The 113,178-nt window shown below is 64.1% G+C and carries 104 protein-coding genes and 2 pseudogenes (2 of these 106 running past the window's edge); 76 read left to right on the forward strand and 30 right to left on the reverse strand.

Annotation, left to right across the window (positions count from 1 at the left end):
- The 10 genes from cyoE to H1D44_RS00180 form a co-directional block, all read left to right on the forward strand.
- On the forward strand, positions 1 to 176 hold the end of the coding sequence (gene cyoE / locus H1D44_RS00135) for a heme o synthase (RefSeq protein WP_181513261.1). Its footprint begins 748 nt before the window's first position; the window shows 176 of its 924 coding nt (coding positions 749-924); its start codon lies off the left edge, out of view; it ends in the stop codon at positions 174 to 176.
- Between the two features lie 166 nt (positions 177 to 342).
- Positions 343 to 810, forward strand: coding sequence for a DUF2489 domain-containing protein (locus H1D44_RS00140; RefSeq protein WP_181512823.1), 468 nt, complete (start codon positions 343 to 345; stop codon positions 808 to 810).
- Positions 811 to 1,057: 247 nt separating this feature from the next.
- Positions 1,058 to 1,759: an OmpA family protein gene (locus H1D44_RS00145; RefSeq protein WP_181512824.1), complete on the forward strand. Its 702-nt coding sequence runs from the start codon at positions 1,058 to 1,060 to the stop codon at positions 1,757 to 1,759.
- 291 nt (positions 1,760 to 2,050) lie between these two features.
- Positions 2,051 to 3,949 carry a threonine--tRNA ligase gene (thrS, locus tag H1D44_RS00150; protein ID WP_181512825.1) on the forward strand — a complete coding sequence of 633 codons (1,899 nt, stop codon included), beginning with the start codon at positions 2,051 to 2,053 and terminating at the stop codon, positions 3,947 to 3,949.
- A gap of 59 nt (positions 3,950 to 4,008) precedes the next feature.
- Positions 4,009 to 4,548, forward strand: coding sequence for a translation initiation factor IF-3 (gene infC / locus H1D44_RS00155; protein ID WP_338073453.1), 540 nt, complete (start codon positions 4,009 to 4,011; stop codon positions 4,546 to 4,548).
- A gap of 84 nt (positions 4,549 to 4,632) precedes the next feature.
- Entirely contained in the window at positions 4,633 to 4,827 is a 195-nt protein-coding gene (rpmI, locus tag H1D44_RS00160; protein WP_089725334.1) for a 50S ribosomal protein L35, read from the forward strand.
- A gap of 37 nt (positions 4,828 to 4,864) precedes the next feature.
- On the forward strand, positions 4,865 to 5,218 hold the full coding sequence (gene rplT, locus H1D44_RS00165; protein WP_010628691.1) for a 50S ribosomal protein L20: 354 nt from the start codon (positions 4,865 to 4,867) through the stop codon (positions 5,216 to 5,218).
- 218 nt (positions 5,219 to 5,436) lie between these two features.
- On the forward strand, positions 5,437 to 6,456 hold the full coding sequence (pheS, locus tag H1D44_RS00170) for a phenylalanine--tRNA ligase subunit alpha (protein ID WP_181512827.1): 1,020 nt from the start codon (positions 5,437 to 5,439) through the stop codon (positions 6,454 to 6,456).
- A gap of 28 nt (positions 6,457 to 6,484) precedes the next feature.
- The gene (gene pheT, locus H1D44_RS00175; RefSeq protein WP_181512828.1) at positions 6,485 to 8,866 is read left to right on the forward strand and encodes a phenylalanine--tRNA ligase subunit beta; all 2,382 of its coding nucleotides are present in this window, start codon (positions 6,485 to 6,487) and stop codon (positions 8,864 to 8,866) included.
- A gap of 60 nt (positions 8,867 to 8,926) precedes the next feature.
- Positions 8,927 to 9,232: an integration host factor subunit alpha gene (locus H1D44_RS00180; RefSeq protein WP_181512829.1), complete on the forward strand. Its 306-nt coding sequence runs from the start codon at positions 8,927 to 8,929 to the stop codon at positions 9,230 to 9,232.
- Between the two features lie 106 nt (positions 9,233 to 9,338).
- Here H1D44_RS00180 and H1D44_RS00185 read toward each other — a convergent pair whose 3' ends face one another.
- Positions 9,339 to 9,554 (reverse strand): DUF2788 domain-containing protein, encoded by a 216-nt coding sequence (locus tag H1D44_RS00185; RefSeq protein ID WP_181512830.1) that lies wholly within the window; start codon positions 9,552 to 9,554, stop codon positions 9,339 to 9,341.
- Between the two features lie 160 nt (positions 9,555 to 9,714).
- On the opposite strand from H1D44_RS00185, the gene H1D44_RS00190 reads away from it, so the two are divergent.
- A complete protein-coding gene (locus H1D44_RS00190; protein WP_181512831.1) occupies positions 9,715 to 10,179 on the forward strand; it encodes a flavodoxin domain-containing protein in 465 nt (154 codons plus the stop codon).
- Between the two features lies 1 nt (position 10,180).
- A complete protein-coding gene (locus H1D44_RS00195) occupies positions 10,181 to 10,549 on the forward strand; it encodes a hypothetical protein (RefSeq protein WP_181512832.1) in 369 nt (122 codons plus the stop codon).
- Between the two features lie 81 nt (positions 10,550 to 10,630).
- Here the strand turns inward: H1D44_RS00195 and ppnN are convergent, their stop codons facing one another.
- Entirely contained in the window at positions 10,631 to 11,995 is a 1,365-nt protein-coding gene (gene ppnN, locus H1D44_RS00200; protein ID WP_220127916.1) for a nucleotide 5'-monophosphate nucleosidase PpnN, read from the reverse strand.
- 201 nt (positions 11,996 to 12,196) lie between these two features.
- On the opposite strand from ppnN, the gene H1D44_RS00205 reads away from it, so the two are divergent.
- Entirely contained in the window at positions 12,197 to 13,111 is a 915-nt protein-coding gene (locus H1D44_RS00205; protein WP_181512833.1) for a LysR family transcriptional regulator, read from the forward strand.
- A gap of 77 nt (positions 13,112 to 13,188) precedes the next feature.
- Here the strand turns inward: H1D44_RS00205 and gcvP are convergent, their stop codons facing one another.
- Together gcvP and gcvH are read right to left on the reverse strand one after the other, a co-directional pair.
- The gene (gene gcvP / locus H1D44_RS00210) at positions 13,189 to 16,083 is read right to left on the reverse strand and encodes an aminomethyl-transferring glycine dehydrogenase (RefSeq protein WP_181512834.1); all 2,895 of its coding nucleotides are present in this window, start codon (positions 16,081 to 16,083) and stop codon (positions 13,189 to 13,191) included.
- Between the two features lie 61 nt (positions 16,084 to 16,144).
- On the reverse strand, positions 16,145 to 16,537 hold the full coding sequence (gcvH, locus tag H1D44_RS00215) for a glycine cleavage system protein GcvH (RefSeq protein WP_181512835.1): 393 nt from the start codon (positions 16,535 to 16,537) through the stop codon (positions 16,145 to 16,147).
- 541 nt (positions 16,538 to 17,078) lie between these two features.
- On the opposite strand from gcvH, the gene H1D44_RS00220 reads away from it, so the two are divergent.
- Both H1D44_RS00220 and gcvT read left to right on the forward strand, forming a co-directional pair.
- Complete coding sequence (locus tag H1D44_RS00220; protein ID WP_181512836.1) at positions 17,079 to 18,482, forward strand: amino acid carrier protein; 1,404 nt, start codon at positions 17,079 to 17,081, stop codon at positions 18,480 to 18,482.
- An 85-nt stretch (positions 18,483 to 18,567) separates the two neighbouring features.
- A complete protein-coding gene (gene gcvT, locus H1D44_RS00225) occupies positions 18,568 to 19,683 on the forward strand; it encodes a glycine cleavage system aminomethyltransferase GcvT (protein WP_181512837.1) in 1,116 nt (371 codons plus the stop codon).
- 115 nt (positions 19,684 to 19,798) lie between these two features.
- Here gcvT and H1D44_RS00230 read toward each other — a convergent pair whose 3' ends face one another.
- The 4 genes from H1D44_RS00230 to H1D44_RS00245 all read right to left on the reverse strand — a co-directional run bounded on the left by H1D44_RS00230 (position 19,799) and on the right by H1D44_RS00245 (position 23,785).
- A complete protein-coding gene (locus H1D44_RS00230) occupies positions 19,799 to 21,913 on the reverse strand; it encodes a YjbH domain-containing protein (protein ID WP_181512838.1) in 2,115 nt (704 codons plus the stop codon).
- Positions 21,910 to 22,695, reverse strand: coding sequence for a capsule biosynthesis GfcC family protein (locus H1D44_RS00235; RefSeq protein ID WP_181512839.1), 786 nt, complete (start codon positions 22,693 to 22,695; stop codon positions 21,910 to 21,912). The genes H1D44_RS00230 and H1D44_RS00235 overlap by 4 nt, the downstream gene beginning before the upstream one ends.
- Before the next feature lie 44 nt (positions 22,696 to 22,739).
- Positions 22,740 to 23,321, reverse strand: a complete 582-nt coding sequence (locus H1D44_RS00240) for a YjbF family lipoprotein (protein WP_181512840.1) — start codon at positions 23,319 to 23,321, stop codon at positions 22,740 to 22,742.
- A 140-nt stretch (positions 23,322 to 23,461) separates the two neighbouring features.
- Complete coding sequence (locus tag H1D44_RS00245) at positions 23,462 to 23,785, reverse strand: hypothetical protein (RefSeq protein ID WP_181512841.1); 324 nt, start codon at positions 23,783 to 23,785, stop codon at positions 23,462 to 23,464.
- 838 nt (positions 23,786 to 24,623) lie between these two features.
- Between H1D44_RS00245 and H1D44_RS00250 the strand changes: the two genes are divergently transcribed.
- The 21 genes and pseudogenes from H1D44_RS00250 to H1D44_RS00345 all read left to right on the forward strand — a co-directional run bounded on the left by H1D44_RS00250 (position 24,624) and on the right by H1D44_RS00345 (position 50,404).
- Positions 24,624 to 25,763 carry a polysaccharide export protein gene (locus tag H1D44_RS00250; RefSeq protein WP_181512842.1) on the forward strand — a complete coding sequence of 380 codons (1,140 nt, stop codon included), beginning with the start codon at positions 24,624 to 24,626 and terminating at the stop codon, positions 25,761 to 25,763.
- Positions 25,764 to 25,773: 10 nt separating this feature from the next.
- The gene (locus H1D44_RS00255; protein WP_181512843.1) at positions 25,774 to 26,223 is read left to right on the forward strand and encodes a low molecular weight protein-tyrosine-phosphatase; all 450 of its coding nucleotides are present in this window, start codon (positions 25,774 to 25,776) and stop codon (positions 26,221 to 26,223) included.
- A 43-nt stretch (positions 26,224 to 26,266) separates the two neighbouring features.
- Positions 26,267 to 28,489 carry a polysaccharide biosynthesis tyrosine autokinase gene (locus H1D44_RS00260; RefSeq protein WP_181512844.1) on the forward strand — a complete coding sequence of 741 codons (2,223 nt, stop codon included), beginning with the start codon at positions 26,267 to 26,269 and terminating at the stop codon, positions 28,487 to 28,489.
- A gap of 134 nt (positions 28,490 to 28,623) precedes the next feature.
- Positions 28,624 to 29,940: a nucleotide sugar dehydrogenase gene (locus tag H1D44_RS00265; protein WP_181512845.1), complete on the forward strand. Its 1,317-nt coding sequence runs from the start codon at positions 28,624 to 28,626 to the stop codon at positions 29,938 to 29,940.
- Positions 29,941 to 29,971: 31 nt separating this feature from the next.
- Positions 29,972 to 30,922: a Gfo/Idh/MocA family oxidoreductase gene (locus H1D44_RS00270; RefSeq protein ID WP_181512846.1), complete on the forward strand. Its 951-nt coding sequence runs from the start codon at positions 29,972 to 29,974 to the stop codon at positions 30,920 to 30,922.
- Between the two features lie 8 nt (positions 30,923 to 30,930).
- Positions 30,931 to 31,524: pseudogene (locus H1D44_RS00275) on the forward strand (acyltransferase); the annotation flags it as partial.
- A gap of 6 nt (positions 31,525 to 31,530) precedes the next feature.
- A complete protein-coding gene (locus tag H1D44_RS00280) occupies positions 31,531 to 32,664 on the forward strand; it encodes a DegT/DnrJ/EryC1/StrS family aminotransferase (RefSeq protein ID WP_338073454.1) in 1,134 nt (377 codons plus the stop codon).
- A 26-nt stretch (positions 32,665 to 32,690) separates the two neighbouring features.
- Positions 32,691 to 34,136, forward strand: a complete 1,446-nt coding sequence (locus H1D44_RS00285; RefSeq protein WP_181512847.1) for an oligosaccharide flippase family protein — start codon at positions 32,691 to 32,693, stop codon at positions 34,134 to 34,136.
- Entirely contained in the window at positions 34,133 to 35,764 is a 1,632-nt protein-coding gene (locus tag H1D44_RS00290) for an asparagine synthase-related protein (protein ID WP_181512848.1), read from the forward strand. The genes H1D44_RS00285 and H1D44_RS00290 overlap by 4 nt, the downstream gene beginning before the upstream one ends.
- Before the next feature lie 131 nt (positions 35,765 to 35,895).
- Positions 35,896 to 36,453: a GNAT family N-acetyltransferase gene (locus tag H1D44_RS00295; protein WP_181512849.1), complete on the forward strand. Its 558-nt coding sequence runs from the start codon at positions 35,896 to 35,898 to the stop codon at positions 36,451 to 36,453.
- A complete protein-coding gene (locus tag H1D44_RS00300; protein ID WP_181512850.1) occupies positions 36,450 to 37,376 on the forward strand; it encodes a GNAT family N-acetyltransferase in 927 nt (308 codons plus the stop codon). The genes H1D44_RS00295 and H1D44_RS00300 overlap by 4 nt, the downstream gene beginning before the upstream one ends.
- Positions 37,373 to 38,830 (forward strand): polysaccharide deacetylase family protein, encoded by a 1,458-nt coding sequence (locus H1D44_RS00305; RefSeq protein WP_181512851.1) that lies wholly within the window; start codon positions 37,373 to 37,375, stop codon positions 38,828 to 38,830. Before H1D44_RS00300 ends, H1D44_RS00305 begins: the two co-directional genes overlap by 4 nt.
- A gap of 20 nt (positions 38,831 to 38,850) precedes the next feature.
- Positions 38,851 to 40,191, forward strand: coding sequence for a hypothetical protein (locus H1D44_RS00310; protein ID WP_181512852.1), 1,341 nt, complete (start codon positions 38,851 to 38,853; stop codon positions 40,189 to 40,191).
- Entirely contained in the window at positions 40,151 to 41,269 is a 1,119-nt protein-coding gene (locus tag H1D44_RS00315; RefSeq protein WP_181512853.1) for a glycosyltransferase family 4 protein, read from the forward strand. Before H1D44_RS00310 ends, H1D44_RS00315 begins: the two co-directional genes overlap by 41 nt.
- A gap of 11 nt (positions 41,270 to 41,280) precedes the next feature.
- Entirely contained in the window at positions 41,281 to 42,531 is a 1,251-nt protein-coding gene (locus H1D44_RS00320; RefSeq protein WP_181512854.1) for a glycosyltransferase family 4 protein, read from the forward strand.
- The gene (locus tag H1D44_RS00325) at positions 42,528 to 43,124 is read left to right on the forward strand and encodes a sugar transferase (protein WP_181512855.1); all 597 of its coding nucleotides are present in this window, start codon (positions 42,528 to 42,530) and stop codon (positions 43,122 to 43,124) included. Before H1D44_RS00320 ends, H1D44_RS00325 begins: the two co-directional genes overlap by 4 nt.
- Positions 43,117 to 43,722: pseudogene (locus H1D44_RS20775) on the forward strand (acetyltransferase); the annotation flags it as partial. The gene H1D44_RS00325 and the pseudogene H1D44_RS20775, both read left to right, overlap by 8 nt.
- Positions 43,723 to 43,836: 114 nt before the next feature.
- Positions 43,837 to 45,018, forward strand: coding sequence for a DegT/DnrJ/EryC1/StrS family aminotransferase (locus H1D44_RS20780; protein WP_220127922.1), 1,182 nt, complete (start codon positions 43,837 to 43,839; stop codon positions 45,016 to 45,018).
- A gap of 50 nt (positions 45,019 to 45,068) precedes the next feature.
- On the forward strand, positions 45,069 to 47,036 hold the full coding sequence (locus H1D44_RS00335; protein WP_181512857.1) for a polysaccharide biosynthesis protein: 1,968 nt from the start codon (positions 45,069 to 45,071) through the stop codon (positions 47,034 to 47,036).
- Between the two features lie 137 nt (positions 47,037 to 47,173).
- Entirely contained in the window at positions 47,174 to 49,024 is a 1,851-nt protein-coding gene (gene glmS, locus H1D44_RS00340; protein ID WP_181512858.1) for a glutamine--fructose-6-phosphate transaminase (isomerizing), read from the forward strand.
- A gap of 114 nt (positions 49,025 to 49,138) precedes the next feature.
- Complete coding sequence (locus H1D44_RS00345; protein ID WP_181512859.1) at positions 49,139 to 50,404, forward strand: O-antigen ligase family protein; 1,266 nt, start codon at positions 49,139 to 49,141, stop codon at positions 50,402 to 50,404.
- Positions 50,405 to 50,413: 9 nt separating this feature from the next.
- On the opposite strand, the gene H1D44_RS00350 is transcribed toward H1D44_RS00345, so the two are convergent.
- The 4 genes from H1D44_RS00350 to H1D44_RS00365 form a co-directional block, all read right to left on the reverse strand.
- A complete protein-coding gene (locus tag H1D44_RS00350) occupies positions 50,414 to 51,022 on the reverse strand; it encodes an alpha-ketoglutarate-dependent dioxygenase AlkB family protein (RefSeq protein WP_181512860.1) in 609 nt (202 codons plus the stop codon).
- A 3-nt stretch (positions 51,023 to 51,025) separates the two neighbouring features.
- A complete protein-coding gene (locus tag H1D44_RS00355) occupies positions 51,026 to 51,937 on the reverse strand; it encodes a LysM peptidoglycan-binding domain-containing protein (RefSeq protein ID WP_181512861.1) in 912 nt (303 codons plus the stop codon).
- Positions 51,937 to 52,806: an acyltransferase gene (locus H1D44_RS00360; RefSeq protein WP_181512862.1), complete on the reverse strand. Its 870-nt coding sequence runs from the start codon at positions 52,804 to 52,806 to the stop codon at positions 51,937 to 51,939. Before H1D44_RS00360 ends, H1D44_RS00355 begins: the two co-directional genes overlap by 1 nt.
- A 178-nt stretch (positions 52,807 to 52,984) precedes the next feature.
- A complete protein-coding gene (locus H1D44_RS00365) occupies positions 52,985 to 53,884 on the reverse strand; it encodes a LysR family transcriptional regulator (protein WP_181512863.1) in 900 nt (299 codons plus the stop codon).
- Positions 53,885 to 54,018: 134 nt separating this feature from the next.
- Here H1D44_RS00365 and H1D44_RS00370 point away from each other — a divergent pair, with 134 nt between their 5' ends.
- Positions 54,019 to 54,720 (forward strand): CoA transferase subunit A, encoded by a 702-nt coding sequence (locus H1D44_RS00370; RefSeq protein WP_181512864.1) that lies wholly within the window; start codon positions 54,019 to 54,021, stop codon positions 54,718 to 54,720.
- Positions 54,721 to 54,799: 79 nt separating this feature from the next.
- Entirely contained in the window at positions 54,800 to 55,459 is a 660-nt protein-coding gene (locus H1D44_RS00375; RefSeq protein WP_181512865.1) for a CoA transferase subunit B, read from the forward strand.
- Positions 55,460 to 55,525: 66 nt separating this feature from the next.
- Here the strand turns inward: H1D44_RS00375 and H1D44_RS21285 are convergent, their stop codons facing one another.
- From H1D44_RS21285 to H1D44_RS00390, 4 genes are all read right to left on the reverse strand, one after another.
- A complete protein-coding gene (locus H1D44_RS21285) occupies positions 55,526 to 55,597 on the reverse strand; it encodes an integrase core domain-containing protein (protein WP_422671645.1) in 72 nt (23 codons plus the stop codon).
- A 101-nt stretch (positions 55,598 to 55,698) separates the two neighbouring features.
- Positions 55,699 to 56,466 (reverse strand): VOC family protein, encoded by a 768-nt coding sequence (locus tag H1D44_RS00380; protein ID WP_181512866.1) that lies wholly within the window; start codon positions 56,464 to 56,466, stop codon positions 55,699 to 55,701.
- Between the two features lie 153 nt (positions 56,467 to 56,619).
- Positions 56,620 to 56,880, reverse strand: a complete 261-nt coding sequence (locus H1D44_RS00385; protein WP_181512867.1) for a GrxA family glutaredoxin — start codon at positions 56,878 to 56,880, stop codon at positions 56,620 to 56,622.
- A gap of 122 nt (positions 56,881 to 57,002) precedes the next feature.
- Positions 57,003 to 57,824 (reverse strand): inositol monophosphatase family protein, encoded by an 822-nt coding sequence (locus H1D44_RS00390; protein ID WP_181512868.1) that lies wholly within the window; start codon positions 57,822 to 57,824, stop codon positions 57,003 to 57,005.
- 96 nt (positions 57,825 to 57,920) lie between these two features.
- Between H1D44_RS00390 and hybE the strand changes: the two genes are divergently transcribed.
- Both hybE and H1D44_RS00400 read left to right on the forward strand, forming a co-directional pair.
- Positions 57,921 to 58,355: a [NiFe]-hydrogenase assembly chaperone HybE gene (gene hybE / locus H1D44_RS00395; RefSeq protein ID WP_181512869.1), complete on the forward strand. Its 435-nt coding sequence runs from the start codon at positions 57,921 to 57,923 to the stop codon at positions 58,353 to 58,355.
- Between the two features lie 128 nt (positions 58,356 to 58,483).
- Positions 58,484 to 59,257 carry a 3-hydroxybutyrate dehydrogenase gene (locus H1D44_RS00400; RefSeq protein WP_181512870.1) on the forward strand — a complete coding sequence of 258 codons (774 nt, stop codon included), beginning with the start codon at positions 58,484 to 58,486 and terminating at the stop codon, positions 59,255 to 59,257.
- Positions 59,258 to 59,394: 137 nt separating this feature from the next.
- Here H1D44_RS00400 and H1D44_RS00405 read toward each other — a convergent pair whose 3' ends face one another.
- Both H1D44_RS00405 and H1D44_RS00410 read right to left on the reverse strand, forming a co-directional pair.
- Positions 59,395 to 59,934, reverse strand: a complete 540-nt coding sequence (locus tag H1D44_RS00405; RefSeq protein WP_181512871.1) for a response regulator transcription factor — start codon at positions 59,932 to 59,934, stop codon at positions 59,395 to 59,397.
- 14 nt (positions 59,935 to 59,948) lie between these two features.
- Positions 59,949 to 61,211: an ATP-binding protein gene (locus H1D44_RS00410; protein ID WP_181512872.1), complete on the reverse strand. Its 1,263-nt coding sequence runs from the start codon at positions 61,209 to 61,211 to the stop codon at positions 59,949 to 59,951.
- 182 nt (positions 61,212 to 61,393) lie between these two features.
- On the opposite strand from H1D44_RS00410, the gene H1D44_RS00415 reads away from it, so the two are divergent.
- Positions 61,394 to 62,983 carry a peptide chain release factor 3 gene (locus H1D44_RS00415; RefSeq protein WP_181512873.1) on the forward strand — a complete coding sequence of 530 codons (1,590 nt, stop codon included), beginning with the start codon at positions 61,394 to 61,396 and terminating at the stop codon, positions 62,981 to 62,983.
- Between the two features lie 49 nt (positions 62,984 to 63,032).
- Positions 63,033 to 63,812 carry a TatD family hydrolase gene (locus H1D44_RS00420; RefSeq protein ID WP_181512874.1) on the forward strand — a complete coding sequence of 260 codons (780 nt, stop codon included), beginning with the start codon at positions 63,033 to 63,035 and terminating at the stop codon, positions 63,810 to 63,812.
- Here H1D44_RS00420 and ygfZ read toward each other — a convergent pair.
- Positions 63,809 to 64,849, reverse strand: a complete 1,041-nt coding sequence (gene ygfZ, locus H1D44_RS00425; RefSeq protein WP_181512875.1) for a CAF17-like 4Fe-4S cluster assembly/insertion protein YgfZ — start codon at positions 64,847 to 64,849, stop codon at positions 63,809 to 63,811. The two genes, H1D44_RS00420 and ygfZ, sit on opposite strands and share 4 nt — an antisense overlap.
- A gap of 138 nt (positions 64,850 to 64,987) precedes the next feature.
- Here ygfZ and H1D44_RS00430 point away from each other — a divergent pair, with 138 nt between their 5' ends.
- The 4 genes from H1D44_RS00430 (at position 64,988) to nei (ending at position 68,749) form a co-directional block, all read left to right on the forward strand.
- A complete protein-coding gene (locus H1D44_RS00430) occupies positions 64,988 to 65,185 on the forward strand; it encodes a hypothetical protein (protein ID WP_181512876.1) in 198 nt (65 codons plus the stop codon).
- A 16-nt stretch (positions 65,186 to 65,201) separates the two neighbouring features.
- Positions 65,202 to 65,624 (forward strand): OsmC family protein, encoded by a 423-nt coding sequence (locus tag H1D44_RS00435; protein WP_181512877.1) that lies wholly within the window; start codon positions 65,202 to 65,204, stop codon positions 65,622 to 65,624.
- Between the two features lie 86 nt (positions 65,625 to 65,710).
- Positions 65,711 to 67,732 (forward strand): excinuclease ABC subunit UvrB, encoded by a 2,022-nt coding sequence (gene uvrB / locus H1D44_RS00440; protein ID WP_181512878.1) that lies wholly within the window; start codon positions 65,711 to 65,713, stop codon positions 67,730 to 67,732.
- Positions 67,733 to 67,927: 195 nt separating this feature from the next.
- Positions 67,928 to 68,749: an endonuclease VIII gene (gene nei / locus H1D44_RS00445; protein WP_181512879.1), complete on the forward strand. Its 822-nt coding sequence runs from the start codon at positions 67,928 to 67,930 to the stop codon at positions 68,747 to 68,749.
- A 123-nt stretch (positions 68,750 to 68,872) separates the two neighbouring features.
- Here nei and H1D44_RS00450 read toward each other — a convergent pair whose 3' ends face one another.
- Positions 68,873 to 70,660 (reverse strand): thiamine pyrophosphate-requiring protein, encoded by a 1,788-nt coding sequence (locus H1D44_RS00450; RefSeq protein ID WP_181512880.1) that lies wholly within the window; start codon positions 70,658 to 70,660, stop codon positions 68,873 to 68,875.
- Positions 70,661 to 70,919: 259 nt separating this feature from the next.
- On the opposite strand from H1D44_RS00450, the gene H1D44_RS00455 reads away from it, so the two are divergent.
- The 3 genes from H1D44_RS00455 to H1D44_RS00465 all read left to right on the forward strand — a co-directional run bounded on the left by H1D44_RS00455 (position 70,920) and on the right by H1D44_RS00465 (position 75,017).
- Entirely contained in the window at positions 70,920 to 72,425 is a 1,506-nt protein-coding gene (locus H1D44_RS00455) for a fumarate hydratase (RefSeq protein WP_181512881.1), read from the forward strand.
- A 123-nt stretch (positions 72,426 to 72,548) separates the two neighbouring features.
- Positions 72,549 to 73,967 (forward strand): cardiolipin synthase, encoded by a 1,419-nt coding sequence (cls, locus tag H1D44_RS00460; protein ID WP_181512882.1) that lies wholly within the window; start codon positions 72,549 to 72,551, stop codon positions 73,965 to 73,967.
- A gap of 132 nt (positions 73,968 to 74,099) precedes the next feature.
- Positions 74,100 to 75,017 (forward strand): LysR substrate-binding domain-containing protein, encoded by a 918-nt coding sequence (locus tag H1D44_RS00465; RefSeq protein ID WP_181512883.1) that lies wholly within the window; start codon positions 74,100 to 74,102, stop codon positions 75,015 to 75,017.
- On the opposite strand, the gene H1D44_RS00470 is transcribed toward H1D44_RS00465, so the two are convergent.
- Positions 75,014 to 76,090 carry a bifunctional nicotinamide-nucleotide adenylyltransferase/Nudix hydroxylase gene (locus H1D44_RS00470; protein ID WP_181512884.1) on the reverse strand — a complete coding sequence of 359 codons (1,077 nt, stop codon included), beginning with the start codon at positions 76,088 to 76,090 and terminating at the stop codon, positions 75,014 to 75,016. The two genes, H1D44_RS00465 and H1D44_RS00470, sit on opposite strands and share 4 nt — an antisense overlap.
- A gap of 134 nt (positions 76,091 to 76,224) precedes the next feature.
- On the opposite strand from H1D44_RS00470, the gene H1D44_RS00475 reads away from it, so the two are divergent.
- A complete protein-coding gene (locus H1D44_RS00475) occupies positions 76,225 to 77,130 on the forward strand; it encodes a YhjD/YihY/BrkB family envelope integrity protein (protein WP_181512885.1) in 906 nt (301 codons plus the stop codon).
- A 41-nt stretch (positions 77,131 to 77,171) separates the two neighbouring features.
- On the opposite strand, the gene H1D44_RS00480 is transcribed toward H1D44_RS00475, so the two are convergent.
- The gene (locus tag H1D44_RS00480) at positions 77,172 to 78,209 is read right to left on the reverse strand and encodes a Glu/Leu/Phe/Val family dehydrogenase (RefSeq protein ID WP_181512886.1); all 1,038 of its coding nucleotides are present in this window, start codon (positions 78,207 to 78,209) and stop codon (positions 77,172 to 77,174) included.
- Between the two features lie 231 nt (positions 78,210 to 78,440).
- On the opposite strand from H1D44_RS00480, the gene yccX reads away from it, so the two are divergent.
- Positions 78,441 to 78,713 carry an acylphosphatase gene (gene yccX / locus H1D44_RS00485; RefSeq protein WP_181512887.1) on the forward strand — a complete coding sequence of 91 codons (273 nt, stop codon included), beginning with the start codon at positions 78,441 to 78,443 and terminating at the stop codon, positions 78,711 to 78,713.
- 6 nt (positions 78,714 to 78,719) lie between these two features.
- Here yccX and H1D44_RS00490 read toward each other — a convergent pair whose 3' ends face one another.
- Genes H1D44_RS00490 through H1D44_RS00500 form a run of 3 tightly spaced genes read right to left on the reverse strand, consistent with a single transcriptional unit; the run spans position 78,720 to position 81,553 of the window.
- A complete protein-coding gene (locus H1D44_RS00490) occupies positions 78,720 to 79,664 on the reverse strand; it encodes a nucleoside hydrolase (protein ID WP_181512888.1) in 945 nt (314 codons plus the stop codon).
- 18 nt (positions 79,665 to 79,682) lie between these two features.
- A complete protein-coding gene (locus H1D44_RS00495) occupies positions 79,683 to 80,603 on the reverse strand; it encodes a ribokinase (RefSeq protein ID WP_422671643.1) in 921 nt (306 codons plus the stop codon).
- Positions 80,604 to 80,605: 2 nt separating this feature from the next.
- Positions 80,606 to 81,553, reverse strand: a complete 948-nt coding sequence (locus tag H1D44_RS00500) for a D-2-hydroxyacid dehydrogenase (protein ID WP_181512890.1) — start codon at positions 81,551 to 81,553, stop codon at positions 80,606 to 80,608.
- 155 nt (positions 81,554 to 81,708) lie between these two features.
- Here H1D44_RS00500 and H1D44_RS00505 point away from each other — a divergent pair, with 155 nt between their 5' ends.
- The 13 genes from H1D44_RS00505 (at position 81,709) to H1D44_RS00565 (ending at position 92,558) form a co-directional block, all read left to right on the forward strand.
- Positions 81,709 to 81,981 carry an FmdB family zinc ribbon protein gene (locus tag H1D44_RS00505; RefSeq protein WP_010628624.1) on the forward strand — a complete coding sequence of 91 codons (273 nt, stop codon included), beginning with the start codon at positions 81,709 to 81,711 and terminating at the stop codon, positions 81,979 to 81,981.
- Positions 81,982 to 82,027: 46 nt separating this feature from the next.
- Positions 82,028 to 83,806, forward strand: coding sequence for an aspartate--tRNA ligase (gene aspS / locus H1D44_RS00510; RefSeq protein ID WP_181512891.1), 1,779 nt, complete (start codon positions 82,028 to 82,030; stop codon positions 83,804 to 83,806).
- A gap of 119 nt (positions 83,807 to 83,925) precedes the next feature.
- Positions 83,926 to 84,465 carry a crossover junction endodeoxyribonuclease RuvC gene (gene ruvC / locus H1D44_RS00515; protein WP_181512892.1) on the forward strand — a complete coding sequence of 180 codons (540 nt, stop codon included), beginning with the start codon at positions 83,926 to 83,928 and terminating at the stop codon, positions 84,463 to 84,465.
- Between the two features lie 136 nt (positions 84,466 to 84,601).
- Positions 84,602 to 85,216: a Holliday junction branch migration protein RuvA gene (ruvA, locus tag H1D44_RS00520; RefSeq protein WP_181512893.1), complete on the forward strand. Its 615-nt coding sequence runs from the start codon at positions 84,602 to 84,604 to the stop codon at positions 85,214 to 85,216.
- A 100-nt stretch (positions 85,217 to 85,316) separates the two neighbouring features.
- On the forward strand, positions 85,317 to 86,354 hold the full coding sequence (gene ruvB, locus H1D44_RS00525) for a Holliday junction branch migration DNA helicase RuvB (RefSeq protein WP_181512894.1): 1,038 nt from the start codon (positions 85,317 to 85,319) through the stop codon (positions 86,352 to 86,354).
- Positions 86,351 to 86,752 carry a tol-pal system-associated acyl-CoA thioesterase gene (gene ybgC, locus H1D44_RS00530; protein WP_338073449.1) on the forward strand — a complete coding sequence of 134 codons (402 nt, stop codon included), beginning with the start codon at positions 86,351 to 86,353 and terminating at the stop codon, positions 86,750 to 86,752. Before ruvB ends, ybgC begins: the two co-directional genes overlap by 4 nt.
- A 17-nt stretch (positions 86,753 to 86,769) precedes the next feature.
- Positions 86,770 to 87,459: a protein TolQ gene (gene tolQ, locus H1D44_RS00535; protein ID WP_238984337.1), complete on the forward strand. Its 690-nt coding sequence runs from the start codon at positions 86,770 to 86,772 to the stop codon at positions 87,457 to 87,459.
- A 12-nt stretch (positions 87,460 to 87,471) separates the two neighbouring features.
- Positions 87,472 to 87,909 carry a protein TolR gene (gene tolR / locus H1D44_RS00540; protein WP_181512895.1) on the forward strand — a complete coding sequence of 146 codons (438 nt, stop codon included), beginning with the start codon at positions 87,472 to 87,474 and terminating at the stop codon, positions 87,907 to 87,909.
- Between the two features lie 34 nt (positions 87,910 to 87,943).
- Positions 87,944 to 89,089, forward strand: a complete 1,146-nt coding sequence (tolA, locus tag H1D44_RS00545) for a cell envelope integrity protein TolA (RefSeq protein ID WP_181512896.1) — start codon at positions 87,944 to 87,946, stop codon at positions 89,087 to 89,089.
- Positions 89,089 to 90,378, forward strand: a complete 1,290-nt coding sequence (tolB, locus tag H1D44_RS00550; protein WP_181512897.1) for a Tol-Pal system beta propeller repeat protein TolB — start codon at positions 89,089 to 89,091, stop codon at positions 90,376 to 90,378. The genes tolA and tolB overlap by 1 nt, the downstream gene beginning before the upstream one ends.
- A 38-nt stretch (positions 90,379 to 90,416) precedes the next feature.
- A complete protein-coding gene (gene pal / locus H1D44_RS00555; protein ID WP_181512898.1) occupies positions 90,417 to 90,962 on the forward strand; it encodes a peptidoglycan-associated lipoprotein Pal in 546 nt (181 codons plus the stop codon).
- Between the two features lie 36 nt (positions 90,963 to 90,998).
- Positions 90,999 to 91,772: a tol-pal system protein YbgF gene (ybgF, locus tag H1D44_RS00560; RefSeq protein WP_181512899.1), complete on the forward strand. Its 774-nt coding sequence runs from the start codon at positions 90,999 to 91,001 to the stop codon at positions 91,770 to 91,772.
- 27 nt (positions 91,773 to 91,799) lie between these two features.
- A complete protein-coding gene (locus H1D44_RS00565) occupies positions 91,800 to 92,558 on the forward strand; it encodes a YciK family oxidoreductase (RefSeq protein WP_181512900.1) in 759 nt (252 codons plus the stop codon).
- 152 nt (positions 92,559 to 92,710) lie between these two features.
- Here H1D44_RS00565 and H1D44_RS00570 read toward each other — a convergent pair whose 3' ends face one another.
- On the reverse strand, positions 92,711 to 93,373 hold the full coding sequence (locus H1D44_RS00570; protein ID WP_181512901.1) for an HAD-IA family hydrolase: 663 nt from the start codon (positions 93,371 to 93,373) through the stop codon (positions 92,711 to 92,713).
- On the reverse strand, positions 93,370 to 94,089 hold the full coding sequence (ubiG, locus tag H1D44_RS00575) for a bifunctional 2-polyprenyl-6-hydroxyphenol methylase/3-demethylubiquinol 3-O-methyltransferase UbiG (RefSeq protein WP_181512902.1): 720 nt from the start codon (positions 94,087 to 94,089) through the stop codon (positions 93,370 to 93,372). Before ubiG ends, H1D44_RS00570 begins: the two co-directional genes overlap by 4 nt.
- Positions 94,090 to 94,257: 168 nt before the next feature.
- Here ubiG and galU point away from each other — a divergent pair, with 168 nt between their 5' ends.
- From galU to msrA, 6 genes are all read left to right on the forward strand, one after another.
- Positions 94,258 to 95,148 carry a UTP--glucose-1-phosphate uridylyltransferase GalU gene (gene galU / locus H1D44_RS00580; protein ID WP_181512903.1) on the forward strand — a complete coding sequence of 297 codons (891 nt, stop codon included), beginning with the start codon at positions 94,258 to 94,260 and terminating at the stop codon, positions 95,146 to 95,148.
- Between the two features lie 5 nt (positions 95,149 to 95,153).
- Positions 95,154 to 96,473, forward strand: coding sequence for a UDP-glucose/GDP-mannose dehydrogenase family protein (locus tag H1D44_RS00585; protein ID WP_181512904.1), 1,320 nt, complete (start codon positions 95,154 to 95,156; stop codon positions 96,471 to 96,473).
- A gap of 78 nt (positions 96,474 to 96,551) precedes the next feature.
- Positions 96,552 to 97,469, forward strand: coding sequence for a coiled-coil domain-containing protein (locus tag H1D44_RS00590; protein WP_181512905.1), 918 nt, complete (start codon positions 96,552 to 96,554; stop codon positions 97,467 to 97,469).
- 50 nt (positions 97,470 to 97,519) lie between these two features.
- Positions 97,520 to 99,403: an autotransporter assembly complex protein TamA gene (gene tamA / locus H1D44_RS00595; RefSeq protein ID WP_338073450.1), complete on the forward strand. Its 1,884-nt coding sequence runs from the start codon at positions 97,520 to 97,522 to the stop codon at positions 99,401 to 99,403.
- 2 nt (positions 99,404 to 99,405) lie between these two features.
- Complete coding sequence (gene tamB, locus H1D44_RS00600; RefSeq protein WP_181512906.1) at positions 99,406 to 103,659, forward strand: autotransporter assembly complex protein TamB; 4,254 nt, start codon at positions 99,406 to 99,408, stop codon at positions 103,657 to 103,659.
- Positions 103,660 to 103,693: 34 nt separating this feature from the next.
- Positions 103,694 to 104,308: a peptide-methionine (S)-S-oxide reductase MsrA gene (msrA, locus tag H1D44_RS00605; protein ID WP_181512907.1), complete on the forward strand. Its 615-nt coding sequence runs from the start codon at positions 103,694 to 103,696 to the stop codon at positions 104,306 to 104,308.
- Here the strand turns inward: msrA and H1D44_RS00610 are convergent.
- From H1D44_RS00610 to can, 3 genes are all read right to left on the reverse strand, one after another.
- A complete protein-coding gene (locus H1D44_RS00610; protein ID WP_181512908.1) occupies positions 104,289 to 105,326 on the reverse strand; it encodes a hydrolase in 1,038 nt (345 codons plus the stop codon). The genes msrA and H1D44_RS00610 overlap by 20 nt on opposite strands.
- A gap of 5 nt (positions 105,327 to 105,331) precedes the next feature.
- The gene (gene pepQ, locus H1D44_RS00615) at positions 105,332 to 106,639 is read right to left on the reverse strand and encodes a Xaa-Pro dipeptidase (RefSeq protein WP_181512909.1); all 1,308 of its coding nucleotides are present in this window, start codon (positions 106,637 to 106,639) and stop codon (positions 105,332 to 105,334) included.
- 63 nt (positions 106,640 to 106,702) lie between these two features.
- Positions 106,703 to 107,359 carry a carbonate dehydratase gene (gene can / locus H1D44_RS00620; protein WP_181512910.1) on the reverse strand — a complete coding sequence of 219 codons (657 nt, stop codon included), beginning with the start codon at positions 107,357 to 107,359 and terminating at the stop codon, positions 106,703 to 106,705.
- A 170-nt stretch (positions 107,360 to 107,529) separates the two neighbouring features.
- Here can and gorA point away from each other — a divergent pair, with 170 nt between their 5' ends.
- The 6 genes from gorA to H1D44_RS00650 form a co-directional block, all read left to right on the forward strand.
- Positions 107,530 to 108,891, forward strand: a complete 1,362-nt coding sequence (gene gorA, locus H1D44_RS00625; RefSeq protein ID WP_238984339.1) for a glutathione-disulfide reductase — start codon at positions 107,530 to 107,532, stop codon at positions 108,889 to 108,891.
- A 346-nt stretch (positions 108,892 to 109,237) separates the two neighbouring features.
- Complete coding sequence (gene ectA / locus H1D44_RS00630; protein ID WP_181512912.1) at positions 109,238 to 109,816, forward strand: diaminobutyrate acetyltransferase; 579 nt, start codon at positions 109,238 to 109,240, stop codon at positions 109,814 to 109,816.
- Positions 109,817 to 109,897: 81 nt separating this feature from the next.
- Entirely contained in the window at positions 109,898 to 111,160 is a 1,263-nt protein-coding gene (gene ectB, locus H1D44_RS00635; RefSeq protein WP_181512913.1) for a diaminobutyrate--2-oxoglutarate transaminase, read from the forward strand.
- 93 nt (positions 111,161 to 111,253) lie between these two features.
- Entirely contained in the window at positions 111,254 to 111,649 is a 396-nt protein-coding gene (locus tag H1D44_RS00640) for an ectoine synthase (protein ID WP_181512914.1), read from the forward strand.
- Positions 111,650 to 111,963: 314 nt separating this feature from the next.
- Entirely contained in the window at positions 111,964 to 112,815 is an 852-nt protein-coding gene (locus H1D44_RS00645; RefSeq protein WP_181512915.1) for an ATP-dependent zinc protease family protein, read from the forward strand.
- A 203-nt stretch (positions 112,816 to 113,018) separates the two neighbouring features.
- A protein-coding gene (locus H1D44_RS00650) for an IS110 family RNA-guided transposase (RefSeq protein WP_181512916.1) crosses the window boundary here: on the forward strand, positions 113,019 to 113,178 show its beginning. It continues 818 nt past the right edge of the window; 160 of the gene's 978 nt are visible here — the first part of the coding sequence; the start codon lies at positions 113,019 to 113,021; its stop codon lies beyond the right edge, outside the window.

Genomic DNA, 113,178 nt, shown 5'->3' on the forward strand with positions numbered 1-113,178 from the left:
TCTATCTGGTGGGCGTCATGGCACTCAACGCGCGCTTCATGTACTGGAACTGGAAGGTCTGGCGTGGCGCGGACCCCAAGGCGCCCCTGGCGGCCTTCTGGTTCTCGATCCGCTATATCCTGGGAGTCTTCGGCGTGCTGTTGCTGGATCACTATGCCGGGCTCTGGGCATTCTGAACCCCTGGCGTGTGACCTCAAGACCCGCAAGCGCCCGGCATCTCCTGCCGGGCGCTTGCGATCATCCTCTACCCGGGCTTCATCAGGAGCTTTGTGACAGTCCGCAACTGTGCCGAGGTGCGGCTTGCGTTACAATTCTGCCAGGAATTCACAGCCTGGAGATTCGATGACCCCGACAATGGCACTGATCCTTCTCGCATTGGGCCTGGCCATCGTTGCCGGACTGGCGGCCTATGCGTTCACCCTGTGGCAGGAGGTGAAGCGACGAGAGGCCTTTCGTGAGGAAGAGCTACGCCGAGCCCATGAGAACTGTCTGTCGAACCTCGAGATCGTGGCCTCTTCGCTGATTCAGGAACAGGTCGACATTACCGAGGGAGCCTGGCGCTGCAAGCTGTTGCTCGACATACTCGACCCAAGGCTGCTCGAACGCCCCGATTTCCAGGCTTTCGCCGAAGTGTATTCGCGCACGCAGCATCTCCATACTCACTCTGCGCGCCAGGCCCTGACGCCGCGCGAGCGCATGCGCGAAGACCGTGAGCGGCTCGAGGTCGAGGCTGAGTGGCGCCAGCCGGTGCTCGAGGCGGCGGGTCGAGTCCTCGAGTTCCGGCGTGGCTGGCCGGAAAGTCTGCATTGAAGGCTATACAATGCTTTTACGGCACGTTATGTTGTCGCCGCTCCGTTGGCTCGCGCGAGCGGTATCTTGCCGTTTCATGGTGTTTGCTGGCAGGGCGCGGCCCGAACAGTAAAGCAGAAGAGTGTGACGGCGCTTTGAGCGTGGCCATTAAAGGCCTACACTTGACCCCGTTGGGCCAATGAATGTCCTGACTATCGGGCGCTCACTTACGTATGGCCCCGAGAAAAAATCAAGAAGGAGTCTTGCAATGAAAAAATCAACGACTGGCTTGCTGTTGGGTTCCGCCCTGGTGATCGGCCTTTCCGGCTGCGCCACGGATTTCCAGAGGGGCGGTGATAGAGCTGGGGGTACTGCGACGGCCGGCACCGGTGGCGGCACCGCCTGGTATCAACAGCCGGTGGTGTGTGGCATTGCCGGCGGCCTGATTGGCGGCAGCATTGGCTATGCCGTCAGCGGTGAATCCGATGAAGACGCCGGCATCGCCGTGGGCGGCGCGTCGGGTGCAGCGATCGGTGCTCTGCTGTGTGCCGACCACACGCCGGAGCCCGAGCCGGTGGCCGAGCCCGAGCCGATGCCTGAGCCTGAGCCGGCACCGGTGCAAGAGTTCGAGCCGGTGGTGCTGAGCAGCGAAGTCACCTTCGCCTTCGACTCTGCCGAGATCCGCCCCGGCGCTCACCAGACCCTGCAGGACGTCGCTACCACCCTGCGCGAGAATCCCGACCTGCGCGTGCGCATCGAGGGCCACACCGACTCTGTAGGCTCCCCGCAGTACAACGTTGGCCTGTCTCAGCGTCGTGCCGACTCCGTGCGTGAGTTCCTGGTATCGCAGGGCATTGCGGAAGGTCGCATGGACACTCGGGGTTATGGCGAAGAGCGTCCGGTTGCCACCAACGACACCGACGAAGGACGGGCCCAGAACCGTCGCGTCGAGATCGTCAACTGGGACTGAGGTAAACCTCTCGGGCGCTCGCCCGACGAGGCATTTGGCAGGGGCACCTTCGGGTGCCCCTGCTGCTTGGTGCCTGCCTCCCGTCAGGGAGAATGGCGAAGCCGCCATCGCATCTGTTACTCTTGCCGGCTGCCGTGACGTGCGGCGGGGTCTGGCTGCCAGGCGCCCGTATCGCCCAGGGTAATGGGTGGGCCGTACGGACACGATCAGCGACGTTTCCTTGTTGTTAACCGCTATCAACCGCAACATGTGATCCCTGGTATGGATCACCACTGTGCAAAGGACTTTTCGATGCCCATCGTGACCCTGCCGGATGGCAGTCAGAGAACTTTCGACGAACCCCTCAGCGTGATGCAGCTGGCCGAATCCATCGGTCCCGGTCTGGCCAAGGCCTGCGTGGCCGGCAAGATCGGCGGTGAGCTGGTGGATGCCGCCGACCTCATCGAAGATGATGCCGAGGTGGCCATCATCACGGCCCGTGACCCCGAAGGGCTCGAGATCATTCGTCACTCCTGTGCCCACCTGATCGGGCATGCCGTCAAGCAGCTTTATCCTGACGCCAAGATGGCCATCGGTCCGGTGATCGATGACGGCTTCTACTATGACATCGATTTCGGTCGCTCGGTGACGCCTGACGATCTGGCGGCCATCGAGACGCGCATGAAGAAGCTCATCGATACCGAATATGACGTGGTGCGCGAGTACGTCGATCGTGACAAGGCGATGATCACCTTCCTGCATCGCGATGAACCCTACAAGCAGGAAATCGTGCGCGACATCCCCGAAGGGGAGACGATCCGCCTTTACCACCACAAGGAATACACCGACATGTGCCGGGGGCCTCACGTGCCCAATACTCGGCACCTGAAGGCATTCAAGCTGACCAAGCTGGCCGGCGCCTACTGGCGTGGCGATGCCACCAAGCCGATGCTGACACGCATCTACGGCACGGCCTGGGCCGACAAGAAGCAGCTCAAGGCTTACCTGCAGCGGCTCGAGGAGGCCGAGAAGCGCGACCACCGCAAGCTGGCCAAGCGCATGGATCTCTTCCATCTGCAGGAAGAGGCGCCCGGCATGGTGTTCTGGCACCCTAACGGCTGGACCCTGTACCAGGCCCTGGAACAGTACATGCGCCGGGTGCAGATCGAGCATGGCTACCAGGAAATCCGCACGCCCCAGGTCGTGGATCTGTCGCTGTGGAAGAAGTCGGGGCACTGGGGTCACTACAGCGAGCTGATGTTCACCACCGAATCGGAAAAGCGCGAATACGCGGTCAAGCCGATGAACTGCCCCTGCCATGTGCAGGTGTTCAACCAGGGCCTCAAGAGCTATCGCGACCTGCCGCTGCGCCTGGCCGAGTTCGGCAGTTGCCACCGCAACGAGCCTTCCGGCTCGCTGCACGGGCTGATGCGGGTGCGTGGCTTCACCCAGGACGACGCCCACATCTTCTGTACCGAAAAGCAGATCCAGAGCGAGGCCGAGGCCTTCATCGCGCTGACGCTGAAGGTATACAAGGAGCTGGGCTTCGATGAAGTCGAGCTCAAGCTCTCGACTCGCCCGGAGGACTTCATGGGCGAGGCGGCCCTGTGGGACCGGGCCGAGGCCGGGCTCGAGGCGGCGCTCAACGCCACCGGCCTGGAGTGGGAGCTGCAGCCGGGCGAGGGCGCCTTCTACGGCCCCAAGATCGAGTTCGCCCTGCGCGACTGCCTCAACCGGGTATGGCAGTGCGGCACCCTGCAGCTCGACTTCAACCTTCCGGGCCGGCTGGGCGCCCAGTTCGTCGACGAGGATGGCGAACGCAAGACGCCGGTGATGCTGCACCGGGCGATCCTCGGCTCGTTCGAGCGGTTCATCGGCATCCTGATCGAGCACTACGCTGGTGCCATGCCGCTGTGGCTGGCACCGGAGCAGGCGGTGGTCATGAATATCACCGATGCCCAGCGGGATTATGCCTTGGAACTCGAGCGTCGCCTGCAGAAAATTGGCGTTCGCGTCAAGGCGGACTTGAGGAACGAGAAGATCGGCTTTAAAATCCGCGAACATACGTTGCAGAAGATCCCCTATCTCCTGGTGGTAGGAGATAAGGAAGTCGAAGCCGACTCGGTTGCCGTGCGTACGCGCACCGGCGAGAACCTGGGCACCATGACCGTCGACGCCTTTATCGAGAAGGTGCGCGACGAGGGGTTCTGACCCAGGTAGCCAGGTCAGTGCGGTGACGACATCGTCAATTACCGGAAGGAGACGGAACGATCAAGCGAAGCAGCCAGCGCGGACGTCCTCAGGACAAGCGCCCCCCAATGAACGAGCGGATTACCGAGGATCAGGTGCGCCTGATCGACAGCGACGGCGAGCAGCTGGGCATCGTGCCTACCAGCGAAGCGCTCGAGCGTGCCGAAGCAGCCGGTCTAGACCTCGTCCAGATTTCCAATGCCGATCCGATCGTCTGCAAGATCATGGATTACGGCAAGTTCGTCTTCGAGCAGAAGAAGCAGAAGGCTGCCCAGAAGAAGAAGACGAAACAGATTCAGGTCAAGGAAGTCAAATTCCGGCCTGGCACCGACGAGGGCGATTATCAGGTCAAGCTTCGTAACCTGATTCGCTTCCTCGAAGGTGGCGACAAGGGCAAGGTCACGCTGCGTTTTCGCGGCCGTGAAATGGCGCACCAGGACATCGGCCGCAAGCTGATGGAGCGGATCGCTGCGGATCTCGAGGAGATCGGGACCGTGGAGGCCTTCCCCAAGATGGAAGGGCGTCAGATGATCATGATCATTGCCCCCAAGAAGAAGTGATCCGAAGGCCAGCCAAACGGGTGGTCGGCACATGCCGACCATCGGCCCCGGGTTTTCTGAAAAATCTCGAGCGGAGTTAGACTCATGCCGAAAATCAAGAGTAACAGCGGCGCTGCCAAGCGCTTCAAGAAGACGGCCAACGGCTTCAAGCACAAGCAGTCGTTTCGTAGCCACATCCTGACCAAGAAGTCGACCAAGCGTAAGCGTCAACTGCGCGGCATGAAGCAGATCCATGACGCTGACAAGGCCCTGATCCAGCGCATGCTGCCGAATCTGTAAGCCTTTGGTTGCCCCACTTTAACGTCAGGAGAAAGCCATGACTCGTGTCAAGCGTGGTGTCGTCGCTCGTCGTCGTCACAAGAAAGTCCTCAAGCTGGCCAAGGGTTACTACGGTGCCCGTTCGCGCGTCTTCCGCGTGGCCAAGCAGGCGGTCATCAAGGCAGGCCAGTACGCCTACCGCGACCGTCGCCAGCGCAAGCGTCAGTTCCGTGCCCTGTGGATCCAGCGTATCAACGCCGGTGCCCGTCAGCACGGCCTGTCCTACAGCCGGTTCATCGGCGGTCTGAAGAAGGCCGGTATCGAAATCGACCGCAAGGTGCTGGCCGATCTGGCCGTTCACGAGAAGGCCGCTTTTGCCGCCATCGTCGAGAAGGCCAAGGCTGCCCAGTAAGTGATACCGACCGTAGGCGTCGGGCCGGCTCAGGTCGGCCATCGCGACGCCGCACTGTCACAGGGGAAGAGCAGCCGCTCTTCCCCTGTTTTTTGGTGGCAACCCAGCATGGCGGCCACCTCAGGAGCTGTCGCTGGCGCGACGTCGAAAATCGAGTGATTTTCTATCGCGCGTCACTGACGCGTATACAGCAGGTTAATGACTTCGGAGCTCAACGGATGGACCATCTACCGACACTGGTCACCGAGGCCCGTCAGGCCATTCAGGCCGCCGAGAGCATCGCGGCACTCGATGAGCTGCGGGTGCGCTTCCTCGGCAAGAAAGGCGAGATCACTGCCCAGCTCAAGAGCCTGGGCAAGCTGCCTGCGGCGGAGCGGCCTGCCGCGGGTGAGCGTATCAATCAGGCCAAGCAGGCGCTGGCCGATGAGCTTGACGCACGCCGCCAGGCCCTGTCCAAGGCTGCCCTCGAAGCCCAGCTGGCCGCCGAGCGCGTCGACGTGACCCTCCCGGGGCGTGGCCAGGCCAGCGGCGGGCTGCATCCGGTGACCCTGACCCTGGAGCGCATCGAGGGGCTGTTCCACCGTATCGGCTACGACGTGGCCGTGGGCCCTGAAGTCGAGGACGACTACCATAACTTCGAGGCGCTCAATATCCCGGCGCACCATCCGGCGCGGGGCATGGCCGATACCTTCTACTTCGATGCGACCCGCCTGCTGCGCACTCACACCTCGCCGGTCCAGGTACGCACCATGAAGTCCCAGGAACCGCCGATCCGCATTGTCTGCCCGGGGCGGGTCTACCGCAGCGATTCCGACCTGACGCATACCCCGATGTTTCATCAGGTCGAGGGCCTGCTGGTCGACGAGGATGTCAGCTTTGCTGACCTCAAGGGCACCATCGAGGACTTCCTGCATGCCTTCTTCGAGCGTGACGACCTCTCGGTGCGCTTCCGCCCCTCCTACTTCCCCTTCACCGAGCCCTCCGCCGAGGTCGATATCCAGTGCGTGATGTGCTCGGGCGATGGCTGCCGGGTCTGCTCCCACAGCGGCTGGCTGGAAGTGATGGGCTGCGGCATGGTGCACCCCGAGGTGTTCCGTCATTCGGGCATCGACTCGGAGCGCTTCAAGGGGTTTGCCTTCGGCATGGGCGCCGAGCGTCTGGCCATGCTTCGCTACGGCGTCAACGACCTGCGCATGTTCTTCGACAACGACCTGCGCTTCCTGCGCCAGTTCGCCTGACCGACCGCTGCAGAACACAGGATTGACCATGAAATTTTCCGAACAGTGGCTGCGCGAGTGGGTTTCACCGCAGCTGGGGGTACAGGGGCTCGCCGACCAGATCACCATGGCTGGCCTGGAAGTGGATGCCATCGAGCCGGTTGCCGCATCGTTCAGTGGCGTGGTAGTGGCCGAAGTGATCGCCAAGCAACAGCATCCCGATGCCGACAAGCTCAGCGTATGCCAGGTGAATGATGGTGGCGCGGAGCCTGTTCAGGTGGTTTGCGGAGCGCCTAACGTGGCGGTCGGGCAGAAGGTGCCCTTTGCCCGCGTCGGAGCCGTACTGCCTGGCGACTTCAAGATTAAGAAGGCCAAGCTGCGCGGCGCCGAGTCGCGGGGCATGATCTGCTCGGCCTCCGAGCTGGGGCTGGCCGAAGAGACCTCCGCGGGGATCCTCGAGCTGCCTGCCGACGCTCCCGCAGGCGAGGATTTCCGGCACTGGATGGGGCTCGAGGACCACACCGTCGAGGTGGATCTGACACCCAACCGCGGCGATTGCCTGAGCCTCAAGGGGCTGGCACGAGAGGTCGGCGTGCTCAACCGGCTGGCGCTGACGCCGCCTGCCAACCAGCCCGTCGCCGCCACCCATGACGAGACCTTTCCGGTACGCGTCGAGGACGCCGAACGCTGCCCGCGCTACATCGGCCGACTGATCAAGGGGGTCGACGTCACGGCGGCTACGCCGCTATGGATGGTCGAGCGCCTGCGGCGTAGCGGCATTCGCTCGATCGATCCGGTGGTCGACGTGACCAACTACGTCATGCTCGAGCTGGGTCAGCCGCTCCACGCCTTCGACCGCGCCAACCTGCATGGTGCTGTCGTGGTACGGCTGGCGCGTGAAGGCGAGCGGCTGGTGCTGCTCGACGGCCAGGAGATCACCCTGGACGCCTCGACGCTGGTGATCGCCGACGAGCGCGGCCCGTTGGCGATTGCCGGGGTGATGGGCGGGGAGGATTCCGGCGTCGGCCCGGCAACGCGCGATATTTTCCTGGAGTCGGCCTTCTTCTCTCCGCTGGCGGTAGCGGGGCAGGCCCGCTCCTACGGTCTGCATACCGATGCCTCGCATCGCTTCGAGCGCGGTGTCGATCCCGAGGCGACCGGCGAGGCCGTGGAGCGCGCCACTGCCTTGCTGCTCGAGATCACCGGGGGCGAGCCCGGGCCGCTGATAGAGGTGGCCAGTGAGGCTCATCTGCCGGGCCGACGTGAAGTGACCTTGCGTTCGGCGCGGCTCGAGCAGGCGCTGAGCAAGGCCCTGCCCGGCGACGAGGTGCTGGATATCCTCACCCGCCTGGGCATGGAGGTTCGCACCACCGCCGAGGGTTGGCAGGCCGGGGTGCCGAGCTGGCGCTTCGACATCGCCATCGAGGAAGACCTGATCGAAGAGGTGGCCAGGATTCATGGCTACAACCTGCTGCCGGTGCGTCGCCCATCGGCACGCCTGGCGCTGCGTCCCGATCATGAGGCCCGCACGCCGTTGGCACGCCTGCGTCGTCAGATGGTGGCGCGCGGCTACCAGGAAGCCGTCACCTACAGCTTCGTCGCACCCGAGCTGCAGCAGGCCCTGCTTCCCGAAGCGGTGTCACCCCGGCTGGCCAATCCGATTTCCAGTGACCTTGCCGTGATGCGGGCGAGCCTGTTTCCGGGCCTGATCCGGGCGTTGGAATACAACCTCAATCGCCAGCAGACTCGGGTCCGCCTTTTCGAGACCGGCCTGGTGTTCCGTGGTGAACTGGATGAGCTCGAGCAGACCCCGATGTTCGGTGCGCTGGTCTGCGGAAGCCGCTATCCCGAGGGCTGGGCCGGCGGTCGCGAGAAGGTCGACTTCTTCGATCTCAAGGGCGACCTGGAGAGCCTGATCGCGATGGGTGGCGAGCAGGGCGCCTGGCGCTTCGAGCCCGGCGAGCATCCCGCCCTGCATCCGGGGCAGAGTGCGCGTATCCTGCATCGCGGTGAAGCAGTGGGCTGGATCGGCGCTCTGCATCCCGGGGTAAAGGGCGAGCTGGGCCTCAAGGCGGAAGTGTTCCTTTTCGAGGTGCGCCAGGATGCGTTGGCCCATGGACGATTGCCAGCGTTCACGCCGTTGTCGCGCTATCCTGAAGTGCGCCGCGACCTGGCTTTCCTGCTGGGTGACGATCGCCCGGTGCAAGCACTGCTGGATTGCGTTCGTCAGCAGGCCGGCCAGTGGTTGCAGGAACTGCGGCTGTTCGACGTCTACCAGGGCAAGGGCGTGCCGGAAGGAAGCAAGAGTGTCGCCCTGGGCTTGACCTGGCAGCATCCTTCACGCACGCTGAATGACGAGGAAATCAATCAGTTGGTCGATGCCATCGTCGCTGAATCGCATCAACACCTGGGGGCCGAGCTGCGCGGGTGAATGCGGCAGGGCTGGGTGCGATAACGGCGGCGGGCTGGACCGCCACTCTGAGGAGTAGACATGGGAGCGTTGACCAAGGCGGAGCTGGCCGAACACCTTAACGCCGAGCTGGGGCTGACCAAGCGGGAAGCCAAGGCCATGGTGGAGGCCTTCTTCGAGGAGATACGGGCTTGCCTGCGTGAGAATGAGCAGGTCAAGCTCTCGGGTTTTGGCAACTTCGACTTGCGTGACAAGCGCGAGCGTCCCGGGCGCAACCCGAAAACGGGGGAGGAAATTCCCATCTCCGCCCGACGTGTCGTGACGTTCCGGCCCGGCCAGAAGCTCAAGAGCCAGGTTGAGCGCTACGAAGGCCCGCCGCCTACCTGAAGCCAGTCAGGCCGGATAGCCACATGGGGTGGCTATCCGGCATGCATCCTGGCTTGGAGAGGCCCGAATGCTGCCTGCATCCCGCTGGCAGGATGCAATGCCTGCACTAGATGCCTGGCCCGCTCTCCATCAGCCAGGTAATGACGACCTTGAAGATGTATCCCATCATGCCTGCGCCCAGTACCACGAAGAGCATGAGAGTGCCAAAGCGTCCTGCCTGGGATTTCTTGGCCAGATCCCAGATGATGAAGCCCATGAAGAGTATCAGCCCGCCGATCAGCAGTGGCGTGATCCAGGCTTCGAACGTCTGCGTGTCCAGCATGTCGCCTCCTTGAACTAAAGCCCGAGTATTATACTCGGGTATTGGTTCGAGCGGCCTGCGACAATGGGTCGCGGCATCATCAGGGGCACTCGTCGCCAGGCTGCGGCGGCAGGCCCGCACATGATAGGATTCCACCGAAATATCCAGGTTTATCCCCGACATGCCAAAGCTGAAAATCTACGTAGGTACCATGTACGGCGGCGCACTCGATGTCGCCGAGCAAGTCACGCCACTTTTCGAGGCGGCCGGCTATGAGGCGGCCATCCTTGAACAGCCCACGCTCGAGGACTTGACGGCAGAGCGCCCCGACCTGGCACTGTTCTGTGTTTCCACTACCGGGAGCGGCGACTTCCCTGGCAACTTCGTACCCTTTGCGCGAGCGCTCGATGAACGGAGCCCGTCATTGGTCGGCCTGCGTTACGGCCTCATCGCCCTGGGCGACAGTTCCTACGGCGAGACCTTCTGTGGAGCGGGACGGCGGCTCGACGAGATGCTCGAGGGGCTGGGGGCCACTCGCCTGGGGGAGCGACTGGAAGTCGATGCCATGGAGACCTTCATGGCCGATGATGCCGCGTTGCCTTGGGTCGAGGAGTGGATCGAGACACAACAGCTGAAGGTGGCTTGAGATGACTGCGACACCGACAGCCGAGCGGCTTAGCCTGATTGCGGGCCTGCTGGTCCTGATGTTGGCTACCGTGCCCCGCTACCTCGCCGGGGGACACGACAATCGCTTCAACCTGATCATGCTCGCCATCGCAGTCATGGCGGTCGTGGCGGTACTTAACTGGCGGATGCTGAATGCCAGCGAGAGAGCTCGGCTCCCTGGGCTGGGCAAGCGTCTGGGGATTTCGCTGCTGGCCGGGCTGGTACTGATGGGCGGTTGGCATGCGTTGTTCACCGCTTGGATCAGCTGGCAGCTGCTGATTGCCCATGGTGCGACCCTGGGCTTGCTGATGCACGCGCTGTCGCTCTGGTGGCGGCCTGCCGCTGGATAGTCATCCGGCGCCGCAAGAGATGAGGCGGCATGGAAAGCGGCGCTTTAGGGAGCGCCGCTTTGGTTTTTCGGGCCGTTTCCCTCAGGCGAGTCGGTAGCAGGGCACGTACTCCTGCCCCGGCAGCTTCATGCGTCCCTGATCCACGAAGGAGCTCAGCAGGTCATCGAGACGGTGCATCAGCTCCGGTTCGGCATGCAGCTGGAACGGACCGTGCGCTTCGATGGCTCGCAGGCCCTGCTCCTTGACGTTGCCCGATACGATACCCGAAAACGCCCGGCGCAGGTTGGCGGCGAGTTCGTGAACCGGCTGGTTGCGGTGCAGGGCGAGGCTGGCCATTGCCTCGTGGGTCGGCTCGAAGGTGTCCTGGAAGTCCCGGGCGATGGTCAAGCGCCAGTTGTAGTGAAAGGCGTCCTGATGCGTGCGGCGAAACTCGGTGACCGCGTCGATCCCCTTGCGCATGGTGCGGGCGACCTCGATCGGGTCGTCGACGATGATGCGATACTTGCTGCGAACCGATTCCCCCAGGGTGTAGACCAGGAACTCATCGATACGCTCGAAGTACTCGGAGGAATTTTCAGGGCCGGTGAAGATGACCGGCATGGCCATGTCGTGGTTGTCCGGGTGCAGCAGTATGCCCAGCAGGTAGAGGATTTCCTCGGCCGTGCCGACGCCGCCGGGAAACACCACGATGCCGTGGCCGACACGCACGAAGGCTTCCAGACGCTTCTCGATATCGGGCATCACCACCAGTTCGTTGACCAGCGGATTGGGCGCTTCCGCGGCAATGATGCCGGGCTCGGAGATGCCCAGGTAGCGACCGTCGGCAACACGCTGCTTGGCGTGGGCCAGGTTGGCGCCCTTCATCGGGCCCTTCATGGCGCCGGGGCCGCAGCCGGTGCAGATATCCAGCTCGCGCAGGCCCAGGTGATAGCCGACGTCCTTGGTGTACTCGTACTCCTCGCGGGTGATCGAATGGCCGCCCCAGCACACCACCAGGCCGGGATCGCGTCCAGGTTTGAGCGTGCCGGCCTTGCGCAGGATATGGAAGACCGCGTTGGAGGTGCCTTCACCGGTGGTCAGATCGAAGCGCGAGTGGCGCTGGATCTCGTTGTAGACGTAGACGATGTCGCGCAGCACCGAGGAGAGGTGTTCGCGAATACCGCGAATCATCTTGCCATCGACAAAGGCTTCGGCCGGCGCATTGGTCACCTTCAGGCGAATTCCCCGGTCCTGCTGGATCACTTCGATGTCGAAGTCGTGATACGTCTCCATCAGCACCAGGCTGTCATCGGTCATGCTGCCGGAGCTGAGTACTGCCAGCGAGCAGCGCCTCAGCAGATCGTGCAAGCCTGCCTTGGAGGTATCGCGCAGGCGGTTGACCTCGTGCTGCGAGAGCACTTCCAGGCTTCGCAGCGGAGAGACGATGGCGGAGATGGTGTCTGGCATGTAACGTTCCTTGTGGTGTCGACTGACACCCTGGCCATCTGGGACAGAGTCTGGCTCTGGGTGGCGAGAGGGGTGTCATCGACTGTCTTCGATGGATAAGTCGATGCTATCACGCCACCCGGCACGGCGCAGCGCTGCGTGGGCGGGCTGGTGATGATAGGATGAAGGCTCCGCTCCCGGTCCCTCCTGCAAGCGATCGCCATGTTCAACGCTCAGTACTTTCGTACCTTCATCACCCTGGTGGAAACAGGGAGCTTCACGCGGACTGCGCGCCACCTCGAAATGACGCAGCCCGGGGTGAGTCAGCATGTGCGCAAGCTCGAGCAGTATCTCGACAAGTCGCTGCTCGAACGACAGGGTAGGCGATTTGCACTGACCGAGGCCGGCCGGCGTGCCTATGACTACGGCTTGCGGCTGTTTGCCGAGCATGAGCAGTTCCGACACTCCCTCGATGACGATGCACTGGACACCGGGGAGTGCCGTATTGCCTCGCCAGGCAGCGTGGGCCTGATGTTCTACCCGTACATCCTCGGCCAGCAGCAGATGTCACCCGGCCTGACGGTCAGCTACAGCTTCGCTTTCAGTCACGAGATCGTCTCGGACGTGCTTGCCGGGCGTCACGATCTCGGTATCGTCACCGAGCCGATTCGCCATCCGGAGCTGAACTGCAGCCTGTGGCACCAGGAGCCGCTGTGCCTGGTGGTGCCCGCCGACTTTGCCGGAACCACGCTGACCGAGCTGATGGGGATCGGCTTCATCAACTATTCCGACGGTGTCAACCTTGCCGGGGCGCTGCTGCGCAGCAATTTTCCCGACGAGTTTCGCTCGATGACCCAGTTTCGGCGCCAGGGGTTCACCAACGAGGTGGGCATGGTGCTGGATGCGGTGGCGCGTGGACTCGGCTTCACCGTGGTATCGCGCCTGGTGCTGGAAACATCGCCCTGGCAGCGGCAGGTCAAGGAAGTCGACCTGCCCGTTGCCGAGCACGAGACTCTGCACCTGGTCAGCCGGGCGGGTACGACGATACCGCGTCGCTATGAGCGGCTGCTGGAAGGCTTTCGTGAGCAGCGCATGCGCGAACGCTTCGGGTACGGAGAGCTTGCGTCGCCACTGTAATGCAGCGGAAGTGAGGGTGTCCCCAACGCAAACGGCCCGCTAACGCGGGCCGTTTGCGTTACATGGTGCGAAATGGATCAGTCGCGATATTCGTCGATGCTGGGGCAGGAGCAGATCAGCTGCCTGTCGCCGAAGACGTTGTCGACGCGGTTGACCGCCGGCCAGTATTTCGCCGCCTTGACCGCCTCCGAGGGGAAGGCGCCGACTTCGCGAGAGTAGGCGCGCTCCCAGGACGGATCCATCAGGTCGACCATGGTGTGTGGCGCATTCACCAGCGGGTTGTCGTCGGCCGGCCATTCGCCGCGCTCGACGCGAGCGATCTCCTTGCGGATGGCGATCATGGCGTCGCAGAAGCGGTCGATCTCGTAGCGCGACTCCGATTCGGTGGGTTCCACCATCAGTGTGCCGGGCACCGGAAAGGACATGGTCGGGGCGTGGAAGCCATAGTCCATCAAGCGCTTGGCGATGTCTTCCTCGCTGATCCCCGAGGCTGACTTGAGCGGGCGGATGTCGATGATGCACTCATGCGCCACGGTGCCGTTGACGCCGCGGTAGAGCACCGGGTAATGCGCCTCGAGGCGCCTGGCGATGTAGTTGGCATTGAGGATGGCGAGCTCGGTGGCCTGACGCAGGCCGCGTGCACCCATCATCTTGATGTAGGCCCAGGAGATCGGCAGGATCGAGGCGCTGCCGTACGCCGCCGCGGAAACGGCGCCGCACTCCTCCTTTACCCCGGGAATCGGCGTCACCACGTGGTTGGAAACATAGGGCGCCAGGTGCGCCTTGACGCCGATCGGGCCCATGCCGGGGCCACCGCCACCGTGGGGAATGCAGAAGGTCTTGTGCAGGTTGAGGTGGCTGACATCGCCGCCGAAGTCGCCCGGGCGGGAGAGGCCGACCTGGGCGTTCATGTTGGCGCCGTCGATATAGACCTGACCGCCATGGCGGTGGACGATGGCGCACGCCTCGCGAATGCCTTCCTCGAATACGCCGTGGGTCGAGGGGTAGGTAAGCATGATCGACGACAGCGTTTCACTGTGTTGCTCGGCCTTGGATCGCAGGTCGTCGAGGTCGATGTTGCCGAGCTCGTCGCATTCCACGACCACCACCTTCATCTGCGCCATGGCGGCGGAGGCGGGGTTGGTGCCGTGGGCGGAGCTGGGGATCAGGCAGACGTCGCGATGGCCTTCACCCTGGGCGTCCTGATAGCGGCGGATGGCAACCAGGCCGGCGTATTCGCCCTGGGCGCCGGAGTTGGGCTGCATCGAGATATGCTCGTAGCCGGTGATCTCGACCAGGAAGGCTGCCAGCTCGTCGATCATCTGCTTGTAGCCGACCGCCTGGTTCTGGGGCACGAAGGGATGCAACTGGCCGAATTCCGGCCAGGTGACAGGAATCATCTCGCTGGTGGCGTTTAGCTTCATGGTGCATGAACCCAGCGGGATCATCGCGTGAGTGAGCGACAGGTCCTTGTTCTCCAGGCGCTTGAGGTAGCGCAGCATCTCGGTTTCGCTGCGGTAACGCTTGAAGTTGGGGTGCGTCAGGAAATCGGACTCCCGACGATTGCCTTCGGGAATGCCGCTGATGCCCTCGGCGGCAATGCGCTCGTCCAGTGCCGTCACCGAAAGGCCGTGCTCCTCGTCGAGCAGCACGTCGAACAGCGTGTCGAGATCGTGAGCAGTGGTGGTCTCGTCCAGGCTGACGCCGATGTCGCCGCCTTCGTAATAGCGCAGGTTGATCTCGTGGGTCAGCGCCCGGCCGTGGATCTTGCCGGCATCGACTCCGGTCAGGCGCAGGGTGTCGAACCAGCTGTCATGCACCAGGCGGACACCTTTCCCCTTCAGCCCTTCGGCCAGAATGGTGGTCAGGCGATGGATGCGCGTGGCGATGGTGCGCAGCCCTTCGGCGCCATGATAGACGGCATAGAAGCCGGCGATGTTGGCCAGCAGGGCCTGAGCCGTGCAAATGTTGGAGGTGGCCTTTTCGCGGCGAATGTGCTGTTCGCGGGTCTGCATCGCCATGCGCAGGGCGGTGTTGCCGCGACTGTCCCGGGAGACGCCGATGATGCGTCCCGGAATGGAGCGCTTGAGCTTGTCGGTGGTGGCGAAGTAGGCCGCGTGGGGGCCGCCGTAGCCCATCGGCACGCCGAAGCGCTGGGTATTGCCGACCACGATATCGGCACCCAGTGAGCCAGGCTCCTTGAGCAGCACCAGGCTCATGATGTCCGCGGCCACGCAGGTCATCACGTTGCGCTCGCGGGCGGCGGCGAGCAGGGGAGCGAGGTCATGGACTCGGCCGCTGTCGCCCGGGTACTGCAGCAGGGCACCGAAGACATCGTGCTCGGCGAGGCTCTCGGCCGGGCCGACGATCAGCTCGAAGCCGAAGTAGTGGGCTCGAGTACGCACCACATCCAGCGTCTGCGGCAGCACGTCGTCGGCGACGAAGAAGGCGTTGCTCTTCGACTTCTTGTTGGCACGCTGACACAGTGCCATGGCCTCGGCGGCAGCGGTAGCCTCGTCGAGCAGCGAGGCGTTGGCCAGTTCCATGCCGGTGAGGTCCATCACCATCTGCTGGAAGTTGAGCAGCCCCTCCAGGCGACCCTGGGCGATCTCCGGCTGGTAGGGGGTATAGGCGGTATACCAGCCCGGATTCTCCAGCACATTGCGCTGAATGACTGCCGGCAGGTGGGTGTTGTAGTAGCCCTGGCCGATGTAGCTCTTGAACACCTTGTTCTGTCGCGCCAGGCGCTTGAGATAATCCAGCGCTTCGGCTTCCGTGCGTGGCGGGTCGAGGTCGAGTTCACGACCTAGGCGGATGTCGGCCGGCACCGTGCGTTCGACCAGCGTATCGAGGCTGTCCATGTCCAGCGCCGCCAGCATGGCGGCAACATCTTCGGCACCGGGGCCGTTGTGGCGACGGATGAAGGCGTCATGATCGGCCAGTTCGGCCAGGCGGCGGTTGTCGTAAACCATGGATAACCCTGTACGTTGTGTGGTTGACCCCGGCCGGCGGCCGGAGGGCCGTGTCTGTGGATCAGGACTCGCTGTCGACGATGGCCTGGTAGGCCTCGGCAGTCAGCAGGGCTTCAACGGCAGCCACATCCTTAACGCGAACCTTCATGATCCAGCCATTCTCGTAGGGCGATTCATTGACGGTTTCGGGCGCGTCCTCGAGCGCTTCGTTGACTTCGACGATCTCTCCGGCCAGCGGCGCATAGAGGTCGGAAGCGGCCTTGACCGATTCGATCACGCCAAACTCCTCGCCCTTGTCCAGGGTGCGACCCACCTCTGGCAGCTCGACGAACACCACGTCGCCGAGTGCCTCCTGGGCATGGTCGGTGATGCCGATGGTCACGGTGCCGTCGCCGTTGTCCAGCACCCATTCGTGGCTGTCGTTGTAGCGCAGGTTGGCAGGAATCGAGCTCATGATGTTTTCCTATAAGAAAAAGGTTTTCCGAGTCAGGGAATGCTAACGCTATCGTCGCCGTTTGGCGAGTCCAAGGCCATCAATGACCTGTTGCGATGCGTCGACTGCATGGACAGCGTGGCGTGTCGTATCTCGCACGTCCAGTCACTGAAGTGAATTCGACAGTGATGATGGGAATCACTAATCTTGTTTCTCAGGTGCCTCGGCTGGCCCGGGGACACGAGCCGGTCGCTTGGCGTAGGGGCGCTGCACGATATGGCTTGTGTTTCCGATAGGAAACGTGGGTGAGGCTGTGGCCAAGCGTTGATAGTTTGCCGCAGATAACGTTTCGACCGACTGGTTTCATCTTGGCGTTTTCCGCTATGGTACGCCGGCTTGTCGTGTCAATCCTTCGTGTTTGCCGGCCCATTGCATGATGATTCTTCTTCTTGAGGAGCATCCCGGTTGGGCCCTGGCGCGGGAGGGATCGAACGATGCGGGGCTTGTTGCAGCGGGCCTGTCAGAACCTGAACAACATTCCATACAACAGAGGGAAACGTTCGTGGAAACATTGACTGCGATTTTCAGCGCCATCAACGCCGTGGTCTGGGGGCCGTTGATGCTCATCCTGCTGCTGGGGGTGGGACTTTACCTGCAGCTCGGGTTGAAACTGATGCCCATCCGCAAGCTGGGTACCGGCTTCAAGCTGATGTGGCAGGGACGTGAGGCCAAGCCGGCTCCCGGGGAGGCAAAGAAGGCGGAAGAGGGTGAAATCTCCCCCTTCAATGCCTTGATGACGGCGCTTTCGGCCACTATCGGTACCGGCAACATCGCCGGCGTGGCAACGGCCATTGCCCTGGGGGGGCCGGGTGCGGTGTTCTGGATGTGGATCACCGCGCTGGTCGGCATGGCGACGAAGTTTGCCGAGGCGGTGCTGGCGGTACGCTATCGTGAAACCGACAGTACCGGCTATCACGTCGGTGGCCCGATGTTCTACATCAAGAACGGCCTGGGCAAGAAGTGGCTATGGTTGGGTGCTGCCTTTGCCTTCTTCGGTGCGGTGGCAGCCTTCGGCATCGGTAACACCGTACAATCCAACTCCGTTGCCGACGCGCTAGACTCCACCTTCGGTATTCCCCATGGGGTGACCGGTCTTGTCATCATGGTGCTGGCCGCGGCAGTCATCCTCGGCGGGATCAAACGCATCGCCAAGGTAGCCGGCAAGCTGGTGCCGATCATGGGCATTGCCTATATCGTGGCCGGCCTGATCGTGCTCGTTGTCAATGCTGGCCAGCTTGGCGACGCCTTCAGCATGATCTTCTACTACGCCTTCAATCCGCATGCCGCGGTGGGCGGATTTGCCGGTGCTGCCGTCATGGCCGCCATTCGCTTCGGGGTGGCGCGCGGGATTTTCTCCAACGAGGCGGGCCTGGGTAGTGCGCCGATCGCTCACGCGGCGGCCAAGACCCGCAACCCGGTTCGCCAGGGCATGATCGCCATGCTCGGCACCTTCATCGACACCATCATCGTCTGTACCATCACGGCGCTGGTGATCCTGACCTCCACGGTGTGGATCGAAGGGGAAGCGGGGGCCTCGTTGACGGCGCTCTCCTTCGACGCAGCGCTGCCGGGCTGGGGTAACCAGATCGTCTCGCTGGCGCTCGCGGTGTTCGCCTTCACCACGATCCTGGGCTGGTCGTTCTACGGCGAAAAGTGCTTCCAGTTCCTCTTCGGTACCCGTTCCATCATGCTCTACCGGGTGCTGTTCGTATTGGCGATCCCGCTGGGTGCGATGGCCCAGCTCGGCTTCATCTGGCTGATGGCCGATACCTTCAATGCGTTGATGGCGATCCCCAACCTGATCGCACTGGCCCTGCTGTCGCCGGTGGTGTTCAAGCTCACGCGCGACTACTTCGACGGCAAGGAAGTGCTGCCGGGTGAGGATCTCGATCACAACAAGGGGTGAAGACGCATGCGGTGACGAGGCGACGCCTGACGCCTCGTCACCTCTGCTTCACCTTGTTCATCTTCTCAATGCCATGAGGTAATCCATGAGCGAACTGAAGCGCACGCCGCTGCATGCCCTGCATCTCGACCTGGGGGGAAAGATGGTTCCCTTTGCCGGCTATGACATGCCGGTACAGTACCCCCTCGGCGTGAAGAAGGAGCATGAGCACACCCGGTCCGCTTGTGGCCTGTTCGATGTTTCCCATATGGGGCAGATTCTGCTGCACGGTCCGCGCCCGGCCGAGGCGCTGGAAACGCTGGTATGTGCCGATATCGTCGGCTTGCCCGAGGGCATGCAGCGCTATGCGCTGTTCACGGCGCAGGAAGGCGGCATTCTCGATGATCTGATGGTGGCCAACCCGGGCGATGGGAGTCTGTACCTGGTGGTCAATGCTGCCTGCAAGGATCAGGACATCGCTCTGCTGGAGACGGGGCTCGACGCCGATCACCGCATTGAAGTGCTGGATCGTGGGTTGCTGGCGCTGCAGGGACCCAAGGCCGCAGAAGTCATGCGCCGCCACTGTCCCGCTGCCTGCGAGCTGGTGTTCATGCAGCATGGCTCATTCGAGATCGGTGGCGTCTCGGTGTGGATCAGTCGCAGTGGCTATACCGGTGAGGATGGCTTCGAAATCTCGGTGCCGGCGGCCCAGGCAGAGGCCCTGGCGCGCCTCCTGCTGGCCGAGGAGGAAGTCGAGGCGATCGGCCTGGGGGCGCGTGACTCATTGCGCCTCGAGGCAGGCCTGTGCCTGTATGGTCACGATATCGATACCGAAACCACACCGGTGGAGGCAGGGCTCATCTGGGCCATCGGCAAGCCCCGGCGCCACGGTGGCGAACGGGCGGCAGGATTCCCGGGAGCCGATGTCATTCTGCATCAGGTCGATGCCAAGGATCATCGTCGCAAGCGCGTCGGTCTGCTGGGCGAGGGGCGTGCGCCGGTGCGCGAGGGTGCCGAGCTGTACAGCGAGGACGGCAAGCGTATTGGTACGGTGACTTCAGGTGGCTTCGGTCCCAGCGTGGGCAAGCCGGTGGCGATGGGCTATGTGGATATCGAGCATGCAGCGGTCGACACGGTCGTGCATGCCGAGGTGCGCGGCAAGCGCCTGCCCATGCTGGTGAGCAAGATGCCCTTCGTGGCGCCGGGCTATTATCGCGGCTAGGCCTTATACCGTTAACTACCTGTGCGGTTAGCTGATTGTGCCGCTATCTGATCGAGGCCACCGCCTGACCGCGGTGGCCTCTTCATTTGAGCCGAACAACGAGGGACGCCCTGGCTCAACGCATCAGTTCGGCATGCTCTTCCCAGTAGCGGCCCATGACACGCTCCTCGGTCACGTCGTACAGGGAGTGACGCCGCGCCAACTGGGCGCCACCATCTCGGGTGAGCGGGCGCCAGGCAACCTGAGCACGCTGGCGCGTCGAGCGAACGAAGAACGCATCGAGAGGCAGTGAGAGGTAGACGCCCTTGTCGAAGCTTCCTTCACCGAAGTCGTCACCGGCATCGGTGAAAGTGGCCCATGCCCCCAGCCGAATGCCCGACTCGAACTCGCGTGACGCATCGAAGGTAACGCCGAGGTCGCCGGCCAGGTAGCGGCCTACGCTGATCTTGGCCAGTATGTCCTCGAAGTCCGTTTGCCAGTAGCCGGTAAGGTGTCCTGTCCAGGTGCTGTAGTCGCGCATGCTGAAGCGCTGGTCGAAGTCGCGCTGCTTGACCCAGTTGAGGTCTAGGCCGAAGGCCAGATCGCCGTTGAAAGGCCGGTAGAGGAGTTCGCCGCCCAGGCCGGCGTACATCGTCTCGAGCAGTCCGCCATAGCCCATTGCGTACCAGTTGCCGCCCAGGTGGCCAGTGCGGGTGTACTGGAGATTGCTGATGCCAAGATCGGTCTCGGCCAGGTAGTCGCCGATATAAGTGCGCACCCGCGGCAGGTCGGATGGTCCTCTGTAGCGATACTTGTCGAGGTTGTCGTCGACCGTGTAGGTGAGCGTGGCCGACAGCCAATCGTTGCGACTCAGCCGATACTCGCCGTCGAGGTTGGCGGAGAGGCGGTAAAGGTAGCCGTCGGGTCCGCCGAAGTTCTGTTCCAGCTGCGGCTCCAGGCTATAGGAGTAGCCGCGTGACGAGCTTTCATGAAGCACGGCGCCTTGGGCAGGAGCATGGCCGGCATGAGCGTAAAGGCCATGGCGGTAGTCCGCGCTCTCGGCGCTGGAGGCAGCCGCGGCAATGAGTGCGCCGCGGTCATGGACGCTTTCGCGCAGTGGCATGCCGCGCTCGTGCCAGCGGAAACGAATGGTCTCCACCTCCTGTCCGACGTGGTTGTGCAGCAGGCGACCGGCGCGATACTCGCTTTCGGCGAGAGAGGGATAGCGGGTGGGCTCTCCCTCCACGATCAGGCTGCTGCCTTGCTGTGCAATCCGGTAGACGCCGATCCCGGCGTTGGCATCGAGCTCTCGGCTGAGGCCTTCCCAGTCATCCATGTGGGTTCCGGGGGCGGGAGCCAGCTCAGCGGGAGCCGGGTCGCGCTTGGTCTGTGACACGGTCGCAAGGTTGGTCGAGAAACTGATGCCGAGCATGGCAGTGTTGCCACGCTGCCAGCCAGCCTTCAGTTCGACGCTGTCGGTCAGGCGAAGACGAGCGCCGAGGTTTACGCGAGAATCCTGCGGCTGATGGTTGCGCTGTGGCTCGCGTTGGTAGTTGTTGCCCTCCACTTCCAGTTGAATCACCAATGGATCCCATGGGGTCTGGTACTCGATACCGCCAAACAGGGCGCTGCGGCCGCTGAACAGGCTGCCCGGACTGACCGTGCCGCCGTCTCCTCCCGAGCGGAACCCCGAGCGGCGATCGAAGCGGTCGTCGAGTCGGCTCAGCGGGTTGGTGAAATCCTCCTGGTTCCCCAGGTAGCCCCAGCCGAGCCCCAAGGTGAAGTCGAAGTCGTGCCAGCGTTTGCTCGCGACCAGGTATTCTCCCGAGAACAGGCCGGTACCGCCGATATCGCGGGCGCCCACGGCGACCTGCGGCCAGAAGCGGCTCTCCTCGCGCAGCCGCAGCTTGATGTCGACTCCCTTGTCCAGGTTGTTGCGATCCCCCCTGGCCGCCAGGTAGCGGCGATTCTCCACTTCGACATAGCGAAAGCCTGCCTCCAGCCACGCGGTGGGCTGGAAGAACACGTTGTAGCGGCGGTAGGGTGCAGTGCGTGAAAACGAGAAGGCAAACCCGCCGAGGGGTGCCATGCGCGCGGTCGGTGTCTGCATCAGCCCGACACCGCCAAAGTCGCCTTGGCCGGCGCCCAGGCGGGGCTGGCCTGGGTCGGCAGATGTCGACATGGGGCTGGCCAGGCCGATAGCGAGGGCGAGCGATGTGAGGCGCAGCGGCTGCACTGTAGGCCGCTTCATGGGCCAGGCCTCGCCGGGGCGGCCTGGCTCGGTCTCGATGTTGCCAGGGCCTGGCAGGAATCCCCCGGCATGCGGGTTGCCAGGTACCCAGGCAAGTTACGATTGATCCAGCCCGCCTCGAGCACCTCATCGGTCAGCGCCAGTGCAACGCGGCTACCAGGCACCAGCGGGGCATCGCCGGCGTTCCAGGCCGCCACGCCGATGCGACGCGGCTCACCGTGTGGGCTGATCAACCAGGCCTCTTCGGCCTGGGACCAATGGCCGCGCGGTTGTTCGTTGAGCAAGTCGCGCAAGGTCAGGCCGGGTCTCCATGGGTGGCGGGTTACGCCCTGGAAATGCCATAGCTCGACCCATTCGGGGATAGTGCACTGACCTGCGGCAGCCAGTGAGGCCAGCGCTGGGTCATGACGTGGCGAGGCCAGCAAGGCGGCGAGATCGGCCCTGACGGGCGTGCGTCCCGGCGCCGGATCAAGCTCGGCTATGGTGTCTTGCCATTGGCCCAGGCCGCGGGCCAGATCGGTGTGTCCGCTCAGCGCGTACCGCTCGACGAGGGTGGCGAGCTCTTCATGGAGTCGCCTGCCCTGGCGCTGCTGGGCTTCCTGCTGCCCATCCAGCAGATAGTAGCGATAGCCGGGCTCCTCAAGCTGACCTTCCTGTGCCAGCCACAGCTCGGAAAGCCTGTCAGGGTCAGCCAGTGCCTGGAGGGAGGGCAGCAGCACCAGCAGGGCTCCCAGGCCGACACGGTGCCAGCTTCGGGAAGGGGAATAGTGACGTTGGGTCATTCTCTTTCTCGTTGTCCCGGCGATGACGCTACGACAGGTGTTGCCTACCGTTCTGCATCGCCCTCGGTGTCCTCGGCATTGCTCCACCAGGGCCGCGCCACCTGCCAACGCAGGCTTGGGCCGTCAGGCCAGAGCATCATGTCACCCCCCCATATCCTCAAGCTGCCCGGCTCACGCCAGTACACGTTGCGGCCAGCTGCTCCATGCTCCCAGTCGAGCCGTTCGGTACAGCGCTCGAGACTCAGCTGTGTCAGCGGCAGATCCACGGGCTGTGCCGGCTCGCAGGAGAGCCTCGCTACGGCAGTATCCTGTTGCTCCTGTCCGCTGCCATCGAGCCAGTGGGCATGGACCCGATAGCGGTCGTCATCCTGGCTGTCCGAGTGCCATCGGCCCAGCAGGTCGGCCTCGAAGCCAGCCGTGCTCATGGGGATCCCGTCGCGCATATGCAGCGTGGCGCGATCACCCGCCTGCCAATAGGTGTCGCGGCCTCGCTCCCCCGCCCGATGCGCCATGACCATCAAGGCCCGGTTGCCCTGCTGTCTCACTGCCAGGGTGGCGTAGGGCAGGGCCTCTGCCTGTGCTGCCAGGTCCTGCCCGTTGCGCTCGCCCAGCAATGTGGCTCCCATTGGGGTCAGTTGACCGCCCTGAGAGCACGCCGTGAGCCCTGCGATCAGACCAGCCAGTATCAAAAGCCGTTGAAGCAGGACCGCCTTGCGACGGTCCTGTGGCGGCACATGCGTATCGCTGTACCGTCTGTTCGAGCTCATCAGCGCGTACCGGTGCCCGTGCCTGTGCCGGTGCCTGTTCCCGTGGCACCGATAAGCACGCCGATACCGGCTGCGCCACGGTTCACCGCACCAGCCAGAGCCTGGCCGGAATTCCCCGGGGCCTCACCGGCAGCGCCACGCCCCGTGGCAAGCCCCCCGCTGGCTACCGCGTCTGGCGCCGGCGTATTGGCTGTATCGCCGGGCGCCCCTTGGGTGCCTTGTGGCAGGGTGGCCTGCTGGGCCAGCGCCAGGGGCGCCAGTCCCAGCAGCGCTACGCCAGCCAGCGCAGCGGTGTGCCGTCGCAGTTGGGTGGGATCGATCATGTCGGTATGACTCCTGTATTGCGCCGGTCAGTTCCGGCGGGGTGATGGCCTGATAGTGAATCCATATCCTGTCATGAAACACAGATAACCTACCTGGCCTGCCTGCCGGGAGCAGGCAACTTAACAGGCTTATAATTGCGTGCAAACTAACCTCCCGCGAGCATCAAGACTCACGGCGATTTGGGTTTTAGTGTTTGGCTTCAGATTGGTGTTTGGATTAGTACATCAATGATCGGTCCTGGGGAAGAAACAAAAATTAATGTTGGTTTTCAGAGTGTGCACATCGGTAAAAAAATGTTTTAAATGCAATATTGGGGGGTGACAAGCGAAAAAAAAGGATTATTCTGGCCTTCGCTCGTTCGGCGTCTTTTATGGATTGAAAGACTTCCGGCCTCATCCCGCATCCTTGTGTTTGATATTTTGAATCGGCCTGCACCGAGGGTTTTTTGTCATTTTTGTCAATGTCTTAGGGTAGGCTTCGGGGATTTTGCCAAACTCCGGGGCGGTAGCGTGCCTGGTTTTATCGTTAAGGATGGCTTCGTGAGAGGTGTGATTAAAGTGTTCTTAGGTTTTAGTGGCTGCGGGTGAAGGAGTGTCTTATTAGAGAGACATTGTGAGCCAGGGTGTGTCTCTAAAAGCCCACATACATGTCGGAGATGGGCGTCACGGTGGAAAAGTGAATTGAGAAATTGTGTTTGACTGTTTCGTGTTGTGTCACTTGGTGGCGACGTTAACGGATAAAAATGACGACAGTTGGTGATGATTAATTGCGACAGCAAAGGGCAGGGGTTTAAAAGCAGGGCGATATCAGGCTTTGATAACCAGTGAGTGTACGTCGATGAAAAACTACGACTTCCTGTGGCAGAAAAAGGGGATTCTACTCTTGCTATTGGGTTTTTCCACTCTCGTAGGGTGCGCCTATGCCCCCGGCGGCCATATCGATTACCGCGCGGACTCGGCGCCGATTGACGATCTGGTCGATATCGAGCCCATCACTTTCGGTCTGGTGCGTGCACAGCGCGAGGAGGCCCGGCGCGTCGTGGAGCTGGATGAGGTCAGTGATGCGTTGCAGCAGGATCTCGATGGGTATGACTATCTCATCGGCAAGGGGGACGTGCTCAGCGTCATCGTCTACGGCCACCCAGAGCTGACCATACCTGCCGGGGGAGAGCGCAGCGCGGCAGAGTCGGGAAACACCGTGCACAGCGACGGCACCATCTTCTATCCATTCATCGGCCGGATTGCTGTGGAAGGGCGCACGGTACGAGAAGTGCGCGACGTCATCGCCACTGGGCTCGAGCCCTATGTCGCCATGCCCCAGGTCGAGGTTCAGGTCGCCCAGTACAACTCGCAGAGGGTCAATGTGACCGGTGCGGTCGTCGATCCGGGCCCGCAGCCGATACGCAACGTGCCGTTGACGGTTCTCGATGCCATCAATCTCTCCGGTGGCCTGGCCGACCACGCCAATTGGCACGATGTCCTGTTGACCCGTGAAGGCGAGGAAATCCGCCTGTCTCTCCACGAGATGCTCAATCAGGGACGCCTGGAGCAGAACATGCTGCTACGGGGCGGCGATGTACTGCACGTGCCCGATAACAGCGATCAAAAAGTCTACGTCATGGGTGAAGTTCGCGATGCCAAGAGCCTGCCGATGGGCTCCGGCCAGCTCACTCTGACCGATGCGCTCTCACAGGCCGGCGGCATCAACGAGGGCAATGCAAACGCTTCGGGCATCTTCGTCATACGCCGGGCGCCCGCTGACAGTGACAAGTTGGCCACGGTCTACCAGCTCGATGCGCGCAACGCGACGGCCCTCATGCTTGGCGCTGAGTTCAACCTCGAGCCAACCGACGTGGTGTATGTCACGACGACCCCGCTGGGGCGCTGGAATCGCGTAGTGAGTCAGCTGCTGCCGACCGTCAGCAGCCTCTACCAGACCACGCGGACCGGTCGTGAGCTGGAACGCATCGTCGAGTGAGGGGAAGGGCATGATTCATGGGGTTCTGGTGGTGTGCGCCGGCAACATTTGTCGCAGTCCGGTCGGGGAGGCGCTGCTCAGGCAGGCCCTGCCTGGCCTGAAGATAGCCTCGGCGGGGTTGGGGGCACTGGTCGGACATGGTGTTGAGCCCACTGCCGCCAGGCTGGCCGAAGCCGACGGCCTCGATGTCTCCGGTCACCGCGCACGGCAGCTCGAGGAATTCATGGTCAGGGAGGCCGATCTGATCCTGGTCATGAGCGAGGGGCAGCGCCTGGCCCTTGCCAAGCGTTTTCCCTTCGCGACGGGCAAGGTGATGCGCTTCGGGCACTGGGTGCCGAGTCATGACGGTCACGGCGTGGACATCCCCGACCCCTATCGCAGGGACGAAGAGGTCTTTGTGCGCGTTCATTGCACGCTCACCGAGGCGGCCAGGCTCTGGCAGGCCCGCCTGGGTGGCTGACGGCATTGGCGCAGCGACCCACCCGTTCACAGGGATGCTACCGATGGTGAAAGAGACCAAGCCGGGCACGCGCCCAGGCTCTGACGATATCGATCTGGGCCGCCTGGTTGGCGTGCTTCTGGATAACAAGTGGTTCATTGCGATGGTCACGATGCTCTTCGCCGTGGCTGCCGTGGTGCATGTGCAACTGGCAACGCCGATCTATCGTGCCGATGCCCTCGTGCAGGTGGAAGGCAAGACAGGACTGAGCAATCCGCTATCGGAAGTGCGCTCGATACTGGGCGAGGAGCCCAAGACGGATGCCGAGCTGGAGATCCTGCGTTCGCGTATGGTGCTCGGCCAGGCGGTCGACCAGGAGCGCCTGGATATCGCCGTGATACCGACCCGCTTGCCCTTCGCGGGTGGCTATCTGGTCCGGCGTGGCATGGAGCGGCCCGAGTTCGTTCAGCGTGACTGGCCGGCCTTCGTGAGTCGCAGCGTATGGGCCGGGGAGTATCTCAACGTTGGCGAGCTGAATGTCGATCACGAGTGGCTGGGGCGCGCGCTGCGCTTGGTGGCGGGTGAGGGGGGCAGTTACCGCCTGTACCAGGGCGATACGTTGCTCGGCGAGGGCCGGGTCGGCACTGACGAAAGCTTCCTGGACGGTGCCATCGAGCTGCGCGTGGCCGAGCTGGAGGCCGGCCCCGGTGCCGAATTCACCGTGGTGCGCCGCACCCGCCTGGCTGCCATCAATCAGCTGCGCTCACGTTTCAGCGTTTCGCAGCGCGGACGCGACAGCGGCGTGTTCAACATGACCCTGGTAGACGAAGACCCGCGTCGCGCCCAACGCACCCTCAGCGTGATCGCCCGGATCTACCTGACCCAGAACGTCGAGCGCCAGAGCGCCGAGGCAGAGCAGAGCCTCGAGTTTCTCGAGCAACAGGTGCCCGTGGTGCGCACCGACCTGGCCTCCGCCGAGGATACGCTGAACGCCTTTCGCATGGAGCAGGAGAGCGTGGATCTCAGTATTGAGACTCGCTCGGTACTGGATCGTGTGGTCGACATCGATACCCGCCTCAGCGAGCTGGAAATGGAGCAGGCGGAGCTGAGTCGTCGCTACAACTCGTCGCATCCGCTCTATGCCGCCCTCCTCGACAAGCGGCGCAACCTCGAGCGTGACCGCGAGAGACTCAACGAGCGCATCCAGGGGTTGCCGGAGACCCAGCAACAGGTACTGCGCATGTCACGCGACGTGGAGGTGGGGCAGCAGGTCTATGTGCAGCTGCTCAACAAGATCCAGGAGATGAGCATCACCAAGGCGAGTACCGTCGGTAACGTTCGCATTCTCGATGATGCCGTTGCTCAGCCTGGACCGGTGGAGCCGCGCAAGCCGGTGACCGTGGTCATGATGACGCTGGTTGGAGGCTTCCTGGCGGTGGGCTTCGTCATCGTCCGCAGCTTCTTCAATCATGGCGTGGAAAGCGCTGATCAACTGGAGGACCTGGGGCTGCCGGTCTATGCGACCGTCCCGCTCTCCGATGATCAGCAGAAGATGGTGCGGCGCGTCAAGCGAAGCAACCGGCGCCGCGGCCGGACGGTCGCCTGTGGCGTGCTGGCCCAGAACGCCCCTGACGATACCGCCGTCGAGGCACTCCGCGGCCTCCGGACATCGCTGCACTTCGCCATGCTCGAGGCCAGTGACAATCGGCTGATGATCACCGGGCCCAGCCCCAACATCGGCAAGAGTTTCGTCAGCGTCAACCTGGGGGCGGTGGTCGCCCAGAGCGGACAGCGGGTACTGGTCGTCGACGCCGACATGCGCCAGGGACATATCCATACCGCCTTCAACGCCGACAGCAAGGGTGGGCTGTCCGAGGTGCTGGCCAACAAGACCCAGCTCGATGACGTGATTCGCCAGTCGCCTATCAACGGCCTCAGCTATGTGGCTCGCGGCAAGGCGCCACCCAACCCAGCCGAGCTGCTGATGAGCGCACGATTCACCCAGTTGCTCGATGACCTGAGCGGGCGCTACGACCTGGTGATCATCGATACTCCGCCGGTGCTCGCGGTGACCGATGCCGCGGTCATCGGCCACCACTGCAGTACCACGCTGATGGTGGCCCGCTTCGGGCTCAATCCGCCGCGTGAGGTGGATGCCGCCATTCAGCGCCTTGAAACCGGCGGTGTCAGGGTCAAGGGCGGGATCCTCAATGCGGTCGAGCGCAAGGCCGCGACCAGCCATGGCTACGGCTATTACCACTATGCCTACAAGACCACAGAGACCTGAGCACTGAGGGGCAGGAACTCCCTGTTCGTGCCTGCCTCGGCAGGCCATTGCATGGCGCTTGGTGCGGGGCCGCAACGACGTTGCGGTCGGGCCGAGCGTCGATCACTACCAACACGAAACACATGGAAGCTGTCATGACCACCATCAAAGATCGTCTGGTTGGCCGGCTCGAACGCAAGGAAGCCGTGATCGGAATCGTCGGGCTCGGCTATGTGGGACTGCCACTGATGCTGCGCTACAGCGAAATCGGCTTTCGCGTGCTGGGTATCGACATCGATGCGGACAAGGTAGGCAGGCTCAACGCCGGGCGTAGCTACATAGAGCATATTCCCGCGGAGAGAGTCGCCCGGGCCAGGGACGCAGGCTTCGAGGCGACGGCCGACTTCTCCCGCGCGGCAGAGGCGGATGCACTGATCCTGTGTGTGCCGACCCCGCTCAACAAATACCGTGAGCCTGACATCAGTTTCGTCATCGGCACGGTCGATGCGCTCAAGGCGCACCTGCGTGAAGGCCAGGTGATTTCGCTCGAGAGTACCACCTATCCCGGCACGACCGACGAGGAGCTGCTGCCACGAGTCGAGGAAGGCGGGCTCGAGGTCGGCGAGTCGCTGTTCCTGGTCTATTCGCCGGAGCGCGAGGATCCGGGCAATCCCGACTTCGAGACCCGCACCATTCCCAAGGTGGTGGGCGGGCATACCCCGGCATGCCGGGATATCGGCGTGGCGCTTTACCGACCGGCCATCGACCAGGTGGTGCCGCTGAGTTCGACGCGGGCAGCCGAGATGACCAAGCTGCTCGAGAACATTCACCGTGCGGTAAATATCGGCCTGGTCAACGAGATGAAAGTGGTGGCCGATCGCATGGGGATCGATATCTTCGAGGTGGTCGATGCGGCTGCCACCAAGCCGTTCGGCTTCACTCCCTATTATCCCGGGCCGGGCCTGGGCGGACATTGCATTCCCATCGATCCGTTCTACCTGACCTGGAAGGCTCGCGAGTACGGCCTGCACACGCGCTTCATCGAACTCTCCGGCGAGATCAACCAGGGCATGCCCGATTACGTGGTCAGCAAGCTCGTCGAGGGGCTCAACCAGCGTGGCCGGGCCCTCAAGGGCAGCCGCATCCTGATGCTGGGCATTGCCTACAAGAAAAACGTCGACGACATGCGTGAGTCGCCTTCGGTGCACATCATGGAGCGGCTTCGCGACCGCGGCGCCGAGGTGGCCTACAGCGACCCCCATGTGCCGCTCTTTCCCAGGATGCGCGAGCATCACTTCGACCTGGAGAGTGTGCCGCTTTCCCCTTCGACACTGGCCGAATACGACGCGGTGGTGCTTGCCACCGATCACGACAGTTTCGACTACGCCATGATCCGGGCCCACGCCAGCTTGATCGTCGACACCCGAGGCATCTACCGCGGTGAGAGTGACGAGCGTGTGATCAAGGCTTGACCCCTCGGCGTTCCAATCACAGGTAACCACCATGAAATACTTTGCACTGATCGGTGCCGCCGGCTATATCGCGCCGCGCCACATGAAGGCCATCAAGGAAACCGGCAACCATCTGGCCATGGCCTACGACATCAATGACTCGGTGGGCATCATCGACTCGATCTCGCCGGAGAGCGAGTTCTACACCGAGTTCGAGCGTTTCCTCGAAAGCGCCTGGCAGCGCAAGCGTGATCCCTATACCGCACTCGACTACGTCTCGGTCTGCTCGCCCAATCATCTGCATCACGCCCACATCGCTGCCGGCCTTCGCCTGGGCTGCAACGTCATCTGCGAGAAACCCCTGGTACCCACCACGGCGTTGCTGGACGAGCTCCAGAAAGTGGAGCAGGAGACCGGACGGCACGTCTTCAACATCCTGCAGCTGCGCCATCACCCGGCCATCCGGGAGCTCAAGGAGCGGGTTGCCGGCGCACCCAGCGACAACAAGTACGATGTCGAGCTCACCTACATCACGTCGCGTGGCAAGTGGTATCACGAAAGCTGGAAAGGGGATCCGCGCAAGTCGTTCGGGGTTGCGACCAATATCGGCGTTCATTTCTTCGACATGCTGCACTACGTATTTGGCGACCTCGAGCGCATCGCCGTGCATTACCTGGATGAACGGCGAGCCGCAGGATACCTCGAATATCGCAAGGCCAGGGTGCGCTGGTTCCTGTCCATCGACAGCAACGACCTGCCGACCGGCGTTCAGGGCAAGCAGCCCACCTACCGTTCGATCATTTGTGAGGGTCGTGAGATCGAGTTCTCGGGCGGCTTCACCGACCTGCATACCGTTTCTTTCCAGGAGATCCTGGCGGGACGAGGCTTCGGCATCGACAGTGCACGTCACTGCATCGAGACCGTCGATGTCATTCGCAACGCCTCTCTGGAATTCCCCAGCCGTAACGAGGCTCATCCGTGCCTCAAGCGGCACTTGATGTGAGGTGAGCCATGGACAGTCATGTGCTCGATGAGCGCTATCAGGGCGTGCAGGTTCATTCCAGCGCCATTGTCGATCCTGGTGCCGAGATCGGCGAGTCAAGTCGCGTCTGGCACTTCGTGCACGTTTGCAGCGGCGCCCGAATCGGCCGCGGTGTCTCGCTGGGGCAGAACGTCTTCGTCGGCAACCGGGTGGTGATCGGTGATCGCTGCAAGGTGCAGAACAACGTCTCGGTCTACGACAACGTGACCCTCGAAGCCGGGGTGTTCTGCGGCCCTAGCATGGTCTTCACCAACGTCTACAACCCGCGCTCCCTGGTCGAGCGCAAGGACGAGTATCTCGACACCCTGGTGAAGGAGGGGGCCACCCTGGGTGCCAACTGCACCATCGTCTGTGGCATCACTGTAGGCCGTTACGCCTTCGTCGGCGCAGGCGCGGTCGTCAATCGCGACGTACCCGACTACGCCCTGATGCTGGGCGTGCCGGCCAGCCAGCAGGGCTGGATGAGCCGCCACGGCGAGCGCTTGGAGCTGCCACTGGAGGGGGTGGGTGAAGTGATGTGCCCGCACACGGGGGATCGCTATCGGCTCGAGGGGCGTGCCCTGCGCTGTATTCCCGCTGAAAAAGCCGTCGATTCCAGGGACAAGGACAAGCCTCGTATGCAATTCATCGATCTCAAGGCACAGCAGGTGCGAATCCGCGAACGCATCAATGCGGGAATCCGCAACGTGCTCGAGCATGGCAAGTATATTCTCGGACCCGAAGTGGACGAGCTCGAGGCGCGCCTGGCCGACTATGCCGGCGTGCGCCATTGCATCACCTGTGCCAACGGCACCGATGCGCTGCAGATCGCCCAGATGGCGCTGGGTATCGCGCCCGGCGACGAGGTGATCACTCCCGGCTTCACCTATATCGCTACCGCCGAGACCGTGGCCTTGCTGGGCGCGCGCCCGGTCTATGTCGATATCGACCCGGGCACCTACCTGCTCGACCCGGAAAAACTGGAAGCCGCCATCACGCCTCGGACTCGCGCCATCATACCGGTATCGCTCTACGGACAGTGCGCCGATATGGACGCCATCAATGCGATTGCGGCGCGCCACGGCATTCCGGTGATCGAGGATGCGGCCCAGAGCTTCGGTGCCACCTATCGCGGGCGTCGTTCTTGCAGCCTGTCGAGCATCGCCACGACCTCGTTCTTCCCCAGCAAGCCGCTGGGCTGCTATGGCGATGGCGGTGCGCTGTTCACCGACGACGACGAGCTGGCCAGAGTGCTGCGCCAGATCGCACGGCACGGCCAGGGGCGGCGTTATTACCACATCAGGCTCGGGATAAACAGCCGACTGGACACGCTGCAGGCCGCGATTCTCCTGCCCAAGCTCGACATTCTCGACGAAGAGCTGCGGCTGCGCGAGGAGGTGGCCGAGCGCTATGGGCGCCTGTTACGCCGACATGGCTTCGATGTGCCCCAAGTAGAGCCGCACAACACCAGTGCCTATGCCCAGTACACGGTGGAAGTCGATGACCGCGAGGTGGTGGTTGCGCGCCTGGCGGAAGCGGGCATTCCCACGGCGGTGCATTATCCCATCCCGCTCAACAAGCAGCCCGCGGTGGCCGATCCGGGCGTCGATCTGCCCATCGGCAATGCGGCTTCGCGGCGCGTGGTCAGCTTGCCGATGCACCCCTACCTCGCGGCCGAAGATCAGCAGCGAATCGTGGCGGCACTCGTGGAAGCGGTGGCCTGAGCCACCCTGTCAGGGAGAGACATGCAGTGCTCAATCGGATCGTCATGCCGGCGCGTCGCCTGCTGCCTACCCGGGCCTTCGCCCGGGGTGTGAGCGTCCTGGTGGGGGGGACGGCAGGGGCTCAGTTGCTCACGCTACTGGCGGCACCGCTGTTGACCCGGCTCTACGCGCCGGAGGACTTCGGCCTGCTGGCAGTGTATGGCGGCTTGCTGGCGCTGTTCACCGTGGTGGCCAGCGGTCGCTATCAGCTGGCGATACCGCTGCCTGAGACCGAGCGTGAAGCAGCGGCGGTGCTGATGCTCAGTCTGCTGGTGGTCGGGTTGACCTCGCTGGTTGCACTTCTGATGGTGGTGCTGGGGGGGGGGGCGCTGGCCGAGCTCCTCGGAGTGCCGTCACTGGCTCCCTGGCTATGGCTGCTGCCGCTGGGGGTGGCCCTAGCCGGTGGCTATCAGGCGGTCAGTCACTGGGCAGTGCGTGTGAAGGCCTTTCCGGCGATCGCCGCCACGCGCATCAAGCAGTCGCTGGTGCTGCTGACGATCCAGCTTGCCGCCAGCCCTCTGGGGGGCGGTGGCCTGCTGCTCGGCCAGGCTGCCGGGCAGGGGGCCGGCACCTTGACCCTGGTGCGCCCGGCCCTGCGCACCGCCCGCGAGCTGCGTATTACCCTGGCCGAGGTCTGGGCGGCGGCGCTGCGCTACTGCAAGTTCCCGCTGTTTTCCACCTGGTCAGGCCTGTTCAACACCCTGGGCAAGCAGCTTCCAGCACTGCTCTTCGCGGCCTTGTTCAGCCCGGTGGCAGCGGGGCTCTACGCACTGGCACACCGTGTGCTGGCCATGCCCATGTCGCTCATCGGCGAGGCCGTGGGCAAGGTGTTCCTGTCCAGTGCGGCTCAGGCGCATCGTCGCGGTGAGCTGGGCCCGCTGGTGGCCAAGGTGCACGCCACGCTGGCGCAGATCGCCATGCCGCCGGCGATCGTACTGGTACTCATTGGCCCGGAGCTGTTCGCGCTGGTGTTCGGCGAGCGCTGGCGAGAGGCGGGTGAGTTTGCCCGCTGGATGGCGCCGTGGCTCTACCTGGTATTCATCACCTCGCCGCTGACTCACCTGTTCTCGATCCTCGAGCGGCAGGGTCAGGGCCTGCTGTTCCAGAGCGTCATGCTGGGCGTACGCCTGGCCGCGATCGCCATCGGGGCCGCGGCCGACGACCTGCTGCTGACGGTTGCGCTGTTCTCCCTGGGTAGTGCGGTGTGCTGGATCGGCTTTCTTGGCTGGATCGCATACCTGACCGCCAACCGCCCGGTGGGGATGGCCAGCTCCACTCTGGTGGCCCTGGGCTGGAGCCTGGCGCTGCTGATGCCGCTGGTGATCGCCGCCTGGCCGGCACCCTCCTGGCTGCCTTGGGGCATGGCCCTGGTGCTCAGTGGCGTACTGGTGGCGTGGCGTTACTTCCTTCTGTTTCGAAAGGCCTATACATGAGTTCGATTCACTGTCACTTCTCCTCCCCGCGCTGGCAGGAGTGTGAAAGCTCGGGTTGCCATGGCTTCGTGAGTGGCGCTGCCTGGCTGCACGGACACCCCCTCTCGGCGAAAGGCGCCCTCAAGCAACTCGAAATGACGCAAGGTATCGATGCATGGCGCCATCGCATGGGGGAGCTGAATGGCTTCTATGCCCTGGTGCGGCGCGCCGGCAATCACATGATCGCCGCCGTGGATCGCGTGCGTTCGATACCGCTGTTCTATGGCGTGCATGCCGGCGACGTCTACCTCAGCGATGATGCCGACTGGGTGCGCCAGCGGGTCTGCGAAGAGCACATCGACCCGGAGAGCCGGGCCGAGTTCGAGCTGGCCGGGTTCGTCACCGGCCAGGACACCCTGTTTCGTCGCGTCAAGCAGTTGCGGGCCGGCGAGGCCCTGATTGTCAGCGACTCCGACCTGGGCCTGTCGCTCACGGTAGAACGCTACTTCTCCTTCCAGTACTACGGCATGTCGGATCGTGACGACAGCCGTCGCCTGATCCGGCTCGAGGAAGTGGTGGAGGAGGCCTGTGAGCAGCTGGTCAAAATGGCCAATGGGCGTCAGATCGTCGTACCGCTGAGCGGGGGCTACGACTCGCGCCTGATCGCCACCCTGCTGGCGCGCCGGGACTACCCGCATGTGCTGACCTACGCCTACGGCCATCGCGACAATCAAGAGGCCCGGATGAGCCGCGAGGTGGCTCGCAGCCTGGGGCTGCCGTGGACCTTCGTGGAGTACAGCCAGGAAGCCTGGAGCCAGGTGGCCGAGAGCGATGAGTACTGGCTTTTCCAGCGCTGGGCCTCGGGCTGGAACAGTATCGCCAACATGCAGGACTGGCTGGCAGTCAAGCTGTTGACGGAGCAGGGCAAGGTCGAGCCGGGCTCGCTGTTCGTCCCCGGCCACTGCTGTGTGACCGGCTTTCTGCTGGCGAGCGTCTTCGAGGCCAAGCGCGCGGGCCGGTTGATGGAGGCGGGCGAACTGACCGAAGCGCTTCGCCAGCGTCACTTCAGCTTGAATGCGAGCCAGGACGGTCAGGCGCTCTTCCACGAGCGTGTACAGCCTCGGCTGGCCCAGGATTACCCCCTCGACGAGGCGCTGGATCCGGATGAGTTCATCCGCCAGTTCGTGCTGTTCGGCTGGCAGGAGCGCCAGGCCAAGTTCATCATCAATTCCGTGCGCTGCTTCGAATTCTTCGGTCACGACTGGTGGATGCCCCTCTACGACCGAGACTTCATGGCCTTCTGGCAGTCCGTTCCACGTCACTGGCTGGAGGAGCGCTCCGGCTACGTCACCTTCGTCGAGAACCTCTTTACCGAAGTCAGCGGCCACAAGGCGCCGCTGGGCAATGCCTCGCACCGGTCGCGCCGAAGCCTGCGCGCCCGCCTGACTCGCCTGGCGGCCTTCCGCCGCGGCCCGGGGGCCAGCATCAAGCGCCTGGCGAAGCAGTGGATGCCAGGCCTGGCCCAGGGCAACACCCTGGCATCAACCGGGCGCTTCCCTCCCGATACCCTCGAACGTCTGCGCTCCCAGGGCTACTCCCACAACGGCGTGGCGGCTCAGGTCTTTCTCAAGAGGTTCAGCCGCCCATGAGCGTCAAGGTACCGAGTCGATTGCTTCGCCTTGCCTATGAAGCTGGCGCGTTGGTGGTGCGAAATCTCCATCGGTCATGGAGGTTCGCTCCCGTACCGCTGCGTTGCCACGACGGCTACCGCATTTGTGCCATGTCACGCTCCCACCTGGCCGGCGCCTTGGCGCTGTATTCCGAATTGCACGATGGCAGGCCGCTGGACCTCCCCCGACGCTGGCTCTATCGCCTTGCGGGCGAGCGTTTGGGGGTGGTCGTTCTGGACATTTCGGGCCGTGTGGTAGGGGCCGCCTTCTATGGCTTCAGCCGGCGTGACCTGCGCGAAGGCCGGGTGCATTCCAGCTTCAGCGGTGTCCATCCGTCACACCGTGGCCGCGGCCTCGCCACCGAGCTTCGGCGCAGCGCGATCCTGCATTTCCACGCCAATGGGGTGCGCGGTTACTCCGCGCGTATCTCGGTCGACAATGCCGCCTCGCTCAAGCCCAGCCTGCGGCTCGGCTTTCGCATCATCGAGCGTTATCGCGACCCGAGCAGCGGTGAGCAGCGCTGTTACCTGGTCTGCGATTTCGCAACGGATTACTTCACCGAGGGCCAGTTGGCCAAGGACAAACTCGGCAGGGCGGCACAAGCCCCCGAGGTGGAAGCCCAAGCGCAGGCGCTGACAACGGACAGGCAGAGGAACGCCGCATCATGATGAATGACCCCTTGTTCCACCCCGGATGGATTCGCTTCAACGAGCAGCGCTGGGGACTCTCCGCCGAGCCCCTCACGCTGGCACCGGACAAGGGCGACGCCTGGAAGCTGGAGACCGTGCTGTATCGCAATAGCCACGGCCGCCTGGTGACGCCACCGAGAAATCCTCATCTGCCCGTCGCGTTCCACTGCGCCAGCGAGCGACCTGCATCGCGCAACCGCCGCAAGCGTCTGGCGCTGACCCGGCTGGCCGACTACCTGCAGCAGTGCGAGTTCGGCGGCAGCCTGAGCCTCTCCTCGATCGTCGACGATGTGCGGCCGTTCGAATGGGCCAACATGGCGGCTCGACCTCGCTTCACCTACCACCTCGACATTGCCACGCGTGAGCAGGCCATCGACCCCAGTGCTCGCAAGAAGGCTCGCAAGTGCCAGCGCCTGGGATACCGCTGCGAGGTGACCGAGGACTACGACGCGGTGGCGGAGTGCCTGGCGGGTCCCGAGGTGCGCAAGGGCTTCGATTATCGCCTCGATGCGACCGAGCTGGCGCGTCTCGCCGAGCTGATGGGCGCCGATCACTTCGCCTGCTTCCTGGCACGCAACGCACAGGGTGAAGCCATGGGCACTCGCGTCTGTCTTTACGCGCCAGGCGGGCATGCACTGGCCTGGTCGGCGGGCATGAAGACCGAGGCGATGAAAGATGGCGTCAACAACCTGGTGGCCGAGGAGGCGCTGAACTTCTTCGACCGCCAAGGGTGCAGCGTCTTCGATTTCATCGGCGCCAACATCGCGCCGGTGGCGGAGATGAAGGAGGCATGGGGCGGGCGGCTGGTATGTCACTACGCGATAAGCCAACGCGGTATCCGCCAGCTGGCGCGGGAGGCCTACGTCACGGCCCGCACAATCATGAGGAGGGAATCGAAATGAACGACATGACCGTACCGCATGATCGCTTCGCCCGGCAGCAGACCGGCGCCTTGCCAACCAGGGGCGGCCGCTCGGAAACCCAGCCCGCCTTGACCACGACGGCCACCACGGCTGAGCCGGTGCTGGCCTGGCTGGAGCAGATTCTGCTGGAACGCTTCGGACTGCCGCTGCGCCTGGAGCGCGATGGCCCTGAGAGGCTCTACCTGCGCCATGCCCAAGCCCCGGGCGTTATCCTGTTCGATCGCCTGCAGCCGGGCTTCTACTTGGCCGGGGTGGATCTGCCTCACACCCAGTGGGATGCCGCGGAGGAGTGCTTCAGCGCTCCGCTGGGCCTGCCCTTGCCGGCGCCGGGCGCCGCCAGCCTGCCCCGGCCGCTTATCGAGCCGACCCGGGAAGGGGTTGCGGTCCATTATGACATCCTTGGCCTGACCTACTGGATGCTGTCGCGCCAGGAGGAGGTCGAGGCCCAACACCTCGATCGTCACTGTCGCTTCCCCGCCAGTGCTTCGCATGGCGGACGCCACGGCTACCTCGAGCGCCCCGTGGTCGACGAGTGGCTGGCGGTGCTCGGCCAGGTCATTCTTCGCCAGTGGCCGCAGGTCGAGCTGCGCCAGCATCGCTTCGCGATTCGGCCGACCCATGATGTCGATCGCCCCAGCCGCTATGGCTTTGCCCGCGACGTCAAGCTGGCGCGGGTCATGCTGGGGGATGCCGTCCGCCACCGGCGTCCCCAGGCCTTGCTGGTGGGGCCATGGATCCGTCTGCGCACACGCCGCCGGCTACACCCGCTGGATCCGCTCAACACCTTCGACTGGCTGATGGACGTCTCCGACAAGCATGGCCTGACGAGCGCATTCTACTTCATCTGTGGCCGTACCGACCCGCGCAAGGACGCCGACTACGAGCCGGAGCATCCGGCGATGCGACACCTCATGCGGCGGATCCATGAGCGGGGTCACGAGGTGGGCCTGCATCCCAGCTACCACACCTTCCGCAACCCGAAGGAGCTGGCCAACGAGGCCCGTCGCCTGCGGCGGGTGTGCGCCGAGGAGGGGATCGAGCAGCGCCTGTGGGGGGGACGCATGCATTATCTGCGCTGGCAGATGCCGCTGACCCTGCAGGGCTACGAGCAGGCGGGCATCGACTACGACACCACGCTCTCCTATGCAGAAGCGCCGGGCTTCCGCTGTGGAACCTGTCACGAGTATCCGGCCTTCGATCCCGTCAAGGGGGAGGCGCTGGCGCTGCGTATCCGCCCGCTGATCGTCATGGAGGCCTCGGTGATTTCGCCGCTCTATCTGGGGCTAGGTACCGGCGAGTCGGCATTCGAGCGCTTCAGCTTGCTCAAGGCGCGCTGCCGTGCCGTGGACGGTACCTTCACCCTGCTGTGGCACAACTCAGAACTCACCACCTCGGCCCAACGCGAGCTCTATGAGCGCGTGTTGGCCGACTGAGCGGCAGCAGGGGTATCGCCATGGTGCTGTCCGGTGATGCGTTGACCGCTCGTGCTTCCGCGATAGGCTTCTTCGTGCTCTTCCCGGGGTTCATTCTCTACCACACCCTGGTGGCAATGGGCCTGATCCCGGCCTTTCTCGGCGGCCTGTTCGGCGTGGTGTCGGTGATGCTGTTCCTGCTCTACTGCGCGCTGCTGCCCTCCCAACTGCTGGTGCTGCTGGGCTCGACCCGGGGCTATGCGCTGGTCACTTTCGCCTTCTTCGCCTACGTGCTGCTGTGGTCCGTGGCGAACTTTGGCCTGACCGGGGGCGGCATCATGCGAGCGGCGCTGGTCCAGAGTGTCGAGACCCTGGTGCTGTGGCTGGTGCTGTTCGTCATGGGCTATCGCCTGCCGCTGGATTCGCCGCGGCTGGCGAGGGCCTTCTGGCTCGCCTTTGCCCTGATTGCGGGGTACCTGCTGTTCCACGTGGCTACCACCGGCCAGTGGATGTTCTTCGCCAGCCGCATGGTCGAGACGGAGGATGCCAGCGTCTCGACCTACCAGGGCTATGCGCGCAGCGCTCTGGTGCTGCTGGTGTTCCTGATCGCCGTCAGTGAGCGGGCCGCAGTGCGGGCCACGCTCATCGTGCTGGGCGCTTTCGTCATGTTCGTGCTGGGGGCGCGCTCCGAGCTGTATGCGTTCCTCGCGCTCGTGGCACTGCTGATGACGCTGTGGGCAGGCATGAGCGTCAAGTACCTGTTCACGCTGCTGGCGGTGGTGGCGGTCCTGATCGGGCTGGTGATGAGCCAGTTCGAGGGCCTGGCCGGCAGTCGCCAGCTGCAGATCCTCGACATGTCGGGAACCAGCTCCTGGCTGGCTCGCCAGAACCTCGGCCAGCGCGCCGTGGAGCAGATCCTGGCGAATCCGCTGCTGGGGCGTTTCGGCGGGCATATCAGCACCGCCGAACTGACCGGGGGCTACGCCCACAGCATGCTTTCGGCCTGGGTCAACTACGGGGCGCTGGGATTCCTGCTCTATGTGGGCCTGACTGCCACTGCCTTCCTGGGCGCGGCGCTTCGCATGCTCGTCGCCGGCGATCGCTCTGCCTGGTGGGTCTTCGCCTTCTCCATCAACTTCGTCTGTCTGCTGCTGATCGTGCTGGCCAAGCCGGTGTTCTGGCCGTTGCCCGCCCTGGGCTGGGGCGCCTTTGCCAATGCCATGCTGCGCACGAGACAGGAGTGTGGCAGCGACACCACGCAACAGGCCGGTCCGTTAGGGGCTGGCCGCGACGAATCGGTGCAGCCCCATGCTGCGAGGGATCTACAAGGACGAATCGACAATGAAAGTGGTACACCTGACTTCCGCTCATCCGCGCTATGACACCCGTATCTTCCACAAGCAGTGCCGGTCGCTGGTCGCCGATGGCCATGCCGTGACCCTGGTGGTGGCCGACGGCAACGGAGACGAGGAGCGTGACGGCGTGGTCATCCACGATGTCGGCCGGCTTACAGGACGCCTGAACCGGGTGTTGAAGACCACTCGACGTGTCCATGATCAGGCCAGACGGCTGGATGCCGATCTCTACCATCTGCACGACCCCGAGCTGATGCCGGTGGGGCGCCGCCTCAAGCGGCTGGGCAAGACGGTGGTGTACGATGCTCATGAGGATCTGCCGCGGCAGATGCTGGCCAAGCACTATCTGGGCAAGGCCACTCGCAGGCTGCTGTCGTTCGGCGTGGAGGCTTATCAGCGCCGGGTGTGCCGTCACTTCGATGCCATCGTGGCGGCGACCCCCTACATACGTGATGGCTTCAGCACGTTCCATTCCCGGGTCATCGATGTCAACAACTTCCCCATGCTGGGTGAGCTCGACGGCGCGCCCGACGCGCGCCTGACTGCCGGCGTCGACGAGTTGCCTGCCATCTGCTACGTCGGCGGCATTGCCGAGGTGCGTGGTATCCGCGAGATCGTGCGCGCCATGGAGCGTGTCGAGCATGACTGCCGTCTGCAGCTCGCCGGAGATTTCAACCTGCTCACCCTGGAGCAGGAGGTGATGACCTATGCCGGGTGGTCGCGGGTCGAGGCGCATGGCTACCTCGATCGTGACGGCGTGCGACGGGTCCTGGGCAGCTCGATTGCCGGCCTGGTGACGCTCCATCCCATCATCAATTACCTCGATGCCCTGCCGGTCAAGATGTTCGAGTACATGAGCGCCGGCCTGCCGGTGATTGCCTCGGACTTTCCCCTGTGGCGAGAGATCGTCGAGGGCAGCGACTGCGGGATCTGCGTCGACCCCCTCGATCCCGGCGCGATCGCCGCCGCCATCGACTTCATCGTGACCCATCCCGAGCGTGCCCGTGAGATGGGCGAGAACGGTCAACGGGCCGTTGCCGAGCGCTACAACTGGCAGCAGGAGGAACGCAAGCTGCTGGACACCTACCGTACCCTTGCCCGCTGACCGAGGACTTGATGAAACACGTATGGATCCTGAATCACTACGCCAAGCATCCCGACAAGGCCGGCGGGGCTCGTCACTACCAGCTTGCACGGCATCTGCCTGCCTGTGGCTGGCAGGCCACCCTGATCGCCTCCAGCGTCGATCATCCGAGCGGTGAGCAGCGCTTGGGAGAGGGCGAGAAGGCCCGGCTCGAGACCTGTGGCGAAGTGGATTTCCTGTGGCTGCGTACCTCCAGCTACCGCGGCAACGGCGGGGGGCGGATCAAAAGCATGCTCGAGTATGCCTGGCAGGCGACTCAGCCGTCGCGACTTTCCAGGGTGGCGCCTCCCGACCTGATCATCGGCTCGAGCGTGCATCCCCTGGCGGCCCTGGCCGGTTGGCGGCTGGCGCGGCGATATCGCGTGCCGTTCGTGTTCGAGGTGCGCGATCTGTGGCCGCAGACCCTCATCGACATGGGGCGGCTCAAGCAAGGCTCGCCGATGGCTCGGGCGATGCGGGCACTGGAGACCTTCTTGTATCGGCGCGCCAGCCGTGTGCTGACCCTGCTGCCCCGGGCGGTGGACTATATCGCCCCGCTGGGGGTGCCGCATGAGCGAATCGAGTGGCTTTCCAACGGGGTCGACCTGGCCGAGTTTCCGGACCCACGGCCGCCGGCTCCACGTCCGCCGGAAATGCCCCTGACGCTGATGTACTTCGGCAGTCACGGCGAAGCCAATGGTCTGGCCGACCTGATCGAGGCCATGGCGATCGTCAAGCAGCAGCGGCGCGGTGAGGGGAGTCCAGTCCAGCTGCGCCTGATCGGGGATGGGCCCGCCAAGCGAGACCTGATCCAGCAGGCCAGCCGGCACGGCCTCGACGGGCGCTGGGTACGTTTCGAGCCACCGGTACCCAAGCGGGATATCCCGGCGCTGGCGCGGGAGGCGGACGCCTTCGTCATCACGGTGCGCGATCTGCCCCGGCTGTACCGCTTCGGCATCAGCATGAACAAGCTGTTCGACTACATGGCTGCGGCGAGGCCGGTGATCATCGCTTCGGCGGCGATCAACGACCCCGTGGCCGAGGCCGGCGCCGGCATCACGGTACCCCCGGAAGACCCTCAGGCCCTGGCCGAGGCGATCAGGCGCCTGGCCGATTTCCCGGCTGAGAAACGCGCCCGCATGGGAGCGGCGGGCCGAGCCCATATGGAAGCCGTCTACGACTACCGGATCCTGGCCAAGCGCCTGGCCGGCATCATGAACGACGTCATGGATGAGAAACGATGAAACGACTGCTCGACTTTCTGATCTCTCTGGTGATCCTGGTACTGCTGTCTCCGCTGATGCTGGGGGTGGCTGTGCTGGTGCGGCTCAAGCTCGGGTCGCCCATCCTGTTTCGACAGACCCGGCCTGGGCTGGGTGGGCGCCCGTTCGAGATGATCAAGTTCCGCACCATGCGTGACGCCTACGATGCCGATGGCAAGCCGCTGCCGAATGCCGAGCGCATGACTCGATTCGGGCGCGTGCTGCGTGCCACCAGCCTCGATGAGCTGCCGGAGCTGTGGAATGTGCTCAAGGGCGACATGAGCCTGGTCGGGCCGCGCCCGCTGCTGATGGAGTACCTGCCACTCTATTCCCCGTATCAGGCCCGGCGTCACGAAGTGCGCCCCGGGGTGACCGGCTGGGCCCAGGTCAATGGGCGCAACACCCTGACCTGGGAGGAGAAATTCGAACTCGACGTGTGGTACGTCGATAACCGTTCCGTGTGGCTCGACCTGGGCATTCTATTCCTGACCGTGAAGAAGGTCGCGGTGCGCGAGGGTATCGCCCACGACGGGGATGTCGCCATGCCGCGATTCCGCGGAGGCCGCCATGAGTAACCGTCGACGTCTTGCCATCTTCGGCGCCAGCGGCCACGGCAAGGTGGTGGCGGATATTGCCTTGCAAGCTGGCTGGCAGAACCTGGTCTTCTACGACGATGCCTGGCCGCGGATGACACGCCACGCGTACTGGGAGGTTCACGGCGGCATGCCCATGTTGCTCCACGACCTGCCGGGCTTCGACGGGGTGGTGGTGGCGATCGGCAACAACGGCATTCGCGAGGCCAAGCTCGATGCGCTGCTGGCGCACGGCGCTCGGGTCGTCACCCTGGTTCATCCGCGCGCCACGGTCAGCCCGATGGCCAACCTCGGCCTGGGCTGCGTGGTCGTGGCTGGCGCCGTGATCAACGCCTTCGCCGAGCTCGACACGGGTTGCATCGTCAATACCGCTGCCACCGTGGGTCACGACTGCCGCCTAGGCAGCTGTGTGCATGTCGCTCCCGGTGCCAACGTGGCAGGCGACGTCGAGATAGGACGCACCAGTTGGATCGGTGCCGGGGCTGCAGTGCGCCAGGGCGTGGCCATCGGTGAGGGCGTGATGGTTGGCGCCGGGGCCGCCGTGGTGGCCGACGTCGCCAGCCATCTGCAGGTAGGCGGAGTCCCGGCCCGCCAGCTGGATTCCAGGCCGCACCGGGATGGCTCAGTCATGGCGGCGCGCGATGGCGCCAGCGTCACCCCACTCGAACTGGTTACCCCCCCAAGGAAGAAAGTAATGCTCAATGGACCCTTTTCCCCCTGGCCGGCCTATACCCCTGAGGAGGCCGATGCGGTGCGTCGCGTGCTTCTGTCCAACCGGGTCAACTACTGGACCGGTGAGGAGAGTCGCCAATTCGAACGTGAGTTTGCCCGTTTCAGCGATAGCGAGTACGCCGTGGCGGTTGCCAACGGGACTGTCGCCCTCGACCTCGCCTTGCGCGGGCTCGGTATCGGCCAGGATCCCGCCGATGAAGTCATCGTCACCTCGCGCACCTTCCTGGCATCGGCCTCGAGTATCGTCATGGCGGGTGCAAGGCCGGTATTCGCCGATGTCGAGCGCGACTCTCAGAACATCAGCGCTGCCACGGTAGCCGAAAAGATCACGCCGAAGACCCGGGCGATCATCGCCGTTCACCTGGCGGGCTGGCCGTGCGAGATGGACGAGTTGATGGCACTGGCCGAGCAGCATGGGCTGTATGTCATCGAGGATTGTGCACAGGCCCATGGTGCGCGGTACCGCGGACGCAGCGTTGGCAGCATCGGGCACGTGGGCTGCTGGTCGTTCTGTCAGGACAAGATCATGAGCACGGGCGGCGAGGGCGGCATGGTCACGACCTGCGATCCCGAGCTGTGGCGCCGCATGTGGGCGTTCAAGGATCACGGCAAGAGCTGGGAGGGGGTCTACCAGCGCGAACACCCGCCCGGCTTTCGCTGGCTGCACGAGAGCTTCGGCACCAACTGGCGCATCACCGAGATGCAGGCGGCGATCGGCCGCCTCCAGCTTGGTCGTATGTCCCAGTGGAAGGCCGCGCGACTGGCCAACGCGCAGCGAATCTGGCAGGCCGCGGCAGGCTGCAGGGCCTTGCGTGTGCCCAAGCCTCCCTCGTACTGCGACCACGCGGCCTACAAGTGCTACGTGTTCGTCGAGCCCGCGCAGTTGGCGGCGGGATGGAGCCGTGACCGCATCATGGCGGAGATCAACGCTGCCGAGGTGCCGTGTTTCTCGGGCTCCTGCTCGGAGGTCTATCGCGAGCGGGCCTTCGAGGGTACCGGCCTGCGCCCCGAGAAGCCGCTCCCGGTGGCCCGCGAGCTGGGCGAGACCAGCCTGATGTTCCTCTGTCATCCCACCCTGACCGAGCAAGAGATCGCACGAACCTGCACCGTGATCGAAGCGGTCATGGCGCGTGCCAGCAACTGAGGCACCGCAGCCAGACGGACGCGCTGCGTCCGCCGTCAAGGAGAGACGCCATGAGATATTCCCTGCATCCCCTGTTTCGCCTGCCTAGGAAGCAGAAGCGCACGATCCAGCTGGTGGTGGATGCCGTCTTGATCGCCTCGAGCTTCCTGCTGGCCATGCTCCTACGTCTGGAAAGCTGGACACCGCTTGCCGAGGCGCGGACCTGGCTGGCGCTGCTGCTGCTGATTCCGCTGAGCCTGGCGATCTACGTTAGGCTCGGTTTCTATCGGGCCGTGATTCGCTACCTCGGACCCAAGGCGATCCGTGCCGTAATTATCGGGGTGGTGATCTCGGCACTCTCCCTGGCGCTGGCAAGCTATCTCTTTGCGCTGGGAATACCCCGCAGCGTGCCCTTCATCTACGCCATGCTGGCGCTGCTGACCATCGGTGGGGTGCGCTTCGGCCTGCGTGCCATCTACCTGCGCAGCCAGATTCGCCATAAGCCGCGTGTGGTGATTTATGGCGCCGGTTCCGCCGGTCGCCAGCTTGCCGTATCGCTGAGCCATGGGCAGGAGTATCTGCCGATCGCCTTCGTCGACGATGCGCTTGGCCTGCAGAATACCTTCATCGAGGGGCTGAAGGTCTATCCACCGCGCCAGCTCGGCTATCTGGCCGATACCTACGGCGCCGAGCGGGTCCTGCTGGCCATGCCCAGCGTTGCGCGCTCGCGTCGCCGCGAGATCCTTGCCGAGCTGGAGCCCCAGGGGTTCCCGGTGCAGACCATTCCCGGCGTTGCCGACATGGTGACTGGCCGTGCCCGGATCAGCGAGGTTCGCGACGTGGCGGTGGAGGATCTGCTGGGACGCGATCCGGTTCCTCCCAACCCGACCCTGATGGAGGCCAACATCCGCGGCAAGGTGGTTCTGGTGAGCGGTGCGGGTGGCTCCATCGGGTCCGAGCTGTGTCGCCAGATCATGCGCCATTGCCCCAGCCTGCTGCTGTTGCTGGATATTTCCGAGTTTGCGCTCTATCGCATCGAACAGGACCTGAAGCGTATCGCCGCCGAAGAGGGGCTGACGGTGCGGGTCGAGGCGCTGCTGGGCTCGGTTCAGCATCGCGAGCGTTTGACCACGGTGTTGACCTCCTATGAGGTGCAGACCGTCTACCATGCTGCCGCCTACAAGCATGTACCGATGGTAGAGCACAACGTTGTCGAGGGCGTGCAGAACAATGTCTTCGGCACGCTTTCCACGGCACATGCCGCGATGGAGGCGGGAGTCGAGACGTTCGTGCTCGTTTCCACCGACAAGGCGGTTCGGCCGACCAACGTGATGGGTACGACCAAGCGGCTGGCCGAGCTCATCTGCCAGGCATTCGCCAGGCACCAGAGCGCGACTCGCTTCTGCATGGTGCGCTTCGGCAATGTGCTGGGCTCCAGTGGCTCGGTGGTACCGCTGTTTCGCGGGCAGATCCAGGCAGGCGGGCCGATCACCGTGACCCATCCGGACATCACCCGTTTCTTCATGACCATTCCTGAGGCCGCTCAGCTGGTGATCCAGGCCGGTGCCATGGCCAGGGGCGGTGATGTGTTCGTGCTCGACATGGGCGAGCCGGTGCGCATCGCCGAACTGGCGCGCCAGATGGTGCGTCTCTCGGGGCTCAAGGTGCGCGACGAGAGAAACCCCGACGGCGATATCGCCATCGCCTACAGCGGACTTCGCCCAGGGGAAAAGCTCTTCGAAGAGCTGCTGGTGGGCGAGGACGTCGCGCCGACGTCGCACCCTCGCATCATGACCGCCCAGGAGGTGTTCTGGGAATGGTCACGACTGGAGGGTTTCCTCGATCAGCTGTTCGATGCATGCCGTAACTTCCATCACGACGGCATTCGGCGCCTGTTGCAGGAGGCACCCACGGCGTACCGGCCGCAGGACGATATCGTCGACCTGGTGTGGCTGCAGAAGCGTCGTGGAAAAGCATCGATTCCTCAGGCACCAGCGGCAGTGACCCCGCTGCGTCCGGTGCTGGAGCGTCACAAGTAGGCGGCGCTTCGTTATCGCCCAGTCGGACCGGGACGTCCGGCGGGTACCTCATTGCTACCCGGGGCATCGCGGGTTCCCACCTTGCATTCGTCAAAGCACCACGGCCGGACCGTGGCGCCGTTCATGGAGATAAGAACATGTGTGGCATCGTAGCTGCCGTGAGTACGGCCAATGTCCTGCCCATCCTGATGGAAGGTCTCAAGCGCCTCGAGTATCGAGGCTACGATTCGGCCGGCGTTGCCCTGGTCCAGGCCCCCGGCAGGCTGGGCCGTGCCAGGGAGGTTGGCAAGGTAGCCGCATTGGAACGCCAGCTCTCCGGCGCAGCGCTGTCGGGCATGGCCGGTGTGGCCCATACGCGCTGGGCCACCCATGGCGAGCCCAGTCAGGACAACGCTCATCCCCACGTGTCGGGGCGTATCGCCGTGGTCCACAATGGCATCATCGAGAACCACCAGGCCTTGAGGGCCGAGCTGATCGCCGATGGTTACGGTTTCACTTCGCAGACCGATACCGAAGTGGTCGCTCACCTGGTGGAACGGGAGCTGCGCCGGTGCGGCGATCTTCTGGCGGCGGTCGAAGCTACTGTGGCCCGTCTCGATGGGGCCTATGCCTTGGGCGTGATCGATGCCGACCGGCCCGACCGGGTCATCGGCGCACGCCATGGCAGCCCGCTGGTCGTGGGCATCGGCGAGCAGGGTTCCTACCTTGGCTCCGACCCGCTGGCCTTGCTGCCGGTCACGGATCGCTTCGTCTATCTCGAGGATGGCGACCTGGTGGAGGCTACCCGCGAAGGGTGCGTCGTGCACGGCCTGGATGCCTCAGGCCAGCGGATCACGGTGGTGCGTGAAGTGTTCCGCTACGAGCATGACGACCAGGCCGTGGGCAAGGGCGAGTTCGAGCACTACATGCTCAAGGAGATACAAGAGCAGCCGGTGGCCGTGGCCAACGCCCTGGAGGGGCGACTCGGCAGCGACCGGGTGCTGGTGGAAGCATTTGGCCCTCAGGCCCGCCAGCTGCTCGGCGCTACTCGCCAGATCCACCTCGTTGCCTGCGGTACCAGCTATCATGCCGCGCTGGTGGCGCGCTACTGGATCGAGGAACTGGCTGGCATTGCCTGTCAGGTGGAGATCGCCTCGGAATATCGCTATCGGGAGGTCGCCACTCCGCCTGGCACGCTACTCCTTACCCTCTCGCAGTCCGGCGAAACCGCCGACACCCTGGCCGCCCTGCGCCATGCGCGCAAACGGGGAGGAGATCGCTACGTCGGGGTGTTGTCGATCTGCAACGTTCCGGGCAGCTCGCTGGTGCGCGAGTCGGACCTCAGCCTGATGACCCACGCCGGCCCCGAGATCGGCGTGGCTTCAACCAAGGCCTTCACCACTCAGCTCACGGCGCTGATGCTGGTCACCCTGGCGCTGCGCCAGCTGCACGGCGGCGAAGAGGAGCTGACGGCAAAGCTGGTTCACCGGCTGCGATACCTGCCGACCTTGCTGGGCGATACCCTGCAACTCGAGCCGGATGTCGCTGCCTTGGCCAAGGGGTTCGTCAACTATCGCCACACTCTGTTCCTGGGCCGTGGTGCGCAGATGCCGATCGCCCTCGAGGGAGCCTTGAAGCTCAAGGAGATCTCCTACATTCATGCCGAAGCCTATGCCGCCGGCGAGTTGAAGCATGGTCCGCTGGCGCTGATCGACGGCAACATGCCGGTAGTGGCGCTGGCGCCCATGGATGGAGTGCTCGAAAAGCTCAAGTCCAACCTGCAGGAGGTTCGTGCGCGTGGGGGACGGTTGCTGGCCTTTGCCGATCCCGAAAGCGGCCTGGAAGCGGAAGAGGGGCTGACGGTGGTAAAAGTCCCGGGTTGCTGCCGCTTCCTGGCGCCGATCGTCTATACCGTTCCCCTGCAGCTGCTGGCCTATCACGTGGCGGTAGCGCGCGAGACGGATGTCGACCAGCCACGTAACCTGGCCAAGTCCGTCACCGTGGAGTGACGGCAAGGGCGGCGTATCCACTATCATGGTGGGTAGGCACCGAGGCGGCGCCGGTAGGGCAGGCCCAGAGTTCCGGCGCCGCCTGTGCTGAATATCAGAGGATTAGCCAACGCCATGATCGAGGACAACTCCTGCCGCGGGATACCTGCAGCCCTGGATCGTCAGCCGCTGCAGGTGCGGCTGGCAGCCATGGCGTTACTGCTGCCGGGGGCGGCGATGCTGGTCCTGCCCTGGGCCACTCTGACTGTCGTGCCGCTGTTGCTGCTGCTGGCGGCGCTGCTGGGCAACGAGGCAGAGAGTGCCGCCTTCCCCCGGCGCGACGACCTGCTGCTCGGCACTGCGCTGGTGCTGCAAGGGAGCGTCTGGGTCGGCATGCTGGTGATCAAGGGCGAGGGACGCGCTGGCCTGGCGGACGCCTGGCCCTTTGCGCTGGGCCTGATCACGCTGTTCGCCTTGTCCCGAGTGCGGATCTCCGCAACCTGGCTATGGGCCGGGCTGGCGCTGGGCAGTCTGTCAGCGGGCGGCTGGGCCCTGTGGCAGCGAGCGATCGAGCGCGCGTCACGTGCCAGCGGTCACGAGCCGATGCACGCCATTCTGTACGGCAATCTCGGCCTGATGTCCGGGCTGCTGTGCCTGGCGGCCTTGAGCTGGTCATGCGCTCGGCGTGAGCGTTGGCCCTGGACGCTGTTGCTGATTGCCGGCGGTCTTTCGGGGCTGGTTGCCTCGGCCTTCTCCGGTTCGCGTGGAGGCTGGATCGGCTTGCCGCTCGCCATCTGGGTCTTGTATCGGGGACATGGGCGGTTATTACCCTGGCGCTGGCGCATCAGCCTGCTGGCGGCGTTGGTGGCCTTGTTGGGCAGCCTTTACGTATTGCCCCAGACCGGCGTGGCCAGTCGGGTCGACAATGCCCTCAGCAGCCTGCAGCAGTATGCCGCGGGGAGCGACGAGATGACGTCGGTCAGTGCCAGGTTCGAGATGTGGCGGGGGGCTTCGCAGCTGATTCTCGAGCGACCGTTGTCAGGCTGGGGCAGCAGCGGCTACCAGGCCGCCATGCAGGAGCGTGGCGCCGCGGGCGTGCAGCATCCTGACCTGGGTCGCTTCTGGCATGCGCATAACGATTTTCTCGACGCCTGGGTCAAGCGAGGCTTGCCTGGGCTGTTGGCCTTGCTGGCCCTCTACCTCGTCCCCCTGTGGCTGTTCGCCCGAGGGGTGAACTCCGGTTCCGGTGAACAGCGTGCCCTGGCCGTGGCGGGCACGCTGGTGCCGGTGGCCTTCATCGACTTCGGCCTGACCTACAGCTTTCTTGCCTATCCCGCCGGGAGCCTGATCTACGTGCTCCTGATAACCCTGCTCTGGGGGCTCTACCGCCAGGCGCGATGAGCCCGGTTCTCAATGGCCGCTGGCCTGCACATGACGGAAGGTCAGGCTGATGCGCAGCCCGGGAGTCTTTCTCGGCAGAAGGGCGTGCTGAAGCTCACGCTGACAGCCAGGCCCCATCAGCAGCAGGCTGTCATGGGGCAGCCAGACGTTGAATGGCTCATGTCCAGCCTGCTTCCAGCGAAAGCGTAACGGCCTCTCGGCACCCAGCGAGACCGCGGCGATGATGGGCTCTGGACCGAGTTCGGGCTCGTCGTCGCTGTGCCAGCCCATGCGCTCTCCGCCGTCGGCATAGCGATTCAGCAGCACGCTATTGAACCGAGCGCTAACGCTGCGTTCGCTCAGCAGGCGGATGATTCCATCGCGCAGGGCGACGACCGCCGGATGCCAGGGTTCAGGTGGAAAGTCACGCCCCGAATAGCGGTAGTGCGCATCGCCATCCCCCATCCAGACCTGCCGACGAGGAATCGGATGCTCGCGACCATAGAGCTTCAGGCGGGGGCGCTGCCACTCCAGCTCCCGGTCGAGCTGGGCGAGCAACATGTCTGCGGCAGGTTCGCCCAGCACCCCGCGGTAGAGGTGCAGGGGCGGATCCGTCTGCAGGGTGTGCCAGCCTTGCATTGCCTACCTCAACACCCGGCGGGGGTCGATCGGCTTGCCGCCTAGCCGCATGTCGAACAGCAGGTCGTAGCGCTCCGTGGCGTTACTGAAGCCGACATCGCAAACCGGCGTACCGCGACTGATTCGGTCACCCTCGCTGACCAGCAGGTTATCGCACAGTGCGTAGACGCTCTGCAGGTTGTCGGCATGATGCACGATGGCTACTCGGCCGAGCTGGCGCATGCTGCCGGCGAAGCGCACGTCGCCGTCCGCGACCGCCTTGGCCTGGGCGCCGCGATTGGTCGCCAACAGCATGGGCTGCAGGGTGCCATTGCTGTCGGTGCCGTAGGCGCGAACGATGCGGTAGTCGTCCAGCGGCCAGGGCCAGTTGCGTGCCGAAGAGGGAATGTTGCCGGTAGCGGGCGTTGGGGTGGAAGTGCGTGCCGGTGTGCTGGCACTGCTCGGACGGCTGGCCGCCGGACTCGACGAACTCGCCGTTGCCGCTGCAGCGCCACCACGCAGCGGGACCTGAATGATCTGCCCGACTCGCAGCTGTGTCGGTTGGGTGCCGGGGTTGGCCGACTGGATGCGGCTCGCCGTAGTGCCAAAGCGTCTGGCGATTCCGGAATAGGTGTCGCCGGGCCGGATCTGGTAGCGGTAGGGGCCGCCGGAAGGGGCACGCTCCTGCTGGGTGGGAATCAGCAGGCGCTGGCCGACCGCCAGGCGGTTGGGGTTGGCATCGGGATTGAAGCGCTGCAGGCGTGCAAGCGGGACATCGGCACGCGCGGCAATGCCGCCCATGGTATCGCCGCGCTGAATCACGACCCAACCGCCTGATATGTCCGAATCGCTGCTGCGCGACTCAGCGCTTCTCTGGACACCGCCGCTGGGCGAGGCGCAGCCAGCCAAGAGCAATGACAAGGCACAGAGCAACATCAGCGCGATTCGAGCGCCTGGTCTTTTTCCTGCCACAGGGCATTGAGCCATGAATGGAAGCGTTCCTTGTAGAGCGGGTCGTCGTGGTAATTGCTGGTACACATCCAGGCCGGCACTTCCAGTTTTCGGGCCTCGAGGCTGATCGCTCCCTCTCTGCCGCACAGGAAGCCCCAGAAGGTGGGGCGAGGGTTGTCGTAGCGTAACGTAACGTCGAGAATTCCGTCGAGCTGGTCGCCTAGCTGGCTCAGAACCTGGGCGATACCCCCCGCCTTTGGCCTCAGCAAGTGTTGGTAGGGACTATTCTGTGCATCTCGCTTGGCCGGCGTAAATCGAGTGCCTTCAACGAAGTTGAAGATGGCCAGCGGCATTTCCCGTGCTCGCTCGCACATGCGCTCGGTTGCCTGGCGATCTATCTGGGCGAGGCGGGGGTCACGATCGATCTGCTCGCGACTGAAGCGGCGCATGAAAGGATACTCGAGTGCCCACCAGGCAAGGCCCACGATCGGTATCCAGATGAGCTGGTGCTTCAGAAAGAAGCGGGGCATCGGAATCTTCCGGTGCAAGGCCATAAGCAGCATGAAGATATCGGTCCAGCTGCGGTGGTTGGAGATCACCAGCCAACGCTGTTCGGGCGCGAGTCCTTCAGGCAGGGTGACGCGAAGACGTGGCTTGAGCCAGTGGCGCATCCACCACAGGTTGCAGCCGATCCAGTTCAGGGCGACAGCGTTGAGTCCGCGCAGCACCACCAGGCGAAGGGCGCGAGTCGGCGTGATCACTTTGAGCAGGGTGAGAAATATCAGTGGGACCGACCAGAACAGGGTGATGACCACCATTAGCAGTACGCTGACGAGCCCTTTCAGGGTCGACATTCCCGACTCCTTGACGTTGCGATAGTTCGTGACGTTAGCCGCACATGCTAATGGAACATGCTCGGGCTGCCCAGCGCCAGGTGTCCAAGAACTGTGCCGCCTTGGCTCTGGCATGCGCTATTGCTGCCGCTCGCCGGTGCAGGGTGATGTCATTTCCCTGCGCGAGACCCGGTGTGGATCAGCGTGACTCCCCCGGGTCGCAAAGCGTGGTGTGCAGAACATCATGCAGTGCCCGAGCCGCCGACGACAGTTCCTGCCCGGCTCTACGCACTACGCCTACCGTACGGCGTATCCGGGGGTCGACGAGTGGTATGCAGCGCGCACCGAGCTCATGCATCTGCTCACGACACAGCGAGGGGACGGCACTCACCCCCAGGCCGCTCGCCACCATGCGGCCTACCGTCGCAAGCTGGTGGCTCTCGAAAGCAACAGGCAGCTCGCTGTGCTGTCGCGCCAGGGCCTGCTCCAGCAGGATGCGCACCATGGAGGGGCGCTGGAGGGTGATGAAGTCATGAGATAGCAGGGCTTTCCAGTCTATCGAGTCGGCATCGGCCAACGCTGAGTCGGCGGGGAGGACGGCGACGAAGGTGTCGTCGAAAAGGGGTTGGAAGTCGATGCCTTCTCGGGTTTCCGGTTCGAAGGCGATGCCCAGCTCGACCTGTTGCTGTCGCACCATGTCGATTACCTGCTCGTTGATCACGTCATGGACCGTCACGTTGACGCGCGGGAAGCTGACTCGAAAGCGGCGCAGGGCGCGAGGCAGGCGGTTGCAGGCGATGGAGGGCATGGCCGCCAGGGCCACCCGGCCGAGCTGGAGGGTGAAGCGCTGGCGCAGTAGCTCTTCGGTATTGTCCCACTCGGCCAACAGTCGCTTGGCCAACGGCAGCAGTGTCTCCCCCTCGGGAGTCAGCCGCACGCTACGCGTGCTGCGAATGAGCAGCGGGCCGCCCAAGGCTTCCTCCAGGCCCTTGATGGCCAGGCTAAGTGCCGGTTGGGACAGGTGCAGCCGCTCACAGGCTTGTGTGAAGCTGAGTGTCTGTGCCACGGCCAGAAAGGCGCGCAGCTGCTTTACGGTCATGGCATGTCGCTCTTTTTAATAAGCCAAGCAAATTAATTGATAAAAAAAACAAACTTAACAAATATATTGGCTGGGTCAACACTGGTCAGGTACTGTTCTTTCTACTCCATTTCACAACAAGACGAGGCTCTGCGATGTCAGGATTCGACAAGCGCGTGTACTCCTACGAAGAGGCCATGAACGGCATCGAAAGCGGCATGACGCTGGTGGCCGGCGGCTTTGGCCTGTGCGGCATTCCCGAAAATCTGATTGCCGAGGTCAAGCGTCGTGGCGTGAAGGACCTGACCGTCATCTCCAACAACTGCGGCGTAGATGGCTTCGGCCTGGGCCTGCTGCTGGAAGACAAGCAGATCAAGCGCTTCTACGCCTCCTACGTGGGCGAGAATGCCCTGTTCGAACAGCAGATGCTCAACGATGAGATCGAGGTGATACTGACGCCGCAGGGTACGCTGGCCGAGAAGATGCGCGCCGGTGGGGCGGGTATCCCCGCGTTCTATACCGCTACCGGCTACGGCACGCCGATCGGCGAGGGCAAGGAGGTGCGTGAGTTCAACGGCCGTCATTATATCCTCGAGGAAGCCTTCCACGCCGATTTCGCCATCGTCAAGGGCTGGAAGGCCGACCGCTACGGCAACGTCGTCTACCGTGACACGGCACAGAACTTCAATCCGCTGGCGGCCACCTGCGGCAAGATCACTGTGGTCGAAGTCGAGGAGATCGTGGAGCCGGGCGAGCTGAGCCCCGACCAGATCCACACGCCGGGGATCTACGTCGACCGTATCATCCAGGGCACCTTCGAGAAGCGTATCGAGAAGCGCACCGTACGCGAGGGCTGAGCCCAGCGCGCAAGCGCCCAGCCGGCAGAGGCCGGCCTTGACCGTATCGCTTCTCCACCGAACACAAGAGGCAAACAAGATGGCACTGACACGTGAACAGATGGCTCAGCGCGTGGCGCAAGAGCTGAAAGACGGTTTCTACGTCAATCTGGGTATCGGCATTCCCACCCTGGTGGCCAACTACGTCCCGGAAGGCATCGACGTGATGCTGCAGTCCGAGAATGGCCTGCTCGGCATGGGGCGCTTCCCCACCGAGGAAGAGGTCGATCCGGACATGATCAACGCCGGCAAGCAGACCGTGACGGCGCGCCCCGGTGCGGCCATCTTCGATTCGGCCGAATCCTTTGCGATGATTCGCGGCGGCCATGTCGACCTGACTGTCCTCGGCGCCTTCGAGGTGGATCAGGAGGGCAACATCGCTTCCTGGATGGTGCCAGGCAAACTGATCAAGGGCATGGGCGGCGCCATGGACCTGGTGGCTGGCGCCGAGAATATCATCTGCACCATGACTCACGCCTCCAAGCACGGTGAATCCAAGCTGCTGGAGAAGTGCTCCCTGCCGCTGACCGGTGCTGGCTGCATCAACCGCGTGCTGACCGATCTGGCTTACCTGGAAATCGAGAACGGCGCCTTCATTCTCAAGGAGCGGGCGCCAGGCGTCAGCGTCGAGGAGATCGTCGAAAAGACGGCAGGCAAGCTTATCGTGCCCGACCACGTACCGGAAATGTCCTTCGATTGACCTTTCCCGTCATTGGTTCGCCAAGGCCCGGGCACTGAACTGACCCCCAATAGTTGGACGGTTCATTCAGCCGGCGTCCAAGGCCTGAGTCCTGTACTGTACGGGGCTCAGGCCTTTTAGTTTCAGCCTGTGACGAATTTATGACCAGAGCGGACAAGGCGCGTGATACTCGGGCCTGGGCTGCTTGTCACCCCCCTCTTGCACAGTGTTATCCACAGTTTCTGTGGATAACGCTCGGCTCACGTCATCTCGCAGCGGGTGTGGTGGGGAAGCAGGAGCTCTACGGCACGTTCATGATCGCTGCTCAGGCGCTTCTGGATCAGGGCGAGACCGCCCAGGCAGATGCGATGCTCATCGCCATCGCCAAAGGCCATGCGCTGCGAACAGGTGGGGTAGAAACGGTACTTGAGCAGCGGCGAGACGGGGAGCACGGCTTGCTGCTGCTCCTGGCTGCCCTGGAAGCCTGACGCGGCGAGGGCCTGGTCAAGCTCCTCGAAGCGACTCCCGAGCCGCTCGCAGTCAAAGCCGGCGTGGTGCACGCTCGGGCCCATGACCGAAAGCCATCCGGCGAGAGGATGGGCTTCGTAGAGCATCTCGTAGTCGTCCCAGTCGGGCATCGGCCACGGTCGGCCTCGACTCAGCAGGTTCTTGCCGCGAGTATCCCGGGGGTGAGTCTGGCTTACCAGCCGAGTCAGTGACTCCCGAGGGACTCGCGACAGTGCGCCAAGCTGCAGCTCCGCCAGTACCAGCCAGGTGCTGTCCTCGGGGGGAGCCAGCAGACAGACGAGCAGGCCACGATCCGCCATGGCATAGCGGTGCACGGGTCGATAGCCAAGATGCCCGAGCGTTGGCAGCAGGTCCTGGGTAGAGAAGGGGGCCTGATTCAGGGTAACCAGGGTGAGATACTCGACCGGCGCATCTGTCGGCCACAGGCGAAGCATCCCCACATCGGGATGATGGTGAATGTAGTCCAGCCACAATTGCTGGAGGAATTCTTCCCTTTGCATCGTGCCGTTCCTTATGGTGTACGGATGCGCCTATGCATTAGACCTCAGTATAGGGGCTGGCCTGGAACGGCTTTCAACGCGGCAAGGACGTTAAACGGGCAATGAACGCTATGGGCCGGGACGCTGCCCGGCATTGGCAGTAGGTAGCGGCACTCAGGCCAGCAAAGCGTTATCGCGCACGTACTGGTCGAACTCGGTGAAACCGCCGACATGCTGCTGGTCGACGAAGACTTGCGGTACGGTGGAAACGGGCTTGCCGATGGTTTTTTCCAGATCGGCCTTGCTGATGCCCTCGGCCCAGATATCCACGTAGCGATGTCCCTCGATCGCACTGCTGCTCTCCAGCTGCTCGGCGAGCTGCTGTGCACGTACGCAGAAGGGGCACCCGGGGCGGCCGAAGATCACGACGAACATAGAAGACAACTCCTGAAGGGTGATGAGCTGGCGCCATTGTGACGGATAGCCGTGTCCAGGGCCAATAGAAGACCGCTAGGGCGTCGATTGCTACCTGCTATGGCCAGCCGCAGCAAGGGATTTCAGTAGGAGTTGAGTTCGTCGGCATCGGCTGCACGTAGCAAATCACCAAGCTCGGCGTGAATTTCGGGCGCACTGATCAGCAGGTTCTCTCCGTAGAGATCCTCCGGTATGCCACTGGGGCAGGGGTAGAGATGGCCTGTGCGTGCTCCGGCTTCCCGGGCAATCAGCACCCCGGCGGCAAAGTCCCAGGGCGAGACGCTCTCGTAGTAGGCATCGAGCCGCCCGCAGGCCACATCGCACAGGTCGAGTGCGGCCGAACCATTGCGCCGCACGTCCTGGCAGTGCTCGAGTACCGCCATCAGGCGCCGCAACAGCGGTGGTCGGCTGTCACGGCGGTAGGGGAAGCCGGTGGCGACGAGGCAGCGTTGCAGGTTGGTGGTGCGACTGGCATGGATCGGCTTGCCGTTGCACCAGGCGCCCTGGCCATACAGCGCGGTGTAGGTTTCACCGAGAAAGGGGGCGTGTACCACGCCGAGACGCGTCTTGCCCTCGCTGACCCAGGCAATGGAGACGGCGACGTGGCGCAGCCCATGGGCGAAATTGACGGTACCGTCTATCGGATCGATGACCCACAGCGCCTCGGCCGTTCCCATCACCGTACGATCCGGGGCAAGCTCCTCGCTGAGCTTGAGCTCGCCGGGCAAGTTGGCATCAAGATGCTGGCTGATCAGGGTGTCGACGGCCACGTCCACGTCGGTGACCAGTTCCTGGCCATGCTTGAGCTGCTGGTTGAAGGCCTGGCTCTGCCTGGCGGCGATGATTTTCTCGCCGGCATCCCGGGCAATGGTCACGGCAAGCTCGAGTCGCTGTTGAGGGAGCATGGAGGATTCCTCGTCGCGCATTGACCTGCCAGAATAGCAGGCGTAAGGCAGCTTGCCGAACGGCTGCCGCCGCTCATGCGCGAGAAGGAGGCTCGGATGCTCGCCCCCACCCCTGATCAGTACCAACGATTGAACGAAATGGCCCAGGCCTGGAAAGCCCGCCTTGAAACCGATGCGGAGGCTCCCACGGGTAACCCGCGGCTTGACGTCGATGCCCTCTGTTTTCAGGTCTGTCCCGACGGCGGTGAAGAGTCGCCGGGGCCGAACTTTCTCGCCGGTGCACTGATAAGCCCGGCTTCATTGTCGCTGGTGCTGTTTCCGGTTTTCGCGAGCGCCACGGCGCCGGATGTCGGCGAGCGCCGCGTCTTCGCGCTGCCTTCGGGCCGCTACCCCTTCGTCGCCGAAGTGCTGGAGCAGGGCCTCTGGCTGTGGCGCTGCCCGCTGCTCGACGACCTGTCCGACCTGGAATCCCGTGAGGAGGGGAGTCGACTCGCCCAGCGCCTGATGAACAAGGTCATGAGCCCCACCTGAGCATGAGCTTCACCCGAGCATGAGCTTTACCCGAGCGTAGTAAGACTTCCGGTGGGCTGGTGCCGGTTGCGTTACCGGTCTTATGCTGGGAATTCGAGTCTTCCATTGTCGTGTAGAAGGAATTACCCATGAGTAACGCAACGAGTTCCGTGCCCCGTGTCGCCCTGGTGACCGGAACCGCAAGCGGAATTGGTGAGGCCGTGGTGCGACAGTTTCGCGAACTCGGTCATCAGGTGCTGGCGGTCGACTTCAATGAGCAGGCCAAGGAGAAGGCTGATGCCATCGGGGCCGCCTTCTTCCAGGCCGACCTGGCTGACGGCGAGGCCTGCAAGGCAGCCGTGGCCGAAGCCGTCAAGCGCTTCGGGAAAGTCGACATCCTGGTCAACAACGCCGGCATCCAGCACGTCTGCCCGATCGAGGATTTTCCCGAGGCCAAGTGGCGCCAGATCATCGATCTGATGCTCACGGCGCCCTTCCTGCTCTCCCAGGCCGCCTGGCCTTCCATGCGCGAGAATGGCTGGGGGCGCATCGTCAATATCGCCTCGGTGCATGCTCAGGTCGCTTCCCCGGGCAAGTCGGCCTATATCAGTGCCAAGCACGGCATGATCGGACTGACCAAGACCGCCGCGCTGGAGGGCGGCCCCCAGGGCATCACCGCCAATGCCATCTGCCCGGCCTATGTGAAGACGCCACTGGTGGAAAACCAGATCGCCGACCAGGCCAGGCTGCACAACATGGACGAGCAGGAGGTGGTGGAGCAGATCATGCTCAAGAACGCTGCCGTCAAGCGCCTGATCGACCCGCAGGAGGTGGCCGGACTGGTGGCCTACCTGGCCTCGGATGCGGCAGGCGCTGTGACGGGTTCGAGCTGGAATATCGATCTTGGTTGGACGGCCCAGTGAGAGCCTGCGCCAATTTTTGCCTTGCTACCCACAGGGAAGTGGGAAGTGCGTTGGCCCGTCGGGAACGGGCCTAGCCCTGACTTTCGCTCGCTGCGTTTTCGCATCAGGCTCGCGATATCGAAAATCAACTGGGGTGATTATCGTCGCACCGGGCGTTTCTGCAGTTTGCGTTGCAGGGTGCGGCGGTGCATGCCCAGGGCGCGGGCGGTGGCGGAGATGTTGCCGTCGTGCTCCTGCAGCACCTTCTGGATATGCTCCCAGGCGATGCGGTTGATCGAGGGCGGGTTGTCGGCCACTTCGGCGTCGGGGTCGCCCTCTGCCCGCTCCAGCGCGGTGAGGATCTCGTCGGCATCGGCGGGTTTGCAAAGGTAGTTGACGGCGCCGAGCTTCATTGCCTCCACCGCGGTGGCGATGCTGGAGTAGCCGGTCAGCACCACGATGCGACAGTTGGGCACGATGTCGAGCAGCTCCGGCAGCAGCTTCAGGCCCGAACTGTGCTCCAGCTTCAGGTCCAGGGTAGCAAGCTCGGGGCGGTGACGGCGGGCCAGGCTCAGTGCCTGCTCCGCATCGTGCGCTACCAGGACCTCATAGCCTCGCTTGGCCAGGGCGCGCGAGAGTACGTGGCAGAACATTTCGTCGTCATCGATGACCAGCAGGCGTGTATCAGTGTCTTGCATGGTGACCTCGTCGCTCAGGGCTCACTGTGCGGCAGGATCACTTCGGTCAGCGTCCCCCCGTCAGGGTGATTATACAGGCTTACGCCACCACCGAAGCGGTTGATGGTGGCGTGAGTCAGGAACAGTCCGATCCCGAGCCCCTTGCTCTTGGTCGACACGAAGGTTTCTCCCAACTGGTCGGCGATCTCCAGGGTCACGCCGGGGCCGTGGTCGCGGATATCGATGACTACCTCTTCGCTGTTCCAGTCCAGGCGGATGCCGATGTCGTCGGGATTGGCATCCGCCGCGTTATTGAGCAGGTTGGTGATGGCCTGGTCCAGGGTGTTGTCCACCTTGAGCCAGGGCGTGCCGCGCTGATCGGCAATCTCGAGTCGATGGCTGACGTCCGGACGCAGTACCAGCCAGCGCTGCACCACGCCTGGCAACCATTCGCGGGCATCGCACATCTCTGGCTCGGCCATGCGCCGGCGGTCGGCGCTCTCCACCAGATGTCGCAGGTGAGACTTGCATACGTCCACCTGGCGTCGTAGCAGTTCGATGTCCTGGGTCAGCTCGGGGTCGTCGCGGGCATCGTCACGCATTTCACTGAGCAGCACCGCCATGGTGGAGAGCGGTGTGCCGAGCTCATGCGCGGTACCCGCCGCCTGAGTGGCCACCGCGACGACCTGTTCATTGCGCAGCGCTGCCTCGCGGGTCTGGGAGAGGGCCTGTTCGCGAGTGCGCAGGGCGTGGGCCATCTTGAAGATGAAGAAGGTCACCAGGCCTGCCGACAGGGCAAAGTTCACCCACATGCCCAGCACATGCAGATTGACGCCGACCATTTCATGGTAGTGAGCGAACTGCGGCACCGGATGATAGACCCACATCAGCAGCGTATAGGCCGCCATGGAAACCGAGGCGACGATCCAGGCGAAGCGCCAGGGTAGAGTAGCGGCGGCGATGGTCACCGGCACGAGGTAGTAGTTGATGAAGGGGTTGTTGGAGCCGCCGGTGAGGTAGAACAGCAGCGTGAGTCCGACGATGTCCGCCAGCAGATGCAGGACGTACTCTGTATGGCTGACCGCCCACTGACGCCCAAGGCGCCACCAGGTGAAGAGGTTGACCATGCCCATGCAGACGATGACACCGATCACCGCGGGAACCTCGAGGTCGAAGTGCAGCAGCTCCACGCCGACGATGGCGGCAATCAGAAAGCCGGTCCAACTGATGCCGCGCACGATGGTCAGGCGTACCAGGTTGCGGCTGGGCGTCGATAACGGCAGGGGCGTGGCTGGCATGGGGGCTCCATCGATTCGTTCTTTGCCTATCATACCGTGTCGCCTGACCACGGGCATGCAGGCGCCGGGCGTCGAGCTTTTACGGCCGCTGGCCTACACCTGGGCGCGGCAAATCCGTAGAATGCGTGCCAACCCACACACACGCACCCTTGCCGGTGCCACACACGACGAATTCGAGACTGATGTCAGCTGCCGATCTGGCCCGTGAAGTCGGGCTGCGTAGAACCTTTGCGATCATCTCGCACCCCGATGCGGGCAAGACCACCATCACCGAGAAGATGCTGCTGTTCGGGAACGCCATCCAGCTTGCCGGCTCGGTGAAGAGCAAGCGCAGCGACCGGCATGCTACCTCCGACTGGATGAAGATGGAGCAGGAGCGCGGCATCTCGGTGACCACCTCGGTGATGCAGTTCCCCTACGGCGGCCGCATCGTCAACCTGCTCGACACCCCGGGCCACGAGGACTTCTCCGAGGATACCTACCGCACCCTCACCGCGGTGGACTCGGCGCTGATGGTGATCGACGGCGCCAAGGGCGTCGAGGCGCGCACCATCAAGCTGATGGAGGTGTGCCGCCTGCGTACCACGCCGATCCTCACCTTCGTCAACAAGATGGACCGCGACATTCGCGACCCCATCGAGGTGATGGACGAGGTGGAGACGGTGCTCAATATCCACTGCGCGCCGATGACCTGGCCGATCGGCATGGGGCGCCACTTCAAGGGCGTCTACCACCTCTACAACGACGTGATTCATCTCTACACCCAGGGTCAGGGCAGCCGCATTCCCGACGACAAGCGCATCGAGGGGCTCGACAATCCCGAGGTGGACGAAGTGCTCGGTGCCGAACAGGCCGAGGAGCTGCGCATGGAGGTGGAGCTGGTACGCGGCGCCTCCCACGAGTTCGACCTCGAGGCCTATCGGCGCGGTGAACTGACGCCGGTCTACTTCGGTACCGCCATGGGCAACTTCGGCGTGCGCGAGATGCTCGATGGCTTCGTCGAACATGCGCCGCCGCCGCAGGTGCGCGAGACCGATACCCGTAGCGTCGAGCCCGAGGATGCGCGATTCACCGGCTTCGTGTTCAAGATCCAGGCCAACATGGATCTCAAGCACCGCGACCGTATCGCCTTCCTGCGGGTCTGTTCGGGCAAGTACGAGAAGAACATGAAGATGCGCCACGTGCGCATCGGCAAAGAGGTCAAGATCGCCGACGCCCTGACCTTCATGGCCTCCGATCGAGCCCACGTCGAGGAGGCCTGGCCAGGCGACATCATCGGCCTGCATAACCACGGTACCATCCAGATCGGCGATACCTTCACCATGGGCGAGGACATGCGCTTCACCGGCATTCCCCACTTCGCCCCGGAGCTGTTCAAGCGCGTCCAGCTCAAGGATCCGCTCAAGCTCAAGGCGTTGCAGAAGGGCCTGCAGCAGCTCTCCGAAGAGGGTGCCACGCAGCTGTTCCAGCCGCTGGACAACAACGACCTGATCCTCGGCGCCGTGGGTACCCTGCAGTTCGACGTGGTCGCTCACCGTCTCAAGGAGGAGTACAAGGTCGACTGTGTCTACGAGCCGGTCAACGTCCAGACCGCGCGCTGGGTCTATTGCGACGATGCCCGGAAGCTGGAGGAGTTCAAGCGCAAGGCGAGCGCCAACCTGGCTCTGGATGGCGGCGGCTACCTGACCTACATTGCCCCCACGAGGGTCAACCTGCAGATGACTCAGGAGCGCTGGCCGGAGATACGTTTCGCGGCGACCCGCGAACACTAGCCATCATCCCTTCGTCAGGGACGACGAGGGAGCTGCCAAGGAGAGCGACGTGCTGATCGATGCTCACTGCCATCTTGACTTCGAGGCCTTCGACGACGACCGCGAGGCGATGTTCGAACGTGCCAGGGCGGCCGGCGTCGGCCATTTCCTGGTGCCCGGTACCACACGCGAACGCTGGCCTGCGGTGCTGGCGCTGGGCGGACGTGACGACGTGCATATCAGCCTCGGCCTGCACCCCTATTTCATGCATGAACACGGCGATGGCGACATAGAGGCGCTGGCGCACCTGCTGGACGAGCATCCCGAGGTGCGGGCGCTGGGCGAGTGCGGCATCGATGCTCGCTATGAAGACACCCTGGACGAGCAGTGGCAGCTGTTCGATGCCCAACTGCGCCTGGCCAAGGCGCGCCGGTTGCCGGTGGTGATCCACTGCGTGCATGCCAATGACAAGGTCTCCAAGCGGCTGCGCCAGCTCGACCTGCCTGCAGGCGGCCTGATTCACGCTTTCGCCGGCTCGCCGGACCAGGCCTGGAAGTTTCTCGATCTCGGCTTCGTGGTGGGGCTGGGCGGTGCGGTCACCTACGAGCGCGCCCAGCGCCTGTGGCGCGCAGTGAAGAGCCTGCCCGAGGATGGCTTCGTGCTGGAGACCGACAGCCCCGACATGCCGCTGTGCGGCTACCAGGGGCAGCGCAACGAGCCGGCGCGGATCGTTCAGGTTTGCGAGATGGTGGCCAGGCTACGCGGCAAGACGCCCGAGGCGGTCGCCGCGCAGAGCACGGCGACCGCTGAGCGAATCTTCGGTTTGGATCTGGGCGAGGGCGAGTCTTAGGCGCCGCCCTGGGCCAGACTTTCAGGATCGAGCCTTTCGATCGGGTAGGGCAGCGGCAGTGGCGTCACGCTACGATCCTCGATGCTGAGCGGGCCGATCTCCTCGCGGGTGGTGAGCACGGCGAGCAGCTCGACGCCACCCTCGTTGTCGAGCTCCGCGGCGATCACTTCCCCGGCGCTCTTGCCGTTCGCGTCGACGATGGCGCTGCCCAATGCCGGCAGCGGCTCGCCCTCGAGCCGACAGTGTGCCAAGCGCTTCTTCACCTGGCCGCGAAAGTGTGCACGAGCTACCACCTCCTGCCCGGTATAGCAGCCTTTCTTGAAGCTGATGCCGCCCAGCGCCTCCCAGTTGATCATCTGCGGCAGCAGGGCGTCCTGGTGGGCAGCGGTGAGCCAGGCGAGCCCGGCCCGAATGTCCTGCAGGCACCACTCGGCGTTGCCGACCAGGGCCGCCTCGTCGGCCAGGGCGCTGGCCGTTGTGGCAGCCTGCTCCCGGGGCAGGCAGATCAACACGCGTGGCTGTGGCCCGGGATGGGCCAGCAACTGGCGCTCTTCGTCGCCGGCCTGGTGCCACAGGCTGGGGGCTGCAATGTCGAGATGCCTGGCCGCGGCGGCAGGCGCGTCGGTACCGATCAAGCCCAGCAGGGCCAGGTCGTCGCGAAGTGCGAGCTCGCTCTTGTAGAACGGGGCGAACTTCTTCAGGTGATCGCGCAGCGGCTCCACCAGGTCACGGTGCAGGATCAGACGGTAGCGCTCGGGGCTGATGCGCAGCAGCTGGGCGTTGGCCAGCATGCGTCCCTTGGCGTTGCAGAAACAGGTCAAGGGCGCGAAGTCACCTTTGGCCAACTCGACCTGAGCGCTGGTCTGTCCCTGCAGCAGCTTGTCGGCACCCGTGCCGACCACGTCGAGTATCGCGAGGTGGACGAGCGGCGTCACCTTGACGTTCGCCACGGCCTGCTGGCCTGGCTTGCCGATCTCGAACTCGACCCGTGAATCGCTCGTACGGCGCCCCTCCAGGGCAGTTGTCCAATCACTCATTATGCCTGTGGCTCCAGGTCGTCATGTCGGGGGTGTATCGTTCGGTATGCGGGCGGCGAGGGCGGATTGCAAGCGGTGTCGCACCGCAACGCTCATGTTAGACTGCTTATTACCTTATTCCACGGTAAGGAGTCATGCATGCCGCATCAGTCGCTCGATTTCACCGGTGTGGAAAATGCCGAGCAGGTCAATCGAATAACCACGGCCCTGATGATGGTCGACGGGGTCGAGAGTGCCGAGGTCGGGCGTCACGGCGCGGACGTCGAGGGGCGTGTCAGTAGAGATGAGTTGATTCGTGCCGTCGAGGCGCTGAAGCTGCCCATCGAAGTCAAGTAACCCTGGGGAACGATTCATGAGCAAGACGATTGAAGTCATCAGCGAACGTAACAGCATCTTCCGCCAGCGGGTCCAGGTCGCGGGCTTCGAGGATATTTTCGTGGATGTGCCGGTGGCCTACGGCGGGGAAGGCAGCGCGCCGGACCCCCACGACTACTTCGATCTGTCGCTGGGGGCGTGCAAGGCGATCACCGCCCAGATGTACGCCCAGCGCAAGAAATGGCCCCTCGAAGGCATTACCGTCAAGGTCAATCGCGACGACAGCGAGGAACGCAAGGGCACCTATCGACTCGAAGTGGTGATGACCTTCCACGGTATCGAGGACGAAGAGCAGCGGGCCAGGCTCGAAGAGATCAGCCACAAGTGTCCGATCCACCGTCTCATGACCAGCGCGACCGTGGAGGTCACCACGCGCACGACCGACACCGTCGAGGCGTGAGCCGGACCGCGGCGCTATACTTGACCACCTGTCGGGATCTTGAAGTCAGGCGCTTGCACGGCGCCTGATCTCTTTCTGGAGCCATCATGAGCAAGCCGTTTCGTCTCAATGCCAATTTCAAGCCCGCGGGTGACCAGCCCAGCGCAATAGAGAGCCTGGTCAGGGGGCTGGAGTCCGGCCTGGCGCACCAGACGCTGCTCGGCGTGACCGGCTCGGGCAAGACCTTCACCATGGCCAACGTGGTCGAACGGTTACAACGTCCCACCATCGTCATGGCGCCCAACAAGACCTTGGCGGCGCAGCTCTACGGGGAGTTCAAGTCGTTCTTTCCCGACAACGCCATCGAGTACTTCGTCTCCTACTACGACTACTACCAGCCCGAGGCCTACGTGCCCTCGTCGGATACCTTCATCGAGAAGGATGCCTCGATCAACGACCACATCGAGCAGATGCGACTCTCGGCGACCAAGGCGCTGCTCGAGCGACGTGACGCCCTGATCGTGGTTTCGGTGTCGGCCATCTATGGCCTGGGCGATCCCGACCAATACCTCAAGATGCGCCTCCACTTCACCCGCGGCGAGCTGATCGACCAGCGTTCGTTCCTGCGCCGCCTGGCGGAATTGCAGTACACGCGCAACGACATGGATTTCAAGCGCGGCACCTACCGGGTGCGCGGCGACGTGATCGACATCTATCCGGCCGACTCCGACGAGGAGGCGGTACGGGTCGAGCTGTTCGACGACGAGATCGATTCGATTCGCCTGTTCGATCCGCTCACCGGCGAGGTGCGCGGTCATGTGCCGCGCATGACCATCTACCCCAAGAGTCACTACGTGACGCCGCGGGAGACGATCCTCTCCGCCGCCGAGGCAATCAAGGCCGAACTGGTCGAGCGCCTCGAGTGGCTGCGCAAGAATGACCGTCTGGTCGAGGCGCAGCGTCTGGAGCAGCGCACGCTTTATGACCTGGAGATGATGAACGAACTGGGCTACTGCAACGGCATCGAAAACTACTCGCGCTATCTTTCGGGGCGTAATCCCGGCGAGCCGCCGCCGACCTTCTTCGACTACCTGCCGGACGATGCGCTGTTGTTCATCGACGAATCCCACGTCAGCGTTCCCCAGGTGGGGGGAATGTACAAGGGCGACCGCTCGCGCAAGGAGACGCTGGTGGAGTACGGCTTCCGCTTGCCCTCGGCGCTGGACAACCGTCCCATGACCTTCGAGGAGTGGGAGCGCATATCTCCGCAGACGATCTTCGTCTCGGCCACGCCGGGCCCCTATGAGGCCGAGCATGCCGGCCAGGTGGTGGAGCAGGTGGTGCGCCCCACCGGCCTGGTCGACCCCGAGATCGAGGTGCGCCCGGCCACGACCCAGGTCGATGATCTGCTCTCCGAAATCCGTCTGCGCGCCGAAGTGGGCGAGCGGGTACTGGTCACTACCCTGACCAAGCGCATGGCCGAGGATCTCACCGAGTACCTCGATGAGCACGATGTGCGTGTACGCTACCTGCACTCCGACATCGACACCGTGGAGCGGGTCGAGATCATCCGCGACCTGCGCCTGGGCAAGTTCGACGTGCTGGTGGGCATCAACCTGCTGCGCGAGGGGCTCGACATCCCCGAGGTCTCGCTGGTGGCGATCCTCGATGCGGACAAGGAGGGCTTTTTGCGCAACGAGCGCTCGCTGATCCAGACCATTGGCCGGGCGGCGCGCAACGCCCACGGCAAGGCGATCCTCTATGCCGACCGGGTGACCGATTCCATGCGCCGCGCCATGGACGAGACCGAGCGGCGCCGCGCCAAGCAGATCGCCCATAACGAGAAGCACGGTATCACGCCCACCACCGTGACCCGCTCGGTGGCCGACATCATGGAGGCGGCCCAGGCCCCCGGACGCAAGGGCAAGGGCCGGCGCAGCGAGCGCAAGGTGGCTGAGGGTGCGGCGATCTACGATCTCGGCGAGCTCTCGCCGGCCGATCTTGCCAAGGAGGTCTCGCGAGTCGAGGACGCCATGTTCGAAGCGGCCCAGAACCTGGAGTTCGAGGAGGCGGCCAGGCTGCGTGACCGGCTGCATGAGCTCAAGGAGCGGCAGCTGGCTCTGGGGTAGGCATCGTTGATTGACTGCTGCGCTCGCTACGGAGCGAGGGGCGCCGGGGGCAGGCCGAAGAGGAGGTCTTTTGCCATGGATGGCAAAAGTAGCGCCCAGGGATGGGTTCACAGCGCCTCCTCATAGGCCTGTCCGCGGATCAGCCCGAGCGGGCCATGATCGCCGGATTCGTCGCTGAGATCGTAAGGAAAAGGGATGCCCGAAGGCCCTGAGATTCGCCGTGCCGCCGACCGCCTGCACGAGCAGCTTGCCGGCAGGCGGCTGGAGTCCGTGTGGTTCGCCTTCCCCGAACTGGCCGCCGAGGCCGACTCGCTGACAGGGCGAGAGGTCACGGCGGTAGACAGCTGGGGCAAGGCATTGCTGACCCGCTTCGACGACGGTCGCGTGCTCTACAGTCACAATCAGCTCTACGGCGTATGGAAACTCCACGACGCCGAGCGCGAGCCCGATACCGAGCGCTCGCTGCGCGTGCGGCTGACGGCGGAAGGGCGCTCGGCCAGCCTCTACAGTGCCTCAGACGTATCGCTGTGGCCGGCCGAGAGGCTCGGAGATCATCCGTTTCTCTCCCGCCTCGGCCCCGATCTGCTGACCCACGGGGTTACGCTGGAGCAGGCCATGGCGCGGCTCGCCGAGCCGCGCTTCGCGCGCCGTCGGTTGGGCGGTCTGCTGCTCGACCAGGCACCTTTCGCCGGCATTGGCAACTACCTGCGCTCAGAGATCCTGTTCTTCGCCGGGCTGTCGCCCACGGTCCGTGTCGTCGACCTGAGTGACGAGCAATTGAAAGGGCTGGCGCAGACCATCCTCGACGTGACCCGCCAGGCCTATGAGCAGGCTGGCGTGACCAGCCGCGCCGACTGGGCGGCCGCCGCCAAGCGTCAGGGAGAGAGCCGGCGGCTCTGCCGCTTCGCCGTATTCGAACGCGACGGGCGGCCCTGCCACGCTTGCGGCACGCCGATCGAGCGGCTGATGGTGTCCTCGCGAAGGCTCTATCGCTGCCCGAGCTGCCAGCCCGAGTAATCCTGTACACACCGCATTTATACCGTTATCTAAATTTGAAATCATTGCTAGCACCGTGGCCCGGTCATGCCGCCTGTGAGGCAGGCATGACCGGTATGGATCGGCGTATCCGGAAGCTGGGCGTCACTTCTTGCGTCTGAACAGCGAGCGCCCCATCTGCTTGGCGGAGAGCTTGGCGCTGTGCAGGCCGCTGGAGTCGCCCTTGAGCATCGAGGCGAGGTAGTTCTTGGCCTGCTCGAGCTCGATGTGGGGGGGCAGGGGAGCGATATCGCTGTCGGTGTAGGCGTTGACCACCACCGGACGGTTGGCGGCGAGGGCCTCGTCCCACACCCGGTCGATGTCGTCGGGCTCGCGCATGACCAGGCCCTTGAAGCCGAGCAGTTCGGCGTACTGGTCGTAGCGAAATTCGGGAAGGTCCTGGGAGGTGTCGAACTTGGGGTCGCCCTCCATCACCCGCTGCTCCCAGGTCACCTGGCTCAGGTCATGGTTGTTGAGCACCAGCACGATGCAGCGGGGATCCTCCCACTCCTGCCAGTACTTGGCCAGGGTGATCAGGGCATTGTTGCCCAGCATCTGCATGGCGCCGTCGCCCACCATGGCGATGGCGGGCCGACTCGGGTGGCAGAACTTGGCCGCGATCAGGTAGGGCACGCCGTTGCCCATCGATGCCAGCCCGCCGGAAACGGAGCCCAGCATGCCGCGGCGGATCTTCAGGTTGCGTGCGTACCAGTTGGTGGCGCTGCCCACGTCACAGGTGAGCATGACGTCGTCTGGGAGGCGCGGCGAGAGACTCTGGAACACCAACTGTGGGTTGATCGGGGCAGCCTCGGTGGCGGCACGCGCCTCGGTCTTTTTCCAGCCGTCGTCGATCCAACCCTGTACCTGCTTGCGCCACTTGCTGTTGCGTTTGCGCTTGAGGCGCTCGGCCAGCGCTGCCAGGGTGGCGCCGGCGTCGCCGTGCAGGTTGACCTCGGTGGGGTAGCGCACGCCCAGAGCCTCCGGCACCACGTCGATCTGGATGGCGCGGGCCTGGCCCGGCTCGGGCAGGAATTCTACGTAGGGGAAGCGCGTGCCCACCATCAGCAAGGTGTCGCACTCCCTCATCATGCGGTCGCTGGCTTCGGTACCGAGCAGGCCGATGGCGCCGGTCACGCCGGGCAGGTCGTCGGGTACCATGGTCTTCGCCAGTATTGCCTTGGCGATACCGGCGCCGGTCAGGTCGGCCACACGGATCAGTTCGTCCACCGCATGCTTGACCCCGGCACCGGCGAGAATGGCGACTTTCTTGCCCGATTTCAGGATCTCGGCTGCAGCGTCCAGGTCGGCGGGCTCTGGCAGCTGTGCCGGAAAGCGGTAACCGACGCCTGAGAAAACCGCGCCATGCTCCATGGGCGGATCCTCCATGGGCAGGTCCTGAACGTCGTTGGGCAGGATCACGCAGGTCACGGTACGGCGGGCAATGGCGATGCGCATGGCCTGGTCGATGACATGGCGGGCTTGGGCCGGCTCGGTGACCATCTGCACGTACTCGCTGGCGACATCCTTGAACAGCGCCATCAGATCGAGTTCCTGCTGGTAGTCGGTGCCGAGGCTCATGCGCGCCTGCTGTCCGACGATGGCCACGGTGGGCATGTGATCCTTGCGTGCGTCGTAAAGACCATTCAGCAGATGCACTGCGCCGGGGCCGGAGGTGGCGACGCAGACACCGACCTGGTCACTGAACTTGGCATGGCCGCAGGCCATGAAGGCGGCCACTTCCTCGTGGCGGGGCTGGATCAGCCGGGGGGCGCCGTCGGCACGGCGCAGGGCGGACATTACGCCGTTGATACCATCGCCTGAGTAGCCGTACAGCCGCTCCACGCCCCATTCACGCAGGCGGGAGACGAGGAAATCGGACACGGTGGGTTGCATGATCGGCTCCTTGATCGTTTCACTGAGGTCCATGGTCGGGCTACAGGCAAGCGTAGAGCCGCTACTGGCAACGGACAAATTTCATGCTCCAGTTTTTATACCGTTATCTATTGCTTCACACACAGCAAATACTACCTTGTCGGCACATCTGTGCCCATCGAGGTGCAATACGGTATAATTCGCCACCGTTCGAGCCCGCCGCTTCGCGCCTGCGAATCCAGAAGCGGGCATGCCGACATTGCCGAGGAGCTCCTTGCACATGACCGTGATTCGCCAGGACGATCTGATCCAGAGCGTCGCCGACGCCCTGCAGTACATCTCCTACTATCATCCGAAGGATTTCATCGATGCCATGGCTGCGGCCTACGAGCGGGAAGAGAATCCGGCGGCCAAGGATGCCATTGCCCAGATCCTGATCAATTCGCGGATGTGTGCCATGGGCCACCGCCCGATCTGCCAGGACACCGGCATCGTCACCGTGTTCGTGCATGTCGGCATGAACGTGCGCTGGGAGGCCGAGATGAGCCTCGACGACATGATCAACGAGGGCGTGCGTCGAGCCTACCAGCTGCCCGACAACGTGCTGCGTGCCTCGGTGCTGGCCGACCCGGACGGGGCCCGCAAGAACACCGGTGACAACACCCCCGCGATCATCCACCACAAGCTGGTGCCCGGCAACACCGTCGAGGTGCATGTGGCGGCGAAGGGGGGCGGCAGCGAAGCGAAGTCGAAGTTCGCCATGCTCAACCCCTCCGATAACGTGGTCGACTGGGTGCTCGAGCAGCTGCCCAAGATGGGCGCCGGCTGGTGTCCGCCCGGCATGCTCGGTATCGGCATCGGCGGTACCGCCGAGAAGGCCATGGAGATCGCCAAGGAGGCGCTGCTCGACCCCATCGATATCCAGGAACTGCAGGCTCGCGGTGCGTCGAATCGTGCCGAGGAGCTGCGTCTCGAGCTGTTCGACAAGGTCAACAAGAGCGGTATCGGCGCGCAGGGCCTGGGTGGCCTGACCACGGTGCTCGATATCAAGGTCAAGGACTACCCGACCCACGCTGCCAACAAGCCGGTGGCGATCATTCCCAACTGTGCCGCGACTCGCCACGCCCATTTCACCCTGGACGGCTCCGGTCCGGCGGCACTGCCGGTACCCAGGCTCGAGGACTGGCCGGAGATCACCCGTGAGGCCGGCGACAACGTCAAGCGCGTGAACCTGGATACGGTCACGGCGGAAGAAGTACAGACCTGGCAGCCGGGCGATACCCTGCTGCTCAACGGCAAGCTGCTCACCGGCCGTGACGCCGCGCACAAGCGCATGGTCGACATGATCGCCAAGGGTGAGGAGCTGCCGGTCGACATGAAAGGGCGCTTCATCTACTACGTCGGCCCGGTGGATCCGGTGCGCGACGAAGTGGTTGGCCCGGCCGGCCCTACCACCGCCACACGCATGGACAAGTTCACCCGCACCATGCTGGAAGAAACCGGTCTGCTGGGCATGGTGGGCAAGGCCGAGCGTGGCCCGGCCGCCATCGAGGCGATCCGCGACAACAAGGCGGTCTATCTGATGGCCGTGGGCGGCTCCGCCTACCTTGTCGCGCAGGCGATCAAGAAGTCCCGCGTGGTGGGCTTCGCCGACCTAGGCATGGAAGCGATCTACGAGTTCGAGGTCGAGGACATGCCGGTCACCGTGGCGGTCGATAGCCAGGGCACCTCGGTGCACCAGACCGGCCCCGCCAAGTGGAAGGAGATCATCGCCGAGCGCGCATGATGTCCGATGCGCCAGTCCGGTCTGGTGCATCCCGCTATCGGGTCGAGCACGCGGCCCCGCCAACTGGCGGGGCCGCTGCCGTCTGCGGTATGCTGCCGCTGGCTGCTGTATCAGGGAGATATCATGGCATCCTGGCTGTTCGGCCTGGCAATTTTCCTCATCCACCTGCTGGGCTTTCTTTCAGCGGTCCTGGCGCTGCTATCCAGCCGCACCTCGCAGGGGGCCGTGGCCTGGATCATCTCCCTGGTCACCATTCCCTATCTGGCCGTACCGGCGTACTGGATCTTTGGTCGACCCAGGTTCTATGGCTATGTCTCGGCACGTGGCGAACGCGATACCGTGCTACGGCGCATACTGGCCCGCTATCGCGAGCGTCTCGAGCCCCATGTCGTCAAGGCGCAGAACCCCGACATCCGCGCGGTGGAGCAGTTGGCCATGATGCCCCTCACCAGCGGCAATCAGGCCGAGCTGCTGGTCGATGGCAAGGCGACGTTCGATAGCCTGTTCGCCGGCATCGACGCGGCCTGTGACTACGTGCTCATCCAGTTCTTCATCGTTCGTCACGATGCCCTGGGCCACAAGCTCAAGGACCATCTGCTGCGAGCGGCCAACCGCGGTGTCCGCGTCTACTTTCTCTACGACGAAGTCGGCAGCCGCAAGCTTTCCGAAGGCTACCTCCATGAACTGACCGAGGGAGGCGTTGAGGTCAGCGCGTTTCGCTCTTCCCGCGGTTTCAAGCACCGCTTCCAACTGAACTTTCGCAACCACCGCAAGATCATGGTGGTTGACGGCGCGCAGGGTTGGCTGGGCGGCTTCAACGTCGGCGTTGAGTACCTTGGGCAGCACCCGCGTCACGGGCCATGGCGCGATACTCACCTCAAGCTTGCTGGCCCCAGCGTGCTTGGGCTGCAGGAGGCCTTCTGGGAGGACTGGCACTGGGCGACGGGGGAGGTGATTAATCTCTGCTGGGAGCCGCTGGTGACCTGCGCAGAGTGCCATAACGTGGTGATCGTGCCCTCTGGGCCCGCCGATCGCCAGGAAACGGCCAGCCTGCTGGTGCAACACGCCATCCACAGCGCCCATGACCGACTTTGGGTAACCAGCCCTTACTTCGTTCCCGATCAGGGGGTTCAGGACGCCTTGCGCCTGGCCTCGATGCGCGGGGTCGATGTTCGCATCATGATTCCGGAGCATCCCGATCACCTGCTGATCTATCTCTCGGCGTTCTCGTTCCTGCCCGACATGGTGCGGGCGGGGGTCAAGGTGTATCGCTATCAGCCCGGCTTCCTGCACCAGAAGGTCATCCTGATCGACGATACGACCGCAGCGGTGGGCACGGTGAACCTGGACAATCGCTCCTTCCGTCTCAACTTCGAGATCACCGCCTTCATTCCCGATCGTCGGTTCGCCGCGGAGGTTCGCTTGATGCTGGAGCGTGATTTTGCCGACTGTCGGCGCGTCAGTTATGACGAGCTGGAGCGTCGCCCGCTGTGGAGCAAGCTGGTATCTCGAGCTGCCTATCTGACCGCGCCAATCCAGTAGAAAGGTCGCTTGGGTTTGCAAGGGTTGTAAGGTACATTAGTCAACGCCTTAGCGCGCATATTTGCCACCCTTCGCGTACGACTCCGTACGCTGCGTCGCTTCTTTTTCCAATTGCTGTGAGCGGGAGATGCGGTGAACCTCGAGACCAAGTGGCTGGAAGACTTCGTGGCACTGGCCAATACTCGTAGCTTCTCTGCCTCCGCCCGGCAGCGACATGTCACCCAGCCGGCTTTCAGTCGCCGAATTCGCGCCCTGGAGCAGGCGGTGGGGGTGACTCTCGTAGACCGTTCGACCACCCCGATCAACCTGACCCCAGAGGGGCAGCTGTTCCTGGTCACGGCACGCAATCTGGTGGAGCAGCTCAATGAGTGTCTCGGACACCTGCGTGGCGTCTCCATGGCCAGGGAGGCGCTGGACATCGTGGCGGCCCATTCGCTGGCGTTGAGCTTTTACCCCGAATGGATCTCGCGCCTGCAGGAAGGGTTGGGCGAACTGCCTACGCGCCTCGTGGCAATGAACGTGGGTGAGGCGATCCACGTGCTGCGCGAGGGCAACTGCGACCTGATGCTGGCCTATCACGATCCTTACGCGACGATGCAGCTCGATGCGGAGGTCTTTCCCTCGTTCTCCATCGGCCAGGTCAAGATGCTTCCCGTCAGCTTGCCTGATGCTCGGGGCAAGCCCATGTTCAGCTTGGAAAGCACCGATCCCATTCCCTACCTGGCCTACACCCAGGGGGCCTTCCTCGGGCGCAGCGTGCGCATGCTGCTAAAAAACGACCCACTGCGCCTGCGCCTGCGCACGGTCTACGAAACGGCCATGGCGGAGGGACTCAAGGGCATGGTGCTGCAGGGCGTGGGGCTGGCCTGGATCCCCGACTTCTGCGTGCGCGAAGAGCTCAAGAGCGGCAGGCTGGTACGAGCCGGCAGTGAGAAGTATGACGTGCCGCTGGAAATCCGCCTCTACCGCTGTTCGCTGGTGCACAAGCCGGGCGTCGAGAAGCTGTGGAGGCAGATGATGAAGCTTCCACGCGACTTTTTGCAGGCTTAGATCCCGCCGAAATCGGCCGGCAGGCCGAGAAAATTCTGGATGATGAAGAAGTGGTCCTCGAACAGGCTGTCGGGTTCGAGCTCGGCCAGTGGTACCCAGCGCGCGTGATCGCCGCCCTTGACCGGCTTGAGCTGGGGCAGCTGCTGGTCGGGGCGCAGGGCAAAGTAGAAGGCCTCGGCCAGGGTGCGGCCGCGCCAGCTGCGGTGGGGTTCGTCGAACAGCCGCTGCCCTCGCAGGGAGCCCTTGAGCACGGGCTCGGGCACCTTGAGGCGGACTCTCTCGCGCAGTTCGCGCAGGCAGGCGTCGAGCAGTCGTTCATGGGGGTTGATGAAGCCGCCGGGAAGCGCCAGCAGGCCTTTGCCCGGAGCTGCGGTTCGACGTACCAGCAGCACGTGACCAGACTGCACTACTACGGCGTTCACCGTCACGAAGATGGGCGGATAGGGTGCCTTCGCCCAAGCCTGGCGGTACTGCTCCAGCAGCTTCTGCTCTTCCATCAGCTGGAGGTGGGCATCGCTTCCGGTAAATTCCTGCAGCGCATGACATACCCCGGGCGGGAGGTCGTGAGTCGCTCCGGTGCTCAGGTAGTCTTCGGTGGAAGAAGGGGAGTGGAACAGCCGCTCACGAATCTGGCTGGCCGAGATACCCTCGACCAAGGGCACGCTGACCGATTCCCATTGGGGAAACAGCGAGAGGTAGTAGCTCGACTGGCCACGGCTGGCCCCGATCAGGCCGATACGTGGCAGGCGGGCGTGGTGATGGCCGGCTATGTCGCGTACCTTGCGCTGCACGTCGCGGACCCAGACGTCGTCGTTATAGAGCGCATCCAGCAGCGGCACGATCTCGAGTCGCGCGTTTTCCTCGTCGTCGAAGCAGCTGCGCAGCAGTTCCTGGCGCTCATCGAAGCGCCAGGGGTTGCGCAGCGAGCGTGCTTGCCACGCCGAGCCCACTAGTACGATCACCTGGCGCGCATGGCGCAGGGCCTCGTTGATCACCGCCAGGTGGCCCAGGTGCGGGGGCTGGAAACGTCCGATGAAGACGAGGCAGTCGAACTCGTGGTCGGTATCGCTCATCGGCGCTTCCTTGGCTGGTGGCTGAGGCAGCCATTATGGGCATGGGGGGAAGGGGCTGCAATGCGCCTCCTGGCCGACAAGCCGGCGCCGATTGCGTATCCTGAGCGGGGCAAGCCAACCAACAAGGAGGTGTCGTGCACAGGTTCTCGATCCGGTTCTGGTGGAATACCGTACAGCAAGCCATCTCCCTTTGGCTGGAGCGCAATGCCTTCAGCTATGCCGGTTCGCTGGCGTTCTACACGCTCTTCTCGCTAGCTCCCACGGTGATCATCGCAGTCGCCGTGATCGGCGTGGTATTCGGCGAGGATGCGGCCCAGGGGCAGATCGTGGCCCAGTTGCAGGGCACCCTGGGGGAGGACGCGGCGCGGGCGGTGGAGCAGGCGGTAGCAGCGTCGCGTATCGAGGAGTCGGGCATCATGCCGACACTGCTCGGCTTCGGCGGCCTGCTGGTAGGGGCCACCACCGTCTTCGCCCAGATGCAGTTCTCGCTCAACACCCTCTGGGGCGTCACCGCCAAGCCCAGTCGCAACAGCTTCCTGCTGTTCCTCAAGCAGCGCCTGCTGTCGCTTGCCGTGGTGCTGGCGATCGGCTTCATCCTGTTGGTTTCCCTGCTCGTTGGGATCATGCTTCGCGCCATGTTGCAGGCCGTTGAAGGCGCCATGCCGCTGGTTGGGACGCTGACGGCGGGGGCGGAATTCCTTATCTCCTTGGCCGTGGTCACGGCCTTGTTCGCCACCATCTTCAAGGTGCTTCCCGATGTGGTACTGGGCTGGCGGGACGTGTTGCTGGGGGCGGTTGTCACGGCACTGCTGTTTGCCATCGGTCGCAGCGCCATTGCCTCCTACCTGGCGTATACCGCGACGGCCTCGACCTATGGCGCCGCCGGTTCGGTGGTGATGATCCTGCTGTGGGTCTACTACAGCTCACTGATCCTGCTGTTCGGCGCTGCCTTTACCCGCAGCTATCTGATCGGCCAGGGGCGCGAGATAGTGCCGCGCAACAGCGCAGTCGTCGTCAAGCGTGAACTGGTCATGGACTGAGTCATGGCGTGGCCGGGCGGAGGCGCCGCCCGGCCAGGGCCTCAGCCTCGCAGACGCTCCCGGGCCAGTTGGTCAGCTACCCCTGCCGGGCTCCTGTCCTCGGCCTTCGCGCGAGCGAAGATCTCGTCGGCGGTGGCGGCGATCCGCTCGACATGGCGCATGACCGCATTACGGTCGTAGTGTGCGTGTCGCTGGGCTTCGACTTCGATGACGCCGCCAGCGTTGGCGACGTAGTCGGGGGCGTAGAGAATATCCCGGGCGTGAAGGCTATTGGCAACGCCGGGGGTGGACAGCTGGTTGTTGGCAGCACCGCAAACCACCTTTGCCTTGAGCTGGCGAGCCACGTCTTCGGTCAATACAGCTCCCAGCGCGCAAGGGGCAAAGACATCCACCTCGGCGCCAAAGATGGCGTCCGGCGCGACACTATCCGCCCCCAGTTCGTCGACCAGCATGCCCAGGCTGTCACGATCCACGTCGGTGATCACCAGCCTGGCACCGGCAGCGTGAAGCTCGCGGGCCAGATGGGCACCTACGTGGCCGACACCCTGGATGGCAACTCGTACTCCCTTCAGGTCTTCCTGCCCCAGGCGATGGCGTACTGCGCTCTGCAGGGCACAGAACACCCCGTGCGCGGTGAAGGGCGAGGGGTCCCCTGACAGGCCGTCGTGGCCCAGACCGCTGACATGGCGGGTTTCCTGGCGGATGAGTCGCATGTCCTCTTCACCGCTGCCGGAGTCCTCGGCAGTGATATAGCGACCGCCAAGCGACTCGACCAGACGGCCCATGGCGCGCAGCATCGCCTTCGTCTTGTCGCGGCGCGGGTCGGCAATGATCACGGCCTTGCCGCCACCGAGAGGCAGGTCAGCCAGGGCCGACTTGTAGGTCATGCCGCGCGACAGGCGCAGCACGTCGGTCAAGGCGTCCGCTTCGCTGGTGTAGGGGTAGATGCGCAGGCCGCCCAGGGCGGGGCCGCGGCGAGTGTCGTGGATGGCGACGATGGCACGCAGGCCGCTGGCTTCGTCGGAGCCGAAGACGACCTGCTGGTGATGGTCGAACTCGGGGTGCTCAAAGATACGCATGGGTTGTCTCCCTCGTGAGGATGCGTTGTTGTTGGCTGGGAGCGAGGAGGGTGCTCCGTGCTCCACGGGGCGGTCGTGGCTTGTGGCCATACCGCATCCCTGTTATCAAGATTAGAATAATTTCGTCGCCGGTCGGTAGCCCGTTCGAGCGCTTTCAGCGTTGATTTCAGCATGTTGACGGGGCGCCAGGCGGGCTGGCCGGGAACGGCGCCAGGAAATGAGGAGGGAAGGATGACGAAGCGCTGCGTGAAGGCCAAGGTAGCGGGCAAGGTACAGGGCGTTTGGTATCGGCGTGCGGTTCAGGAGCAGGCCCTGCAGCATGGCTTGACCGGCTACGCCAAGAACCTGCCCGACGGTCAGGTGGAGGTGATGCTGTGTGGCGAGGCCGAAGCGGTGAATCAGGTAGCGAGCTGGCTATGGCAAGGTCCGCCCAATGCCCGGGTCACGCATGTCGAGCTGGAAGCGATCGAGCATCATGACCCGGACAACTTCGTTTGCCTGTGAGTCCGTTCAGCCAAGCGTCTCGGCAATCCACTCCACGACGGCTTCACCGTCCACTTCGAGGCACGCTTCCGCAAGAGGCGTTTGCGACCAGCGCTCCTGAATGAAGCCGCGGCCCTCGGGGGCGAAGATCGTCTGGCCTTCGGCCATGCCGTCGGTGACTACCGACAGATGACCGGGAGCGGTGGTAAACAGCTCCGGGCGCAGCAGCCAGGCGAGTGCGCAGCTGTCGTGGGGGCAGCAGCCGTCGATGCCGAGGAATTCGCGATAGAAATCGCGATAGAAGGCGTAACTGCCGGACAATACCTTGCCCAGTTCGCCCTGGCCCGCCTCGATGCGCGCCATGTGCTCCTGGGTCAGCACGCAGCGGTGAGTCACGTCGAGGCCCACCAGCGTGAGCGGCCAACCGGCGGTGAGTGCGCGCTGGGCGGCGTGCGGATCATTGAACATGTTGGCTTCGGCCACCGGGGTGACGTTGCCACCCTCGCGGATCGAGCCGCCCATGATGACAACGCGCTTGACCTTCTCGGTCAGGGCAGGAGCCAACTGCAGCGCGGCGGCCAGGTTGCCTACCGGCCCGACAGCGACCAGGGTGACTTCACCGGGGCGAGCATTGACCGTATCGACGATGAACTGCGCGGCGCTGCGTGAGTCCTTCTTTCCCTTCACCTCAGGTAGTTCGATGTTGCCCAGGCCATTGGCGCCATGAATATGGGCCGGGGCAGGGTGGCGCGGCTTGACCATGGGCCCCGCGGCCCCCTGGGCGACGGGAACGTCGTCGCGACCCGCCAGCTCACTCAGCAGCAAGGCGTTGTGTGTTGCGGTCTCCACGTCGACGTTGCCGTAGGTGGTGGTCAGGCCAAGCAGTTCGATCTCGGGGTGGCGCAGGGCGATGGCGATGGCCTGGGCGTCGTCGACGCCAGGGTCGGTATCGAAGATGATCGGATGCGACACGTTGCCTCCTTGTAGGTGTCAGTCGTTCGTCTGTTGGTCCATCTGTCGCGTGACTTCGTCGCGCGACGGGATGCTGTCGGCGGCGCCGGGTCGCTGAACGCCAAGCGCCGCGGCATGGGCTGCAAGCGCCAGGCAGTCGCCAATCTCTCGCTTCTCCTGCAACGCCGCCATGAAGTAGCCGATGAAGGTGTCGCCGGCGCCGGTGGTGTCCACCGCCTTCACCGGCAGGGCGCGCTGGAACTGCCGGTCGCTGTCTCGCTGGTACCAGGCACCTTCGCTGCCCAGGGTCAGTACCGTGGCCGTCTGGGGCAGCTTCTTGTTCAGGCCTTCGAGCAAGATTTCGGCATCGCTCGTTTCCGGCAGGCCGGCCAGCCACGCCGCCTCGCCGCGGTTGACGAACAGCAGCCGGCAGGCTTGCAGCGGCATTTCCAGTACCGTTTCGCTCATCGGGGCTGGGTTGAAGGCGACTGCCAGCCCCTTGTGCCGTGCGCACTCGAGAAGTTCCGCCAGGCCGTTGCACTCGTTCTGCACCAGCAGCCAGTCTCCGGGCTGGGCGGCTTCGCACAGGTCATCGCGATCCCGGCGGCTGAAACCGTGGTTGGCACCTGGATGAAGGATGATGGCGTTTTCGCCCTGGTCGTCGACCTGGATGATGGCGTGGCCACTGGCTTCGTCGACCAGTTCGACATGGCTGACGTCGACGCCGGCTCGCGCCAAGCGGTCCCTGGCCCAGGCGTCCTGGCGACCGAGCCTGCCCCAGTGGCATACCTGGCCGCCGGCCAAGGCCATGGCCAGCGACTGGTTGGCCCCCTTGCCGCCCAGCCCGACATGATAGCTACGGCTGGCCAGCGTTTCCCCGGGATGCACCAGATGGGGAACACGATAGAAATGGTCCAGGTTGATCGAGCCCAGGTTGTGAAGCGTGGGGCTGTGCAGCATGGTCATGCTCCGCCGTGTTGTGCCTTCCAGCTACGCAGGTTCTCGCCGGTAAGCGCCACGATGCGTTGGCGCGCCTCGGGGGTGATCCAGGCGTTGTGGGGCGTGACGATGAGGTTGAGCGGCTCGTGCAGGGCATCGAGCAGCGAATGGCTGTCACGCGGGGGCTCCGCTGGCAGCACGTCGACGCCCAGGCCGCCGAGGTGCCCTTCGCGCAGCGCGAGCAGCGCCGCTTCTTCATCGATGATGCCGCCGCGGGCGCAGTTCACCAGCAGGGCGCCTGGCTTGAGGCTGGCAAGCCGCTCGGTGTCGATCAGGTGGCGAGTGGCCTCGGTCAGTGGGCAGTGCAGGCTGATGACGTCGGCCTCGGGGGCGAGTTCGGCGATTCCCGGGCGTGGGTCGTTGGCCTCGTTGCCAGGGCGGGCGGCAAAGCTGACGCGCATGCCGAAGGCTTCGGCAAGGGCGGCGACGCGGCTGCCCAGCTCACCTTGTCCGACAATGACCAGATGCTTGTCTTCGAGCTGCAGGGTGCCGTGATCCATCAGGCAGAAGAAGGGGCTCTGGTTCCAGCGTCCGCCGGCAACGTCGCGCTGGTAGAGCGGCAGGCGGTTGGCCAGGGTGAGTATCAGCATCAGCGTATGCTGGGCCACGCTGGCGGTGCCGTAGGCCGTGACGTTGCGCACCGGGATGCCCTGGCGCTCGGCGGCGGCCATGTCGATGTTGTTGGTGCCGGTGGCCAGCACGCAGATCAGCTTGAGCCCGGGCAGTGCCTCGAGGGTGGCGGCATCGAGCACGACCTTGTTGACGATGGCGATGTCGGCGCCGGCCAGGCGCTCGCGGCTCTGCTCCGTGGTGCTGGCCTGGTGAACCTCCAGGCTTCCCACTTGCTCCCTGACAGGAGAGAGGTCGACGTCCGGGCCGAGGCTGGCAGCATCGAGTATCACGGCTTTCATGCTGGTTTCCTTGTGTTGGTCTGCCTTGGCAAGGCCGGGACAGGCCCTGCCAGGCACGTTATACTATCGGGCTTTCACGGCAGGCTTGGAAAGTGCACCGCTCGACCCTATATCGCCGTTGGTTGCGCGCTGTCGAATCAGGAGTGAATTGAACCATGCCCATCTATGAATATCAGTGCAAGGCCTGCGGCCATCGTCTGGAGAAGCTACAGAAGCTCAGCGCCGCCCCTCTGACCGACTGTCCTGCCTGTGAAGCGCCGGCGCTCTCGCGCCTGGTTTCCGCGGCGGGCTTCCGTCTGGCCGGCGGCGGCTGGTACGAAACCGACTTCAAGTCCGGCAGCAAGAAGAACCTGGCCGGCGACTCAGCTGGCGGCGGTGGAGAGAGCAAAGAAAGCAAGGCGCCGGCCAAGGACGGCGCTGCGGCCTGACCGCGACCGACCCTTCAATCGATAACGTTACGAAACAGGATACGACATGCGCAGCCATTATTGCGGCCAGCTCAACGAGACCCTGGTGGACCAGACGGTCACCCTGTGCGGCTGGGTTCACCGTCGCCGTGACCACGGGGGCGTGATCTTCCTCGACATGCGCGATCGCGACGGCATCGCCCAGGTCGTGGTCGATCCCGACACCGCCGAGGCCTTCGCCACTGCCGACCGTGCTCGCAGCGAATTCGTGCTGCGGATCTCCGGCCGCGTGCGTCTGCGTCCCGAAGGCACCCAGAACCCCAAGATGCCCACCGGCATGGTCGAGGTGCTGGCCAAGGAGGTCGAGGTGCTGAACACGGCGGCCACGCCGCCGTTCCAGCTCGACGAGCATGGCAAGGTGGGCGAAGAGGTGCGTCTCAAGTACCGCTACGTCGACCTGCGTCGCCCGGAGATGATCGAGAAGCTGCGCCTGCGCTCGCGCATTTCGCACCATGTGCGCGCCTTTCTCGAGGGGCAGGGCTTCCTCGACATCGAGACACCGATCCTGACCCGTGCCACGCCGGAAGGGGCGCGGGACTATCTGGTGCCGAGCCGCACCCATCCGGGCAGCTTCTTTGCCCTGCCGCAGTCACCCCAGCTGTTCAAGCAGCTGCTGATGGTGTCCGGCTTCGACCGCTACTATCAGATCGCCAAGTGTTTCCGCGATGAGGACCTGCGCGCCGATCGCCAGCCGGAATTTACCCAGATCGATATCGAGGCCTCCTTTGTCGAGGAGGACGATATCATGGGCATCACCGAGTCCATGATCCGCGCGCTGTTCCAGGACGTGCTCGACGTGGAGCTGCCCGAGTTCCCGCGCATGACCTGGACCGACGCCATGGACCGCTACGGCTCCGACAAGCCTGATCTGCGCATTCCGCTGATGCTGGTCGACGTCGACGATTTGATGAAGCAGGTCGACTTCCAGGTCTTCTCCGGCCCGGCCAACGCCGACGACGGTCGCGTGGCTGCGCTCAAGGTTCCCGGCGGAGCCAGCATGTCGCGCAAGGTGATCGACGACTACACCAAGTTCGTCGGCATATACGGCGCCAAGGGCCTGGCCTGGATCAAGGTCAACGAGCGTGCCAAGGGTATCGAGGGGCTGCAGTCGCCGATCGTCAAGTTCATGGAGAACGTGATCGAGGAACTGCTCGATCGCGTCGGCGCCGAGGACGGCGACATCGTGTTGTTCGGCGCCGACAAGGCCAGCGTGGTCAACGAGGCGCTGGGCGCGCTGCGAGTCAAGCTGGGCGAAGACCTCAACCTCTATACCCACGACTGGGCGCCGCTGTGGGTGGTCGACTTCCCCATGTTCGAAGCCGAGGACAATGGTCGCCTGACTCCGTTGCACCATCCGTTCACTTCACCTTCGTGCAGCCCCGAGGAGCTCAAGGCCAATCCGGCCTCCGCGCTCTCCCGTGCCTACGACATGGTGCTCAACGGCACCGAGCTGGGTGGCGGCTCGATCCGTATTCACGACCAGCAGATGCAGAGCACGGTGTTCGAGATCCTCGGTATTGGCGAGGAGGAGGCTCGTGAGAAGTTCGGCTTCCTGCTCGACGCGCTTCACTACGGTGCGCCGCCCCATGGTGGACTGGCCTTCGGTCTTGACCGCCTGGTCATGCTGATGGCCGGTGCGCGGACCATTCGTGAAGTGATCGCTTTCCCCAAGACCCAGAGTGCGTCCTGCCCGATGACCGATGCACCCGGCGAGGTGAGCGTCGATCAGCTTCGCGAACTCAACATTCGCCTGCGCCAGAAGGCCAAGGTGGAAGGCCAGGAGTAACGCCCTGTCCTTTCGATGCGGTATACAGTAACCGGCGCCCAGGAGGCGCCGGTTTTACGACACGGGTATCCAATGGAGCTTGAGGTCCTGCTCTCGACTCCCTCGAATGGGGACACGCCTTGCTGATTCTCGGTATCGACCCGGGCTCGCGTATCACCGGCTACGGCGTCATCGACGTTGCCACGCCCAAGCCGCGCTATGTGGCCAGCGGCTGTATTCGCTTGCAGGACGCCGTCTTGCCGCAGCGCCTGGCGCGCATCTATGCAGGTATCGCTGAATTGATCGCGCAGCATCGCCCCGGCGAGCTGGCGATCGAGCAGGTGTTCATGGCCAGGAACCCCGACTCGGCACTCAAACTGGGTCAGGCGCGCGGAGCGGCGATCGTATGCGCCGCCAATCACGGCCTGCCGGTCAACGAGTATGGGCCACGCCAGATCAAGCAGGCGGTGACCGGCAGCGGTGGGGCGACCAAGGAGCAGGTTCAGCACATGGTGGTGGCGATCCTGGGTCTCGATCGCTCTCCCCAGGCCGATGCCGCCGATGCGCTGGCGATCGCTCTGACCCATGCCCATGCCCGGCGCGGGCTGATCCAGCAGGGCAGCTTCGGCGGTCACCGTACGCGTCGGCGCGGTGCGACATGGCGGGATTTCAAACCCTGAAAGGGGGCTGCCAGGTGTGCAGGAATAATTCTCGAACACCGTTTACCGTGGGCTGGTAAGCCGCTTGAGCGACCAGTATAGTGGCGCCAGGAAGGCCTGAGCCTTGGACGTATTCGCATCGGCAAAGTGAAGTCTCATGATCGGACGCCTGCGTGGCACCCTGCTGGAAAAACAACCGCCCTGGCTAGTCCTCGACGTGGCCGGCGTCGGCTATGAGCTCGAGGCTTCGATGACCACCCTGGTGGCGTTACCCGGGATTGGAGAGCCCGTTTCGCTCTATACGCACCTGATCGTCCGCGACGATGCCCACCTGCTGTTCGGCTTCGCTCGGGAACAGGAAAGGGCGCTGTTCCGCGCGCTGATCCGTGTCAATGGCGTCGGCCCCAAGCTGGCCCTGGCGATCCTCTCGGGAATGGACGAGGCGGCTTTCATCCGCTGCGTGATGGAGGACGACGTCAAGTCGCTTACCCGCCTTCCCGGGGTGGGCAAGAAGACCGCGGAGCGCCTGATCATCGAGATGCGAGATCGCTTTCCCCACTGGGAGCACCCAGGTGCGGCGGACGCTTCCGTCACCCCAATGGCAGGCGGCGTTCGCCGGGAGCGCCAGGATCCGCTGGCCGATGCCGAGGCAGCGCTGGTCAGCCTGGGCTACAAGCCTACCGAAGCCGCGAAGATGCTGTCCGGCCTGGATGAAGAGTTGTCGACCGAGGCCTTGATCAAGGCGGCACTGACCAAGCGTATGGCCGGCTAGGGCATGTATCGGCAAGCGAGCCGGTACTCGCCCCTTGGATACCTGATCGGAGATCGAGGGACCTTGTCATGAACTGTTATGAGCGCCGTGAGTGTTCGACATGATGCAGGATGACCGCTTGATCGCCGCCGAAGAGCGCGAGGGTGAAAGCCGCGTCGACTACGCGATCCGTCCCAAGCGCCTGGCCGAATACATCGGCCAGCCTCGCGTGAGAGAGCAGCTGGAGATATTCATCAGCGCCGCGCGTGGCCGCGACGAGAGCCTCGACCATACCCTGGTGTTCGGCCCGCCGGGGCTGGGCAAGACCACGCTTGCCAACATCATCGCCGCGGAGATGGGGGTAGGGCTGAAGTCCACCTCGGGTCCGGTACTCGAGCGCGCCGGTGATCTCGCCGCCATGCTTACCAACCTGCAGCCCGGCGACGTGCTGTTCATCGATGAGATCCACCGTCTGTCGCCGGTGGTGGAGGAGATCCTCTATCCCGCCATGGAGGACTTCCAGCTCGATATCGTGATTGGTGAAGGGCCGGCGGCGCGTTCCATCAAGCTGGATCTGCCTCCCTTTACCCTGGTGGGTGCGACCACCAGGGCCGGACTGCTCACTTCGCCGCTGCGCGATCGCTTCGGTATCGTCCAGCGCCTGGAGTTCTACGACATCGAGGAGCTGACCGAGATCGTGGCACGCTCGGCCAGGCTGCTCGCCGTCGAGTCCGACCGTGAGGGGGCTCGCGAGGTGGCTCGTCGGTCACGCGGCACACCCCGCATTGCCAACCGCCTGCTGCGCCGGGTGCGTGACTTCGCCCAGGTGCGTGGTAACGGGCAGGTGGATGCCATGATCGCCGACCAGGCGTTGAACATGCTGCACGTCGACCATCATGGTCTCGACCATATGGACCGTCGCCTGCTGCTGGCAATGATAGAAAAGTTCGATGGGGGGCCGGTCGGCATCGACTCCCTGGCAGCAGCGATCGGCGAAGAGCGTGACACCATCGAGGACGTGATCGAGCCCTACCTGATCCAGCAGGGGCTGATGATGCGTACCGCTCGGGGGCGAGTCGTCACGCGCCAGGCGTGGCAGCATTTCGGTCTGGTGCCGAACGAACAGGCCCTCGATGCCAGCGGTGAGGTGCGTCAGTGAGTGAATTTTGCCTGCCGCTGCGTGTCTACATCGAGGATACCGATGCCGGCGGCATCGTCTATTACGTCAACTATCTGAAATACATGGAGCGGGCCCGCAGTGATTGGTTGCGCCATCAAGGCGTAACCCAGCGCGAGCTGCTCGAGGCCGGCATTCAGCTGGTGGTTCACCGGCTGGAGTGTCGCTACGCCCGCCCCGCCCATCTCGATGACGAACTCTCGGTTACCGCAGCCGTCGAATCGAGCGGTCGCTGTCGGCTGCGTTTCCGCCAGATGGTGCTACGGGATGGGGAACCCTTGTGCGAGGCGATGGTCGACATCGCCTGTCTGGACGCAACGCGTCTCAAACCTACCCCCTGGCCGCCGGCGCTCGCCGCGGTTATCAACGGTCAATTGTAAGATCAGCGAGGATGCCCGTGAACGACACCATGTCCATACCCTACCTGATCATGAGTGCCAGCACCGTGGTGCAGCTGGTCATGCTGATCCTGGTAATAGGCTCGATACTCTCGTGGGTGGTCATTTTCCAGCGCACCTTCGTGATGCGCCGGGCTCGTGCCGCTCACCAGGCTTTCGAGGAGCGCTTCTGGTCAGGTGTGGATCTCAACGAGCTGTATCGCGAGACACCTTCCGAGCAGGAAACCCAGGGGGCCGAGCATGTCTTTCGTGCCGGCTTTCGTGAGTTCAATCGCCTGCTGACCAAGACCAAGAGCGCCGATGCCATCCTGGACGGGGTCCAGCGCAGCATGCGCGTGGCCTGGTCACGGGAGGAGGAGCGCCTGAGCCTGCATCTGGTCTTCCTGGCGACGGTTGCCTCGGCCAGTCCCTACATCGGCCTGTTCGGCACCGTGTGGGGCATCATGGGCTCGTTCCAATCGCTTTCCATGGCTCAGCAGGCCACTCTTGCCACCGTGGCTCCGTGGATTGCCGAGGCGCTGATTGCTACCGCCATGGGGCTGTTTGCCGCCATCCCCGCGGTCATCTTCTACAACCGCCTGTCGTCAGAATCCTCCCGGCTGTTGGGACGCTACGAAGACTTCGCCGAGGAATTCCACTCGATCCTGCATCGCAATCTGCAGGGCCGCAGCGAAGCCGGCGCCGCCTGAGGGAGTCGCGACATGAATGGTCCGTTCAACCGCGGTGGTAGCCGCAAGCCGATGGGGGAGATCAATGTCGTTCCCTTCATCGACGTCATGCTGGTACTGCTGGTCATCTTCATGATCACCGCGCCGATGCTGACCCAGGGGGTGCAGGTCGAACTGCCTCAGGTCACCTCCGAGGCGATCGATTCTCAGGAGGACAACGAACCCATCATCGTTTCGGTCGATCGCGAAGGCGGGTATTACCTTTCGGTCGGCGGTGAGGAGATGGCCGTGGATCTCCAGGAGCTGGGCGACCGTGTTCTGATCCTGCTCGACCGCCAGCCTGGCACGCCGGTCATGGTGAGAGGGGATCGCTACGTGCCATACGGCGAGGTTGTGACACTGATGAGCACCTTGCAGGTGGCCGGTGTCGCTAACGTCGGATTGATATCCGAACCGCCGTCGCGTGATTAGGAGCCCCGTGTTGTTGAGAAAAGCACGAGACTTGTTGGGTCGCCGACGACAGCGGGGCTCAGCACCCCGGGACAGCGGGCCGGTCGGCTACGGCCTGCCCACGCTGCTGGCAGTTGGCCTGCACGTGCTGGTCGTGGTGCTCAGTCTGGTGACCTTGCCCCAGCGCCAGCCGGATGAGCCTTTGTCCGACTCCATCGTACAGGCGACCCTGGTGAGTACCGAGACCACGACCGACCAGGCTCAGCGGGCCGAAGAGGCACGTGCGCGTGCCGCCGCGCGCCAGGCCGAGGAGGAGGCTCGCCAGGAAGAAGAGGCACGGCAAGCCGAAGCCGAGGAGCAAGCCCGGGCAGAGGCCGAGCGCCAAGCCGAGCAGGAGCAGGCCGAACAGGAACAGGCGGCACGTGAAGAGGAAGCGCGCCGCTTGCAGGAGGCCAGAGAGGAAGCCGAGGCTGAAGCCCAGCGCCGCGCTGAGGAAGCCGAGCGCCAGGCTCGCCTGCGTGAAGAGCAGGAAGCCGAGCGCCAGCGCCAGCAGGAAGCTGCGGCGGAGGCCGAACGCCAGCGTGAGCTCGAGGCCCAGCAGCGTGCCGAAGAGGAGGCGCGTCGTCAGCAGGAAGCCGAGGAGCAGCGCCGTCGCGAGGAGGAAGAGGCCCAGCGTCAGCAGGAAGCCGAGGAGCAGCGCCGCCGCGAGGAGGAAGAGGCTCAGCGTCAGCGTGAGGCCGAGGAGCAGCGCCGCCGCGAGGAGGAAGAGGCCCAGCGTCAGCGTGATGCCGAGGAGCAGCGCCGCCGCGAGGAAGAGGCACGTCGTGCTGCCGAAGCGGCGGCCGACGGCCTCGACCGTGCCATCGAAGGCGAATCGGATGCCGTGGCCAACGCCCGTCAGGCCCAGGAAGCGGCCAACAGCTTCATCAACCTGGTCCGCCGTGCGGTCGAGCAGGCCTGGGTGCTACCCCCCGGCGCAAGTGGAGGCCTCGCTGCCACGGTCCAGGTGCAGTTGGGCCCCTCGGGGGAGCTGTTTGGCGCTACCATTACCCAGAGTAGCGGAGACAATAGCTTCGACCGTTCCGCGCTACAGGCTGTGGAAGCCGCCGCGCCGTTTGGCGAGCTGCGCCAATTGCCAGCGGCGGCACAACGTGATTTCCGCCAGTTCAATCTGCGTTTCACACCGGGAGATGTACGCTGATGAAAGTCATCATGACCACCTGGCTGGGCGTCTTGCTGCTATTGGCCAGCTCGCTTGCCCAGGCCGACCTCACCATCGAAATCACCCGCGGCAGTGACCGGGCCACCCCCATTGCCGTCGTGCCATTCTCCGCTGACGGTGAAAGCCTTCCCGAGGATGTTGCGCAAATCATCAGCGACAACCTGGAGCGCAGTGGCTACTTTGCACCGCTGCCGCGGGATGCCATGTACGACCGGCCTTCATCCGGCGATGAAGTGCGCTACGGTCAGTGGCGTGCGCTCGATGTGCGCTATCTGGTGGTAGGACATGTGAGTCGCGCCTCCGATGGCTATAGCATCCGCTATGAACTGATGGATGTCAGTGGCCAGCGGCGGATGCTCGGGGAAAATGTCAGCGCGGGCGGCAACGAGCTTCGCGCCGGGGCGCACTACGTCAGTGATCAGATCTTCGAGGCCGTCACCGGCATCCGTGGCGCCTTCTCGACGCGCATCGCCTATGTCACGGCGCAGGGCACCGATCAGGACATGCAGTTCGCCCTTTATGTAGCCGATGCCGACGGACACAACAGCCAGCAGGTCCTGAGCTCGCGTGAGCCTATCCTGTCACCGGCCTGGTCGCCGGATGGCCGCAAACTGGCCTACGTCTCCTTCGAGACCGAGCGTCCCGCGATCTATGTACAGGAGGTGGGGACCGGGCAGCGAGCCCAGATAGCCTCCTTCGATGGCATCAACGGTGCGCCGGCATGGTCGCCCGATGGTCGCCGACTGGCCATGACCCTGTCCAAGGACGGCCAGCCCGATATCTATGTCATGGACGTGAGCTCGCGTAACCTCGAGCGGATCACCAACAACTCGAGCATCGACACCGAGCCTGCCTGGGCGCCGGATGGTCGCAGCCTGATCTTCACCTCGGATCGCAGCGGTGGGCCGCAGATCTATCGTCATACCCTCGGCAGCGGCCAGAACGAACGGCTCACGTTTACCGGCAATTACAATGCACGGGGACGCCTGTCGCCGGATGGTGAGACCCTGTTCATGGTCCACCGCAGCAACAACGGTTTCCAGGTGGCGCGCCAGGATCTCGGCTCCGGTCGTCTCGTCGTGCTCAGCGAATCTCGTTGGGACGAATCTCCCAGTGTTGCGCCCAATGGGACCATGGTAATCTTCGCCACTCAGCAAGGTAATAATGGGGTGTTGGGGGCCGTGTCAGCCGATGGACGGGCGTCCTACCGGCTGCCTTCGGCGAGTGGTGACGTGCGAGAGCCTGCATGGTCACCGTTCTTGAACTAGTGGTCCGTGTCATTCGAGTCCTTTGAAGGAGTTTGACGATGCATTTCAAGTCGTACGCCAGAACCCTGGCAATCGCCGTGTCCCTGGCCGTGGTCGCAGGTTGTACCAGCACTGGCGGAAGCCGTGACGGGACCATGGATGACGGACGTGCCAATGGAGGGGTCGGTACCGGGACTGCAGGCGCCGGCCAGGTCAGCGGCACCGGCACCAATGGCGTCAGCGCCGATCGCGCCGGCCAGCAGGCCGACGGCAGGATCCCTGAAGTCCGTACCATCTACTTCGACTTCGACCGCGACACCATTCGCTCGGAGTTCGAATCGGTACTGGTGGCGCATGCCCGCTATCTACGCTCCAACGGCAACGCCCGAGTCGTACTGCAGGGCCACACCGATGAGCGCGGTACGCGGGAGTACAACATGGCACTCGGTGAGCGTCGTGCCAACTCGGTGAAGCGCTTCCTGGAAGTCCAGGGTGTCTCGCCGTCCCAGCTCGAGGTGGTCAGCTACGGCGAAGAGCGCCTGGCGGTGCGGGGTAACAGCGAGGATGCTCATGCCCAGAACCGACGCGTGATGTTTGCCTACTGAGCCAACTGGCGCGGCCGTGCGCCGATGGAGTGAAGCATGAAACACAGTCTGAAAAGGCTGTGCGGCGCGGGAGCCCTGGTGCTCCCGCTGTCCGTGATAAGCCTTGTTGAAGCACAGCAGCGTCCGATCGTTGAAGACCGTACCGCCCAGCCGCGCGGAGGCTTCCTCGACCATGCGGAGGTGCGCGAAGAGCCGGGTGGCAGCCTGGTCCTGTACAATCAGCTGCAGGAACACCAGCACGAGATTCAGCAGCTGCGGGGCCAGATCGAGGAGCTGCGTCACCAGCTCGAGCAGCTGCGTAACCAGACCCGCCAGCAGTACATGGATCTCGACGAGCGGCTGATGGCCGGCAGTGCCGGTATCCAGACCAGCCCTGAAGTCGACCAGGAGTCGGCTCGCCAGGTGGCGCAGACGCCATCTCCCAGCGGCACCACTGCCGAGGCTCAGGCTGCCTATCAGGCCGCCTTCACCAAGGTGCAGGCGCGCGAATTCAACGAGGCCATCGAGGCATTCGATGCGTTCGTCGTCGACCACCCCGACACCAGCCTTACGCCCAACGGATACTACTGGCTGGGAGAGCTGCACTCGGCGGAAGCCAACCTCGAGGAGGCGGAGGCCGCCTTCCGCCAGGTGATCGACAACTACCCGCAAAGCAGCAAGGTGCCCGATGCCCTCTACAAGCTGGGATTGATCAAGGCGCGTCAGGGTGAGCTCGAAGAGAGTCGCGGACTGCTCGAACAGGTACGTGACGACTACCCCGACAGCAGCGCTGCCAGCCTTGCCAATGATTTCCTGCGCCAGTCCCTGTAGCGGGCTGGCCCTGTTCAAGGAACCAAGATGACCTGCATGATCGACTACGAAGCGCCTGTCGACCTGCTTCAGGACCGTATTATCCTCGTGACCGGAGCGGGCGACGGTATCGGCCGTGAGGCGGCCCTGTGCTTTGCCCGGCACGGTGCCACGGTGATCCTGCTGGGACGTACGATTGCCAAGCTGGAGAAGGTCTACGACGAGATCGAGGCTGCCGGTGGTCCGCAGCCGGCCATCTTTCCGCTCAATTTCGAAGGCGCCACGCTCAAGGATTACCATGACATGGCCGAGACTCTGCACAAGGAGTTCGGTCGCCTCGATGGCATCCTGCACAATGCCGGCCTGCTGGGCCGCATCACTCCTTTCGAGCAGTACAATCCCGAGCTGTGGGACCAGGTGATGCAGGTCAATATCAACGGCCCGGTGTGGATGACTCAAGCGCTGCTGCCTCTGCTGCAGGCGTCGCCCGACGCGTCAGTGGTCTTCACCTCCTCGGGAGTCGGTCGCAAGGGGCGCGCCTATTGGGGAGCCTATGCCGTCTCCAAGTTCGCCACCGAGGGTTTCATGGAAGTGCTGGCGGACGAGGTAGAGCACCTGGGCACGCTGCGGGTCAACACGCTCAATCCCGGCGCGACGCGTACCAAGATGCGCGCCGACGCCTACCCCGGCGAGGACCCGCAGACGCTGCGCACCCCGGAGCAGATCATGCCCACCTATCTGTGGCTGATGGGGCCGGATAGCAAGGGTTATAACGGCCAGCGCTTCGACGCCCAGCCGCCCAGGTAAGCAAATGGCTGCGCGGGCGAATCGCTGTGTTGCCCGGATGCTCGCATTCCTCACGTATAACCCCATACGCTCGGATTGCTGTGCTCCGGGCGCCTGGCGCTTCATCCCGCTCGCCAATTTGCGCTAGCTCGGCTGTTAGCCTGCCTGATAACTCAGGCAGGCTCCAGCAGGGCCTCGACCAGCGCTTCGCAGGTCTCGAACCAGAGATCGGCCGGCCACTGCCGATAGTCCTCTCCCTCTTCGATGTAGCCGTAACCCACGGCGACGGCGACCATGCCGGCAGCGCGGGCTGCCTGCATGTCGCGCAGATGGTCGCCGATGTACCAGCATTGGCCCGGTGTCACTGTCAATTGCTCTGCGGCGGCCCACAGCGGGTCCGGGGCTGGCTTGCGCACCGGCAGGTCGTCGGCGCACAGCAACGCCCCCGGGGTCAGGCCCAGTGCATCGACCAGGGGGGCTGCGTAGGCCCGCGGCTTGTTGGTCACGATGCCCCATGGCAGCCGTCGGGCTTCCCAGCGCTCCAGCAACCGGTCGAGGTGAGGAAACAGGCAGCTCTCTTCCGCCACGGCCTGGCCGTAGGCGTCGAGCAGGAACTGGCGCGCTTCGTCATGATCCTGGTGCGCCTTGTCCAGTCCCAGCGCCAGTGCCACCAGGGCGCTGCCACCGTTGGAAACCTGGGCGCGAATCAGCGGATAGGGCAGCGGTTCGAGGCCATGATGTGCTCGCAGGGCATTGGTTGCCCTGGCCAGATCCGGTGCGGTGTCGACAAGCGTTCCATCGAGATCGAACAGCAGGGCGCTGGGGGAGTGTGTCATTCCGGCTCCCGGCGGCAGTGCATCATGTAGTTGACCGAGACGTCCCGCGAGGAGAGGTGATAACGGCGTGTCAGCGGGTTATAGACCAGCCCGCTCTGCTCGCGAACGGTAAGCCCGTGCTCACGGCACCACCCGGCAAGCTCCGAGGGGCGAATGAACTTGCGATACTCGTGGGTGCCGCGGGGCAGCATCTGCAGGAGGTATTCGGCGCCGATGATAGCCAGTGCATAGGCTTTGGGGTTGCGGTTGATGGTCGAGAAGAACAGCTGTCCGCCCGGCTTCACCAGCGCCGCGCAGGCCTGGATGACCGAACTCGGGTCGGGCACGTGCTCGAGCATCTCCATGCAGGTCACGACGTCATATTGGCCGGGGTGTTCGGCAGCCATGGCCTCGGCGCTGGCCTGGCGATACTCGACCTCCACGCCCGTCTCCAGGGCATGCAGGCGTGCCACGCCGAGCGGTGCTTCCCCCATGTCGATGCCGGTGACTCGGGCGCCGCGATGCGCCATGGCTTCCGCCAGGATGCCGCCGCCGCAGCCGACGTCGAGCACCTGGCGTCCGGCCAGCCCGCAGCGGGCGTCGATGAAGTCCAGGCGCAGCGGATTGATGTCATGCAGCGGCTTGAACTCGCTGTGCGGATCCCACCAGCGACTGGCCAGGGCTTCGAACTTGGCGATTTCGCCCTGGTCGACGTTGTGGTGGAGGCTAGCGCTCATGTGGTCTCTCCGTGTCAATTGGTCTGGCACCCTGGCAACATTCTTTACCTTCGGTATCATGCGCTATTGTACCCGTAGCTGCCCGGGCTTTCCCATGATGGAATCAAGGACCGGCCCGGGAGCGACATTCACCGACTCTCGATCCACCAACCGACAAGGAAGGCACCCATGATCCGCAAGGCCGTTCTGCCCGTGGCCGGTTTCGGCACTCGCTGCTTGCCCGCTTCCAAGGCGATCCCCAAGGAGATGATCACCATCGTCGATCGTCCCGTGATCCAGTATGTGGTCAACGAGGCGGTCGCCGCCGGTATCCGTGACATCGTACTGGTCACTCATGCCAGCAAAAGCGCCATCGAAAACCACTTTGATACCCACTACGAGCTTGAAGCCACCCTCGAGGCCAAGAACAAGCAGGAGCTTCTCGATGAGCTTCGCGCCATCGTCCCTGCTGACGTGAACATCATCAGCGTTCGGCAGCATGAGCCGCTGGGCCTCGGTCATGCCGTGCTCTGCGCGCGCCCGGTCATCGGCGACAGCGACCCCTTTGCGGTACTGCTTCCCGACGTGCTGGTCGACGATGAGGGGCTCGAGCGCAATGACCTGGCCGGCATGATCGATGCCTACGAGGCGTCGGGTCGCTCGCAGCTGATGGTCGAGGACGTGCCCTGGGAGAATGTGCACAAGTACGGCATCGTCAGTCCCGAAGGAGAGCCGCCGGCTGCCGGGAGCTCCTGTCCGCTGGCCGGCGTGGTGGAGAAGCCCGCCCGTGAGGAGGCGCCTTCCAACCTGGCCGTGATCGGCCGCTACGTCCTTCCGGGCAGTATCTTTGCGCTGCTGGCCGAGACTCCGCCTGGGGCCGGCGACGAGATCCAGCTCACCGACGCCATCGAGACCCTGCGTCAGCGCGACGGCGTGGATGCCTGGCGCATGTGCGGCAAGACCTACGACTGCGGACATCAGCTAGGATATCTTGAGGCCACCTTGGTCTTTGGCCGTCGTCACCCGCGCTTCGGCGAGGGATTCCGCGAGCTCCTCGCACGCTATAGCCAGGCGGGGTAAGCGCCATGCGCATTGAGATACATGGCAGTGAGCTGGCAGCGGCAACCGCCGCTGCCGCGCTTTCCTGGGTCGGCCACCAGGTGCGTTGGGTACCCCATGAGACGATGCGTTGGCCGGAGCTCCAGGCCGCGGACTGGCTGCGGCGCGAGCCGGACCTCCTCGATCGGCTCGAAGAAGGGCTCGAGCAGGGCACCCTGCGCCTGGCCAATGGCGAAGGGAGCGCGGGTGGGGCCGACGCACGCATCGACATTCTCTGGCTCGCCCTGTCGCCGGAGCAGCGCGAGGAGGCCGGTGACCTGGCCGCCAAGGTGGCTGGGCGCCAGGACGGTGCGCTGGTCCTGGTCAACAACTCGACATTTCCCGTCGGTGAGACCGAGCGGCTCGAAGTGCGGCTGGGTGGCAACGGCCGGAGGGCAGTCGCCCTGGTCGACATGATCGAGGAGGGGCGAGCCTGGGACAGCTTCACCCGGCCCGGTCGCTGGCTGCTGGGGTGTGACGATGAGCGCGCCGAAGCCCAGGTACGGGAAGTGCTGCGTGCCTTCAACCGGCGGCGTGATGTGATGCAACTGATGCCGCGCCGAGCGGCTGAACTCACCAAGCTGGCGACGATCGGCATGCTTGCCACCCGCATCAGCTACATGAACGAGATTGCCGGGCTCGCCGATAGCCTGGGTGTCGATGTCGAGTACGTGCGCCAGGGCATGGGGGCGGATTCACGGATCGGCTACGAGTACCTCTATCCCGGTTGTGGCTTCGGAGGACCTCATTTCTCCCGCGACCTGATGCGGCTGGCGGATGTCCAGGTGGCGATTGGCCGTCACTCGGCACTGCTCGAGCAGGTACTCGACATCAATGAGCAGAAGAAGGAGACCCTGTTTCGCAAACTCTGGACGCATTTTCACGGCCAGCTCGAAGGGCGCACCGTGGCGATCTGGGGGGCTGCCTTCAAGCCGGGCTCGGCACGCATCGATCACGCCCCTGTCCTCACCTTGCTGAGGGCGCTTTGGGCTCAGGGGGTCAGGGTGCAGCTGCACGATCCGGCCGCCACCCCCGCGCTGCGTGCCGAAGTGGGTGAACACCCGCTGCTGACCCTGTTCGATGGCGATCCTTACGCCGCCTGCGAGAATGCCGATGCGCTGATTCTGGTTACCGAATGGAAGCACTACTGGAATCCCGACTGGCCGCGTCTCTCCAGCACGTTACGCGAAAAGCTGCTGCTGGACGGCCGCAATATCTACGACCCCGCCCATGTGGCCGACTGGGGCTTGGTGTACCGTGGCATCGGTCGCCGAGCCGAGCCGCCGGAGCGTACCTCGTCGCGTTGAGGTGGCAGTGTGCGCGCAGGCGTATAACCTGCGTACAATGGTTAGGCGCCTGCCGCACCTGTCAACAAGGAGTTCGTCATGCCCGAAGCGCGTCCTTCCGAGCGACGTCCCATCGTGCCCGACCCTGACACCAGCCTGACCCGACCACGCCGGCCTTCGACGCCACAGCCGCGGCTGTGGCCGCTGAAATTTGCCGTGTTGGTGTTGCTCGCCATGCTGGTTGGCTTGGCGTGGCTGGGGTGGCAGGAGCGGGAGCGTCTCAATGCCCAGGTGGCTCAAGTTACCTCAGAGATGTCCAATGTCCATGCCCGATTCGATGCGGAGGAGGGGCGCGGAGCTCATGTCGGAGCCCTGGATTCGAGACTCTCGTCGCTGGAGGATCATAACGAATCCATCGTCGCGCGCCTGGCGGGACTGGAAGTCGAGGTGCAGCAGGTCAGCGAGAGGGACGCTTCACGCGTCGAAGCCCTGGACGAACGTGTCGATGCGATCGGCGATCGTCTTGGGCGACTCGTTTCGGAGGCCGATAACAGGGAGGCGATGCTCGCTGCAGTGCGGACTTCGCTGGATTCACTGGAGCGGGTGGCCGAAGAGGGGCGCGAGGCCTTGGCGGCGAGGATCGAGACGCTGGGTGATGGCGGCCAGCTTCAGGAGCAACGCTTTGCCGAGCTGCAATCGACCCAAGAGGAGCTGGTGGAAGAGATGCTGAGCGTGAGAGCATCTCTGGACGAGCGCCTCGACGCCCTGGATGAGCATGTCCAGCACCAGTTGGAAGAGCAGCTTGCCACGCTGGAGACGGCGGTCGAGACACGCCAGACGGAGCTGGAGTCGCGCCTCGATAGCCTGGCGGCTGACGTCGAGGCCGTAGCCGAGACCGATGAGGCTGCACAGGCGGTAGGAGAGTTGCAGGCCAGGCTGGCTAGCATCGAGACCGAGTTGCGTGAGCTGCGTCAGGAGCAGTTGACGCTTAGCGCGGGGCTGGAAGCCTTGCAATAGTTTGGCCGGCCCACTGTGGGCCGGACAGGAGTCAAGTCGGGAAGCCGTGTATGGGAATTGGCGTGGTATCACGCATGGGGGCGGCGGCCCTGTGTCTTGGCATGGCGCACGGAGCGCTGGCACTCGAGGCGCGCATCGATGGCCTGACCGGCGATGCGGCGGATAATGTCGGTTACTATCTCGAGCAACTGGATGCTGACCAGTACGACCGTCGCCGCCTTGAAGGTGAGGTGCTGAGGCGGACGCGCGAGGCCATGCGGGTCTATGGCTACTATGAGCCGAGCATCGCCGTCCGGCTCGACGAGAGGGAGCCGCCTCGCTACGCAAACCTGACCATCGACCCCGGGTCGCGAGTGATCGTGCAGGTACTGGATATCCGGCTCGAAGGCGATGCAGCCAGGGATGCACCATTTCGCGATACCGTGGATACGTTTCCGTTGGCGGAAGGGGACCCCCTGGAGCACGCGCCCTGGGATCGCATGCGCAATCGCCTGGCGAACCTCTCCCTCGAGCGCGGCTATTTCGACTGGGCCTTTACCGATCGCCGCATGGAAGTTCGTCCCTTTGACGAGAGTGCCAGGCTCTATCTCGCCCTCGACAGCGGGCAGCGCTACGCATTCGGCGATATCGCAATACGCGGCAATCACATCGTCGAGGACAGGCTGCGGCGCCTGGCGCCCTTCGAGCCTGGTCAACCCTATCTTGCCGGCCAGGTGGCGCTCTATGCGCAGCGACTGGGCCAGACCAACTGGTTCAGCTCTGTGAGCGTTCGGCCGCGACTCGATGCACGTCGCGAACTGGCCCTGGCACCGCCGACGCTGGGCTGGTGGAATGTGGTGGAAACTGAGGGCGAGGCGGCGCTGCCCCAGGTGCCGACCACGCTGACGGCAATCGCGACCGGCCCCCGAATTTCTGCCGCTGCGTTGCGCTCGGCGGCGCGCTTGCGTGATGAAGAGCAGCCCAGCATGCCGATTGACGTGGTCCTGGCCCCAGCCGACCGCCATCAGTTCGAGGTCGGTATCGGTTACGCCACCGACGTCGGGCCTCGACTTCGATTCGGTTGGAATCAGCCGTGGATCAATCGCTACGGGCACAGCCTGGAGCACGACCTGTTCATATCCCAGCCGGAGCAGGGGCTGAGCGGCACTTACCTGATGCCGCTGGACGACCCGCTGCGCGACCAGTACCGCTTTCAGTATGGCCTGCGCCATCGCGACAATCAGGACACGCGTACCAACGAGGCAACCGTGGAGGCCGCGAGGCGTTGGGAGTTCGCCAACCGCTGGGTACAGACCCTGTTCGTGCGTGCCACTTACGAGGACTTCACCCAGGGCGGGGAAGCCGAAAGCGTCTTCATCTACTACCCGGGGGTCAGCTGGTCGAGAACCCGCACCCGTGACCCGCGCTTCCCCACCTGGGGGGACCGTCAACGCATTGCCTTCGAATACTCGGATACCGCCTGGGGATCGGATGCAGGCTTCTTGCGCATGACGGGGGACACGGAGTGGATTCGCATGTTCGGGGATAACCTGCGCTTCGTGACACGGCTGGGCCTGGGGGCGATTGAAACCGATGACTTTTCTCAGGTGCCGCCGTCGCTGCGCTTCTTCACCGGTGGTGATCGCTCCGTGCGTGGCTATGGCTACGAGACGCTGGCACCCCGCAACGAGGAAGGTCTGATCCGCGGCGGCCAGCAGATGCTTGCCGGCAGCGTCGAGCTTCAAAGGCGGATCACGGGCAACTGGTGGGGCGCGGCCTTCGTCGACACGGGCGACGCCTTCGATGACTGGTGGCCGGAAACCTTGAATACCGGCGCCGGCCTGGGGGCTCGCTGGATCTCGCCTGTCGGCCCCGTACGCTTCGATGTCGCCCACCCTTTCGATGACGACGACAATGCGTGGCGTGTGCACTTCTCCATCGGACCGGAATTCTGAGAATGCGACAGTTGACCCTGGCGCTCGTCAAACTGCTGTTTGTGCTCCCCGTGCTGGTGTTTGGCGTGGCGATCCTCGTCCTCGGCCTGGCCTTGTCTCCCTGGGGAGCCGGCCTGCTGCTCGAGGAAGGCGCCAAGCGCGGCTTCTATCAGTTGGAGCGCGCGGAAGGTGCGCCGCTGGACCGCCTGGTCCTGTACGGCTTTCAGATCGAGGTGGGGCCTGCTGACATCGCCGCTGAGCGAATCGAGCTTGCCTGGGCGGAGGATTGCCTGTTGCGTGGCCGGCTCTGCATCGAACGCCTGGCCATGCAGGGTGGGCAGGTCACCCTGTCGCCTGGGGAAGCGGGAGAGACCACGACTGAACCGGTGCCAGGCGATCGGGCCGAGCCGGGCGATAGCGTTCGCTTGCCATTTCCCATCGAATTACGCGAACTCGCCCTGGCAGAGACGCGGCTCCAGCTCGCCGATGGAACTCGGGTCGAGCTGAATCGCCTCTCCTCGGCAGCCCGGGCGAAGACTTCCCGCGTCTTGCTTGACGCCTCCCAGGCCGAAGGTCTGCGAGTCATCCTGCCCGCAGGAGCAGACACCGCGGCAGAGGACGCGCCTGGCATGACCGAAGGCGAACCTGAGGGGCCCGTTCCCGAGGCGCTGGAAGAGGTGACTGAGACGACGTCGCCGGCCCCTTTTCGCTTTCCCCTCGAGCTGTCGGCACCGGAGCTGGAAATCGAAGATGTTGAAATTCAGCTGGCCGATGGCACGCGTGTCGCCTGGCACTCCCTGTATACCGGTGTAGAAGCCGAGGGGGAGCGCTTGACGCTGCTGCCGACCCGGCTTGCACGCTTGCATGTCGACCTTCCTCCCCCGGGGGCCGCGCGGCTCGCGCTGGACGCGCCGAGCGACGAGGCTGCGCTGAGCCAGCCGGCCCTGGCTGCCGCCGAGGCCGTACGGGAGCCGGTCGTGGCAGAGCCGCCGCTCGCCGAGCGCGAGCGAATGGAGCTGCCCGAGATCGCGCTGCCCTTGACGGTTTCGGCGCCGAGAATTCATCTCCAGGGCATCGAGGTGAGCGGACCGGTCGACTATAGCCTGCGCCATCTCACCCTGGCATTCGAGGCCCGCGGACAGGATGTCGAGATTGCGGCGCTGGAAGTCTCCAGCCTCGATGCCGACGCCAGGCTCTCCGGCCGTATCGAGCTGCGTGACGACTACCCGCTCACGGCGCGTCTGGAGACGGCCCTGTGGGTTCCTGAGCTGCTACCCGAGCTCGCCGGACAGCGACTCAATCTCCAGTTGGGGGGGAGCCTGGGTGACCTGGAGGCCGAACTCGTGGCGCAGGGTCCGGTAGACGCCCGGGTGACCGCTCGTGGCGATCTCCTCGATCCAGAACTGCCGTTCACCGCCTCGGCTCGTAGCGAGCTCGTGCAGTGGCCCTTGCCCCGGGCGGTTGAGCGTATGGAAGACGGTGAGGAGGTCCCCACGCCCTACGTGGTCGAAGACCTCGACCTGCGCCTCTCGGGCAGCCTCGTCGACTACGCCGTTTCACTGACGATGCGTCTGGAGGGGCCCGAGATCCCCCTGACTCGCGTTGCCCTGTCGGGGAGTGGCGATCTCGAGCACTTTGCCTGGACCCCACTATCGTTGAGTCTGGGCAACGCCTCGGTGGTCAGTCGGGGCCGGATCGAATGGCAGGACGGCCTGGATGTCGGTGCTACCGCGCGTCTCGACAATGTCGACCCCGGTCTCTTTACCGATGCCATGCAAGGCCGGCTCAGCGGCAATGTCGATGTCGAGTTCAGTCAGACCCAGGCTGGATGGCAGTTGAGCGTGCCCAGGCTGGCGATCGACGGCGAGCTGCAGGAGCTGCCGCTTGCACTACGCGCGCGCCTGGCTGGCGACAGCAGCATGCAGTGGCAGGTCGAGGAGTTCGACTTCCGTCAGGGGGCCAACCGTCTCACGGCGAGTGGCGCCGTTTCCGAGCAGCGCATGGACCTGAGCGGGGACATCTCGCTTACCGAACTGGGTAGTCTCCACGATGATCTGAGCGGCAGCCTGACCGGACGCTTCGGTACCGGCGGCAATCTCGAGTCCCCACGTCTGGACCTCGAGCTGCAAGGCCGCGAGCTGGCGTTTGCCGATAACCGCCTCGAGACGCTGGAATTGACCGGCAGTGTCAGGGGAATCGACGATCCCGTGATCGATGTCGTGCTCTCCTTGCAGCGGCTGGTGGCCGGTGGCCAGCGCTTCAGCGATGTCGACCTCAACCTTGCCGGCCGACTGTCGGACCACCGTGCCGAGCTCAGTGCCATCGCCGGGCCTGGCATGCCGTTGACCCGGGCCGCGCTGACCCTGGAAGGGGGGCTGTCTACCGACGGCCAGCGCTATACGGGGCGCATCGCACCACTGGAGGTCGATACCGATGCCGGCGAGATGCGCCTCGACCAGCCGATCGATTTCTCTGCCGACCTGGCCGCCACTCAGGTCCAGGTTCAGCCGTTCTGCCTGCGTCGCGAGCAGGGCGGGCGCCTGTGCGTGGAAGATGCGCTGCAAGCCGGAGCCGAGCGCGGTCAAGCCAGCATCAGCCTGCGTGAGCTGCCCATGGAGCTGCTCGAGGAGTGGCTGCCCGAGGATTGGCAGGCGAGCGGCGAGACCAGCCTGGATCTTCAACTGAGCTGGCGACAAGGCGGTGCCCAGTGGGATGTCGAGGCGGACCTCGCCAGTCGGCTGGACCTGGAGGGGCGGGATATTTACGGCCAACCCTGGTCGATGCCCGACACCCGGCTCAACGTGAGGGTGGACGCGAGCCAGGCGCGAACGGCGCTGAATCTCGACCTGGTACTGGGGGACGCCGGACGCCTGGATCTCGACATCGGCCTTGACGACCCACTGGGTGCGGGCAGGCTGGACGGCGCCTTGGTGCTCGATGGGCTAGACCTGTCGCGCTACAGGACGCTTGCGCCAGGGCTCGACATGCTGGAGGGCATCGTCAGTGGTCGGGTGGGTATCTCGGGGACCCGAGATAATCCGAGTCTGGATGGGGCGGTCGAGCTGAGCGGGTTGCGCGCCTCGGGGCTGGATGTCCCCTTGATTGTCGAGGATGGACGCATACGCATCGAGTTCCAGGACGACAGTGCAAGACTGATGGGCTTTGTCACCAGCGACGATGGTCGGCTGGTCATCGACGGTACGGCCAGCTGGCCCTCTCTCGATGAGTGGCGGATCGCCGTGGACCTGGACGGGACCCGGCAGCCGCTGCTGGTATCGCTGCCGCAGTTCGGGCGCCTGCGCATCGCACCGGAGATTGCCGTACGCGTCACTCCTCGTGAGCTGCGTGTGCGCGGTGACGTTCAGGTGCCGTGGGCGAGACTGGAAATCGGTGATGCGCCCCCCGCAGCAGTCAGCCCCAGCCCCGATGAGATCATCATCACCCGTCGCGACGAGGCCCGTGCCCAGCGTCGTGCCGAGGTTGACGCTACCGCCGGCGGTGACGAAGCGGCTGCCGTCGCCCTGCGTGAGGCGGGCATGCTGCTGGATGTGCGACTGGAGCTGCATCTGGGGCCGGACATGGTGCTCGATACCTCGGGCCTCGAGACCGGCCTGGCCGGTACGCTCCAGGTGCGCCAGCAGGATGGCCCGGTGCAACTGTTCGGCGAGGTCAATCTCATCGACGGCCGTTTCCGTGCATTTGGCCAGGATCTGATGATCCGCCAGGGCCAACTGCTGTTCAGCGGCCCTCCCGACCAGCCGTTGCTCGACTTCGAGGCCATTCGTAACCCCGACATCACGGAGGATGACGTTATTGCAGGGCTGAGAGTCGCGGGCTTTGCGGCCGAACCGAGCCTGACGATCTTCTCCGAGCCGGCCATGGACGAGGCGCGTGCGCTATCCTACCTGCTGCGCGGGCGCGCACCGCGAGATGGCGATGCGGATGGCGCGTTGACCTCGGCACTGATCGGTCTGACGCTGGGGCAGACTGGCGGTGTGGTTGGTGCCATCGGCCAGGCCTTCGGCATCGACGACCTGGCGCTTGAGACCACGGGGGTGGGCGACGAGAGCCAGGTGGTGGTCAGTGGTTACCTGACGGAAGAGCTGCGTGTCAGCTATGGAGTCGGTATCTTCTCGCCGATTGCACAGCTCACGCTGCGCTACACTCTGTGGCGCAACCTCTATCTTCAGGCGGTTTCCGGTGCCGCCCAGGCGATCGACCTGGTCTATATTTTCTCTCGCCCGGGACGCCCGCCCGAACTGGACAACCCGCCGTGAATCGAGCTCATGCTTCACCAACGAGGACAGCACCATGTTGAACGAGCCAGCCGATGCCCTGCCGGGGCGAGACACTCCCATGCACGTTACCGGGGTGCATGCAGTCAACGGGCGCTCGATGCTGCCGCCGTTCCCGGAGGGGCACGAGCAGATCGTTGTCGGCCTGGGTTGCTTCTGGGGGGCAGAGCGTCTCTTCTGGCAGCTTCCCGGGGTATACGTGACGGCGGTGGGTTATGCCGGCGGAAGCACCCCCAACCCGACCTACGAAGAGACCTGCAGCGGCCGTACCGGTCATGCCGAAGTGGTGAGGGTGGTCTATGATCCCCGCGAAGTGGACATTGAAACGCTCCTCAGGGTGTTCTGGGAGGCTCACGACCCAACCCAGGGCATGCGCCAGGGCAACGATATCGGCAGCCAGTATCGCTCCACGATCTACACGACCAGTGAGGCGCAGCTTTCAGCCGCCAGGCGCAGCCGCGACGTTTACCAGTACTCCCTGGCTCAGGCGGGGCGGGGTCGTATTACCACGGAAATCGAGCCGCTCGAAGCCTTCTACCTGGCGGAGGAGTATCACCAGCAATACCTGCACAAGAACCCGGGTGGCTACTGCGGCCTGAAGGGGACCGGCGTCAGTTGTCCGATCGGCTGAGGCGACGGTCGGCCGATGGCAGCCAGGCGTTTCCGAGGTTGGCCCAATCGGCCAGTTCCCGGGCCAGGCGCCGCGCAAGCCAGGGGGAAAGCCGGCGGTTATGCCACTCCATGAAGCCGACATGGCCTCCATGTCGGGTCACCTCGAGGCGCACTGCATCGGCCGGGGCAGGCAGGCGGTTGAACAGCCCTGCCGGCATGAAGGGGTCATCGTCGGCATGCAGGATCAGCGTGGGGAGCTCGACCTCGCCGAGCAGGCGCCCGGCGGAGGCACGCTGATAGTAGTCCGCGGCATCGCGAAAGCCGTGCAGCGGGGCGGTAACCGCATCGTCGTACCCGCGCAGGCTGTCGATGCGGGCCAGCGCTCGCTGGTCCAGGGCAAGGGGCAGCTCACCCCGAGCCAGTCGCGGTCCTACCTTGCGCTTGAGCGCATTGAGCAAATGCCTTTCATAGACGCGTGAAAAGCCCTGGTGCAGGCGCTCCGCACTGGCGGCCAGGTCCAGCGGAGCGCTGATGATGATCGCTCCCGCCAGGTCGAGCCCGGCCCCACCCTGTTCCGCTACCAGCTTGAGCAGCATGTTGCCACCCAGCGAGACGCCGGCGGCGATCTTCAGCGCCTGCGGATAGCGATGCGACAGCTCGCCCATCAGCCAGTAGGCATCGGCGGTGTCGCCGCTATGATAGGCGCGGGGCAGTCGGTTGGGTCGGCTACCGCAGCCGCGGAAATGCATCAGCACGGCACGCCAGCCCATGTCGCGGGCCGTCGCCAACAGCCAGCGGGCATACGGGGAGTCGAAGGAACCTTCCAGCCCATGAAACAGCAGGAAAATCGGCGCGTGGACATGCCTGGGGGCGGGGGCGATCCAGCTCAGCTCGACGAAATCTCCATCGGGGAGCTCCAGGATTTCCATCTCCCTCGCCAGGCGGATGCGCGGCAGTAGGCGAGGTAGCAGCGTCTGGACGTGGGCGCTGCTCAAACCGCGCGGTGGGGTGAAGTCGGCAGACTGCCACTCGCTCATGGCGATTACTCGATTTCCGCTGTCAGGTTGCGTGCCGAGTCAGGCGTGACCACGATATTGTCCTCGATGCGTATACCGCCATGCGGTGCCAGGTGGTCGACCAGCCCCCAGTCGACAAGACGACCTGCGGGGCCTGATTCGAGTGGTGATAGCAGCATTGGAATCAGATAAAGGCCGGGCTCTATGGTGACCGCCATGCCCGGCTCCAGTTCCCGAGTCAGGCGCAGGGCGGGATGCTGGGGTGGCGGGGGAAGCGGTGAGCCGTCCGCCGCCGTGCGGCCGGCCACATCATGTACCTGTACACCGATCAGGTGACCCAAGCCATGAGGGCAGAATGCCCGAGTGATGCCGGCTTCGATGGCGGCTTCCACGGAGCCGCGCACCAGGCCGCTCTCCACCAACAGTGCGCCGAGCAGCCGATGCATTTCTTCATGCAGGTCGACGAAATCGACGCCAGGTGCCACCGCTGCAGCCAGGCGTTGCTGAAGGGCATGCATGCCTGCAATCAGGTCGGTGAAGAGCGAGGTGGCGTCAGGCCCTGGCCAGGTGCGGGTGATGTCGGCGCAGTAGCCGCGATGGCGGCAGCCGGCATCCACCAGTAGGCTGTGTCGGGAAGTGGGCTCGTCGGCAGCGTAATGCTGATAGTGAAGTACGGCCGCATGTCGGCCGATGCCGATGATATTGCCATACGGCAGCTCGCTCTCACGCTGACGCGATGCCTGCAAGTAGGCCAGCTGCAGGTCGAGTTCGCTGCCGCCGGCCAGGAAGGCCTCCCGGGCGGCACGATGGCCGCGCAGGGCCATGCGGTTGGCTTCCCCCATGCAGGCGACCTCGAAGTCGCTCTTGCGCACCCTCCCTTCATCCAGCGCGGCCAGCAGGGCAGATGGGTTGCATTCGGCGCCCAGCCTTTGGGCGATCGCTTCGCCGACGTCGCCAACCACGGCAAGACGGCCCGCCTTGGGTACTGGCGGTACCACCTCTCGGGTCGTCACCACCTCCAACTGGGTCGTCCAGGCCTGGTCGGGAAGGCGAGGGGGCAGGTGCCAGAAATCATCCGGCGCATGGAAGTAGCAGACGGGGCGCTGACCTGGCTGGATGAACAGCCAGCTGTGGGCCAGCGTGGCCTGGCCGGTCCAGTGCTGGAAATGGCCATAGCTGCAGAAGCTGGCATGCTGGTCATCGCCGAAGTGCAGCGCGGGGCTGCCGCTGTAGATCATTACGCCGTCGTAGCCCAGGGTCTCCAGCGTCTTGTCGTAGAAGCGTTGGAGGTTCCCCAGGTGTTCGCGCTGAAGCGCGGCAAATCGATCGGACATGTGCTTTTCCAATGCTGGATGTCGCTTGCGGTACGCGGTGTGCTGATGTCGAAACGGCCCGGTTCAGCAGGCGTCGGGCTTAGCTTCGACGCGGTCGATACGATAGAGCGTAGCCACCTGATCCAGTCCCTTCACGGTGCAATCGAGATCCGTGATCCGACCGTCGCCGAGGCCATAGATCCAGCCATGGACGGACAGGGACTGGCCGCGCTGCCAGGCGAGCTGGACGATCTTGGTGCGACAAAGGTTGTTGACCTGAGCCTGCACGTTCAATTCGCAAAGCCGATCGACCTGTTGGTCGAGCGTGAGGGCAGCGAGGGCAGGGCGATGCTGGCTATAGAGCTCACGCACCGAGTGCAGCCAGTAATCCACCATCCCGCATTCACCCCCCGCCACGGCGGCACGTACCCCGCCGCAGCCGTAATGACCCACGACCATGATGTGCCTGACCTTGAGCACGTCGACGGCGTACTGCACCACCGAGAGGGCGTTCATGTCATTGTGATGCAGCAGGTTGGCGACGTTGCGGTGGACGAAGATCTCCCCGGGAGGCAGGGATACGATCTGGTTGGCCGGCACGCGGCTGTCCGAACAGCCGATCCAGAGGTAATCAGGCTTCTGTTGCCGTGACAGGCGCGTAAAGTAGTCCCGGTCCTCCTCGCACATGCGCTCTGCCCAGGCACGGTTGTTGTCGAGCAGGGTCGCGATTTCATTTTCCATGATCGGGTCCGTTGGCCGGGGCTTGGTTGAGCGCCTCTTGTACCGCCGCATGCTGCAGCGGTCAACCGGCGCCGTCGGCGGGCCGGCTCTACACGGCGGAATGGCACTGGTAAAATCGCCTGATTGGACCGGACCAGTCATCCATGGTCCGGCAAGACGAGGAGAATCGAGTGCCAGACTTCGACTATGACCTGTTCGTCATCGGGGCGGGCTCCGGTGGAGTGCGCGCCGCCCGGACAGCAGCGGCGGCCGGTGCCAGGGTGGCCGTTGCCGAAGACCGCTACCTTGGCGGTACCTGTGTCAACGTGGGCTGCGTGCCCAAGAAGCTCTATTCCTACGCGGCCCACTTCCACGACGCCTTCGATGATGCACGTGGCTTCGGCTGGAGCTTGCCCGAGAAGCCGGTCTTCGACTGGACGACGCTGCGTGACAACAAGGTGCGCGAGATCAAGCGGCTCAATGAAATTTATGGCCGGTTGCTGGACAACGCCGGGGTCCGTCTCGTGAATGGTCGCGCGCGCATCGTGGATGCCCACCGCGTCGAGGTCGGTGAGCAGAGCTTCACCGCCGAGAAGATTCTCGTGGCGGTGGGCGGCTGGCCCTGGGTTCCCGAGTTCCCGGGGCGCGAGCTGACGGTCTCCTCCAATGAGGTGTTCGACCTGGATCGACTACCGAAACGCTTCCTGGTCCTTGGCGGCGGCTATATCGCCGTGGAGTTTGCCAGCATCTTCAACGGCCTGGGCAGCGAATCTCACCTGGTCTACCGCGGTGAGCTGTTCTTGCGTGGCTTCGATCGGGAGGTGCGCGAGTTCACTCGCGAGCAGATGGCGGCCAAGGGAGTCAACCTGCACTTCGAAACCAATATCGAGCGAATCGACAAGAGCGAGGATGGGCTGGTGGTATCGCTTACCAATGGCGAGACCCTCGAGGTCGATGCGGTGCTGGCTGCCACCGGGCGCCGGCCCCATCTGGAAGGCCTGGGGCTCGATGCGCTGGATGTCGAGCTCAACAATGACGGCAGCGTGAAGGTGAATGAACGCTTCGAGACCTCGGTGCCCTCGATCCTGGCCCTGGGCGACGTCATCGGCGGGCCGGAGCTGACGCCGGTGGCATTGGCTGAAGCGATGCACCTGGTGCAGCAACATTATGGCGATGCGCCGTCATCCCCCATGGACTACCGCAACATCGCCACGGCGGTATTCTGTCATCCCAACATCGGCACCGTTGGCGTATCGGAGGAGCAGGCGCGCAAGGAGTATGGCGCCATCCGGGTCTATCGCACCGATTTCCGTCCCATGAAGCACACCCTCTCGGGCAGCGAGGAGCGCTGCCTGATGAAGCTCATCGTCGCTGACGAGAGCGATGTGGTCGTCGGGGCCCACATGGTGGGAGAAGAGGCCGGTGAGCTGATTCAGGGTATCGCCATCGCGGTCAAGGCCGGCCTCACCAAGGCCGATTTCGATGCGACGGTCGGGATCCATCCCACGGGGGCAGAGGAGTTCGTCACCATGCGCAGCGTCAGCCGACACTAGTGCTCTCAGGCCTCTGCGGGCCTGACGAAATCATCACCCTTGGGCCGCCTTGCAGCGGCCCGTTGTTTATCTGGTGGATGCGTCAGCCTGGTCTAGACTTGTCATGGCGAGCGTGCGTTTCCGGCTCGCCACCCGCTATTGTCGGCAGGCCAGTACCGCCGAGATAAGGTGACATGAGTCTCTTGGTGACTGGCGTCTGGCGCCCTTGGCTGGCGGTAAAGGCGGGGGTTCGGCAGCACTCGATAATTTTTCGTTATGCAAGAGTGCCAAAGCCATAACCCTGGTTTTGATTTGTCGGTAAGCCCTGTTATCATTAGCCGCAACATCGCTACAGCGAAGCCATACCATGAACATGACACCGCAGCCTTTCACCCCTTCCGCCGACCTGGCACGCCCCAGCGTGGCTGATGCCGTGGTCGGCAGCGATGCCTCACCGCTTTTCATTCGCAAGCCGAACCCCGACGATGGCTGGGGAATCTACGAACTGGTCAAGTCCTGCCCGCCGCTCGACGTCAACTCTGCCTATGCTTACCTGCTGCTGGCCACCCAGTTCCGGGACACCTGCGCCGTGGCGACAAATGAAGAAGGTGAGATCGTCGGTTTCGTTTCCGGCTACGTGAAGAGCAACGCTCCCGACACCTACTTTCTCTGGCAGGTCGCGGTGGGTGAGAAGGCCCGCGGCACCGGCCTGGCCCGGCGACTCGTCGAGGCGGTCATGACCCGCCCCGAACTCGCCGACGTGCACCACATGGAAACCACCATTACGCCCGACAACCAGGCGTCCTGGGGGCTCTTCCGTCGCCTCGCCGATCGCTGGCAGGCCCCCCTCAACAGCCGGGAATACTTCTCCACCGACCAGCTTGGCGGGGAACACGATCCCGAGAATCTCGTGCGTATCGGACCCTTCGATACCCGGCGCATCTGATCCCCATTCCATTTGCTGGGTGGCCGGGGTGTTCGGCCATCCATGCCTCCCTACGCCTGATTACCCCGACAGGAGGTCGACATGCAGACCCAAACACTCGAACGTCTAGAATCCAATGTGCGTACCTATTCGCGCTCATTTCCGGTGGTCTTCACCAAGGCCAGGAATGCGCGGCTGACCGATGAGAACGGCCGTGAGTACATCGACTTCCTGGCGGGTGCCGGTACGCTGAACTATGGCCACAACAACCCCCATCTCAAGCAGGCGCTGCTCGATTACCTGGACAGTGACGGCATCGTCCACGGCCTCGACTTCTGGACCGCCGCCAAGCGCGACTATCTCGAGACCCTCGAGGAGGTGATCCTCAAGCCGCGTGGGCTGGAGTACAAGGTTCATCTGCCTGGACCTACCGGTACCAATGCCGTCGAGGCGGCCATTCGCCTGGCTCGCGTGGCTCAGGGCCGGCACAACATCGTGACCTTCACCAACGGCTTCCATGGCGTCACCATGGGCGCGCTGGCGACCACCGGCAACCGCAAGTTCCGCGAAGCCACCGGCGGCATTCCGCTGCAGGGCAGCGCCTTCATGCCCTATGACGGCTACCTGGGCGAGGCCGACAGCCTGGACTATTTCGAGAAGCTGCTGGGCGACAACTCCAGCGGGCTCGATCTGCCCGCGGCAGTCATCGTCGAGACCGTGCAGGGCGAGGGCGGAATCAACGTTGCCGGGCTCGACTGGCTCAAGCGACTGGAGAGCATCTGCCGCGACCACGGTATCCTGCTGATCGTCGACGACATTCAGGCCGGCTGCGGACGCACTGGCAAGTTCTTCAGCTTCGAACATGCCGGCATCAAGCCCGACATCGTGACCAACTCCAAGTCGCTGTCCGGCTTTGGCCTGCCGTTCGCTCACGTGCTGATGCGTCCCGAACTCGACAAGTGGAAGCCTGGCCAGTACAACGGCACCTTCCGCGGCTTCAACCTGGCCTTTGCCACGGCTGCCGCCGCCATGCGACATTACTGGAAGGACGACACCTTCGAGCGCGACGTTCAGCGCAAGGGCAGGGTGGTCGAGGATCGTTTCCAGAAGATCGCCGCCTGGATGAGCGAGCAGGGCGTCAAGGCCACTGAGCGGGGCCGCGGCCTGATGCGCGGCATCGACGTCGGCGATGGCGACCTGGCCGACAAGATCACCGCCAAGGCATTCGAGAAGGGGCTGGTGATCGAGACCAGCGGCCAGGCCGGCGAGGTGGTCAAGTGCCTGTGCCCGCTGACCATCCCCGACGAGGACCTGCTCGCGGGGCTGGATATCCTCGAGCAGAGCGTCAAGGAGGTTGTCGCCTGACCCCGAGCCGTTTCTGGAGTCAGCCCGAGATAAGCTAGTGGCCGGCTGCAGGCGCAGCCGGCCAGCCTATGGTTTGAATGGAGACCATCGACAATGATCGTTCGCAATATCGAGGAAGCCCGCAAGACAGACCGGCTCGTCAAGTCCGAGAGCGGCACCTGGGACAGCACGCGCCTGGTGCTGGCCAACGATGGTGGCGGCTTCTCGTTCCACATCACGCGTATCTATGAAGGTACAGAGACCCATATCCACTACAAGCATCACTACGAGTCGGTGTACTGCATCGAAGGTGAAGGTGAAGTGGAAACCCTGGCCGACGGCAAGATCTGGCCGATCAAGCCGGGCGACATCTATATCCTGGACCAGCACGACGAGCACCTGCTGCGTGCCCACAAGACCATGCATCTGGCCTGCGTATTCACGCCGCCGATTACCGGCAAGGAAGTGCACCGCGAGGATGGTTCCTACGCACCGCCCGACGAGGCGTGAGGTAGCTACCAGGCTGGCATGAGAACGAACCCCGGTAACTGGCCGGGGTTCTTCGTGTTTCAGGTCGTCTCAGGCGTGTAAATGTCTGTGGAGCAAGACTTGATCGAGAGTAAGGGTGGCCTAGGATATTCTGCACCTTAGGTTCGCATAATGTATATTATGTTAAATAAGACTCTTGTCGCGGCAATGGACAAGCCCACCCTGAAATCCTTATCATCCCCCCTCATGTTTCGGTGTAACGAAGACTCGCCGCCTGCAGGCAAGCTCACTGCCGTTGCGCCCCGTCCGTAGCCGACCGGAGGCTGTCGATTTTCATGCGACCGAGAACGCTGTCCGCCCCCATCCCCTGGTTGCTGGGCGCCTTGCTGTTAAGCGGATGCGCCCTCGCCCCTGCCCAGCCTGATCCTGAGCCGGTGCTGAGCCCGGCGGCCTTCGAGGACCGAATCAGCCAGCTCGAGGCGCAGCTTGCCCAGCGTTGTGAAGTGGCCGAAAGCCATCTTGCAGCGCATGACCGTCGCCAAGCCGACCTGCTTGCCGAGCTGCGCGATGCCGGTGTCACTCTGCGTCACCTGCGCGGCGATATCGAGCGCCTGGAGCTGCGCGGCGACGAGCCGGTGTTGGTACAAGCCGAATGCGAAACGGGACTCAGCGAGACCCTGTCGTCCAAGGAAATGGTGGGTCGTGCGGAATGGATCGGCTTGCAGGATGTGGGCACCTACCTGCGCGCCAGAGTGGATTCCGGCGCCAATACCTCGTCACTCTCGGCCAAGGACGTGACCCGCTTCGAGCGCGATGGCGAGGACTGGGTGCGTTTCAGGCTTGGCCTGAACGATGACGACGTCTTCGTCGAGAGCGTGCGTGACGAATGGATCGAACGTCCCGTCGAGCGCCGGGTTCGCATCATGCAGGCAGCCGGCAGCGAATCGCGGCCGGTGATCAGCCTGATGATGACCCTGGGGCCGATTCGCGAATCGGTGGAATTCACCTTGAGCGATCGCACCCACCTCAATTACCCCGTGCTGTTGGGACGTCGCTTCCTCATGGATATCGCCGTCATCGACGTTGCGGAACGCTATCTTCACCCCCGGCCCGAGTTCCCGGGTGGACGCCCGGCCTCCGAGGCGCCGGAGGACGAGATCAATGATCGGGACGAAGAAGAAGGCTGACAGAGCCCGCTTGTGTCTCTCCGGGCTTGTTGATTAGCTACCAGCAGGCCTTGGCATCAGGGTGAGCATCCACAGAGCCTGAGGCGCTACAGCCTGGGAGTTAGATTATGCCCCCTGATGCCTACTATCTCGATAGCTTGAATGGTATCCAAGCCCCTCCCGAATTGGAGTGAGGCTGCACGAACAAGGAAAGGCGACGAGACATGGCAGTGATCGGTATCGACGTCAGTAAGCAGAAGCTCGATTGCGCCTGGCTACGCGATGAGGCGACTGGAAAGGTCAAGACCCGTGTATTCGGCAATCGGCGGCAGGACTTTCCACGCCTGCTGGAATGGCTTGAGCACCAAACCGGGGAGCCATTGG

This window comes from Billgrantia kenyensis (genome assembly GCF_013697085.1).
Classification (GTDB): domain Bacteria; phylum Pseudomonadota; class Gammaproteobacteria; order Pseudomonadales; family Halomonadaceae; genus Halomonas; species Halomonas kenyensis.

Bases quoted from the DNA above. Each gene is read 5' to 3' on its own strand.
- H1D44_RS00315 (WP_181512853.1), top strand. From the start codon at position 40,151: ATGAAAGTGGTACACCTGACTTCCGCTCATCCGCGCTATGACACCCGT.
- ruvB (WP_181512894.1), top strand. From the start codon at position 85,317: ATGATGCAGGATGACCGCTTGATCGCCGCCGAAGAGCGCGAGGGTGAA.
- H1D44_RS00270 (WP_181512846.1), top strand. From the start codon at position 29,972: ATGAAATACTTTGCACTGATCGGTGCCGCCGGCTATATCGCGCCGCGC.
- H1D44_RS00295 (WP_181512849.1), top strand. From the start codon at position 35,896: ATGTCACGCTCCCACCTGGCCGGCGCCTTGGCGCTGTATTCCGAATTG.
- H1D44_RS00355 (WP_181512861.1), bottom strand. From the start codon at position 51,937: ATGTTGCTCTGTGCCTTGTCATTGCTCTTGGCTGGCTGCGCCTCGCCC.
- H1D44_RS00455 (WP_181512881.1), top strand. From the start codon at position 70,920: ATGACCGTGATTCGCCAGGACGATCTGATCCAGAGCGTCGCCGACGCC.
- ectA (WP_181512912.1), top strand. From the start codon at position 109,238: ATGAACATGACACCGCAGCCTTTCACCCCTTCCGCCGACCTGGCACGC.
- yccX (WP_181512887.1), top strand. From the start codon at position 78,441: ATGACGAAGCGCTGCGTGAAGGCCAAGGTAGCGGGCAAGGTACAGGGC.
- ruvA (WP_181512893.1), top strand. From the start codon at position 84,602: ATGATCGGACGCCTGCGTGGCACCCTGCTGGAAAAACAACCGCCCTGG.
- can (WP_181512910.1), bottom strand. From the start codon at position 107,359: ATGGAAAATGAAATCGCGACCCTGCTCGACAACAACCGTGCCTGGGCA.
- gcvH (WP_181512835.1), bottom strand. From the start codon at position 16,537: ATGAGCTCGATTCCTGCCAACCTGCGCTACAACGACAGCCACGAATGG.
- H1D44_RS00205 (WP_181512833.1), top strand. From the start codon at position 12,197: ATGTTCAACGCTCAGTACTTTCGTACCTTCATCACCCTGGTGGAAACA.
- H1D44_RS00140 (WP_181512823.1), top strand. From the start codon at position 343: ATGACCCCGACAATGGCACTGATCCTTCTCGCATTGGGCCTGGCCATC.
- pheS (WP_181512827.1), top strand. From the start codon at position 5,437: ATGGACCATCTACCGACACTGGTCACCGAGGCCCGTCAGGCCATTCAG.
- H1D44_RS00430 (WP_181512876.1), top strand. From the start codon at position 64,988: ATGCCGCATCAGTCGCTCGATTTCACCGGTGTGGAAAATGCCGAGCAG.
- H1D44_RS00585 (WP_181512904.1), top strand. From the start codon at position 95,154: ATGCGCATTGAGATACATGGCAGTGAGCTGGCAGCGGCAACCGCCGCT.
- H1D44_RS00260 (WP_181512844.1), top strand. From the start codon at position 26,267: ATGGTGAAAGAGACCAAGCCGGGCACGCGCCCAGGCTCTGACGATATC.
- tolB (WP_181512897.1), top strand. From the start codon at position 89,089: ATGAAAGTCATCATGACCACCTGGCTGGGCGTCTTGCTGCTATTGGCC.
- H1D44_RS00405 (WP_181512871.1), bottom strand. From the start codon at position 59,934: ATGCAAGACACTGATACACGCCTGCTGGTCATCGATGACGACGAAATG.
- gcvT (WP_181512837.1), top strand. From the start codon at position 18,568: ATGAGCGAACTGAAGCGCACGCCGCTGCATGCCCTGCATCTCGACCTG.
- pal (WP_181512898.1), top strand. From the start codon at position 90,417: ATGCATTTCAAGTCGTACGCCAGAACCCTGGCAATCGCCGTGTCCCTG.
- msrA (WP_181512907.1), top strand. From the start codon at position 103,694: ATGTTGAACGAGCCAGCCGATGCCCTGCCGGGGCGAGACACTCCCATG.
- H1D44_RS00435 (WP_181512877.1), top strand. From the start codon at position 65,202: ATGAGCAAGACGATTGAAGTCATCAGCGAACGTAACAGCATCTTCCGC.
- H1D44_RS00380 (WP_181512866.1), bottom strand. From the start codon at position 56,466: ATGCAAAGGGAAGAATTCCTCCAGCAATTGTGGCTGGACTACATTCAC.
- rpmI (WP_089725334.1), top strand. From the start codon at position 4,633: ATGCCGAAAATCAAGAGTAACAGCGGCGCTGCCAAGCGCTTCAAGAAG.
- tolR (WP_181512895.1), top strand. From the start codon at position 87,472: ATGAATGGTCCGTTCAACCGCGGTGGTAGCCGCAAGCCGATGGGGGAG.
- H1D44_RS00590 (WP_181512905.1), top strand. From the start codon at position 96,552: ATGCCCGAAGCGCGTCCTTCCGAGCGACGTCCCATCGTGCCCGACCCT.
- uvrB (WP_181512878.1), top strand. From the start codon at position 65,711: ATGAGCAAGCCGTTTCGTCTCAATGCCAATTTCAAGCCCGCGGGTGAC.
- thrS (WP_181512825.1), top strand. From the start codon at position 2,051: ATGCCCATCGTGACCCTGCCGGATGGCAGTCAGAGAACTTTCGACGAA.
- ybgF (WP_181512899.1), top strand. From the start codon at position 90,999: ATGAAACACAGTCTGAAAAGGCTGTGCGGCGCGGGAGCCCTGGTGCTC.
- gcvP (WP_181512834.1), bottom strand. From the start codon at position 16,083: ATGGTTTACGACAACCGCCGCCTGGCCGAACTGGCCGATCATGACGCC.
- H1D44_RS00310 (WP_181512852.1), top strand. From the start codon at position 38,851: ATGGTGCTGTCCGGTGATGCGTTGACCGCTCGTGCTTCCGCGATAGGC.
- H1D44_RS00610 (WP_181512908.1), bottom strand. From the start codon at position 105,326: ATGAGCGAGTGGCAGTCTGCCGACTTCACCCCACCGCGCGGTTTGAGC.
- H1D44_RS00350 (WP_181512860.1), bottom strand. From the start codon at position 51,022: ATGCAAGGCTGGCACACCCTGCAGACGGATCCGCCCCTGCACCTCTAC.
- H1D44_RS00390 (WP_181512868.1), bottom strand. From the start codon at position 57,824: ATGCTCCCTCAACAGCGACTCGAGCTTGCCGTGACCATTGCCCGGGAT.
- H1D44_RS00250 (WP_181512842.1), top strand. From the start codon at position 24,624: ATGAAAAACTACGACTTCCTGTGGCAGAAAAAGGGGATTCTACTCTTG.
- H1D44_RS00240 (WP_181512840.1), bottom strand. From the start codon at position 23,321: ATGGGAGCCACATTGCTGGGCGAGCGCAACGGGCAGGACCTGGCAGCA.
- aspS (WP_181512891.1), top strand. From the start codon at position 82,028: ATGCGCAGCCATTATTGCGGCCAGCTCAACGAGACCCTGGTGGACCAG.
- H1D44_RS00495 (WP_422671643.1), bottom strand. From the start codon at position 80,603: ATGCTGCACAGCCCCACGCTTCACAACCTGGGCTCGATCAACCTGGAC.
- rplT (WP_010628691.1), top strand. From the start codon at position 4,865: ATGACTCGTGTCAAGCGTGGTGTCGTCGCTCGTCGTCGTCACAAGAAA.
- H1D44_RS00265 (WP_181512845.1), top strand. From the start codon at position 28,624: ATGACCACCATCAAAGATCGTCTGGTTGGCCGGCTCGAACGCAAGGAA.
- H1D44_RS00190 (WP_181512831.1), top strand. From the start codon at position 9,715: ATGCCAAAGCTGAAAATCTACGTAGGTACCATGTACGGCGGCGCACTC.
- nei (WP_181512879.1), top strand. From the start codon at position 67,928: ATGCCCGAAGGCCCTGAGATTCGCCGTGCCGCCGACCGCCTGCACGAG.
- H1D44_RS00500 (WP_181512890.1), bottom strand. From the start codon at position 81,553: ATGAAAGCCGTGATACTCGATGCTGCCAGCCTCGGCCCGGACGTCGAC.
- tamA (WP_338073450.1), top strand. From the start codon at position 97,520: ATGGGAATTGGCGTGGTATCACGCATGGGGGCGGCGGCCCTGTGTCTT.
- H1D44_RS00470 (WP_181512884.1), bottom strand. From the start codon at position 76,090: ATGAGCGATACCGACCACGAGTTCGACTGCCTCGTCTTCATCGGACGT.
- ppnN (WP_220127916.1), bottom strand. From the start codon at position 11,995: ATGCCAGACACCATCTCCGCCATCGTCTCTCCGCTGCGAAGCCTGGAA.
- H1D44_RS00640 (WP_181512914.1), top strand. From the start codon at position 111,254: ATGATCGTTCGCAATATCGAGGAAGCCCGCAAGACAGACCGGCTCGTC.
- H1D44_RS00360 (WP_181512862.1), bottom strand. From the start codon at position 52,806: ATGTCGACCCTGAAAGGGCTCGTCAGCGTACTGCTAATGGTGGTCATC.
- H1D44_RS00645 (WP_181512915.1), top strand. From the start codon at position 111,964: ATGCGACCGAGAACGCTGTCCGCCCCCATCCCCTGGTTGCTGGGCGCC.
- H1D44_RS00375 (WP_181512865.1), top strand. From the start codon at position 54,800: ATGGCACTGACACGTGAACAGATGGCTCAGCGCGTGGCGCAAGAGCTG.
- galU (WP_181512903.1), top strand. From the start codon at position 94,258: ATGATCCGCAAGGCCGTTCTGCCCGTGGCCGGTTTCGGCACTCGCTGC.
- glmS (WP_181512858.1), top strand. From the start codon at position 47,174: ATGTGTGGCATCGTAGCTGCCGTGAGTACGGCCAATGTCCTGCCCATC.
- H1D44_RS00335 (WP_181512857.1), top strand. From the start codon at position 45,069: ATGAGATATTCCCTGCATCCCCTGTTTCGCCTGCCTAGGAAGCAGAAG.
- H1D44_RS00325 (WP_181512855.1), top strand. From the start codon at position 42,528: ATGAAACGACTGCTCGACTTTCTGATCTCTCTGGTGATCCTGGTACTG.
- H1D44_RS00145 (WP_181512824.1), top strand. From the start codon at position 1,058: ATGAAAAAATCAACGACTGGCTTGCTGTTGGGTTCCGCCCTGGTGATC.
- H1D44_RS00345 (WP_181512859.1), top strand. From the start codon at position 49,139: ATGATCGAGGACAACTCCTGCCGCGGGATACCTGCAGCCCTGGATCGT.
- H1D44_RS00255 (WP_181512843.1), top strand. From the start codon at position 25,774: ATGATTCATGGGGTTCTGGTGGTGTGCGCCGGCAACATTTGTCGCAGT.
- H1D44_RS00450 (WP_181512880.1), bottom strand. From the start codon at position 70,660: ATGCAACCCACCGTGTCCGATTTCCTCGTCTCCCGCCTGCGTGAATGG.
- H1D44_RS00480 (WP_181512886.1), bottom strand. From the start codon at position 78,209: ATGCGTATCTTTGAGCACCCCGAGTTCGACCATCACCAGCAGGTCGTC.
- cls (WP_181512882.1), top strand. From the start codon at position 72,549: ATGGCATCCTGGCTGTTCGGCCTGGCAATTTTCCTCATCCACCTGCTG.
- H1D44_RS00400 (WP_181512870.1), top strand. From the start codon at position 58,484: ATGAGTAACGCAACGAGTTCCGTGCCCCGTGTCGCCCTGGTGACCGGA.
- hybE (WP_181512869.1), top strand. From the start codon at position 57,921: ATGCTCGCCCCCACCCCTGATCAGTACCAACGATTGAACGAAATGGCC.
- H1D44_RS00570 (WP_181512901.1), bottom strand. From the start codon at position 93,373: ATGACACACTCCCCCAGCGCCCTGCTGTTCGATCTCGATGGAACGCTT.
- H1D44_RS00195 (WP_181512832.1), top strand. From the start codon at position 10,181: ATGACTGCGACACCGACAGCCGAGCGGCTTAGCCTGATTGCGGGCCTG.
- pepQ (WP_181512909.1), bottom strand. From the start codon at position 106,639: ATGTCCGATCGATTTGCCGCGCTTCAGCGCGAACACCTGGGGAACCTC.
- H1D44_RS00365 (WP_181512863.1), bottom strand. From the start codon at position 53,884: ATGACCGTAAAGCAGCTGCGCGCCTTTCTGGCCGTGGCACAGACACTC.
- H1D44_RS00505 (WP_010628624.1), top strand. From the start codon at position 81,709: ATGCCCATCTATGAATATCAGTGCAAGGCCTGCGGCCATCGTCTGGAG.
- H1D44_RS00235 (WP_181512839.1), bottom strand. From the start codon at position 22,695: ATGACCCAACGTCACTATTCCCCTTCCCGAAGCTGGCACCGTGTCGGC.
- ygfZ (WP_181512875.1), bottom strand. From the start codon at position 64,849: ATGAGTGATTGGACAACTGCCCTGGAGGGGCGCCGTACGAGCGATTCA.
- H1D44_RS00320 (WP_181512854.1), top strand. From the start codon at position 41,281: ATGAAACACGTATGGATCCTGAATCACTACGCCAAGCATCCCGACAAG.
- H1D44_RS00245 (WP_181512841.1), bottom strand. From the start codon at position 23,785: ATGATCGATCCCACCCAACTGCGACGGCACACCGCTGCGCTGGCTGGC.
- H1D44_RS00415 (WP_181512873.1), top strand. From the start codon at position 61,394: ATGTCAGCTGCCGATCTGGCCCGTGAAGTCGGGCTGCGTAGAACCTTT.
- H1D44_RS00565 (WP_181512900.1), top strand. From the start codon at position 91,800: ATGACCTGCATGATCGACTACGAAGCGCCTGTCGACCTGCTTCAGGAC.
- H1D44_RS00180 (WP_181512829.1), top strand. From the start codon at position 8,927: ATGGGAGCGTTGACCAAGGCGGAGCTGGCCGAACACCTTAACGCCGAG.
- H1D44_RS00385 (WP_181512867.1), bottom strand. From the start codon at position 56,880: ATGTTCGTCGTGATCTTCGGCCGCCCCGGGTGCCCCTTCTGCGTACGT.
- H1D44_RS00370 (WP_181512864.1), top strand. From the start codon at position 54,019: ATGTCAGGATTCGACAAGCGCGTGTACTCCTACGAAGAGGCCATGAAC.
- ubiG (WP_181512902.1), bottom strand. From the start codon at position 94,089: ATGAGCGCTAGCCTCCACCACAACGTCGACCAGGGCGAAATCGCCAAG.
- H1D44_RS00300 (WP_181512850.1), top strand. From the start codon at position 36,450: ATGATGAATGACCCCTTGTTCCACCCCGGATGGATTCGCTTCAACGAG.
- H1D44_RS00290 (WP_181512848.1), top strand. From the start codon at position 34,133: ATGAGTTCGATTCACTGTCACTTCTCCTCCCCGCGCTGGCAGGAGTGT.
- pheT (WP_181512828.1), top strand. From the start codon at position 6,485: ATGAAATTTTCCGAACAGTGGCTGCGCGAGTGGGTTTCACCGCAGCTG.
- H1D44_RS00305 (WP_181512851.1), top strand. From the start codon at position 37,373: ATGAACGACATGACCGTACCGCATGATCGCTTCGCCCGGCAGCAGACC.
- ectB (WP_181512913.1), top strand. From the start codon at position 109,898: ATGCAGACCCAAACACTCGAACGTCTAGAATCCAATGTGCGTACCTAT.
- H1D44_RS00410 (WP_181512872.1), bottom strand. From the start codon at position 61,211: ATGCCAGCCACGCCCCTGCCGTTATCGACGCCCAGCCGCAACCTGGTA.
- tamB (WP_181512906.1), top strand. From the start codon at position 99,406: ATGCGACAGTTGACCCTGGCGCTCGTCAAACTGCTGTTTGTGCTCCCC.
- H1D44_RS00230 (WP_181512838.1), bottom strand. From the start codon at position 21,913: ATGAAGCGGCCTACAGTGCAGCCGCTGCGCCTCACATCGCTCGCCCTC.
- H1D44_RS00185 (WP_181512830.1), bottom strand. From the start codon at position 9,554: ATGCTGGACACGCAGACGTTCGAAGCCTGGATCACGCCACTGCTGATC.
- H1D44_RS20780 (WP_220127922.1), top strand. From the start codon at position 43,837: ATGCTCAATGGACCCTTTTCCCCCTGGCCGGCCTATACCCCTGAGGAG.